Source organism: Agrobacterium genomosp. 2 str. CFBP 5494, assembly GCF_900013495.1.
GTDB lineage: Bacteria > Pseudomonadota > Alphaproteobacteria > Rhizobiales > Rhizobiaceae > Agrobacterium > Agrobacterium pusense.
This window is the reverse complement of record NZ_LT009718.1, coordinates 2,183,766-2,294,807: the sequence shown is the minus strand read 5'-3', so window position 1 is coordinate 2,294,807 and position 111,042 is coordinate 2,183,766. Positions and strand designations below refer to the sequence as shown.

Sequence of the window (111,042 nt, the reverse complement as noted above, 5' to 3'; positions counted from 1 at the left end):
CATTCCGGCCTATCACATGGCGCTGTCTGCCAACCTACCTGACGGGTTTGAGACGCCTGCGGTCTTCGTCAATATCGGCGGTATCTCCAACCTCACCTTCATCGGTGAATCTGGCCAGCTTGCCGCTTTCGATAGCGGCCCCGGCAATATGCTGATCGACCAGTGGATCGAGGCCCATACGGGCAAGGCCTTCGACAAAGGCGGCAGGACGGCGGCGGGTGGCAGCGTCGTTGCCTCGCTGGTGGCGCGTTATATGGAAAGCCCGTTCTTTTCCGGTAATATTCGCCGTTCGCTGGATCGCAGCGATTTTGCGCCCCCGGAAAAGGGTGAGCTCTCGCTGGCCGATGGTGCACGGACTTTGGCGCATCTGACGGGGGCCGCCATTCTGAAGTCGGCAAGCTATCTGCCGGAGGCGGCGAAGACCTATGTGGTCTGTGGTGGCGGTCGGCTCAATCCGGTGATCATGGCGGAGTTTGCAGACCTTGCCGCCAAGGTCGGTGCGCGGGTGATTGCGGCGGAAGAGGCGGGGTTCGATGGCGGCGCGATGGAGGCGGAGGCCTGGGCCTATCTGGCCGTTCGGTCGCTGAAGGGGTTGCCGCTGACCTATCCCGGTACGACGGGGGTGAAGGAGCCGGTGACGGGTGGGGTTTTGGTGAAGGTTTAATAGAAGACGGTGGATGTGGCTTACCCCCCTCTGCCCTGCCGGGCATCTCCCCCTCAAGGGGGAGATCGAATCGGGGCGACCTTCCGGTCATCTTTAAACGCAGAGTCTTAGGCGAGGAGCACGCGTCTAGCTGATCTCCCCCCTTGAGGGGGAGATGCCCGGCAGGGCAGAGGGGGGTAAGCCCAGCCCGCTGGGTATCACTATAGGAATTCAACCTGCCCGGAGACCGGGCGACAAATCACCGAATACGCTTCGCCGCCGGTTCCGGCACAAGCTCGCCGTTCAGGCGACGGTCGAGATAGTCCTCGCATTCGCCCATCAGCTCATCCACCTTGCCGTTGAAGAAGTGGTTGGCGCCGGGGACGGTGCGGTGGGTGATGAGGATGCCCTTCTGCGTCTTCAGCTTTTCGACCAGGCCGTTGACATCCTTTTCGGGCGCGACCTTGTCGGAATCGCCGTTGATGATGAGGCCAGAAGACGGGCAGGGCGCAAGGAAGGAGAAGTCGTAGGTGTTCGGCTGCGGGGCAATCGACATGAAACCTTCGATTTCCGGGCGGCGCATCAGAAGCTGCATGCCGATCCAGGCGCCGAAGGAGTAACCCGCCACCCAACAGCTCTTGGAATCCGGATGCAGGCTCTGCACCCAATCGAGCGCCGAGGCGGCATCGGAGAGCTCGCCCGCACCGTGGTCGAACTCGCCCTGGCTGCGGCCAATCGAACGGAAGTTGAACCGGAGCGTCGTGAAGCCGCGCTTCTGGAAAAGATAGAAGAGCTGATAGACGATCTGGTTGTTCATCGTGCCGCCGAACTGCGGGTGCGGATGAAGGATGATCGCGATCGGCGCGCTCTTTTCCTTGGAGGGTTGATAACGGCCTTCGAGGCGACCCGCAGGGCCGTTAAAGATGACTTCGGGCATTGGTACTCCGGTCGTGTTTTTTCATTCTCCAACCGCATTCTTCCGATGAGAAGACTTGACGAACTCTGTCATCTTTTCTAGAACGCAGTTTAGAATAATTCGAAACTTTGCGTGTGCTAAAGCACTCGGGTGGTGTCATAAGGCAAGCGCAACTGTAATTTCAAGAAAAATGCGTTTTCGCGCATTGAAGATTGGATGAAGCCTTTCGGCGATGACGGTTTTGACGCGCACATATATGGACTGGAACGCCACGGCGCCGCTTCTGCCGGCCGTGCGGGAGGTGCTTGTGTCTGCGCTTGATCTTGCCGGCAATCCGTCTTCCGTCCACCGCGAAGGGCGTGCGGCCCGCGCCGCCGTCGAGACGGCTCGCCGGGAGGTTGCGGCGCTTGGCGGCGCTGAGCCGGCGCATGTGACCTTTACCAGCGGTGCAACGGAAGCGGCCAATCTGGTGCTTGCGCCGGAATTCAGGATGGGACGCAGCCCGGTTCGGGTAAGCCGGCTCTATGTTTCCGCCATCGAGCATCCCGCATTCCGCGAAGGTGGCCGTTTCGAAAAGAGTGACGTAACGGAAGTTCCCGTTACGTCAGCGGGTGTCCTTGATCTTGCCGCGCTTGAAGCGTTGCTGTCTTCGCATGACAGGTCGTCCGGGCTGCCGATGGTCGCCTGCATGCTCGTGAATAATGAAACCGGCGTCCTTCAGCCTGTGGCGGAAGCGGCGCGGCTGGTTCATGCGGCGGGCGGCCTGATGGTTGTCGACGCTGTTCAGGCTGCCGGCCGCGTGCCGCTCGATATCAACGCGCTCGATGCGGATTTCCTTGTGATTTCGTCTCACAAGCTCGGTGGCCCGAAGGGTGCCGGCGCTCTTATCTCGCGCGGCGAGGTGATGATGCCGAAGCCGCTGATCCATGGTGGCGGCCAGGAAAAGGGCCATCGTTCGGGTACGGAAAATACCCTGTCGGTCATCGGTTTCGGTGCCGCTGCGGCTTTTGCCTCCCGGAATGTCGAGGTTGAGGCGGCGCGTCTTTCCGCGCTGCGGGCGCGGCTGGAAAACGGTATGCGCGTGAACGCGCCTGATGTGATCATCCACGGTGACGATGTCACGCGCGTCGCCAATACCACGTTTTTCACGCTTCCGGGCCTGAAGGCCGAGACCGGGCAGATCGCCTTCGATATAGAAGGTATCGCACTGTCGGCAGGGTCGGCCTGCTCATCGGGCAAGGTGGGCGAAAGCCATGTCTTGACCGCGATGGGGCGCGATCCCAAGCTCGGCGCGCTCCGGATTTCGATTGGCCACGCGACTGACGAGGCGGACATTGAACGGACGCTCGCGGCGTTTGCGAAAATTGCGGGACGGCGCAAGCTTTCCGGTCAGGCCGCGTAAAATGCGGCAAAGAATTGCGGATTAGCAATTTTCCGCTTGCCGGGATGTGTGAAAAGCGCCATCCCGCACCTACATGGGTATAAGCTCTGCCCCGGCCGACGGCTCGGAGCGATTTGCCCGAAGATGAATAAGGCGGCTTTCCGCCTTGATACGTTGACAAGCCACCGGACCTTGGCTCCGGCGAGATTGGAGAACGACATGGCAGCGGTTCAGGAAACGATCGATCAGGTCCGCCAGATCGATGTGGACCAGTATAAATACGGCTTCGAAACCAATATCGAAGTCGACAAGGCCCCGAAGGGTCTTTCGGAAGAGGTGATCCGTTTCATCTCGGCCAAGAAGCAGGAGCCGGAATGGATGCTGGAATGGCGTCTTGAGGCTTACAAGCGCTGGCTGACGATGGAAGAGCCGACCTGGGCGCGCGTCAGCTACCCCAAGATCGACTTCAACGATCTCTATTATTATGCCGCGCCGAAAAGCACCCCCGGCCCGAAGTCGCTCGATGAAGTCGACCCGGAGCTGCTGAAGGTCTATGAAAAGCTCGGCATTCCGCTGAAAGAACAGGAAATCCTCGCCGGCGTCGAAAAGCGTCAGGTCGCTGTTGATGCCGTGTTCGACAGCGTCTCCGTCGTCACCACCTTCAAGGCGGAGCTGGCGAAGGCCGGCGTGATCTTCATGTCGATTTCGGAAGCCGTGCGCGAGCATCCGGAGCTGGTGAAGAAATATCTCGGCTCGGTCGTTCCGACGACGGACAATTTTTATGCGACGCTGAACTCGGCCGTCTTTACTGACGGTTCCTTCGTGTTCGTGCCGAAGGGCGTTCGTTGCCCGATGGAGCTTTCCACCTATTTCCGCATCAACGAGAAGAACACCGGCCAGTTCGAGCGCACGCTGATCATCGCCGAAGAGGGTGCCTACGTCTCCTATCTGGAAGGCTGCACCGCTCCCCAGCGCGACGAGAACCAGCTTCACGCCGCCGTTGTTGAACTCGTGGCGCTCGATGATGCCGAAATCAAATATTCCACCGTCCAGAACTGGTATCCGGGCGACAAGGAAGGCAAGGGCGGCATCTACAACTTCGTGACCAAGCGCGGCGATTGCCGTGGCAACCGCTCGAAGATCTCGTGGACGCAGGTGGAGACCGGTTCGGCCATCACCTGGAAATACCCGTCCTGCATCCTGCGCGGCGATGACAGCCGTGGCGAGTTCTATTCGATCGCGGTCTCCAATGGTCACCAGCAGATCGACAGCGGCACCAAGATGATCCATCTCGGCAAGAACACGTCGAGCCGCATCATCGCCAAGGGCATCGCCGCCGGTTTCTCGGAAAACGTCTATCGCGGCCAGGTCTCGGCCCACCGCAAGGCGACCAACACGCGTAACTTCACGCAGTGCGACTCGCTGCTGATCGGCGACAAGTGCGGCGCTCATACCGTGCCCTACATCGAGGCGAAGAACTCGTCCGCTCACTTCGAGCACGAGGCGACGACGTCGAAGATTTCCGAAGACCAGCTGTTCTATTGCCTGCAGCGCGGCATTCCCGAGGAAGCGGCGATCGCGCTGATCGTCAATGGCTTCGTCAAGGAAGTCATTCAGGAACTGCCGATGGAATTTGCCGTGGAAGCACAGAAGCTGATCGGCATTTCGCTGGAAGGGTCTGTGGGATAAGTTTTCCTCGTCATCCTCGGGCTTGACCCGAGGATCTACGGCCCTTGGCCTGAGCAGAGACAACCCACTTCCCGGATCCTCGGGTCAAGCCCGAGGATGACGGATGAGAGATTTGAGACAAGCCCTGATGGGGCGCACGAGGCGGTCCTTGAAACCGCACCATGAACAGGAACAATACCATGCTTGAAATCATCGACCTGCACGCGAAGATCGCCGATACCGAAACCGAGATCATCAAGGGTCTCAACCTGAAGGTTGCCGCTGGTGAAGTTGCGGCCATCATGGGCCCGAACGGTTCCGGCAAGTCGACCCTGTCCTACATCCTGTCGGGCCGTGAGGACTATGAAGTCACCTCCGGTGACATTCTCTATAACGGCGAAAGCATTCTGGAACTGGACGCTGCCGAGCGTGCGGCCAAGGGCATTTTCCTTGCCTTCCAGTATCCGGTCGAAATTCCGGGCGTCGCTACCATGCAGTTCCTGAAGGTTGCGATGAACGAGCAGCGCAAGGCGCGCGGCGAGTCCGAGCTGACGACGCCTGATTTCATCCGCCGCGTCAAGGAAGCGGCCGGCGATCTGAAGATCGACATGGAGATGCTGAAGCGTCCGCTCAACGTCGGGTTCTCCGGCGGTGAGAAGAAGCGTGCCGAAATCCTGCAGATGGCGCTTCTGGAGCCGAAGCTCTGCGTTCTCGACGAAACCGATAGCGGTCTCGACATCGACGCGCTGAAGATCGTGGCTGACGGCGTCAACGCGCTGAAGTCGCCTGATCGCGCCACCGTCGTCATCACCCACTATCAGCGCCTGCTCGACTACATCGTGCCTGACAGCGTTCACGTTCTCTACAAGGGCAAGATCATCCGCTCGGGTGACAAGGCTCTCGCGCTGGAACTGGAAAACAACGGTTACGCCGACATCATCGGTGAAGCGGCCTGATCGAAGGCCAGGAGGTGATGTCCATGAACATTCAAGCTACCAACCGGCTGACGCCAGCGGAAACCGCGCTGGTCGATGCCTACACCGCCAAGTTCAGCGAGCTGCCCGGCGACGGCGCCGTGGTTGCCGCGCGTGACGTGCTGTTCGACGATCTGAAGACCGGTGGTCTTCCGACACGCCGCATCGAGGCCTGGCACTATACCGATCTGAAGAGCCTGTTGCGCACGGTTCCGGAAGACCGGCCCGCGCCTGTCATCGAGAAGGCTGCGTCGATTATTGCCGGTTCGCCTGTGGCTTACATGCTGCATGGCACGGCCGATATCGGCAAGGTCGATGGTGTCAGCGTATCGCGCTTTGCCGACAGCCTGCTCGACGGCTCTGCCGCGGCTGGCCTTGCGGAAGCCAGCAAGGATGACACGATTGGCCGCATCAATGGCAGCTTTGTGCGTGACGGCCTCGTGGTCGAAATTCCCGCCGATGCTGAGCTCGACAAGCCGATCGAACTGCAGGCTATCCATGGCGCAGGCCAGGTTCACAGCCGCTTCCCGGTGCGCTTCGGCAAGGGTTCGAAAGCGACCGTCATTGAGCGTCACCTTTCGGTGACGCCCGATGCGGCGCTTGTCTCCTCGGTCAGCGATATCGTCGTTGAGGATGGCGCGGAAGCAACCTGGATTCTTCTGCAACAGCAGGGTGCTGCCGATATTCACCTTGGCCAGCTGCGCATCAAGCTCGGCGCGGAAGCCAAGCTGCGTCTCTTCGTGATCAATGCCGGCGGCAAGCTGGTGCGTCAGGAACTGCGCATCGATGTGGAAGGTGAGGGCACCGATCTCATCGTTCGCGGCGTCAACCTTCTGGGTGGCGAAACCCATACGGACGTGACGATGGTTCTTGGCCACAACGTGCCGAACACGACCTCGACGGAAGTTTTCCGCAACGTGGTGTTCGACCGTGCGAAGGGCATTTTCCAGGGCATGATCCGGGTCGCACCGGATGCCCAGAAGACCGATGCGAAGATGGCGTGCAACACGCTGCTGATGTCTGACGATGGCGAGTTCTCGGCAAAGCCGGAACTGGAAATCTTCGCCGATGACGTTCAGTGCGGCCATGGTGCAACGGTTGCCGATATCAGCGACAATCATCTCTACTACCTGATGGCGCGCGGCGTCCCACGGGCAAAGGCACGGGCGATGCTCGTCAACGCCTTCGTCGCCGAGATCGTCGAGGAACTGGAAGAAGAAAATCTGGTAGAGGCGCTGGAGACGATCATTTCCGGCTGGCTGGAGCATCACGCTTAGCAACCTCTCCGTCGTCATCCTCGGGCTTGTCCCGAGGATGAGGTGAAGCAGCGGTAACGCTGTGCAAACCCCGGAGCTCTCCAGAAGAGCACCATGAAAGGGCCCGAGAAATGGACCAGACCGCAATGGCGGCCCCTTATGACATCGAAGCCGTGCGCCGGGATTTCCCGATCCTGTCGCGCGAAGTCTATGGCAAGCCGCTGGTCTATCTCGACAACGGTGCGTCTGCTCAAAAGCCGCAGGTGGTGATCGACGCCGTTTCGCATGCTTATGCAAATGAGTACGCGAACGTGCATCGCGGCCTGCATTTCCTCTCCAATGCCGCAACCGATGCCTATGAAGCGGCGCGCGAAAAAGTGCGCCGGTTCCTCAATGCCGGTTCGGTGGACGAGATCGTCTTCACCAAATCCTCCACCGAGGCGATCAATACGGTTGCTTACGGTTATGGCATGCCAAAGATCGGCGAGGGTGACGAGATCGTCATCTCGATCATGGAGCACCACTCCAACATCGTGCCGTGGCATTTCATCCGCGAGCGGCAGGGCGCCAAGCTCGTCTGGGTGCCGGTTGATGATGACGGCGCATTTCATATCGAGGCTTTCGAAAAGAGCCTGACGGAGCGCACCAAGCTCGTTGCCATCACCCATATGTCGAATGCGCTCGGCACCATCGTGCCGGTCAAGGAAATCTGCCGTATCGCGCATGAGCGTGGCATTCCGGTGCTGATCGATGGATCGCAGGGCGCTGTTCATATGCCTGTTGATGTGCGCGATATCGATTGCGACTGGTATGTGATGACGGGCCACAAGCTTTACGGCCCCTCGGGCATCGGCGTGCTCTATGGCAAGGCCGACCGGCTGCGCGAGATGCGGCCGTTCCAGGGCGGCGGCGAGATGATCCTCGACGTTTCCGAAGACAATGTCACCTATAACGAGCCGCCGCATCGTTTCGAAGCGGGTACGCCGCCCATCGTGCAGGCGATCGGCCTCGGTTATGCGCTCGATTATATGGATAATCTCGGCCGTGCCGCGATTGCTGCACATGAGGCCGATCTTGCCGCTTATGCCGCGGAGCGGCTGCGCGAGATCAATTCGCTTCGCATCATCGGCAACGCGCCTGAGAAGGGCGGCATTTTCTCCTTCGAGCTTGAGGGCATTCACGCCCACGACGTCTCGATGGTGATCGACCGGCGCGGCGTTGCCGTGCGGGCCGGCACCCATTGCGCCATGCCGCTCTTGAAACGCTTCGGTGTCACCTCCACATGCCGGGCATCGTTCGGCCTTTACAATACCCGCGCCGAAGTAGACTCTCTTGTCGAGGCGCTGGAATATGCGCGCAAATTTTTCGCCTGATATCGCAGCTTGAAATCAGGATTGAGGTTTAAGACCATGACTGCCGATGCCACTGCAAAGACCCAGGATGCGACCGAAGCTCAGGAAAAGGTATCCACCATTCCGCCCGATGAGCTTGCACGCCTCAGCGACGATGTGATCGCGGCGCTGAAGACCGTTTATGACCCGGAAATTCCGGCCGACATCTTCGAACTCGGTCTCGTTTACAAGATCGATATCGAAGACGACCGGATGGTCAAGATCGTCATGACGCTGACGGCACCCGGTTGCCCCGTCGCTGGCGAAATGCCGGGCTGGGTGGAGAACGCCGTTGGCGCCGTCGAGGGTGTTTCCGGTGTCACCGTCGAAATGACCTTCGATCCGCCGTGGACGCCGGACCGCATGTCGGAAGAGGCGCAGGTCGCCGTCGGCTGGTACTGATTTGATTTTGACTGGTGTCATCCCTTGATGACATTGTCAGGCGCACTTAAATTGAATTCCATAAGCATCGAGCCTTGAACTCGATTGTCGAAGGAGAATGGGCCCATGGGCTTTGCAATCATGACCATGACCGGGGCTGCGGCCTCGCGCGTTAAAGCGATCGTCGAAAATTCCGGACCGGACGCCAAGGGCGTGCGCGTCGGCATCAAGAAGGGCGGTTGCGCGGGCATGGAATATACCATCGACCTCGTGACCGAGCCGGATGCGAAGGACGATCTGGTGGAATTCGAAGGGGCGAAGGTCTGGGTTCAGCCTTCCGCCGTGCTTTATCTGCTCGGCACGCAGATGGATTTCGAAGTGACCAAGATGCGCTCCGGTTTCACCTTCAACAATCCGAACCAGACCTCTGCCTGCGGCTGCGGTGAATCTGTTGAGCTGAAGCCTGCGGATCTCGCCGCGCTTGCGAAGCAGCGTGAGGCAGAAGCCAGCGTCTGATTGGCTGCACTATCTCTGCGATGGATAGTTAGATATTCTTTTGCACCCAGCGCTCCTACAAACGCGACGTCATCCTTGGGCTTGACCCGAGGATCCATCCCCGTCAAATCGCTTGGGACGTTTGTAGATCCTCGGGTCAAGCCCGAGGATGACGGACGAAAAGTTTCAGGTTTTTTTTCCGCAGACTGCGTCTCACGCAAAGTCAACTTCCGAAGGATCATGACTGCTGTTTGAAGGCTTCGATGAAATCGGCCAGCGGATGGATTGATGGCGTGGTCATCAACAGCGGTTCGAGAGCCGCGGCGATCTCCCGGCGATCTTCTGCAGAGAGTGGCCGCAGGCTTGACGTGATCCTGTTATAGTCAGGCGTCCCGCGCGATGCGAGCGAGCGATGGATCACAAACACTTCCGTCTGCCCGTCCTGTCGCTCCACAAAAAGGGCAAGCGATCCGCCGTCTGCAGCCGCAGCGCTATCGGATACGGATTTGAACATCGAGACTCCATGCGGTAGATTTCCGGAGAGCCTATCCGATTGACGTCATGGAGCAAGATTGAATGCGGATGGTTTCAGTGAGGGGTAGCCGGCGTGGGGAATGGCAGTAGCTCGATTGATGTCTGGACACCTGGCCTCGTTGCTGCCGGCCTGATGTTGGTTGTCGGTATTCTTTTCCTCTCCTTTTCTTGGGAGGCTAAATCACGCAGGCGCGCGTCATCAGCCACTACGGAACGCGTTCAGTTCGAACGAACCGAAGGCGGCGAGTGGCCAACGGTGCGTGGAGACGGGGGCGGAGGGGGCCATCATTGAACGGGCGGTTCACGTGTTGAGACCGGCAGGGGAGAGCACGGCCACGGCAAGGGCGGCGGTAAAAGCTGCTTTCGCGCACGTCACCCTAGGCGCCGGTGTGGGTCTTCGCGAGGCCGCCGCGATTGATAATTACGCGAGCCATGATGTGCTTGCCGCCCGCCGCGCCGAGGACGAAAAGGACGACTGGTCTGCGATCACGGTGGAAGACGTGAACCTACACTCCGCCAGTCCTGCGTTTTTTGATGCCGAAGCAATGCGGTTTCATCTACCCGCCTACATGATCGCCGATCTCGACGGTTGTTACCGGCACGAGTTCGTGCCCCATCTGCGCGGCCGCCCGGAGAAATTTGCGCTGTTGAACGACGCTCAAAGGCGGGCCGTTGAATTATATTTGCACGCGCTCCTGCAGCGAAACAACCCGCCGTCTTACCAGACCGATGTAGAACAGGCGCTTGGGGAATGGCGGCAAGCCGCGGATCGTTAGGCCGGATTGATCACTCGTGTCTCAGGGCTTCGATCGGGCTGAGACTCGCCGCACGCCGCGCGGGAAAATAGCCGAAAATCACGCCGATGGCGGCTGAAAAGGCGAAGGCGAGGAAGATGATCGATGGGCTGGTGACGAAAGGCACGTTGAGGAAGCTGACGACCGCGTAGGCGAGGCCGAGGCCGGTGAGGATGCCGACGATGCCGCCGAAGGCCGAGAGCATCACCGCTTCCACCAGAAACTGTGTCAGCACCTGTTTTTCCAATGCGCCGATGGCAAGCCGAATGCCGATCTCACGCGTGCGTTCTGTTACCGAGACCAGCATGATGTTCATGATGCCGATGCCGCCCACGAGAAGGCTGACGGCGGCGACCGCGCCGAGAAGTCCGGTGAGAAGCGTCGTCGTGCCGGTCATGGCGGAAGCGATCTGCGTCATGTCGTTGACAGTAAAATCATCCTCGCGGCCGATGTTGATGCGGCGACGCTCGCGCAGCAGGTTTTGCAGGTCGCTCTGCACCTTGGCGGTGGAAACGCCATCCTGCGCCGAAACCATGATCGAGGAAATGGTGGTGGTGCCGCCAATGCGCCGCTGGTGGATTTTGAGCGGCATGATGATCGTGTCGTCCTGATCGTCGCCGAGGCCGGACTGGCCTTTGCGGGCGAGAACGCCGATGACGGGGCAGGAGATGTTGCTGACGCGGATCGTCTGTCCCACAGGGTTTTCCGCCCCGAAAAGTTCCTGTCGCACGGTTTCGCCGATGATGCAGCCGATCTGGCCGCCGCGATCTTCGGCGGGCTGGAAATCTCGACCAAGTGCGATGGTCCAGTCCTGCGCGATCAGATAGTCGTTCGTGGTGCCGATGACGCTTGTCTGGTGGTTCTTGCCGCCGAAAATGACGGTTGCGGCGGAACTGCGGTTCTGCGGTGCGACGGCGCGGATGCCCGATATCTGGTTGCGGATCGCCTCGACATCGCGGTCATCGAAGCGCTTGGCTTCGGTGCTGGCGCGGCCGGGGCCAAACTGGCCGGGGCGCACGAACAGCATGTTGGTGCCGAGCCGTGACAGTTCCGATTTTACCTGCTCGGTCGTACCGTTGCCGATGGTGACCATGGCAATGACGGCGGCCACACCTATGACGACGCCGAGCACCGTGAGAAAGGAGCGCAACAGGTTGCGGCTGATGGCGCGCAACGCAAGACGCGATGTTTCAAAGAACATCCAATGTCTCCTTATGATCCGCGGCGCTATCGGAGGCGAGGTGGCCGTCGACAAAACGCAGCAGGCGCCCGGCATAAGCGGCGATGTCCTCCTCATGGGTTACCATGACGACGGTGATGCCCTTGTCGCGATTGAGCGAAGTTATCAGTTCCATGATTTCGACGCTCGTCTTCGTATCGAGATTGCCGGTCGGCTCGTCGGCCAGAAGCAGCGCGGGGCGGGTGACGATGGCGCGGGCAATGGCCACACGCTGCTGCTGGCCGCCTGAAAGCTCCTGCGTGGTGTGATCTTCGCGGCCTTTGAGGCCCACCTGCGCCAGCGCCTCCATGGCGCGCTCACGCCGTTCCGAGGCCTTCATGCCCCGATAGATCAGCGGCAGTTCGACATTTTCCACCGCAGAGGTGCGGGAGAGAAGGTTAAAGCCCTGAAACACGAAACCGAGCATGTGCCGGCGCAAGAGCGTCAGATGTTCGTTATCGAAGTCGCTGGTCGCCACGCCCTGGAAGAGATATTCGCCAGCCGATGGGACGTCCAGACAGCCGATGATGTTCATCGAGGTGGATTTGCCCGATCCCGACGGTCCCATGATGGCGACGAATTCCTTCTCGCGGATCGACAGGCTGACGCCGTCGAGCGCGCGGATCGTCGCTTCGCCGCGACCATATTGCTTCACGACATCACGGAACTCGATGAGCGGCGGCTGTTGCATGCGCTTGTCCTCCGTCAGCCGGCGTTACGGGCCGTTGCGTCGGTAATTATCTGGTCATCGGCTTTCAGTTCGCCAGATTTCACCACGGTATGCTGGCCGTCGGTGGATCCAGTTTCGATTGCGACGGAAACCGGATTGTTGTTGCGCAGCACCCAGACCGTCCTTTTACCCTGGGCGGCCTGGCCGGCATCGCGGTTTTGCGAGCGGCCCATGCGGGGCGGGCGGAACAGGCTCATCAACCCGCCCCCACGCGAAGCGGATTCGCGCGGCGGTGTATAACGAAGCGCGGAATTGGGTACCAGCAGGGCGTCCTTGATCTCTTCAACGATGATATTGGCGGTTGCCGTCATGCCGGGGCGAAGCAGCAGTTCTGCGTTGTCGACCGTCAATATGCCCTTGTAGGTCACCACGTTGGATACGGTTTCCGAGGCGAAGCGCACGGTCTCGATCTCGGCCGGGAAGCTGCGGTCGGGATAGGCATCGACGTTGAATGTGGCCTTCTGCCCGGTTTCCACCTTGCCGACATCGGCCTCATCCACCGAGACCTGCAGCTCCATGTGGCGCAGATCGCCGGCGATGGTGAAGAGAACAGGGGCATTGAGCGAGGAGGCGACCGTGGCGCCGGGATCGACGCTGCGGGTGAGGATAACGCCATCGATGGGCGAAACGATCTTGGCCTTGCCCAGATTGACCTCGGCGAGCCGCAGATCGGCTTCCGCCGAGAGCACGGTCGCCTCATTGACCTCAAGCGTTGCGGCCGCCGCATCATGGGTGAACTGCGCGGCGTCCAGATCCTGCTGGCTGGAGACGCGGTTCTGCACCAGGGATCGCAGGCGCTCCATGGATGTCTTTGCCGAGCCAAGGTCGGCGCGGGCCTTCAGCACATTGGCCTTGGCGGAAGCGAGCTTGGCGCGGGCGCTCTGCACGTCGGCTTCCAGCTTGTTGGTATCCAGCTCCGCCAGAACGTCTCCTGCCTTGACCGGGGTATTATAGGTGACGTTGACCTTGCGCACCGTGCCGGACAGTTCGCTCGATATATCAACCTGATCCGTCGGCTGAACCGAGCCGGTGGAGGTGACGATGACCGAGAGATCGCCCTGACGCGCTGCTTCCGTGGTGTAGCTATAAGCCACACCGCCTGCGCGTGACTGGTAATAATAACCAAGACCGCCGCCAATCAGCACAATGGCTGCTGCCACATAGAGGAACCGACGCGACTTTTTCTTGCGGCCGTTTCTGGTCGTCCCCAAAATCTCGCGCAGATCGGGCTGGCTGTTTTTGGTATCGCTGCCACTGGTATTGGCGTCATTCATTCTCGTCACCCGCAAAGTTCAAAATACTACAGAGAGTTGCCGCCGCTCTCCGGTTTGTTCGTCCGTCTGTCGCCGTTATATTCCTCTGATTGTGGGAAGTGACATAGCTTGCTCCAAGGGTGAAGTGAAAACTTGGTAATATTTATGATAGTTCTGGTCTGCTAGAGATAGGTATTCGAAAAGCCGATGCCACAGATGCGGCAGAGGTTTCAGCAGCGACATTCAGGACGATGATGAAATGAACGACAATGTGGTGAAGTTCCGCAAACCGGTGCCGCCGAAGAAGCCGCGCGAACCGCTCGGGCCAAAAGCGAAGAGGGTATTGACGATTGCGGCTGTCATATTGTTTTTCGCGGCCGCATGGGGCTATTTCACGCTGATGGGGCAGGGGTAGAGCAAAGTGCTGGCATAGGCGTTCTGCTTGGGAGCAGGATGGAAGTATGCAAATCGGCTAAAGCGGTGGGCCTCCGCCGCTCATTCCGATCACGGGGATTGGCCAAGGCGGTTGTCGGGCGACTACCGTGGCGCCCGACAAGTTGCCCTTAGCCGACTAGCCGCAAACGGGCATTTTCGAACGGATAACCTTCATCATCAATCGCGCGACGGGAAAGCTCCTGAAAGCCGAGCGATCTATAGAAGCCCATCGCCTGCACGTTTTCAGTATAGGCTTCAAGCGAAAGCTCGCCCTTCAAATTCAGCGCGTGCGAAACGAGTTTACGCCCGATACCGAGGCCTTGATGGCACGGGGAAACAAATAAGCCGCCGATGAAAGTGTCGAGCAGGCTGATAAAGCCCGCAGCTTGGCCGTTTAATGTTGCGACCCACGTTTGGGCGCCAGGCAAATATTGTTCCTCAATAAGTGCCTTTTGCTCCATCAAACGACGCTCGCCGATAAACGGGTGAGCAAGCAACGAGGCTTCGAGCCAGATGTTGGAGAGATTTACTGTGTCCGAGGCCTCGAAAGGCCGGATGATAACGTCCTCGAATTTCATGAGAACTCCGCAGAAAAGATATGCAAAAAGGTCCGGCTACCGATACTGGTGCCAGGTGAAGCCGCAAATTGCGGTCGAAATCACAAGCCTCTGCTATTGGGCGGCTTTTAGGGGACAGCAAACAATTAATCAATGACCGCAATTGGCGCTTCTGCGCGATTATGGCCGTCGGCCCTAAGCGGACGGCAAAATTACGCCGGCGCGCATTTCCATTCCGAAGCAAGAACCGCGTAAATATACTCGTCTCCCCAGACGTCTCGGAAGCGGTCGTTCTGGATCAAATGCGCTTCTCGACGCAGTCCAAGGCGCTCAACAACGCCGACCGAACCCTTGTTCGCAGCGTCCAGCCGCGCGAAGATTCGATGAAATCCGATTGACGAGAAGCCTATGCTGACCATCGCGCCAACAGCCTCCGTTGCATACCCGTTCCCCGCGAATTCTGGATTGAAAATATATCCAACCTCTCCCTGCAGTGCATCAACACTTGCCAGCTTCAACAGGACTTCACCGACCAGTGCGTTGTCAGCCTTTCGCTCGACGGCCAGTCGATAGGTGTCGCCATCCTTCTCAAATGGTGCCGCCAAAATCGCAGAGAACTGCTCTCGCAAAGCATCTCCAGTTGGAGGTGCAGCGTAAAGATACCGATAAACCTCCTGCAGAGAATGGTAGGCTGAATAGCCGGGGAAATCGCCTCTTGTGAATTCGCGCAGGACAAGGCGGTCCGTCGAAAGCGGTGCACCTAATTTTTGAAGCTGCATCAAGTACCTGATTGATTTTTGCCCCTCCGGGAACTCCGGGGCGGCCTCGTTAAACTCGGCCTCTAGGTAGGTCGTTTTCCGTCGCTTACAATGGTCCGACCCCGGCGCAATCCCGCCCGATCGATAACTTGCCGTGGCGGCTGCAAAAGGCGTTTGCCAACGGCATCATACCCAATACCTATCAACACGGCCAAGGGAGTGGATCGCATGAAAGGCTTTCGCGACAGTGTGTTGTTTCCGATCACCCTCTTGATCGGCGGCGTTATCGCGTTTTTTCTCTTTCTTTACGCGACTGGCCACGATCCGGACGAGCGACCTCTGACTTTGGTGGAATGGGTTATCGGCGGCACACTGATCGGACCGGGTTTCGGGTATCTCATGAAATGGAGAAGAGCGAAGGATCGCCGGAGCGCAAATACGGACTGAAACCGTCCCTGCGATCGAACCCAAACCAGTCATTTGTGGGGAATGCAAGAAAGCGGTGGCGACCCCTGCAGGACTCGAACCTGCGACCTACTGCTTAGAAGGCAGTTGCTCTATCCAGTTGAGCTAAGGGGCCGTCATGCCGGGCAATCGATGCTCCGGCAAAAACTTTGGTCGTCGTGTTTCAGTGCGTCCAGGGCTGGGTGCGGTTGAAACGGAAATTGTCGGTGTAGGAAACCACCTTGCGAGTCGCCTCTTTCGGCTGGATCACGCGATATTCGATGCCCTTGCGCTGGGCATAGGCTTCGGCCTGTTCCTGTGTCTCGAATGTCAGCTTGACCTGCTGTTTCATGTCGGAACTGGAGGTGTAGCCCATGATCGGATCGATCTTGCGCGGAACCTCGGCGTCGAATTCCAGAACCCAGACATTGGTCTTCGCCTTGCCGGATTGCATGGCGGTTTTTGCAGGGCGGTAAATCTTCGCAGACATGTCGAAACTGCTCCGGTTGGACAGCGGGGTGAAACCCCGGATTATTCATCACGTACCTGAATAGAATAACCAAATCGTGTCAGGAACGTTGAATTTGAAATGGACCGAGTTCAAGTGAGAGTCAAGACGATTATCCCCTTGCTGTCGGTTCATGCGCTGCCCGTTCGACCTTAGGTTTTGCTCAACGGTGTCGCGGCTGAACAAAGATGAATTTCCCTGTTGCGGACTGCGTATGAACCGTGTATTCCCCAGCCATCGCCTCGGCGGAGTGTAGCGCAGTCTGGTAGCGCATCTGGTTTGGGACCAGAGGGTCGGGAGTTCGAATCTCTCCACTCCGACCACCGACAACCACTTGAAAAGGTTGTCGAATTTGGCATCGGCTAATATCCCCTGAAGTGACTACCGCCACCGAAACCGCCACCGATACGGTTTCTCGCCACTTGGAATCGGTGGCGCTGCGGAAATGAAAAAGCCCTCCGAAGAGGGCCGTCATGCTCATGTTCTCCCCTCGACGAAATCGCTGGCAGCGCTATCGATGTCTCCGAGCTGTCGCTCCAGCGTGACAGTCGTGACGGCCCTGCCGACCATCTTCGCGATGTCATCGAGCGCTGCGCCGATTTTTCTCAATCCCTCTTTTGGTCCCTTTGATGACATGCCGCACCTCACACCGAGACCATACCGCCGATAATCCGACCACGAAGATCAAGACCAGCGGCACCCAGACCGGGGCCAGCACCAGTTGCCACGACCACTTGATGTGACCCGTTAGTTTCAGTGCGGTGAACATCAGCGCGAACGCGCCGACGAGCAATTCCATGTCGTCTCTCCCTTTTGTCCCGAATTACGGGAGCATAAGAAGATTGTGACCTGGGAAAAACACAATCCGAATTCCGCCGGCGAAGGACATCAGGTGTTTGTTGGATTAAATCCCAGCGTTAGGGGTCAGCTCATAGTAATTTTCTTGGTGTAACCTGTTGATTGCTGGTTAACCGCCTTTGAAACGAAAAGAGAACAGTGTTATGTGACTTGCGTCGTCAACAACTGATGGAGGCGCGATTGCCAGAGGAAGACCTGGTATCTCAAGAATCTAGTGAAACATGGCTCGATATTCCCGACGCTGTCTGGGAGCCAAAACCTGATTTTATGGAAACACCGTCGGTCGAACTGATCAGAGAAATAAAGGCACATATCCGTGACACGGGAGAACCGTGGACGTGGCGCGGACATACCCACACAAAGCCACCGAAGGGTTCTCGTATCTACTATGCGGGCGAATTCGACATCCCGGACAAGTATACTGAAGCTGGACGCTTTTCCCCATGTCCCTGTTGTTCTCCCAACAACCGCAAATTCGGTAACGGCAAGATCGCCTGGTTCCCTGACGAGAAGGTCATCAGGCTCATAGGCCCCACCTGCTTCAAGAGCTTGGACGCTCACATGCATGCCGAAGCGGTCGCCGATTACGAAATCCGCAAACAACAGACCCGCGACCGCGATTACATTCTGGACAGGCTCGACCTTATCCCCGGATGGCTGGCCGACTGCGATAGTCTCGCCGAAATCGCTCGTGGCACGGACGAATTTTTCCCGAAGCTTTCGAACTCGCTGGAAGCGATCGGGCGCGGCCGATTTTTCGAGAACCTCCGCAGCGGTGAGATGAAGGTCTGGGAAAAAGTCCGAGAGCCTTACGTCGACAAGGATGGCAGCCTGAAGAGCCGTTCGAAGTCGGTGCAGGTACACTACGGCACGATCGACGGACACGAAGCTCTCGCGCCTAACCGCGGCAGCTGCGTGAAGGTGATCGAGGACGCGAAGGCGAAGCTCAAGTCGCTCGGCGCTTTTTCTCCCGAGTACATCGCCGGCGGCGCACATACGGTGAAGGCGGATATCGCTGACCAGATCGCGAAGGCGGTGAAAACGCTGAAGCGTGCCAGGGACAAGGTCGGGGCCGAGGTCCGGTTCCTGCGCCGCGAGAATACAAACAGGCTGCGCAATTGGGGGCGACATAAGGGCGCTCCGTTCCAGTTCGACCTGGTCGTAGACAAGGGCATAATGAACGTTTCGGCCGCGGCAGGTGTGTATCCGATCCCGATCCCCGAAGCCGTTCGCGGCGTGATCATTCCCAAGTTCGACGGCCTCTAGTTTTGATGCATAGCGGAGGCGCGTGTCACGGTCGCGCGCCTCTTTGCTCGCTCATGCAATGTGCTGCCCGAGTGCTACCCGCGAGATCGAGCCAAGGGAAACCCACATCAGGGTAAGGAAGACGCGTCGCGAGGGAGTAAGGGGCGCTGTTCCTGCTGCCTTTCGGAGGAGACACCGCGCTGAGGCCGGGGCTTGCGGCGATGGCGGCCGTAATAGGTGCGTCCTTCGGCATCCAATACCTGATGGGCGTTGCGAAGGTCACGTTGAGAACCATTTGACACCGAGCCAGGTGTTGAGCAGAGATGATGTCCTGCAACCGGGGGCTACATCAATGAGGCACATTTGGCTGGCGGCATCCATTGCCTCTGTGGCGGCCGTACCAGCTCACGCGAGCTGGGAATATGCGGAATGGGGCATGTCTCCTGAGCAGGTCGTCCAGGCGTCCAAGGGAGCGGCGAAGAAGCCGTCGAAAGCCGACGAGTACGATGATCCTGACATCAGTCACCTTCTGAGCGCCCCTGCACGGATCGGCAAAGCCAAGGGGACTGCAAAGTTCAACTTCAGCGCGGCTGGAACGCTCGACACCGTCAGGATCGCGTTCCCCGACCCGAAAACCTGCTCGGCTGTCCGTAAGACGTTGACCGCCGAGTACGGAAAGCCGAGAGCCAGCGAAGGCTCTGGAGGCAACTACTACGTCTGGGCAAAGACGAAGGAAGGAAACAGGATCGTCCTTTCAAGCTATCCAGAAATTTGGTGTTTCGCGCAGTTCTCAGCGCCGGGATATCGGCCACAGGAGAAGAAGCAGCAGACGGAGAAGGCGGTCTCCAACACGGTCGACACGCTAATGGGGGAATTCAATGCCGGACAGAAATCGGCGATCAAGGCTTTCTGTGCCGACCAGTGGCCGACCGATTTCGTGATGCAGCGGCATTGTATCGACGAGAACAGCAAGGCCCGTGAGATAGCGCAGCAGTTCGACGTGATGAAGTCCAAGGATCATGCCGTCATCTGGGCGCAATGCTTGAGCCAGTGGAAAGACAAGGCCGATGGGATGGACTGGGTGATGATGGCGCACTGCCTGAAAGAGCAGGAAGCCGCGCTTCAGGCGATCAGGAACTGAGGAGGCAACCATGTCCGTTTCACCGACAGACCGGGCTCAGAGGGCTTCTGCCGCCGGAGGACTTTTGCTCGGCGGGTTCTTCGTCGTCCTCATCGTGTACGGACAGATCGACGGATACCTTGATCGTCGTGCCAAGCAGAAGGAACTTGAGGGAGTTCTTGCCCAGATCGATCAGATCGAAGCGTCCTCAGATAGCCCGTCTTTAAAGAGCAAGAAGGTCCTCGATCTGGCGTATTCCAACTGGGATGTCGTTGACGCGGTGAACGCGCGGCATGACCCCAACTATCTCCTCAACCGGGCCGGCCAGCACGTACAGGCGGGGTATCAGCAGACCGATCCGCTTACGCCCTCCGTTTTTGACAAGGTCGCCTCCGAGACTTGCACGATCCGGGTGAAGAGGGTCGACCAGAAAAGCCCGAACTTCGACACCGAGAATTTCGATGGATACCGTGCAGCGAAGCAGGACTTTGAGGCGTGGAGGCCGTATCTCGCCGACTATGACAAAGCTTGGGATTCATGCGCATCAATACGTGATGTAGGTGCCACTGTCGGTGAAGCATCAGGCAAGGTCGGGGAATGGTGGGATAGCGCCACTAAGCCACTGTCGGACGCCGTTGACGAATTCAAGGCCGGCTATCAGAGCGGGAAATGACGCCTGATGTCTGATTGGAAGGCGATGTCGGCACTCCCCGGTCTAAATCTGCGATCACCGATCGAGGCGGGTAAGGCTGCCATCGTACCGCGACATGACCCGAGGCTGGTCGAGCTCTGCAAGAAGAGCAGGAAGCTCAATTCCTTCCTTGGGCGGTTCACCGACGCATTCGGCGAAAAGCTCGATCCAGCGGTCATCGTCGTAAAGTCCGACGCTCCTGCGTCAATGATGACCAGGGAAGCAATTGCTGGACTGAGGGATGCGGCGGCCTTGTCGATGGTGATCCACAACCGAGCGCAGAACTTGAAGCATGGCCATTTGAGCCGACCGTCGTACTCGAATTCGTTCGCGCTATATCCATGGTTCATCGACAATGTCGATCGGCATCTGACGATCCATACCCCAGCCATTATGGGAACGCACTATGTAGGGAAGTTCAAGGGACAGTGTGCCCCAGAGGTATCGGTGGCCGACGTCGGCGAGTTAGATTTTGACGTCCCTCTGCTGAGTGAGCTGATGATCCGATGGGAGTCACGTTTTTCCACGAAGAAGCCTTCGTATGAAGATCGCATTCTATTCCGATCATTGAATATGGCGAATCAGGCATCGCTGATTCCGGGGGGGAGCGACGCGACGTTCTACGATTACGGCCGGATAGTCGGGCTGTGGATCAGCGCATTCGAAATCCTAGCACATCCGCAAGGGGCGGATGTGGGGTACCGCCAAGTCTATGGCATGCTGAAGAGCGCCAAATGGACATCGCGTAGGCTAATTTGGAAGCGGTGGGTTGCGATAGAGGGAAAGAAAAAGAAGAAGGTCCGTTGCTCGCTTCCAATATGGCTTTGCAATCATCTGTACGCCGCACGAAATGACTTTCTCCACGGGAACGAGGTCAACGTGAAGACCTTGATGATAAAGAAATCTAAGTCGAGCCTGTTCCAGGTCGCTGCGCCCCTCTACCGCATGTTGCTCACAGCTTTTCTCGACCTCGAATGGCGCGGCCAGTTTCCGCCGATGTCGAACATAGAAGGCTTCGCATACGCGATCGTCGATCAAATGTCATTCAATTCCGGTCAGAAGCTCGTCGAAGACGCGATCATGGCATCTGTCGGGCATATCCCTCGCGGCGTTACGTCTCGCAGATTTGCAGCGCACAGCAGACGCCGCGCTTGACTCCTCGGAAAATGAGAACAAAATAGGAACAAAATCCGTTAACATATGGAATGATTTCCTAACTCCGAGGTATGCCATGGCTTTCCAGCTCTCCCTTGATGTCGATCTGCCTGAACCCGGTTTCGAAGCAGAGGTCGATCTCGCTGATGCGGTGCTTGAGGCGTACGGCGGCGACGCCAAAACAGCGATCCGAGAATTGCTCCTCGATGCCGATTTCCTCCGTGACCAGCTCTATGTCGCTTCCAAAGTGATGTCGGCTGGCTACGCTCGTGGATGGCGACCGAAGTACGAGCGCGTGTGACGTGGCATGCGCCACCGGCGTGGCATCAATCTACTGGCAGGCAATCACTCCGGCGACAACACTCTGAAGCCGGAGTCGATCACGGGCGTCGGCGTCCATGTGAACAGTCGGCAGCACTCCGTCTCCTGGCAAGATATCCCAGACTGGTATGCCGTCGGCGCGCGCTGCTATCGGTGCAAGAGAGCGGGCCTTCTCGATCGGTGGGAACTGGCCCGCAAATATGGAAAGAAGAGGATGATTATAACCCTCGAGCCACTGCTACGGTGCACGCGTTGCGGGAATAAGGAAGCCAACGATTTCGTATTAGCGAAACTACATCGCAACCAGTAAGAGTTGCAATGTGCACAATCTCGCCACACCTGTTAACCAAGAATTAACCTTGCAAATGCTTGTATCCGTTCATTAACCCTGCTCATGACGAGCGCAAATTCCTCTAAATTCGAGCATTCCATGACTTCCGTTCTCACGAATGGGGCTGCAATTTCTGCGCTCCAGACTCTGCGTTCGATATCGTCTAATTTAGACACAACTCAGCGAATGGTTTCGTCGGGATTGCGCGTCGGTGCTGCCGCCGACAACGCGGCATATTGGTCGATTTCTACGACGATGCGCTCTGATCGGATGGCGATTTCCGCCGTCTATGACGCATTGGGGCTTGGGGCCGCCAAGGTCGATACGGCGTACGCCGGGATGAGCGCCGTGACTGACGTGCTGGCCGAGTTCAAGGCTAAACTTATCGCCGCAAAAGAAAACGGTGTCGACAAGTCGAAAATCCAATCCGAACTGAACCAACTGAAGGAACAGGTTCTTAGCATTGCCACGTCAGCGAGTTTCAGCGGACAAAACTGGCTGAACACCGATATCGTCGACATCTACGACAGTGCGGTGAACAGATCATCGGTTGTTTCTTCATTCGTACGTGCCTCGTCAGGTGTTTCCGTCAAAACGATGGATATCGACCTGTCGAGGGTCTCGCTTTTCAACAGCACGGGTGGTGGGCTTCTTCAGGCGGATGCGCGCGATATCAGGACGATCGGCGGTATCCGATCCCTGGTCTCCGTTTCCGACCCATCGAATATCGGGGGCGACTACACCCGATACGAGGGCATCGACGGGTCTTCAGGCTATATGCTTCCCGAATGGAATGCAGGAAGCGCCGGCAGGGTTTCGCTACAGTTTCCGGACAACACCCCTCTCGATTTCAATGTTCCCGGCGCGGAGATCAGTTTCACCATAACCTTGGACCGGGAAGCCTCGAACCCTGACGGATACAGCGGCGTTCTCGGCGAAAACCAGGAACTTCCTGGTCCCTATAACGACGGATACACGACGACTGTCACGGTCACCAAGGCCGATATCGATGCCTACAACCCCAGTCTCGGCGGAGTCATCTCGACCAACACGCAGTTCGCGGAGGTTCTGAACGCGAAGCTGTATCCACTCGGCGCGTCTGTGGCAGGAAATTACACCAACGCGTCGACGGGACTGCATAATCCCACGTTGATAACCATCACCACGCTTCAGCAACATGGCTACGGCTCACACGTGGAAATTTCCGCCGTCACCAGTAGCGGTGTAAGCACCGGCGGGCTGAAGACGGACTTCGATTTCGGCTATCGCGGCTCGGGGCTGGTACTGGACTTCAAGCCATTTATCGTTCACAGGGACGGCAAGGATGAGGACGGTATCGATGTGAGCTTCACATTTTCCGTCAACGGCGCGTCGTCACAGACGTACTCTTTCGACCGGACTTATGTAAACGAAGTTCTGGGCCGCGACGACGGCAAGGTCGACACGAGTGAGAACATGGCAATTTTACTGCACTCGTTGCTCGATGACGATTGGCCCGACCTCGTTATCGAGGGTTCGGCAGGCTACGTCGTGATCAAGTCGAACCCGGATGTCGACCGGCAATGGGGAAGCGGTACTCGCATAGCGTTCGACAGCATCCGGGTCAGCAACGAGCCGCGCTCCACCCTCAATTTCCTCGACATAGATATCGTACAGAAAGCGGATCAGATCGACACCTATATCGCTTACCTGGAGACGGTGACGGCCAATGTCATCGACGCTGCTGCGATGCTCGGGGCCGTGCAGACACGGATGGACTTGCAGAGCGAATTTGCGTCCCGGCTATCGGATTCGATCGGCAGGGGCATTGGCCGTCTTGTCGACGCTAACATGGACGAGGCATCCACACGCCTGAAGGCCCTCCAGACGCAACAGCAGCTTTCGATCCAGTCACTGTCCATTGCGAATTCCAACGCCGAAATCCTGACGCAGCTCTTCCGCTAGGGTTCAGATGCCCGTCGCTATCCCATGAAGAACCAGATCACGATGGCGATCGGGACTGCAAGCGTGAAGATCGACAGAAGATATGCGCCAACGATGGGCCCGTTCCGTTTGCGCTCGGAATCGATCTCGGCGAGCTTCTTCTCCCGCGTTGCGCGGTCGTGTTTGAACGTCCGCTCGACAAGGAAGCGGCTTAGTGTGTCGGGGTCTTGCAGAGCTGACATGAAAAAACGGACTAGCCGTGGATGTTGCACAAATAATCTCCCTGCCGTTGGTAGCTCTCTAGCTCCTACAATGAAGCGCGTTAACACATCGATCGCTATATCGTGCTTGTCGACTTGATTACACAACCTTGCCGCGTCATATGTTGTTCCGACAACTTTGTTGACGGAGACACAAGATGGCGAACTTTGGCAGCCCGACATTTGGCGCGGCAATGGGCAACGCGGGAGGCATGATGGTTCTCGCTGCCGGCGGTGTCGGTCTCATCGACGCGTTGGGCGACGGTCTCGCCGCGGCGGCCGAGGCGCGCTACCAGGCTCGTTACGACGACGCATTGACGACCGCGATTAATCACGCTGGTGAAATGGAAGGTATGGCACGTGAGGCCATGCGTCTCCTCGCTGAACTCGAAGCGGAGAACACACGTCTGCGCGTCGCATGCCGTCAACGCCAAGAAGTCATCGACGTCCTCAAGACGCGTGGCCGCGCATGAGCGACATCACAGAATCCGAGTGGCGACTGATCCGACAGGTTTTCGGCGATCTTGCATACGAGGAGCCGCACAACCACGTCGACATGCTCGCGGCCGCGCGGTTGGCGGCACTCCGAGAAAACAAGGAGGCCAAGATCGCGGCGGCGATGGTTGTTCTCGACCGTGTTCCCGATGTCCCGTCCGACGCCGGAGACGAGCTAAAATAAAGAAGCCCGCCGAAATGGCGGGCTTCTCAATATCGGGCAAGTTTGAATTCCTGTCCCTGTTCGGACTTCAGCAGCCTCGAACGGACTTTCCACGAAACCCGTTCCTCAGCGGACATCTCCGTCGCCGGGGCCACGGGAGCTGCAACCAGAGGCGCGACGACAGGCACGCCGTGGATACCGTGAGCTTTGCCGTCGATGAATTTTCTCACCGCTCCGATGCCCGCCTGAGCCAAAGCGCGGAGTTCGTGATCATCCATCGTGATCAGCGTTGCACGAACGTCCTTTCCAAGGCCGTCTAGGTCGATAGTCGGCCGCGCCGAGGGCGTGGCTTTGGCGTATTTGATGACCGTCGAAACGCCATCCCGATCGAGATCGTGAACGGCTGCATGCCGCTGCCTGGTCTCTTCGAATTCGTCCAAGAGCTGAGTTCCCGAGACATCGGGCTTGTATTCCGGCCTCGGCATTGCGCCGCCGCCCGATCCGAAAATTACTGAAAATGGCCACCGAAGGAGCTGCTTTCCCCAGCTGATCACGCCCAACGTTCCACGCCAAAGGCTTGCCAATGCATTTGCGATTGCTGTCAACATGTAAATGTCTCCCTTTTGCTGTTGCAGGGAGATCGTTGCCGCCGCGGCCGCAAGCGACAACTTCGTCGGCGAGTTGCGCCACGCCCGCGCCGGCCACAACATCGTAGTCACATCGACATTGGAGCTGACTATGACACTACCATTCGCGCGCCGCCGACCATTCGCCGACCTGGAAATCCCCCGTAAGCCGGCTGTGCCGCTCCGCGTTGCGGGCGTTCGGGCCGACGTCGGCAACTTGTACGGTTCGGGGGCTTTCGGCAGCGGCCTCGAAGAATGTGTCTCCGCGCGAGACGGTAAAGAGGTTCGCGGCGCGCTGGCTCCAACGCGAGAAAGTTCGGCGGACGGTCTGTGCGACCGACGGGGGGGCGGCCGGCGGCGACGGCTGGTTATGAGAACGGTTTGACTTGCTCATCTCGGGCGTACTCCGAACAGGACCCGCTTGCGGATCGGGTTCTTGCGTTTCACGCCATCGATCTCGTCGATTCTGGCTTCGACCTGCTCAAGAACAAGGACCGCTTCGGCAAGGCTACGGAACTGCTGACCTCCCGATGTCGGGTGACTGAGCCCGACGATCGGAGATGCAATGATCTCTTCGATGTCCTCGGCCTCCTGGACGAGCCACTCTCGGCTCCGTCTGCGAAACAGCTTCATTCTGCACTCCTCACCATGACCGGGCGCGGGAGGATTTGATCTTCCCGCCTGTCCTCGGCTGCCGTTTTCCTGTCGCGCCCTCCGCTGGTGACGGCACCATTGCCGTCGGCGGCTGCGCATGCGCCTGTGGCTTCGGCTTCCGAAGGGACGATGGCTGCGGGGAAGCTGGAGGTTGGTCGAGCGGCGCGGTGGCCACCTTCTGCTCAAGCGCCAGGGCGGAGAAATCCTCGCCGTCGTAGCCGATCTCGCCCGTGTCCGGGTCGAAGCACACTTCGGGTATCCCGAGCTTCTCGCCTGCAAGATTCAAATCACGCCATTTCAGCCAGGTCGCCTGCAGCCCCTTGAGAGCCGCGTAGGCGTAGGCAAGGCACGCCCATTCCTCCTCGGCGCGGCCGCCTTTCTTAGGCTGCCAATAGAACCCCCCGCCGATCTTCTTGCGCTCTTCGCACATGAGCTTGTCGAGATAGTCGGGGTTGGGTGTCAGTATTGAGCGCGGGAACATCGGGGCGTTGTCGCCGCGAACTTGGATGAGCCGGAATACGGCGTCCTTGGCGAGCTGGGAATCGATGACGTAATAAGAGACCCCGAGCTTGCGGCTCTTGGAAGCCTTGCGCGGCCACACCGTCGACGAGCGCGTTCCCTTGGTGTTGTTCTTGCCCTTGATCGACCAGACAGAGCGGCGTGGCGAGAACTTAGACGTGAACAGCCTGGTTTCGTCAGCGAAGTGGCCACCGAGGTCGATGGCAGTCGCCGAGATTGGGTGCTGATATCCGGCTCGATTGCGGAATGTCCTGTCCAGCAGAGCGGTCAGGTCCTTGTCTGCCTCTGGATCACCAGGCTCACCCTCGACGATCCAGTGACCGATGAGGCGCATCTGGCCCCGACGCGTCCATCCGACGACGGAAACCTCACGAGAAGCCACCTGGTCGAACTGGGAGCCCTCCTTATTCGTCTGCGTATCGACGCCGGCGGTCAGGACCACGACATCATCCGGCACCTCGGCGGGATACGGGCGGACGGATTTCGCGATCTCGAGGCCGTCAAGGCCCGACGTCGTGAAGTCGTCGAAGGCGACGCCCCGAACGTTGTTCACCCACGTCTTCATTTCCTCGGGATCGTGGCGCTTGGTTAGGAAACTCTGGGCGAGCGTGCGCCAGTTCGCCTGTCCGTTGAAGGACAGCCACTGCGGAATGTACATGCCGACGCGGCCGGGAACCTCCCATGTCTTGGAGGGACGATACTGTGTGGTCGCGTCGATGAATTCCTTCACCGAGTGGACGGTATTCCCATCAAATTCTATGGGTTCTTCCAACTGGTCGTGTTCGCGGAACTCCTCGCCGCAGGCAGAGCATGTGTACCAGGTGTCGGCGATAAAGCCGTTGTCGTCGCGCGTGAACCGAAAGCCGTGCTTCGAGTCCCGGTCGCCCCATTCCATCACCTGCGGCTCATGGCAATGCGGGCATTGCGTCCACGGATCACATTTGTCGGACTTCTCGTGCCGCTCGGTCGTGCGGCATTCGCCCCTGCGGGTCGGGGACGAGATCAGGATGAGCTTGGGGCGTGTGAATTCGCCGCCGCGCTCCATGAACAGGTCGGCCTTGGAACCCTGCGATCCCTTTTTCGGAGCCCATGCGGCAGCGGGATACTCGTCGCCCCAGTTGTGCTTGGAGCCGTAGCGGCGGAAGTTGTCGTCCGAAGCCGCGCCGACGAGACGCAGAACGGCCCCGTTCTTGAATTCGATTAGGTCCCAGGAGTCCTGGCTCTCTCCGCGCTTGGGTGCGCGGCGCAGCTTGCCGAGTTCAGGGCACATCTCGAAGAGCGGCTCGATCCGCTCACGATAGTATTCCTGCGCGTCCTTGTCGGTCGGTTGAGCGATGGTCACGCTCTCCCCGAGGTAGGCGAGGATGTAGGCAGCCATCGCTGACAGCAGGAGCGACATGCCCACACGGGTACCCTTCGTGACCACGATCTCCTTGGTGCTGTCGTGGAAGTACAGGCGGACGAACTCCCGCTGATATCCGGTTAGCTGAAGCTGACCGGCGCGCTCGGTCTTCGACTTTGGAAGCTCGATGTTCTGGTACATCCAGGTGATCGGGTCGACCTTCGGCGGTGGCTGAAGGACATCGTTCCGAAGACGGGCTATACCGTCGGCGAACTGGAGGCGGCACTGACTGAAGTCGATGGTTACCGCGTCGGCGATCGTGGCGTGATCAACGTGTTTCATCGCCAGCCTCCGCTTCGGTCAGCTTCTTGATGGCCTTGAGGGAAGCGAGAGCCTTGCGGACGTGCTTGTCAACGATGCCGGAGACGTGGGTCGCGATGGCCGGATCAACGCTCGCGCCGACTGTGTCCGAGATCGACATGAGCTTTGCCTTGATCTCACCGTAGTCGGCGGCGACGATGTCGAGGACATCCGACTTGAGGACGATCGTGTCGAGGCGCTCGAGCATGTCCAGCTCTGCGACCACGGCCTGCGCGAGAGCCTTACGGCGCTTTGCCTCATCCTCGCTGACCTGTCCGTCGGTTGAGCTGGCGAATTTCTCCGCAGCGTTCTCGCCGGCGCGGTCCTCGAGCCACTTCACGACGTCGGCTAGGTCGAGCTCCCATGCGATCCCGAGCGCGCGGTCGCCTTTCGTGACGAAAGGACAGCCACGGTCGAGCCATTTTTGGACGGTGTTGCGGTCGCGGTTCAGGAGCGTCGCCGCTTGCTTGACGGATACCAGTCGGAGCTTCGCGGCCTCGCGCCTGGTGACGGCGGGTGCTGAATCTTCGGGGATTTCATGAGGGGGTGAGGCGATTTCGTCGGACGGTTCGGTGGATTTCCGCACCCTCGAAGAGGATTTCTGTCGCGCCATTCGTGGAATTTTCCCAAGAAAACGAATGGCTTCAGGAGATCACGGGCCGTCTGCAAGATTCAAAACAGCACAGGGGTGCTGATTTTGACGGCAATTTGAAAATTTTTCGAAGAGCGACAGAGTGCGGTCGCCAATATACCGCATCTCATCAGATTTCTCAGGGACCCCGGAAGATTTCGGGAAATTTTCGAGAAAAGTGGCCGGCGCGACCAGGAATTGAACCTGGACTCTCAGTCTGTTCCCCCTCGGACAACCGAAGGGGCCTGAAGAGCTACCGTTACACCATCGCCCGACATGCCTACGATGCCGCGGCTTCCTGCGCAGCGCAAGCGCCGGCGGTGCTATTCGAGTCCCGCCAATATTCGAGGTTGTTATCAATGGACGCGACAACGGAGTTCCAGACATCAAGTGTCGGCACGGTGCGCACATCGTCCTCCGGAAGGTACGTGTAAACGGTCTGCAGACAAGAGTTCACCAGACACTTGTGGAACAGATAGCCGTCTGAAATCACCTTCGAGCCGTCAGTTGTCGTCGCGACCGCTTTGTAGATTTCTGGTAGTCGGTGACCGTGCCACCATAGCCCATCGATCAGGGACTGTTGCAACATGAACAGGCGTTGGTAAAGGGTAGCACCCTTGTGAACGCCGTGCTTGAAAGAACCGACGGCATTAAGGAGCCGTCGTCGCACCTCGCGCGTCACGCCTTCATTGCTCCATTGTGCAAGCTGCTCAAGCGCTTTTTCTTCAGACATCAAACTCTCCCTCTGTGTGTCTCCCTCCATTTTGTGTCCGCCGGCCGACCGGCACAAATCCGCCGACGAAAATGCCTATTGGCAGCCGTTAGGTATTCTCATACAGCTGTGTCGGGGATACTTATGGGGGAAGTCATGCCACTGGTTCGCAGACCTAAGCGAGTAAAAACCGGGCCGAACAGCTACCAGAATTACAATTCCAAGGGTCAGCAGACTTCGACGACGCTGAAGATCAACGGCGGCACCTACACCGCTAAACGGAACGGCGGAGTTAAGCAGACCTACAATCTTGGCAACGGCTATTCGTCGGTGACGGAGACGAAGCCGCCTCGCAAAATGCCGAAACCGAAGAAGTTCAAACCGCCGAAGACGGTAAGGCTCAGCAAGGGCGGAAAATCGGGCGACGCCGATTTGTTGGCTCTCATCGCCTGGATTTTCGCGGCGCTCTTCTTTGTCGTCCGAGGCCTGTTCCTCGGTCTTGCGTACGTCATCCGAAAGATCGCCAAGAAATGACCTTCCGACGTCAGATCACGGCTCTCTCCGCGGCGGAATGATCCCCTCGGGAAACGCGGCATGCAGTTCGACGTCGGCATTGATGGACGACGTCGGCCACTCATCGTCATCCCGAGGCACAAGATCGAAGCCGGGGAGCGCCGCGCTGCCGTCGATGGCGACGAGCACCGAAAACAAGAACCCCGACAAGCGCTCCTGAACTGGGTCGCCGTCGGGGTTGCCCGCCAGGAGCTGAGTTTCTGGAAGATCGCGCCAGTATGCGAGCATCGCTCCAAGGTGTTCGAATAGGCGTTGACGGGCTTCGTAAGGGGTCAGCTGAGGCATAGCGGTCTCCATCTCGGGCGGCTGTTGTACCGGGAGATGGAGACCGTGTCCGGGTGTTACGAGGCTAGAGCGCCGGTGGCCACCTTCTCATCGGCATCCGCCGCCTCAGTTAAGGCTTTGCAGACGGCCATTTCCGCAAGCCACGCTTCCGCGCGCGCCTTACGAACCTGCGCTAGATCGATGTCGTCAGTAGAATCGATAACCCGCCGAGCGTATTCTTCCTTCATGTGTCGGATGCCTGTATCCAACCCCTCCATGTAGGCATCCATGTGTTCCTCGGGTTTCGAGTCTTTCCATACGGCCCCATGAAACGCCTTCGGCGCTGCACGAATGATCGCCGCCAACGAGGCTACGATCTTCTGGCGCACATCCGCGTCGACATCACCAAAACCGTGCTTAATCCCTCTGCGATCGGTGAGGTCGGCAATGACCCCGCGCGCTGCGTAATGCGCCCAGTCGACGGAAGGACCAGGCGGGACTTCTACATATTCACCACGGTCGTCCCAGTGGCTCAGGTCGTCGTAAGGAAACATGTTTCCGTGCTTCAGTCGCACCCATGCATCATTGTTCTCACACATCAATCTCTCCCTCTGTTGGTGTCTCCTTCAATGATGTGCGCGCCGGCCGACCGGCACAAATCCGCCGACGAAAATCTAGGTTGCAGGCACTTCAACCATCGCTTACTAGAAGTGGATTTAATGAAGTAGGGGAGGGATCGCGTATGCGCGAAAATCCATTCTGGTATCCTCGTCATAAGAGGATCAACGGGCGCATTGAATTCGATGCCTTCTTGGACGCGGTGCAAGAAGAAGCATTGCGCTGCACCGAAAATTTCCCGCGCTTTCATATACTCAATATGGCATTTGGCTCGGTGATCCCGGACAAAGACCCTATCCTCATATTGAATGCCAAGGGTAAGTACGAAATCGAGAGGCAGATCACCTACCAGATTAACTTCGGAAACCGCCCAATGCGCCGGAAAGACCTGGATGGAAACTGGGCGACGGAGACAGGCGCGACGCTGCACTACAGCCTTGGCGATGGTGGGTATGTCGCAACAAGTCTGTATGGATTTCACTCCGAACTAGGCCAAATGGAAGAGAAGATGATTTTCCTACGGATCGGCCATTACACCGCTTATCAGCTCAAGAAATTCATCGAACGCGATATCAAGGACTTCGTCGCATACTCATATGTTTCGAGCGTTGATACTGAGCCTACATGGCGGGAATGGGCACGAGTCTGGTTTCTCAGACATTTCCATCCACGTCAGGTGAACGGCAAATTTGAGAGCCCGAAAGGCAACAAGTGGGTCGGGACGGCAGCCAATTTCACGCTGCGAACAATGCTTCTCGTCCTCCTGAAGCCCATCGGAATAGCTCTCGCCGCAGCCTTGCTGCTCTTTCTGGGCTTCGAAATGCTCGCTAGTTTGATTTCGTGATGTGGGACTAAGACAGAATCCCGGCAGCGATGACGGGGTCATGAGTTCGAGATGGTTGGGTCGGGTCATGCCGCTTGAGTTTTCTCTTCGTCAACCCCAAACGTCTTGACCGTGAACGGTGTGCGCACTCCGAATTTCTGATCGAGTGGGGCCGATAAAATTGTCTGGACCTGGTTTCTTCGTACTCAACTTTTCCGCGTTAATGTGGTGCCGAGCTACAAGGAGAGATGGGCATGACATTCGGGCAAGTGGTTGCAGTTTCGATGGCAATTGCATTCGGCTCGGGGGTGGGAGCGATGTATCTCGTGACCGATAATGCTGAACCGTCGATGAGCGCCGTGGCCCAAGTCACGGTGAAGCCTTTCGCGCGCTGCGTCGGCGCTATCCGCATACATTGCGTTGTCGACGGAGACACCCTTTGGCATTCAGGCGTTAAAATCAGGATCGCCGATATCGACACTCCCGAAATCTCGGAGCCAAAGTGCGCATCTGAGAAAGCCCTTGGTGAACGGGCGACGGCGAGGTTGATCGAGCTGATCAACGCTGGACCGTTTGAAATGCGCGCATGGCAGGGCCGCGACGAAGACAGATATGGTCGGAAACTGCGCGTACTAGTGCGCAACGGTCTGAGCATCGGAGATGTGTTAGTGAGCGAGGGGCTGGCGCATACCTGGTCAGGTCGGAAAGAACCATGGTGCTGAGATGGTGCGAAGGCCGATCGGCGAATGAATGTTGATCGGCTTCATGATCCTGCTGATGTGCAGCATCCTGTTTTCAATGATAGGACACGTATATCTCGCGATTTGGGGAGAATGAGCGTGCGGAAAATCATCACGTCGCTAATCATTGCCGCGGCGCTGCCTGTGTCGGCCGCATGGGCGGAAGACGGCGTCGAGATTCGTGTCGACGATAAGAGTCTCGCGCTGCACATGATCCTGGGCAAACAAACGGTTTTCGCCACGCCCGCATTCGAAGACTATACAGAAATGTTTTTCGATCTCTGCGAAGCCATGGGACTCAAGATCGCAGACGAATGCAAGATTTTCCCCATGAACGCCGATCTCGGCCTCAATGCCATCGCGACCGAACAGGAGGGAAATCGGCTGATTTTGTACGACCGCCGTTTATCGCCCGACGTCGGCTATGAGGGCGCTATGGTCATCATCGCGCACGAACTGGGACATCATTACTGTCACCATCTACGCAAGGCGGGCGATCCCAACCTGGAGCTAGAGGCGGATCGTTTCGCTGGAGCCGCGATGCGAAACGCAGGGGTCAAACTCGAAGGCGCGCTGGCCGCCGTCCATATTCTCGACGAGAGGCCGTCGAAATCGCATCCCGCGCGGGCGGATCGTGTAGCCGCGATCAAAGAGGGGTGGAGCACGCCCAGCCTCGGCAAGCAGTGCCGCTGACGTTCACGAGACGAAATAGCCCCCGGCGTGGTTAGACGCCGAGGACCAGGAAGCGATCTATGCCACCATAGTGAGCTTAGAGACGAAAGCGTCGAGGTGATGCTTCACCTCCGCCTGCGCGGCCTCCAGCGCCAATTTTGCTGACAACATCACTTGGAAGGCGCGGGTCAGATCGGGGTGTTGCATGTCGTTACCGATCAGCGCCATGACCGCGCCGACAGTGACATTAGCGGGGATCGCCGAAGACACCGCGAGCAGGCTTGGAGCGCGGACGGAGTTGGGCGACAGAAGCGGACCGTGTTCATCGACCGAGAGATCGCAGCCGCCAAGGTCTTGCGCGGGAGCGTGGTCGTGGAGTTGCATCGCCAGGAAGAGACCCGCGAATTGAACCAGTTTCGTGAGTTCAGGCGAGACCCAGGTGTCCTTTTCCGCGACATGGGTAGCGGCGCAATGAGCCATGGATGTGTCCTTTCGAAGAATGAACGGCAGCTGGAACCGATGGGCGGAAAGCGCCACGTATGAGGTTCAGGCCGTTCAAGTTCTTCGTCATTGGACTACTCCATCGAAAACGAGGCATCCGTTTAGCAGCGCTTTCGGAATAAAACCTTGCGCCGAAAGCTAAACTTCTATCTATCGCGACTGAAATCAGCGCCGGGAGAGCAGTCCGCGTCGGCATTGTCTATGTCGCGTTGCTCCAGTGCCTCAGGCCACCATTCTCCGCCTGATGACAACTCATCGTCCTCGGGATCGGTCGGGGGCGGAGGATCAGTCGTCATCGTAAACACCCCATCCGAATTCGTCGAGGACGAGGCGCTGCTCCTGCTGCCGATGGAGTTTTCGCGTGCCGGCGATTGCCGCCCTACGACGCTCGACGACCGCATCTCGTACGCGCCTGGTCATTTGATACTCGCCAAGATCGACGATGTCGGCGGTCAGTGCCAGTTTCGGCCGGCAGGCCGCGTACGTCTCCAGTCCCCGATAATACGGCAGAATAGTATCGCGTTCCTCGGCTGACAGGTGATCAAGCGCGAGCGATATGCACTTCGAATTGACTGTCAGAAGATCGTGCTGGTTCATGTTCTCTCCCTTCGCGCCGGTCCTCACCGGCTATGACGATGATGTTTCCGCCGGCGGACCACTGCAAGCTATCGCCGTCGGTGGGCGGGCGGCAGGTCGCGTTGGACGGCGTCCTCCGCCGGCCGAGGGCGGTCTCGCCAGTCCCGCCAGCCAAAGGCATCGAGCGCGGGCGCGACCAGGTCCTTGACCGCGCCGCTCGGTTCGATGTTCGTCGGGCCGCGGAACTGCCGGACGAAGCCACTTCGAATTTCAAGCGTCGCAATGGGCTTGCCGTTCTCCGTGCGCACCGAGAAAAATCCGACATCGGGATTGCCGAGAAGCTCGTCGTACGATCCGCGTCCGATGCAATGGCGCATCCGCAGACCTTCCGCACGGAGCGCAGAACGGGAAAGGAGTTGGACGAGCGTATGCCCAGCGCCCAGGTCGAGGACGAAGCTCTCATCGTTGGGGCCGAGGACGATCTCGCGGAGATTACGCTGCCTGAGGCCCTTTGTCGCCTCGTGAACCAGGCGCTCCAACGTGCCGCACTTCATGATCTTCTTGGGATTGCCATCGCCGTCGACGTTGGCGAGCCACGACTGACCGTCGGCAACAGCGGTAATGAGCCAGTCGCAGACGTGCCAGGCATCAACGGAATGCCACTGCATCCACAAGCTCGCGCGGCGGCCCCATTTCCGATGCGTCGACCCGGCTCCGCGCTCCGGCCAGCCGTCGATGCGATGCCACTCGGGGTCTTCATGGTCACCTGGTGTCGGCATCCATTCTGAATCCTGAGTATCCTGCCGCGCCCAGTCTAGCCAGAAAACACGGCCCAGCGAACAATCGACAAGATGCCGGATTGGCGCGAGGACGCGGTCGGGCATGTCCAGCTCGTGCGCGAGGTGGGAAGTTGCTTCCCGATATTCCGGATGGTCGTATTTGCTTGTCATTTGATGTCTCCCTGCCGGTGAGGGTGTGCGTCGGCGGTGCAAGCAACAAAAAAAGGCGGCCCCTAGCCGCCTTTCCAAAAATATTCGATGTCAGTGTGTCACGCTGCCTGCGGCACGTCGTCTGCAGCGTCACCGTCAATAACGCGCTTGTAGCGGGCCTCCTTTTCCGGTTCGAGCCTGCCAATCACTCTCAGCGCCAGCGTCATGCCAAAACTGCCATGGTCTCTATAAACATTGATCGCGATACCCGAGGCCAGTGCGGCAGCCTTCAGAGCCACGGACTCAGCTGAACCGGTCAGCATCTTTTCCCGCGAATGCTCTTTCCAATTGCCGGCGACGGTGGCGGCGAACTCTCGGACAAAATGTAGGTCGAGTAGTTCAACGGCATTGAGTTTCTCGTAGTTTGCGTCCGGATAAAGAATATCAAAAATCTCTTTCTGTCGCCGATGAACGTAGCCGAAGATAACTTCAGCGCGATACTCAGTTGCAAGCGTGGATTTCAATGTTTGCATTCGATGTCTCCCTAGAGCGTCCTTTGCTCTACAAAAATGGTGTGACCAACGGCGGAATGTTGCAACGGCGTTTTTCAATAAAACTGACGCCGCCGATATTTTTTCTTCACGGCGTTGGTCTGAATGCCGGAGCCGGCTGTTGTCGAGCGGCGATCCGATCGACGAGCGTCGTCTGGTACTCACGGTCGCGGACCTCGGCGATGACGGCTTTGGTGAGGGCCTGATGCGTCCGCGCCCAGTACGACGTCAGCATCTCCCGCGCGGAGAGCGGATCGACGGTGACGCCGCGCTCTGCGCCGGTCTTGAACCAAGCTTCGGCGCGCAACACGAACGATGACCATTCCAGGTTTCGTGGAGCGGGCGCGCAGACGGACATCGATAGGCCGCGGTGTCGCGCGATCCTGATCATCTCCACCGCAACGGCGGCAGGATCGACGCCCATTTCGTCGAACGACAGGAGGTCCATCGCATGCTTGACGCGGTAGTCGCTGGTATCCTGTTGAAGCACGGCGAACCACTTCTCGGCTGCCGCGGCCGCCAGCGGCTGAACGTGTACAACGAGACCAGGCTCGCCCCGTACCATCGACGGCAGTTCCACCTTGGCAATGCCCTTTGGCAGCGCATGCGGGCCTGCGGCGACGGCGATGTCTATATGTGTATTCCCACGCAGGGTGCCGCACATCGCCTCGATCTTGATCCGCGTGACCGGCTGACCAGTACCGACGTCGATCTGCTGAATCCTGAACCTGCGGAGCTCAATGCCTTCGAGACGGAGGAGCGCGGACATGCGAGCGAAGCCGTTCTCAATCTCCATTTCAGAGAACCGGCGGACAACAACAATGTCGCCGTCTTCCGTAGGACGCATTGACTGCGGAAACATCAGGCCGCCGTGAACCACGAACGGCGCAGGGCCGAAAACAGCCTGCCAGTGTGCCAGCACACGCTCGGCGACATACCGCGACGCCGCACGGTTGACGTCTACCTTTTCACGCTTGAAGTTCGCTTTGAGTCGGTCGCCCAGTGCCGTCGCGAGTGCTTTGAAGTCCTGCATTTCGATGTCTCCCTGTTAAGGGAAGACTGCGGTTTGGCAATGCAAGAGACAAAACGGCGTTTCAGGGCGACGAGCGGCGGGCCTGCACGCGCGCCAGCTCCCGGGCAAAGTTCGCGGCGTTCATCTTCGACCGCGTCGCGCGGAGCATGACGTCCGCGAACTTGAGCTTTTTGTGATACTTCGCCTTGTCGGCGAAGGCGATTACGAGCTTGAGAGTTCCGATCGATCTCACGGACTGGAGACCCTTGCGGCGACTAGGTGCAGCAGGCGAGCGCTCAGGACGCGCCCAGTAGCCTCGCACGCCGCCGACGGTCCCGAAGAAGGTACCAGCCGCGCCGCGTGATTTCGCGATCCATTTCAGCGGTTGCAGGCGCATGCCGACCCGGGCGCGCTGTTTGTCCGACGTCGCGGCAATGCGCTGCGCCCGCAGAGCGACACGACGGGCCTTGAGCGTCGTTCGGTCCTTTTTCTCTTTGGCGGCGATCTTTGCGGCCTTCTTGAGCGCACCACGAGCGATGCCGCCGAACTGGTCTGTGTGCGCGACGTCCGCGCCGACCGGCACGTCATAGCGCGTGGCACCCGGATCGCCCTTGCGGCGTTCTCCGCCGTCGATCTGGTATCCGAGCACCTTGGCTTGCTCCGGTTTCGCGCGCAGCTCGGCGAACATGCGTGGTCCGTCTTGGTGTTTGGCCTGCGTGAACACCCATGCCCTCGAGGTCGTCCAGTCCTTAGGACGGTCAAACGTCCGCTTCGAGTTGTCGATGATCTGGGCTCGCGCATCGAACATAGCCGAGTTCAGGGTTCCTGCGGCCGCGCGCACGATGTCCGCTTCGAGGGCGCGGAAGTGACGAGAGAGATCGGTGAAGACGTCAACGGCCATCAATGTTTCTCCAGCCACTCGACACGAGACTCGAGATCGACGATCTTTGCCTCGAGGCTGCGGATGATGCTCAAGAGCGACTTGGTCGATGCGTCGGGATCGAAAGAAAATGCGTTGCCGTAGATTGCTCGAAAAATACTGCCGTGGGCATCAATGAAATCCTGCCAGGTCGTGACACCGCCACCAAACATCAGCCCCAGTATCGTTTGGCCTCGGGCACGAATGTCGGAAAGGTCGGACGGTGAGCTGAAGATTGTACCTGCTAAAGAGTAATTGTTCTGATTGTCGCTAGGAGAAGGTTTTGCGAAGGTCCAACCTACATCGACGCCCAGAACTTGATGCAGCAACGGGATGTCTTTGACACGATCGAGTCCGTCAGTGTCGCCGAATGTTACGGTCACTATAGATTTGCGCGCAGTCTCGCTAAAAGACTGCTGACGGAACCAAAACAGGCTGTCGCCGAGTTCGCCGTCAACGTCTCCTTCCGGATTAGTGCCGTGCGTGCCGCCACGCATCGTCATGTCATAGAGCCGGTTGAGTGCAGCCGTGAGAGCCGTCAGATCAGCACCTTCGCCAGGATCGAGGTTGCGCACCTTCTCTTCGAGGAGATTGAGGCGCGCGGCGTCTGCCGCAGGTGTCGAGGACTTCGTGTATGTCGGCATTCCAATGGGTCTCGGGCGAATACGCCAATTCTACGTCGACCGGCGGATCATAAGAAGACCCACGGCGTCCGATGAAACGCCGTGTTTTTGCGGAATCTCGATTCACAGTTTAGGAGTAATGGGGGGAAACGGGACCAATAGTGTCAGCGCGGAGGCTGGGAATACCGACGGCGCTTGATCAGACGAGAGGACAACGCGGACCAGGATTGTTGTCGGTCGAGACCACGGACGTCGACGAGATGATCCAGTGCGCCATCGAATATGGTATTGAGAACATCGGATGTGTTCGAGAGTTTGTCACCGGACACCTTGATCCGTCTAAGCTCGGCCTTCACGGCGGCGGAAAGAGCCTCGTCAACTGCCACAGGCTGCGGCTTTCCCACGTCTGCTCGACGCTTGCGCGTCCGCTGCGCCGAAGACCTCTGGCGCTCTGTCGTCTTGAAAAAATCTCTTGGCATGTCGCATGTCTCCCGAAACGGCGTTCCCGCACCGATGAAACGGCGTTTCGATGCAAGCGACAAACGATGTCTTTCAAATCGGAAATGGGACATCGGCGTCCCATTCTCAAATCAATGCGAGTTGCGTGCGATGTGCATGAGCTTGGGCTTGAGCTTTCCGGAACGCGCCCACGTCTTGATCGTGAGTGGAGCGCCGACCTGGTCATGGAACACTTTCGCGAGATAAGCGTCGATAGCGTCGGCACCCGGGCCGCCGGTCGCCAAGATCAGAAGGGCTGCATCTGCTAGAGCTTCTCGCGTCGAATTAGCGTCGAACTTCACGCTCCCCGAAGACTCGCGTGCCTTTAGCTGCGCACGGCGTTCCGCCTGTTTCCGAGCCTTGTATTCGCGGTGTTCGGCGTCGGTCATGTCGGCAAGTCCAACTGAACTGCGCTTCACTGAGGGTTTGCTTTGGAGGGCAGGCTCGTCGCCCAGCAGCTCTTTAAGTAGGCCCAGTTCGTCGTCAACGTTTTTGGCGGGTTCCTCGATCTCAATGTTTGTCATCACATTCCCTTCTACATGTAGAAACATGTTTCAGTTGCTACGTGGAAGTCTGCCTATCGGCCAAACCAAGCACAACAAATTTCTACATGTAGAACACGATTTTATTTTCTACATGTAGAATGCTATTTCAAAACGAGCTGGCGCACTAGAGGGCTCCGCCGCTCCGCCCGAAATGGATGACCGGCTCCTGAGAAAAGCGAATCTTGAAACCCTTTAAATGGCTAACCGAACCCTATAAACCGAGTCTGCTATCTAAATCATGCTCCGCGCATTTGATTACTCGGACGCCTCCGCTTGCGCCAAGCTTCGCCGAAGGGCAGACTTACAAAAGAAGAGCGAAGCGACCCGTTTCTTAAAACGGCGAAGCCCCTGTGAAACCAGATGATTTTGAATCATGAACCCGGTTTCAATATTCGCTATCGAGGCTTCAATCTAAACATACATCAGCGTCCCAGGAATACAGGGTACAGTTGACTAAGATTATACCACCTATCTCACTTGCCAAAGAATCGTGATGGGGTGGAGAAAATCATCGCAATAGTGAAAAATCCACGTTGATAGTCTTGTGCGATGCTCCGCCGACAAGCACACTTATAACAGTCGGGGAGACAGAAGTCGTGCATCAGCCAGTCAATACATCGCTCGAAGAAATGGAAGTCGCATCGAAGCGCAAGCCTCGTCGGCACAAGATGCACGGCAAGCGCGGCTCCCTGTTTGTCCACGAGCGCGCAGACGGTTTTGAAAAGGGATACGTCTGGAAGACCACGGGCGACGACATCATCCGGGGACATCAGCGCGGCGGCCTCAAGTGCGGCAATCTGTCGGCAGAAGCGGTTTACACGAACAACACCTCGTCGCCGCGCGTCGAAATTCCCCGGGTCGTCATAGAGACAATGTCTATCGAATCGAAGCAGCTGTATCCCGGGGACATCGCGGTTTTTTGGCGGCTGTTCGCCGAAGCCCGCAAGCAGGGCATCGAGCGCGACACGCATTCGATCAAGCTAAGCGACGTCATCGCGTACCTTGGGCTGAACAGCCTTCACCGTGCCAAGCAAGCCATCAAACGCCTGGCTGGGGCGATGATGACGCTTCGTCTCAACCAGGAGGGCGCTCGTGGCACGATCCGCATGAGCATGATCGAGTTGCTGCACGACACCGACGACTTCGCGGCATTGCGCGGCTACAACGAAGTGTTTTTCCGTCTGCCTTCGGCTCTCAAGCTCGCCGTTAGAGAGAGCCGAGACTACGCCTGGGTAGACCTTAACGCGCTGTCCCGGTTCGAATCCAAGTTCACGTTCCCGCTCTATCTCAAGCTGTGCCTGGAAGCAGGCAAGCATCGTCTGTTTCGCTCGGTGCCGGAGATGACAAAGTCTGAATTCCGGGCTTTCGTCGGAATGCCCGAGAAGACCCAGACGTCGGTGCTCGACAAGACACTGCAACTCGTCGGCAACGATCTATCGGCGATCTCCGGCGTCCGCCGTCGTTTCCCGATTTCCATCTCGTTCGAGGACGAAAAGCTCCAGATCGTGGTTGGAAGTGCCGCGAAGAGGCTGCGTGGAGTCAAGCCCGCGTGGATCGCGGCAGAAATGGCTGCAAAGCAGACCGAAGAGGTCTGCGCGATGCCTGCCGAAAAGCGAAAGCTCTATCCGTCATTGACGCGGTTCCGACAGGCGGAGACTGCCATCGGAGCGCCTGCGTATCGGATTTTCGGTCTGTGGTCAGCCGACATTCACGGCGCGACGTCTTGCCCCGACGACTATATCGTCGGTATGACCGGCCGCGACTTCATGAACCTGATCGACAAGGTCGGTGCGGACGATGTCATGGAGTTCTGGGCGGACAAGCGAGACTTCGAAGTCCTTGGAGTTGCCGGAAAATGGATGGATATCGAGGTCGTCGAACACACCTCGGTCGTAAATATCCCGATCACTGCATCCAGGCCAAAGGCACCCAGGGTCGCCCTCGACGAGATAGTGACTCGGGCAACAGCGCGCTACGATGATGAACGTCTGCCCGAACCCACCAAGTTCGCCGAGGCTTCCGACGAGGACATCCCGTACTGACGATCGCACGTCATTAACCGTGCGATCGATCTGACCACGCATGCCGCGTTGACAATCTCAACTGCACGCGGCATGGTTGCAAATAAGTTGACCGCGAAACACGAGCCGAAGTCATGTCCAAGAGCCTGCGAATAGAGATAGCCGCCGCCTGACCCCTCCGGGGGAGCGTTGCTATCCGTCTATTTGCAGGAGTTCACACCATGGCTAAGGCTAAGGCCACCGCGCAGTCGTCGTTAGAGCGTCGCATCGCCGACCTTCATATTTCCCGTTATCTCCGCCCATACCGTCGTGCCCTGGCGTGCTTTGTCGTCGTGGTTCTCCCTGATGGAGTGTCTTCCGTCTGCTGGAAGGATGCGGCATTAACCTGGTCTGGCAAAGAAGAGGACTGGCGCTTCCAGGAACCGGTCATCGTCGCGAGCGACAAAGCACTGACTGATGTCAGCATCGCTCGCGGACGTATCGTAGTCCTGATCGAACGCGGCGATCGCGATGAGTATCTCGAACACACGACGATCGCCGCCGCGGACGCGGTAGTCGATATTGCCGAAATCGATCCAAAGCTCATCCAGCTGGCATTTCGTGAAGTGGTCGGCAGCAGCATCACGCATGCCGACGCCACCGTTCTTGCCGCCATGCCTGCTTCACGTCGCCGTCTGATTTCATTCGCCGGCCGTCCTGTGTCGGAGGCTATCGCACGCCTCGCCGCCGCCCAGAAAAAGGAAGACTCCGAGAAGTCGGCGGATAAGGCTGAGGTCGAAAAGAAAACGTCTGCACCCCGCCTCGAAGACATCCACGGCTACGGCGAAGCAAAGACTTGGGGTCTTGAACTGGCTCGCGACATCGCTGACTACCGCGCGGGCATCATCGATTGGTCTGATGTTGACGGTGGCTTGCTGCTCTCGGGTCCTCCCGGAACAGGCAAGACGACGTTTGCCAAGGCCCTGGCTGAAACATGCGGCGTCGGTCTTGTCGTGGGATCGTATTCGACATGGCTTGCGACCGGCGACGGTCATCAGGGCGACCTTCTGAAGGCCATGCGCGGCGCGTTCGACACGGCGCGTAAGCTTGCGCCGTGCATTGTATTCGTCGATGAGTTCGACAATTTTGTCCAACGCGGCAGCATTGGGAACGGAAAGTCTGACGAATGGATGCGCGGTGTCGTCAACGGCCTCCTTGAGCTGGTGGACGGCGCGACATCCCGTGAGGGGGTCATCGTCATCGCTGCTTGCAATGATCCGTCTGGCATCGACGAGGCACTCCGTCGCTCGGGTCGCCTCGACCGCCACATCGAACTCGGCCTGCCGGATGCTGGCGCGCGCATGAACATCCTCCGCGACTACCTTGGTGTCGATCTCGACCTCCGCCCGTATCTTCGCCGCACCGAGGGCATGAGCGGCGCTGACCTGGAGCGCGTTGCCCGCGATGCCCGTCGCCTGGCACGTCGCGAACGCACCGAAATCGAGGAACGTCACCTCGTCGCGGCACTGCCGACCCGTGTTCGTCGCACGCCGGACAGTATGCGCCACCTCGCACGCCACGAAATCGGACATGCCGTCGTAGGTCACGTTCTCGGTATCGGCACCCTGCTTGTCGTGCATATCACGCAAGAGTTCGATCCCAACGCTGTTGGGGCTTCTGTCGCTGGCGCGGCTGCATTCCGTTCTCCCGACGGAGAGCTGCGCAACAGTACGGCTTTTTTCGACGCAATTTGCGCAAAGCTGGGCGGTTTGGCGGCAGAGACCATGTACTACGGAACACACGCCGAAGGTTGCGTCGCCGATCTTGAGGAAGCAACATCCCTGGCGACATACATGCTGTCAACGCTCGGGATGGGCGGCAGCTTGTCGTCGGCCGGTCACCGCGACCAGAAGGCTTTGGCCTCCGCCCGTCTGATGGACCCGGCGCTGGCCCGTGCCGTCGAGGAGATGCTGCAAGAGCAGGCCGCTCGTGCGCGCGAAATCCTTGAACAGCACCGTGAAGCGGTCGACGAACTGGTCGAGTTGCTCATTCTTCGTGGACGCTTGAAGGGTACCGAGGTGATCGAGACAGTCCGCGCATACGAGCTTGGGCCGACGATGTCGGAGGCGGTGTGATGACCTTCGTCAAAAAGTTCTACATCTCCGATACCCATCTCATGCACGAGCGCCTGCTCGGCATGCAGCCGCGTGCGTTCGCCTCGATTGAAGAGCATGACGAAGCGATCATCTCGCGGTGGAATGCGGTCGTCGGCGACGACGACATTGTCTACCATTTGGGTGACTTCGCATTCGGTCTGGCGAAGCACGCCGACCGTATTCGTGAGATTTTCGATCGCCTCAAGGGCCGTAAGCATCTGATCATCGGGAATCACGATGTCGACAAGCGCGGCAACCTTCACCCGTCGCTGGCGTCGCTCGACTGGGCAGCCCGCCCCGAACACGCGCTGCGCACACGAGACGGCGGTCATGAGGTCTTCCTATCTCACTACGCCGCCCGGACGTGGCCATGTTCCGGTTACGGGGCTTTCCATTTTTTCGGGCATTCGCACGGGAAGCTCCCAGGCTACGGTCGATCCCGCGACGTCGGCGTCGATATGCCCGATGTCGATTTCACGCCGCGCACCTTTGCCGAACTCACGGAAGGAATGATTGAATGACCGCCGACGAACTCAATCACATCTACGGTGCGATCATCAGCCCCTCGGCGGCCATCGATATCCCTGAACATTGGTTTCCTGCGATCCACGAGGCGCTGGCAGCTTTCCGCGATCTCCCGTCGTCGATCCGCGCATTCATGATCGTGACCGGGATTCGAGACAGCGACGGCCTCGTCATCGAAATCGGCGCTGTCCCTGATCTCATGCCGGCGGACGGGCTGCAGCGCATCGGAGAAATCGTCGGGACAGCTCAGGCGGCCGTGAAGGGGAGCCGACACTGATGCGATTGGAAAACGATCTCGCGATCCGCCGAGAGGTCCGCGACATCCTCTCGGCCGACGTCGCTCTGGGGGTCGGCGATGGGTGGCACCAACTTGTCGGCCGCGCGCTCGTGGAAATCCGCACTGTCACAGATGGCAAGGTCGCCATTCGGCAAGTCAAAGAGCGCTCTGGCAAACTCTCGATTTTCACCGACGTCATGATCAAGGGCGTCTCCGAGACCGTCATGACGCGGGTGTTCGATATCACTAACGCCGCAGCCGATCAGTCGGCATCCGTCTGCGAGATGTGCGGCAACTCGGGCAGACTGATCACGACAGACCGTGCTCGTGTCCGCTGCCAAGCCTGCGAAGCCGACGATCCCGAACGCGAACGAGTCTGGCGCGAGCATCGGGACGGCATCTGGGAAGCCGCGGCGACCTATATCCGGGTATGTCTCGAACACGAGCGGTTCTTTCCTGTCGCCAACATCTTCATGCCTGTTTGCGTCGACGACCGCGATCACCGGCTATGGCTCGATGAAGTCCACGACCGACTGATTTGGTGGCGAGCTGGCTCGTGGATCGGGGGTCTCGATGAGGCGCTGCGTGACGAATTCCGGAGTCTCGACTTTGCCCAGTGATGACGATGATCTTGGCCTCATTCTCGACCAGCGCAGGCGGCGGGCGACGGAAATCCGGGCGGCCGCGCGGGCGTATGTGAGAGAGTGCGGCCGACAGAGGGAGGTCGTTGATCTCGAGCAGTGGGGTCAGCATCGGTGGAGGCGCGACGGCGACGTCAAGCGACGGATTATGTGCGATGCGCTGCGCGACGAGGTTGCCAGTGGTGTGCCGGTCGTCGACGTCTGGCAGAGATTCGAGGTCTCGGGCCTGATTGCCCGTCAGCTCATAGGCGCACAGAGTTACGGCGATCTGTATCGTGTCCTCAGGGACAACGGGATGCCCGTCGGGTTCAGGCCCGCCGACGTCGCCAGGTGGGCCGCAGAAGGCAAAATTCCACGAGAGGACGTCCGCGAGATTTTCGGAATGGAAGACTCCGAAATCGACGCCTTCATCTCGGCATGGCTTGCCTCGAGAGGGAAATAATTCAAGACTTCAGTCTATACGCGGCTAAGTTGAAGTCTTGAATTTTCATCGTGTTGATATTGGGGTCATTAGATTTTTAGATATTTTGTTAAACAGACCTTATAACGCATTGAGTTGTCAACGAATTGATTAATTCAAGAACTCGTTTGAAACACCCGTGTTCCGGATTTAAAAAATTTCTTGCGGTTGTAATTTTTCGGTTGACAAACGAACTCGCAACGCGCTTTTTCCGCCACGTAAGTACCGCGTTGGAGTTGATATGGGCGAGACAAAGACAGCAGGGCCGGATTGGAATGCGGTGATCGACCGCATGAATGCCGAGACGGAGAAGTTGGATGCCAACGTTCGGCAGTGGCAGCGTGACGATGCCAAAACCCTGAACCGTCTCATGGGCGCAGTTGGGGACCTTCGTAGAGCGGAACGTGGCTTTGGCCGTCATGATCCCCATCCGAACGAGCCGCTGTCTCTCGAACAGGCTGCATGCCTGCCGGTGCTAGGAGGCGAGTTGTTTCACAACGCCAGCCTGAGCGTCCCCGGGCCGAACGTGTCGGCGAAGACGCTGCGCACAGCGGTTAATGCCGGGCTTTTGGGAACGACGAATACCAGTTCGAAGAACAAGACGACGTTGGCTCAGATCGAGGAGTGGCTTGAAGCATGCCGAAGCAAAAACACTACGGACCGTACCTCATCAAACGTAACGCCCGCTACGACGCGTCCGGCCGCCTCACTCACCGTGGTACCTTCGTCATCGCCGACGGGGAAGCCCGTCACAACACAGGATGCAGTTTCGGCAATCCTGAAGAGGCTCAAGTAGCCGCGGACGAGGCCGAGCGGAAACTGCACGACTACAAGACCGCTCAATACGCGCAGCAGGCCGGACAGGGTCTGGTGAACGTTGAAGCCGAGTTCGTGAAGATTGGTGACCTGATCATCTATTACCTCGTCGAACACGAGGAAAAGATCGGCAAGATGGAGAAACCGCGCCGCAAGGAGCTTCTCAGCCAGGTGGAGCGCCTGACGGCGTTCTGGGGCGAGAAGATGGTGTCCGAGATCAACCGAAAGAACTCGGAAGCCTACCAAAAAGGCAAGATGCCGTCAGTCGTGCGAAACGAACTGATCCTCCTGCGCTCGATGGTCAACTTCGGAGCGAGCGAAGGGAAGCTGAAAAAGTACGACGGACAGCTCAACTATATGATCCCTGACTCGCTGCCTTCGCGTGTCCATTTCTATACTGTCGACGAGCTGATCGCACTTTATAAGGCAGCCATGCGCAAGCGCCACACATGGCATGGCAAGAAGAGCTATCGGATGTCAGCGCACATCGCGAAGTTCCTCCTGGTCGCCGTGATGACTGGGACACGGGCGTCGCGCATTTGCAACGCTTCATTCGTGAAGGAAGCCGGTCGGCCGTGGATCGATCTCGAAAATGGAATCTTCTATCGCGCTGCCATTGGGGAGTTCGTAGCTCTGAATAAGCGCGCCGATCCCATCGCGATCCCGGCGCGATTGCTCAGGATGATGAAGAAGTGGCACCAAGGTTCGGGAAAAACGCCCGGATGCCGTTATCTCATCGAATATCAGGGCCGGCCTGTTGATTGCCGAAAAGGCTTCTACACACTCAAAACCGAGGTCCTTCCAGAAGATCGCGCCGAACAGCTCAACAGACACAGCCTCAAGCACACCGCCGTGACGATGCTGCTTCGCATGGGGGTGCCAGTCAGGGACGTCGCGATCTACATGTCCACGACTGAGGAGATCATTCTGAAGGTCTACTCACAGGTTATCCCTGGTGAATTCTCGTCCGTCCATCAGGCGCTCGACAGCAAGAAGCCTCGCGGGCCGCGCCCGGGAGCGAAACCCGAACTCAAGGTCGTGGGAGGAACTGGAGCATGAAATTCAACCTCACCTTAGTCGAGTTGGAGTGGCAGGACTTCCAACACGAATTCGTCAAGCGCCAGGTACATTGAGAGTTTGGACTCACTTGACTTTCTGTGGACAACGGTTCACAGAGCCGGTCGATTGTTGGGTGGCACCGCCACCTAACCGCCACCGTATCAACGGAACGGTCGGGGAACGAAAGGGAACCAACGCCACTCAACGGGAACCAAGAATCCAGCAAACGACGGTCGTGTCGCTGGTTTGGGACCAGAGGGTCGGGAGTTCGAATCTCTCCACTCCGACCATCGTTTTCCCCTGAAAACGCTGGAAACGCTGATTTGTATAGGGTTTCGCACAGTCATCTGTTACAAAACGTGTAACAAAAGAGGCTGGCATGGCGGATAAATACCTTCTCAATCGCAACGGTCGATTCTTCGCCCGCATCGTGATCCCGAAAGACCTTCGACCTTTCCTCGACAACAAGACAGAGCTTCGCACGCCGCTTGGACCTGACAGGCGGACGGCAAAAGCGCGCCTTCATGCCGCTGTTTCCGAGCTTCAGGCGCAAATCGCCGTAGCGGAACGCCGAGCTATGGTTGCCAAGGGTGAGGCCATTACGCCGGGCCGATATCCTCTCCCGGTCGAACAGATTGCCCTTCGAAATTATAACCAGCGTATCGCCTTCGATACGGAACTACGAAACACAGATAACCGCCACGCGATGGGCCTTGTGGACGATAGGCTTGTGGAACTCTTGCGTGAGGGCATTGCGGGCGGGCTTTCTAACGACAGCCTTGAAACGCTCGTAGGGCGTCAAATTGAGCGCTTCCGCCGTCTCGGCAACACTACGGTAATCAAGGGCACCCCGGAGTGGCGAACGCTCGCACGCGCCTTGTGTGTGTCCGAACTTGAAGCACTGGCCCGCGTTGCGGAACGTGATGAAGGTGATTTTACGGGCAAGCCAGAAGACCCCTTGCTTGCCGCAGCCGTGGAGGCTGATGAAATCGCCGCAGACCTTGACGCCTCGGATTTCAACAACCTGACATTCGAAATGGTCATCGCCGAGAAAGAACGCCTTACCGGCATGGGATTAGGTGGTAAGGTGAAGTCCGCAACAACTTTAGAAAAGTATCGTGGTGTGGTTCATGACTTCGAACACCATCGCCGCAGCAAGCGCGTTGCGACCGTTACGCTTGAGGAAGGCGAGGGGTGGCGCAACGCTATGCTTGATGCTGGCAAGCTCTCCCGGAAAACAATCAAGGACAAGCTGGCAACGATCCGGGCAATTCTTGGATGGGCGCAGGAACAGAGCCGTGGCAAGCTGTTCCCGGCCACGCCGAAGGGGACGCCCTTCGATTATCTCGAAATGCCAGTCGGTGAAGCAAAGGATAGCGCCGACCGGACGTATACCCTCAAGGATGCGCGTCACCTATTGGTGACAGCACGCTCTGCGGCCCGTGCAAGTTTCCGCTGGATACCGTGGATTATCGCCCATACCGGCGCACGCGTGAACGAAATCACCGTATTAGAAAAGCGCGATGTATTCGAACTTGAAGGCCATTGGTTCATTCATATCCGTGTTGGCGATGGCCGCACCACCAAGACGGGCAAGGACCGGAAAGTGCCAGTGCATCGCGCGTTGATCCGCGAGGGCTTTATTGATTTCGTCAAAGCTCAGCCAGACGGCAAGCTCTTTCCGGGCGGCGTCAATGAGGACCAGCGCTTGCGCGAATGGATTCATGAGAAGGTCTTTCCAAACCGGAAGAACATGCCGCCCCCGAACCACGGTTTCCGTCACCTATTCGAAGACGCTTTGTTTGCTGGTGTCAGCCAGAAAGCCGCGCTCTATATCACGGGCCGCGCTTCCGGCTCCTCGGCGGATGACTACGGCGGTAGCGATCTCCGCTTGATCTCAATTGCCGAACAGATGGATAAGGTGCGCGATATTGTCAGCGACGCCCGCGATTGCTGATAAAAGAAAATAATCCTATTTAATAGGAAAATAATCATATAAAGGGATTCACAAGCGAGTCCTGATGTGAGATTCTGTCCTCAAGTTAACCGAGGACGGATTTTCACTTGCTGGAAAATATCAAGAACGCAGCGCTTAAACCGCTAAGCTCGCTCATCGAACAGAAAGCCATGTCGCTCCTAGATGAGCGTATGGGCGAATTGTTTGGCGTGCTGCCTACTGCTTCCGGCGTCGTCGTTACCGGCAACTCCGCGATGCGCGTTCCGGCAGTTCTTCAAGCTGTTCGGTTGATCTCGGAAACGATCGGTTCTTTGCCGTGCAAGCTTTACCGCGAAGCCGGTGACAGCAAGGAAGTGGCCAAGGATCACCCGGGGCACAAGATCACCCATAGCCGGGCGAACGACTGGACGAGCGCCGGGCAGCTTCGCATTGATCTCACGATTGACGCCCTGCTTCATGGCGCTGGGTATGCGCAGGTAGTCCGCGCATCCGACGACCGCCCGCTTGAACTGCACCGCCTCGACCCCTCGAAGGTGCAGCGCCGTTGTGAGGACGACGGCGAACCTTCCTATCTCGTCTCTACGGATCGCGGACAGGTCCGGCTCTCCTATCGAGACGTTCTATATATCCCCGCCTTCGCTGGCGTCTCGCCGGTCAAGCTTGGCCGCGAGGCTATCGGTATCGGCCTTACGCTCGAAAAGCACACTTCGAACCTGTTTAGCGACGGTGCGCGGCCCAGCGGCATGTTTTGGAGCGAGAACAGCGTTCCCGACACCGACGCGGGCACGAAGACCATCGCTAACATTTTGCGCGATTATCGTGCGGCATTCAGCGGCGGCAAGCAGAACCGCCCCCTCATGGTTCCGGCTGGCTACCGCTATCAGCAGATCGCGCTTGCCAGCACCGATGCGCAGTTCATTGAAAACCGCCTTGAACAGATTAACGAAGTTGCCCGCATCTTCGGCGTTCCCCCCCACATGCTCTACCAGCTTGAGCGGGCGACATGGAGCAACGCGGAACAGATGGCCGCGAGCTTCTTGCAGCTTTGCCTTCGCCCTTGGCTTGATAAGTGGCAGGACGCCTATGCGACCGTGCTTCTCACGGACGAAGAACGCGACACCTTCTATTTCGAATTCGTCATTGACGACTTGCAGCGCGCCGACGCCGCAGGCCGTGCCGAAATCTTCGGCAAGCTTGTCGCCATGCGCGCTATGACCCCGAATGAAGTTCGCGCCGCGATGAACCTGCCCGCACTGCCGGGCGGCGACGAACTCGCCAACCCCTACACGACCACAACCACGACCGGCCCGGCAGAACGCCAGCAGCCGAAGGAAGCCTAATGCAGCACACCGCCTTTTTCGGTGATGGCGACAAGACCTTCGCCCTCACCAACGAAATGATCCTTGAGCTTGAACGTAAGACCGGCGTTGGTATCGCCGCACTCTACGCCCGGTTCATGCGGCAGGAATTCCATTTCGCCGACATGATCGAGATTATCCGCACCGGCCTCATCGGTGGCGGAACCTCCCCGGCACATGCGCAGACGCTTGTGGACATTTATGCCAAGCCGCGCCCGGTCATGGAAATTTTTCCGCTCGCCTTCGACATTCTGGATGCCCGTTGGAGCGGCACCGAAGCGGCAGCCATCAACGATGCCCTTGTGCAGGTGGCCGAATGACCGACACCTGCACCCTCGAAATCAAGGCCGAAGTCTCGATTGACGACGCTGGCACCGTGACCGGTATCGCTTGGCCTTTCGGCAAGCCCGACAGCTACGGCGACCTTATCGAACCAACCGCGTTCAAGTTCGCACCGGAAGTCCCGATGATCGTTGAACACGAACAGCGGCAGGTTGTCGGCATCTGGAACGCCTACGAAGTCACCGACAAGGGCCTCGAAGTAAAGGGCCGCTTGTTTGTCGAAGGCATCGGTCCCGCCCGCGAGGCCCGTCGTCGCCTTGTCGCCGGTAGCATGTCCGGCCTGTCCATCGGCTACCAGCTTCATGAACACAAGGCCCGCCCGGAAGGCGGGCGTGTCCTGACCGATCTCACCATCACCGAAATCAGCCTTTGCCGTCGTCCGGTTCACCCGGACGCCCGCACCATTGAAGTTAAATCCATCGTCGAAGGAAACAGCATGGAAAACGAAGAACTCGAAGTGAAGTCCGATCCGGTTGCATCGCCGGATGAAGTGAAGGCCCTGAAGGCCCGCATGGACAAGCTGGAAGCCAAGGCGAACCGCCCGCTCGCAGCGAACAACAACCATCCGCTTGGCCAGAATGACAACGATGAGCGCAAGGCGTTCGTTTCATATCTTCGCCGGGGCGTCGAACGTATCAGCCCGGACGAAGTAAAGGCTCTGACCGTCTCCGACTCCGCAAATGGCGGTTATCTCGCACCCTCGGAGTTCGGCAATGAGCTTATCAAGCTCCTGAACGAATATTCGCCGATCCGCAGCTATGCCCGCGTCGTCTCGATTTCCGCCCCGGAAATCGTCTATCCGCGCCGCGTGTCCGGCACCGCCGCAACTTGGGTGGACGAAACCGGCGACCGCACCGAAAGCGGTATGACCTTCGAACAGGTCAAGCTGACCCCCTTTGAACTGGCGACCTACACCGACGTTTCTAACTAGCTTCTTGAAGACAATGCCTATGGTCTGGAAGGCGAACTTATCGCCGACTACGCCGAAAGCTTCGGGAAGACCGAAGGTCTTGCGTTCGTTAAGGGCACGGGGACCGGCCAGCCGAAGGGCATCATGACCGCAACCGGCATTAAGGAGGTGAAGACGGGCGTTGCCGCTGCATTCCCGTCGACCAATCCGGCGGATGTCATTATCGGCATGTATCATGCGATTGCAACGTCGCACGCCCAGAACGGCGCTTGGCTCATGAACCGCAATACCCTCTCCGTCATCCGGCAGTGGAAGGACGGAGAGGGCCGCTATCTCGTGCTTGATCCCATCACGGCAGGCGGTGTCCTGACCCTGCTTGGCCGTCCGATTGTCGAAATGCCCGACATGGACGATATCGGCGCGGGCAAGTTCCCGATCCTGTTCGGCGACCTGTCCGGCTATCGCATTATTGACCGCGTTGGCCTGTCCACGCTCCGCGACCCTTACAGCCTCGCGACGAAGGGGCAGGTTCGTTTCCACGCCCGTAAGCGTGTCGGCGCGGACGTTACGCACCCTGACCGGTTCGTAAAGCTCAAGGTCGCGGCATAATCCCATGACCTACAAGCGGCCCGCCTACGAAGAAGTGAGGATTGCGCTCGGCGATAATATCGCCGTGACGCTTCGCCCTACCTTGCGGGCCGCTGTTACCCTCGAAGCGCGCTACGGCTTTCCGACCCTGTTCCGGGCGTTGGAAGAAGGCAGCTTCACCGTCATTTCCGATATCATCCACACGGCGACCGATAGCCGGGATGATGCAGCGGCTCGCCTGTCCGTCCATCCGGGCGAGTCGCTTTCCTCTTTCATCGGCCTCGCGCGGATTCCGCTCGCCGAACTTGTTTCTATGCTGATGCCCGCGCCCGATCCGCAGGCAACCAATGTTTGCCCTTCTGGCAAGTCCGTCGCATGGGGCGAATACTATGCCGATCTCTATGAGAAGGCGACCGGCTGGCTTGGCTGGACGCCCGAACAGGCATGGAACGCCACGCCGACCGAGATCGACCGCGCCTACACCGGCCATTTCGCCAAGCTCAAGGCCATCCACGGCAGCGGTGAAGACGACAAGCCGACCGATAAAGCACCGGACCCCGAACAGGCCGCGCGCAATGTCGCCGATGGCCTCGACCCCGAATTTGACCGTGCCGGGCTTCGCGCCCTTAAGGCCAAGATCGCAGGTGCCGCATGAGCCTGCCGCCCCGCATCTGTTCTTGTGGCCGCGTCGTGCCGCACAGCGAGCGCTGCGAGTGCCAGCGCGCCCAGACCCGGGAGCGCAACGCCCGCCATGATGCTCGCCGCCCTAGCGCTGCCAAGCGCGGCTATAACCACGAGTGGCGCAAGGCCCGTGGCGAATACTTGCTTGCGCATCCAAATTGCCGGGAATGCAGCACCCACGGCATCACCCGGCTTGCAACCGTCGTGGATCACATCATTCCGCACCGCGGCGATAAGCGTCTGTTTTGGCACCGCGCCAACTGGCAGCCACTTTGCGCACCTTGCCACAACTCCATCAAGCAGCGGCAGGAGCGCCCGTTGTCCGAATGAGCTTAGACGTTAATTCCGCGTTCCATCATCTTACGGCGCATAATCTCTGCCTCATCCGTTTCTGTGGAGTGAGCCAGCGGCGTTTCAGCCCGAGCGTTGCTTTTGTGCGCGCCAGCACGCGTCTTGACGGTCGGGGCAGCGGATTGCTGTCCGTTAGCGCTAATCATACCCGCGAGCGCCAGTCCAATCCCGCTCAGTATCGTAGCGAGCGACATCATCGCCCCGTGAATATTGATGATGTTTCGGCCCACGCCGACATCGGAACTCGATCCACCGAGCAACCAAATCCAGCCGCCAACGAACAAGCAGTAACCCAACAATGAAAGCGGATGAGAATACAATGCGTTACCCCTTATCTCTACCCCACGTTGAAGGTTTAGAAAAGTTCGCCAACGCTGTCAACAAGGCTTGCCGGTGATGAACGAGATGATCACGCCTGCAACGATTCTTGAGCATGACGGCATCAAGCAGCCTATCAAGGAATGGGCGCTCGACTACGGCATTACGCCTGCCATCATCATGGCGCGTATCGAACGCGGACAGACCATCGCCGACGCCATCACCACGCCGATGAAGACCGGCTTTCGCGAGCAGAAGCTTGCAAGCCGCGACATGGAAGCTCTCATTCGGGCCAGTTCTCGGCGTCAGGAATCGGAGAGACGTAAGATCGCTTCGGCCATTCACGGGGCAAATGTTCGCCGTTCCAACCGCAATGTTGCAAAGGTTCGCAGTTCCGGTCGCAATGTTCTCATGTTGAGCCATCAGGGCGAAACCCTCTCCCTCTTGGAATGGGCCGAACGCACCGGCTTGAATGCCGTCACCATCCGCGCCCGGCTTTATGCAGGCTGGGAGATTGAGCGCGCTCTTACCGCGCCAGCCTTCCCTACGAGAGTAAGTAGCCGTGCCGCTCGTGCGAGAGAAGTCGGTATTGATCCTCGCACCGTCGAAAGCCGCCTTCGCCGTGGTTGGACGCTTGAAGATGCTTTGACGCATGAACCCCACAAGGGTGTGCGACCGGGGGTGCCTTCCGACTTTGCGCCTTCGAAGGGGACCGGCGCGGGGAGCACCGCACAACAGACGCCGAATATAACTTTTTCAGGAATTGACGCATGATCGCCGTAAGCCTCGACCTCGCCAAGGCTCATATGCAGGTGGATAATGCCACCGATGATGAGATTATCACGCTCTATATCGACGCCGCTGAAACGTGGGCCGGGAACTACATCGGCAAGCCTATCGCCGATCTTGATCCCATTCCGGCAGACGTGAAGCTCGCCATTTTGAAGCTTGTCGCCTTCTATTATGAGGTTCGCAGCCTCGCAACCTATGGCTTTTCGGTCGATATGGCACCGCAGGGCGTGACCGCGATCCTCGACAGCTACCGTGAAAGGTGGTTCGGCGATGGCGAGTAAGAGCAATAACGGCCTCTCCGAAACGCTTGCAGCCTTCGACAGGATCGCCCGCGCGCCGCGTGAGGCCGTCATTCCAGCATTGCGCAAGTCCGGTGATGAGCTTGCCCGTTATCAGAAGGTCCTTGCCGAAACGTCCCGCGACACTGGCGCGCTTATCGACAGCATCGCCGTGACCATGCCCGGCCATTCCACTCCCGCTTATAGCCAGCCCGGCGGCGCACGCGTTGCCGGTGAAACGGAAGTCATTGTGACCGCTGGCAACAGCGATGTTCGCTATGCCCACCTTGTTGAATACGGCACGTCCGACGCCGAAGCGCAGCCCTTCTTTTGGCCCGCCCTCCGTCTTCTCCGCAAGCGCCTGCAAAACCGCATCAATCGTGCCGCAAAAAAGGCCGTGAAAGACGCATGGAATGATTGAACCGACACTCGCTTTACAGACCGCTATTCGCGCGCGCCTCATTGGCAAGCACGACGTGACAGACCTTGTTCAGGCAGACCATATCCGGGTAGGCAGCACCCGGCCCGACAAGACGCCGTGCATCATTATGAGCGATGGCAACACCGCCTTGCACGGCCACGACTACACCGCCCAGCGCATGGCGTGGGTGTATCTCGACATTCATATCTGGACGCTGGACGCCGGACAGGACGCGGCGAAGGAGATTGCGGGCGTCGTGACCGCAGCCCTCGACAAGCGCAACCTCGCTATCGACGGCGGCTATTGCGACCACTTCAAGGTAACGGCCTCCCGGTTCCCGCGCGATCCTAACCCCGCCTATGGTCATGGCGTCCTGTCCGTCGAAGCCCTCATTCGGTGGATTGTCTAATGCTCAATATCGGCATGATGAACCGCAGCATCACCATCGAACGCAAGACGGAAACCGTGTCACCGTCCGGCGATCCTCGCGAGACGTGGACTCCGGTCGCAACTGTTCGGGCCGAACTCATCCAGCAGACGGCAAGCGAGTTTTTCACCGGCTTCGGCGAGGCAGAGACCGGCACCGTAATTTTCCGTGTCCGTTATCGTCCTGGCATCACGACCGCCGACCGCGTGACCTATGACGGCACGGCCTACGGCATCAAGGAAATCAAGACCATCGGTAGGCGTCATGCGCTTGAACTTCGCGGCGAGGCCCTGACGTGACCCACCTTCGCGGCGTCAAGCCCGCCCTCGCACCCGACCGCGCACCGCTCACGAAGGCACCGACCGCGCCTAAGTGGATGACGGATGACGCCCGCGCGGAGTGGAAGCGGATCATGCCGCGTTTGATTGAAGATCGCATTATCACCCGCGCCGACCTCACCGGCATTGAAAACTATTGCGTAGCAGTGGGCCGCATCCGGGAGATTGAGGCCATGTTCCGCGCGTCGGGCACCTTGGACAAGACCCTTTTCGGGATGCAGAACCGGGCGATGCAGACGGCCCGGCAGCTTGCGGCAGAATACGGCTTGTCGCCGGTATCGCGCGCCCGTGTCAGCAGTGCAGCCGATAGCGACGATGACAATGACAATCCGATGAGCGTCGGCAGGAGCCGCGCCTATGTCTAAGAGCGCGTTTCCGCAGTGGATTTATGACGGCAGCGCCATCGCCGACCCGTTCGGCTATGGGCAGGAGGCCGTCGATTTTATCCGCGCCTTGAGGCACCCGGCGAGCACGGCACCGAAGGGGCGGTTCCAGCTTTACGACTTTCAGGACCGCATGACCCGGCGCATCTATGGCCCGCGTAACGCCGACGGAAGCCGGATCGTTCGCACGGTCTTCCTGATGCTGCCCCGTGGCAACCGCAAGACCAGTATCGCCGCAGCGTGGGCGCTTCTTCATACCATCGGCCCGGAAGCCCGCCCGGCTGGACAGGCGATTTTTGCAGCGTCCGACCGCGAACAGGCGGGCATTGGCTTCAAGGAAGCGGCTAACATTGTGCGCGAAGATCGCCGCATCGTTGCCGCGACCCGCATCTATGACGCCCACAACTCGGCGAAGAAGATCATGTGTCGCCCGAACAAGGCCGAACTGCTTGCCGTATCGAGCGACGGCGCGGCCCAGCACGGCAAGACGCCCAGCTTTGTGCTTGTCGATGAAATCCACGCTTGGAAGGGCCGCGACCTTTGGGAGGCCCTCAAGTCGGGCATGGCGAAGGTTCCCGACACCCTGATGATCATCGCCACGACCGCAGGCCGTGGACAGGAGAACATCGGTTTTGAGCTTTACGATTATGCCCGAAAGGTGGCGACCGGCGAGATTGACGACCCGTCGTTTCTGCCGATCATCTTCGAGGCTGAACCCGGCGACGATTGGCGTGACGAAGCCGTATGGCACAAGGTCAATCCCGGCCTTGCCAACGGCTTCCCCGATCTCGGCGGCTTGCGCACGATGGCACGCGAGGCCGAACACCGGCCTGCCGAACGGTTCGCGTTCCAGCAGTTCCACCTTAATATGTGGCAGGCGGCCTCCCGCGATCCTCTGTTTGATATGGCCGTCTATGACGCGGGCCGTGATGCGAACTTCGACCTCGCCGACCTTGAGGGCTTGCCGTGCTGGCTTGGCGTTGACCTGTCCCGTTCCGGCGACCTCACGGCAATTGTCGGCGCATGGCGTCATGAAGATGGCCGGATCACCGTCCACCCGTGGTTCTTCCTGCCGTCCGAAGGCTTGGAAGACAAGGCGAAGGTCGAACAGGTTCCATATACCCGGTGGCGCGACGACGGCCTTTTGACTGTGATCGACGGCCCGGTGATCGAACCCGACGTGATCGCCGACAAGATCGTAGACCTTTGCGGCACCTACGATGTTCGCGAAGTTGTCTTCGACCCGTCGCTTGCCGGGCCGCTCATGGGCAAGCTCATCGATCACGGCATCAACGTCTTGCAGCTTCCGCAGACGGCCAAGCACATGCACGGCCCGATTTGCGACCTTGAGCGGGTCGTGAATGGCCGTCGCATCCGGCACGGCGCGCACCCGATCCTTCGCAATCATTTTGAGAGCGTCGTGGTGAAGCGCGCCACCAATGCGGGCGAACTGACCACGATGCACAAGGGCACTCGCCATTCGAACCATATCGACGGCGCGATTGCGTCCGCGTTGTCCGTCTTCCGGGCAGCGGCGAACGATAACGCGCCGACCCTGCACGAACTTGACCCTGACGAATACGCCGCCCGCATGGATGCCATGTGGGACGAAGCAGCATAAGGAAATTTAGCAATGGATGATACGCAGCGCCTTGTCGTCAGCCTTGAAGCCCGCATGACGAAGTATGAGCGGGACATGGCCCGCGCCCGGAACGCCACGAACGACAACTTCAAGAAGATGGAAGGCCGCGCCCAGCAGTCGGCCCGGAACATGGAACGGTCGATGAGCCGGGCGTCCGCGTCCATCGGCGAAAAGCTCGAAGGCATGTTTGCCCCCCTCATGAAGGGCGGCGCGGTTGTCGCTGGCGTAGGTGGCGCTGCCATCGCGCTTAAGGAAATTGCCGACAGCGTTGCCGAAGTGGACCGTGAGGCCCGCAAGGCTGGCGTTTCTTCGAAGGTATGGCAGCAGTGGACCTATGTTGCGACCGCGACCGGCATGAGCATTGACGGCGTAACCGACGCCCTCAAGGAATTGAACATTCGCGGCGACGAATTCGCCAAGACCGGTAAAGGTAGCGCGGAAGAAGCTTTCCAGCGCCTTGGCTACAGCGCGACCGACGTTGCGCAGAAGTTGAAAGACCCCAGCCGGTTCATGGATGAGATTATCGGCAAGTTGCAGACGATGGACCGGGCAGCACAGACCCGCATTCTCGATGAGGTATTCGGCGGAACCGGCGCGGAAGAGATGGCAAAGGTTCTCGGCCTGTCCGTAGTCGAAATCCAGAAGATGCGCAGCGAGGCCGCAACCTTCAGCGATGAGCAGGTAGAGGCCGCGAAGAGGATCGACCGCGAATTCTCGACGCTCTGGAGGAATTTTTCGGTCTATGCCAAGCAGGCGGCGATTGAAGGCGTCAACGTCGCATCGAAGGTAATCGGCGCGATCAATGACCCTTCAGGCGGTGCGCGGGACCGTGCCGTGAATGCCTACAACAGCCCCGAAGCGCAGCTAAAGCGCCTTCAGGATCAGCGCACGCGCATCCTTCGCCAGATTGCCGACACCGAAGCAAACCCGCTCAACCTGATGAAGGAAGTCGAGCTTCGCCAGCTTCGCGCGGCCCTGTCTGCCGTGGATGAACAGATGCATGACGTGACGGGCGACAGCGACGATTTCAAGCAGGCGCTCAAGGAACTGTCCGCAGCGAGCAACAGCTTGTCCGGCGCGTTCGGTAGCAACGTCACGGCAGCGGCGAACTTCAAGACCGCCCTTGTCGAACTCAAGAACCTCGTGCCGGAACTGAAGGCGGAAATGGACAGCCTTGCGACCGCGAACGGCATTGACGCTGCCTATCAGCGCGCCGTGGGCAGCGCCCGCACCATGGGGGAGGTGTTGAATGCGACTAGCATCGCAAACCGCGCGAAAACGACCTTGAGCGTCAACGCTGCGAAATCTGACCCTACCGCCTTCCTCGCTGCTAATCTGGCGAACGGCAAGAGCAGCAGCCACATTGACGGGATGGCATCGGCCTTCGCCGAAAAGCTCGCCACCATGCTTGCATCAATGCCCGAAAATCTGAGGGGCGATATCACCATCAATTCCGGCTATCGGGATATTCAGCGCCAGCAGCAGCTTTGGATTGACGCTCTTAAGAAGTATGGCTCGCCGGAAGCGGCGCGGAAGTGGGTCGCGCCGCCCGGCAACAGTCAGCACAACAAGGGCAACGCTGCCGACCTCGGCTATGCTTCAGACGCTGCCCGGAAGTGGGCGCACGAAAACGCAGGAAATTTCGGCCTTTCTTTCCCGTTGGCAAACGAGAACTGGCATATCGAAGATACCGACGCCCGGAACAAGGCCAAGAGTGCCGAACTTGACCGGCAGACGGAAGTCATTACCCGGCAGAATGACGCACGCCGTAACCTTAACCAGTCCGTGCAGGAAGGTCTCGATCTTGCCCGCTTCGAACAGTCGATTTCCGGCATGTCTGTAGCGCAGCAGCGTATCGAGCTTGATGTCTATCGTGCGCAGCAGGAGGCCAAGCGGGCGGGCATTACGCTTTCCGAAGAGGAATTGCAGAAGCTTCGCGAGAAGATCGCGCTAACTCAGCAGATTGACGGTGAGAACAAGAAGGCCAGTGACAGTGCCGAAGGCTTGAAAAATGCGCAAAAGTTCTTCGCGGAGTCCTTCACGAACAGCCTTTCCGGCCTTCTCACCGGAACGCAGGATTTGAATGGCGCGGTTCGCAGCCTCATCAACAGCTTGATTGACGCAACGCTTCAAGCCGCGCTTCTCGGCAAGGGACCGCTGGCCGGATTGGCTGGCGTGGGGAGCGGCATTTTCGGTGCGATCTTCGGTTTCGCTGACGGTGGCTATACCGGCGACGGCGGAAAGTATGAACCCGCTGGCGTGGTCCATAAGGGCGAATACGTCATGTCGAAGAAGGCAACCAGCCGGATCGGCGTCGGCAACCTCGAAGCCCTTCATCGTGGCGCGCTAGGCGGTTATGCAGATGGTGGTTTTGTCACCGATGCACCCCCGATCCGCAAGCCGGACTTGAGGGCGGCGAACACCAACACCGCGCCTGTCCAGAATATCACTATCTCGGCACCCGTCACCGTCAACGCCAATGGTGGTGATCCGGCGCAGAACGCCGACCTTGCGAAACAGGTAGGCAGGCAGATGGAACAGCAGATGCGTGGCCTTGTAGCCGATGAACTTCGCCGTCAGTCGCGGCCCGGAGCATTCGGCAATACCAGAAGCCGCTAATTTGACTCATAGCGAGTCACTGGCGCGTTTTGCGCACCCGGATGCATCTTGCTCATCCGCGAGTGCAAACGCCTCTCAGTGACTCGCAACGTCGCGAACATTGGGGATTCACTTCAGGAATGTTTTCCTGTATGTTGTGCCAATCGAATTATTTCTGCTTATCGAAGCTCTTGCTCCCGATTTTCGCTATAATACGAAAATGGCCCCGTCAGTTACTCGCTGACAGGGCCGGAGAATAAAAGCTGCCGCAAACAGCTTTGATATGGTTATAGGATAGTATTCCTACCACGTCAATCCCGATGCGGCGCCCTTCTTGGAGTGTCGTTAGCTCCAAGAGGCCCATACTGGCCTTGGACTTGAGGAACGGCGCGGGAACATGACCGCCATCTTCGCTGCCAGATCACGGAAGCCGGAACACCCGCTCCCCTATGGAGAACATAGGACGCCTGTTTCGTGGGCTGGAATGCCCTGAAGCGAAAGCCAGATGCCAAGGCATCGAAAGACCCCAAAAGATGGACGCAATGTGAACGCTGACAGGATCAGCAACCACAACGTCCGGTCACGTATCGATTGAAGGAAAGTCGAGCGTGGCGCACCTACCGCTATGCCCGCAAGGGCAGGATTACGGAGTGCTACTAGGCAAATGGAAGCCGCCTAGTGGGCCTAACCAGCCAGAACTCTTCACCACCTGTTTGACGCAGAAAATCCCCCTCGACTTGAACCCGCCGACCGCTCGCCCGGTCGGTTTTTATATGTGGTTCAAGTCGAGGGGGAATAAGTCCTATTCCCGCAGGTGATTATGATGTGATGATGATTAGAAGATGCTGAGACAGGACAAACGAGCGATAGCGAGTTTGCAAGGCCGAAGGCCGCGCAGGGAGGGAGCGAAGCGACCGAGTGTCGCTCCAGCCGCGTAGTGTCGTCTTCCTGCCATCCCGGCGCGGCAACTTTTTTCGACTTTCTGACGCGCTCGCTCAGGCAGACCGCTATAACTCAAGTATTAACCGGTTGTCCAAGCAGGCCGGACGCAACGGCTTCCATTCATTGCGTCCGGCACCCTTCTAGCCCCTCACGTTCTCGTCGGCGTGAGGGGCTTTTCGTGCCCGCGTGGACGAGATAAGTAAGCGCTTACTTATTGTTTTTATTGCGTTTTCTAAAAGTTTTGGCACTTGCCAAATCATCCGACTTGAATCACAACGATGACGCCCGATCATGGGCAGGGGATTGATACCAGACATGCAAGCAGCATCCGCATACGTCCAGAACGACACCTACCACAACGCTATCGACAAGCTTGAAGCCACTGCCCGGACGTTCGATCCGGCAGCGCCCGATATGCTCCGCAGCGCCATCATCCAAGTCCTAGGGGAAGACCTTGGGCTGTGGCCGCAGGATTGCTCACCGCTATCGGCCATCATCACCAACAACTCGAAGGAAGCAGCATAATGCCTATGCCGAAGGACACGCCCGCCGTCTTTGACGAAATCCTCGCCGACTACCGTCACGGCACCATTGACCGGCCCGACGTGCAAAAGCGCATCGCCGACGCCATCAACGCGGAACCGGACTTGCAGAAGTTCAAGGATGACCATCTCGCATGGACCGACTACGACGACGCAGTTGAGTGGATTTGAGCCACACCCGGTATGCTGAAACGCGGCCCGCCGACCACCATCGGCGGGCTTCTTGTTTCCACTGATGGCATGAGCAAGATTATCTTCTTGAATGGAGATTCGCTGATGACAGACGAAGTGCAAAAAGCGCCAGAAATCACCTTGCTCAAAAGCGAGATTGAAGCCGCAGCCGCCCGCGTAGCGGAACGCGCTGGTAACCTTACGGTTGATGGCGTTGCTGGCGTCACCCGCGAAGTGTTCGGTGGCCTTGTCGGCGACAGCTTAACACAATGGCGCAATCGGAACCTTGTGACCAAGCTCGCCAAGTCCAAGGACCACTTCGACCGTCTTGGCATACCGATCGAGAACGCAAAGGCCCTCCCGAAGGGCGAACTTTACGCAATCTTCGACGGGATGTCGAAACAGGACGACCCGCAGCTATCGGACATGTGGTCCGCTTTGATGACAAACGCAATGCGGCCCGATATTCGGTTCGTCTTGGACCCAGCACTTCCGAAGGTCTTGGAGCAGTTGAGCGGCGTGGACGCAGTTATCTTGAAGTTCTATCACGATGCCGTCGCGATCAAGGAAAAGTCTTTAGCGGGCAAGTCAGCGCCGGATAACCGCATCCGCAGCGCGGACCTAGATGAGCATCGCCGGTTCGTAAGGGACGAAGGCAATAAGGTTATTTCGTTGTTCGGTGAGGACATTGTTTCATCCTCGATAGGGAATCTGCTTCGGCTCGGCCTGTTCTACGTCGAAGGCGATTTTGACGGCAGCACCGACTTAGTGAAAATCGAACACGGCAGATACTCGGAGATCGTCGTAAATACCTCGGAGCTAAAAGACGAGCTTGCAAACATCTATTACCGGCTGAACCTGACCTACGATAACGTCGACAATCACAAGCTCACCCATTTTTACACCCACGGCACTAACCATTACCATTTCCTGCCGTATGACATGACCCGGCTCGCCAATCGTTTGTTAGAAGCCTGCACGGTAAAATAGCTTGTGGCCATCGTCCGCAATTTTGATCCGCCCAAGCGAAAGTATTTGCGCTCGCAAAATTGCTGAAGTTCTTTGCGACATGAGAAAAGAGTGACCGAGGTCGCGAAAGCCAGAGGTAGGCGCATAACTCCTAAGCTTTGAAACGCCATGCACAGTTGGCGCATCGGAATTGCGCCAATTCAAGCAAGGATCGGATAGTTAAAGCTCCGTGTATTTGACCCCGTAATTTGTGGTGCACGGGTCCGGCTTTCTCCAATGCATCAACTAATTGACTCCATCCTAGGAATCTCGCTACGCATTCCCTTCTAAGTGGTGATGGGGGTTCGCATTACATGCTATTTTACGCAAAAAATTTCCGCGGGTTTGGTGAGCTCCGGATAGATATAGAAAAGAATATTTTCTTGGTCGGCGATAACAGCTCCGGGAAAACATCTATAATATATCTTCTTGAATATATAACTCGGACCGACCTCAACGGTCTGCCGATCCTAATGTCCGACTTTAACGTAGGCAAATACGATTTTTTCTCGCCTTACTTCGATCATGCGGATGTCACGATAGGTTTTTCAGCTAAGGAAGATGATAGAGAAATATACCGTGTAATAACACTCAGAAAACTAAAAAAAGCCTATTCTGCAGCGGTAATAAAAAGCACAAGTGCCTCCCGGAATCGTTCGATTACCTTGCGTGAAGGCGAAGGTATTAAGGAGTTTTCGATTGTCGAGCGTGATGATCTTACGTTCGATCAAGTTCTTGAAATACATGGTGATCCAAACGCTGTTTTCACGGAATACAAAGACGGTTTTGATCGCGTTCCGGTGAACTTCCCTCAATCAGTTCTTAATGCTGTTGGTGATGACAAAGATAATTTTCAAGATTGGGTTGATATCAGTTTCGCATCCCCGCTCCCGAACTGCCGTCATATAGGGCCCATGCGGGCGATGCCGGAGAACTTTTATCAGATGGATCGCCAGTTTCATTCAACCGGCTCTCATTTTGCTATAATGATGCGCGATGTTGAATCGGCGCCAAATAAGAATAAGTCAAAATCGTCAATAAGGAAATTCGGAAAAGAAAGTGGGCTCTTCCAAGATTTCAAAGTAAAAATGGTATCGGCCTCTATAGGGAATCCTCTGCTAAACGTAGTGGTGAAGAAGAATAGCAGAGAGTTCTTGATAAACCAGGTCGGAATCGGTGTTTCTCAAGTCGCACCTATCTTAGCAGAAACCCAGGCTTTTGCTCATGGCATCGTCAGCAGTAGCCTAATACTTATCGAGCAACCGGAGCTACACTTGCATCCCATTGCTCAAGCGGCACTGGGTGAATATCTATGGGAAATGACTAATTTCGGGCTCAGGTTTGTTATCGAAACCCACAGTGATTATTTGATTGATAGATATAGAGCTAAAATAAAGGAGAATAAAGGTAAAAACAGTGCAATGATTTTGTATTGCACTAATGGACCAGATGGCAATACAGCATCAGAAGTTGAAATAGCCGATGATGGTAAATTGGTCGGGGCGCCAAAGAGTTACCATCAGTTCTTCCTAAACGAAATGGGAAGGACAATTTTCTAATGGCAAGGGTTATTTTGGATAGCTGCATAATCGGAGAAAAATGGTTCACTGATAAAATTCTCCCGGGTTTACTTGAGGATGAAAACGTAACCTTCACCTACACTGAGCACGAAAAAATGGTGGGAGAGCTGGAGCAAGCTCGAAAGTTACAAAAAATATACAAGTTGATGGGGGACGCTGGCCGACGAAATGATGTCACTTCTTCAGAAGCCAAAAAGCATATTCAGGCCTTAGAACGTAACCAACATTGGCAGCGTGAAGAGGATAACTGCGATGACCCCCACATATTCGCTATGGTATACTCAAAACCGACGCGCTTTGTCTTTACTACGGACAAAAGAATGGGGAGGTGCCGGGACTGTATGATTCGCGTAATCAACAAGAGGTATAGCAATTTCCTTCTCGTCATGTCTGAAAGCACTTATAAGAAACTCAGGGCAGAAATCCATGCCGCATGAGCTAATACCCGTTGAAGTGTCGTTCCAATGGCTTTGAAAGGTCTCATGGTGGGTGTTGATGAGAGATTTACTTTACAATCTCGATCAGCACTCGCTGCCGTATGCGTGGCGACTGTGAGGCCTATTCAAATTATTTTGCTTTGTTGATTCGGTTGCATCAGCGGCTGATTTCGCTTTATTGTGCCAGTGGCAGATGGAACGAAGTGCAGCCCGTCACAGTGTTACAAAGAGTGGAAATTGTCGTTGTTTTTCAAAGGCATTGCAAATTTCGAATCTCTCCACTCCGACCATTTTAAGGCAAAGCATCAGCTTTCCGGCGTAACCTCTTCCCATAAATCGTCATTATTCCGCTGGCGGGCCGGCCAAAGTGCTTTCCGCCGTACCGATTGTCATGACATTGCCGCGCCATGCCACTGCGCTGCCAATCCAGCTTCTCGTCCAGATGACGGGCATGATGATGTCCCGTGCGATCATGGCCGGCAGGGTATGGAGCGATATTGGCCACCCGTTGAGGGCGGTCAGGGCCAATTCGGGGCCGTATATGAGGACGAGGACGGCGAGGGCGGTCGCTAAGAGGTTCACGTCCATCATGGCCGCCGCGGTGAGTGCGAACAGAAGCGGGGGAAGTGCGCCCGTCAGGATTTCCGGCGCGAAATATTGCGGGAAGGTCACGCGCCTTAGCCGCGCCCAGCGGGCCTGGCGTGACCAGATCTCGCCGGCGTGACGCTGGCCGAGCGGTTGCTCGAAAGGGGCGGAGACAAGATGCACCCTGCGGCCAGCGTTCCGCACCAGCTTCGTCGAGGCGGCGTCTTCGGCGATTTCGGCGGCGAGGGCGCGGATACCCCCATGGTCTTCGAGGAACGGTTTGTTCCACAACATGGATTTGCCCTGCGCGAAACCCATTCCGATGGCTTCTGCCGCATATTGCCAGCGGCCCTGCGCGCCGTTGAGGAAGGCGCATTCCACATGCGCCCAGAAACCCGTCGGCCGCGAGCCCAGCGGCGGGGAGCACACGAGGCCGCTGTCTTTCCGCCAGGCCGACATCATGCGCGTCACGTAGGATTTCGGCATCAATACGTTCGAATCGGCGAGGATGACCCATTCATGCCGGGCGGCCAGCCAGCCCTTGACGCAATTGTTCAGTTTTGGATTGGCACTGATCCGGTCGTCGCCGATGAGCAATTGCGCTGAAACGGAAGGAACGGCGCTCTGGGCTTTGCGTACTTGCGCAATGACGGGGTCGAATTCATCTGCAACGCAGAAAAGCAGTTCGTAATCCGGCCAATCGAGCTCGAAGGCGCGTGACAGCGTAAGAGGGGTGAAACTTTCCACACCGCGCAGTGGCACAACGATCGAGACAGGCGGTTTTTGCCGCGCAAGGGAATTTTCCGGGTCGCGCCGCTTTAGCCGCCACCCGGCAAGGCAGATACCGAGAAGGTTGAAAGCGACGAGCAGAATTGCGCAAAGGGCAAAGACGGTTTCCATGCTGGCCAGGTCCACTCCCGAGCTTCCGGCGGTTTGTCCGCCCGGTGATTCCACGGAATTTGTCTCTGCCGATTATAACGTTTGCGTGACAGTTACATGTCACCGGCGGCAGGCGGAGTTTTCCGCGCGCGACCTCGTGCCTGAAACAGTGAACGCCAAAAGAAAAGCCCTTCGCGGAGAAGGGCCAGTCATCAACGCGGATAATGAACGTCAGTGCATGTTGAGAATATGAGCGTGGCTGCTTGCGATGAGAAACGACTCCCGCGCTTTTTCGATGTCGCATCGTCCGGCGATGGCATCGAGGCAGTTTCTGCGTGCTTCTTCATATTCCGGGCCGTGTTCTTCCGGCCAGCGGTACATCAGCATGTCCAGTGCTACCAGCGGGCTGTAGATTTCCACTGCTGCGGACAAGGGCAGGTGGATCGCCACCGGCTTCATCCACGAGGCGTGGTGACACGGCTCCGTTCTGTTGATCAGCATGTCATTCTCCTCCTGTTTCACGCGCCTTCATGGCGGTTTTCACTCTCTTTTCACTCCCATGCGCGAAATGCCCGCCTCACGAAATGGTTCCCGATCACCTAAAATGTGATCGATTGGGGGGTTCCAATTTTTCAAGATGAATGGAAGATGAACAAATAGATGAACCGGAGATGAACAAAACCGCCACCAAAGGCGTTGTAATGTCCATAAGAAGGAGAACACATATGTTCAATCTGTCAGGTATTCAGGAAAGCTTCTTTGGTGACCGCATGGCGGGCGTATGCCAGGCCATTACCTCGGCACTGGCCTTCGAATCAGGTCTCGAAAAGTCGCGCATTTCCGCCACTGTCGAAAATGACGTGATCTATCTGGAAGGCACGGCTGATTCGGTCGAGGCGATCGACATCGCCATCAACCTTGCCGCTTCCATTTCCAACTGCAGGATTCTGAGCCATATAGAGCCGGTCTACTGAACATTGCGCCAGCCGGGCGAAACATCGTCCGGCTCATTCAGACGCAATAACGCGGCAACGTCACTTCCGGTTGCCAATTTGCGCGCTGCGCACAATATCGCCAGGCTTGATGCCGTAACGTTTCGCAGCGCCGCCATTCAGTTCAAGCACGAATTTCACTGGCCCGCGGGAGCTGATGATGGCTTCCGAATGTGGAACCGCGTTTTCGTGGATGTGGGTGATGCGGCCGTCACGGCCAATGAAAAGCATGTCGAGCGGAATAAGCGTGTTCCGCATCCACATGGCGACATCACGCGGTTCACCGAAATTGAACAACATGCCGTTTTCTGGTGGCATGCTCTTGCGGAACATCAGGCCCTGTTCGCGCTGGGCATTGTTCAGCGCCAGTTCCACAGTGAAATCGTGGCTTTTTCCCCCGGCCGTTTCAATCTGCAGCGGTTCGGAGGTGAATGTCTGCTGTTGCTGCGCCTGGGCGGCGCTGGCCAGCGTGAAAAAAAGAAGCGCCATAACGGCGCTCTTCACCATATCGGGCAGGGCGGACATCAATGCGACATCCCGATCGAAACCGGGTTGTCCGGATGGATTTCCGCGGCCATCAGGCCTTTGTCGCCATCGCCATAACGCACCAGCACAACCTGCCCGGGGCGAAGTTCGGTCAGGCCGAAACGGCGCAGTGTCTCCATATGCACGAAAATGTCTTCCGTTCCTTCGCCACGCGTCAGGAAACCGAAACCCTTGGTGCGGTTGAACCACTTGACGATGGCGCGCTCCAGTCCGCTGGACGGCGTCACCTGCACATGGGTGCGCACCGGCGGCAGCTGCGAGGGGTGGACGGCGGTGGACTGATCCATGGAGAGAATGCGAAATGCCTGAAAGCCACGGTCGCGCCGCTGGATAAGGGCGACAATGCGCGTGCCTTCAAGGATCGTCTGGTAACCGTCGCGACGCAGGCAGGAAACATGCAGCAGCACATCCTGTGTGCCGTTGTCGGGCACGATGAAGCCGAAACCCTTGGCGACATCGAACCACTTCACGACGCCGGTGATCTCGGTCAGGTCCACGGCATCGCCCGAAAGGTCCTCGACATCGACTATCGTTTTCGATGACATCCTATCAGCCATATCCTGCCAACCCCTCGATTACGCGCCATACACCGGTCAACTGATTCCTGTGCGCCAGATTAACATCTTGGTAACGGTTTCACGCAAGCCCTAGTTTTTGATTTACGCAGCTGCTTTTATGTCGCCGTCCTTGTCCGGGGCTTGCGATCATGCGTTTAACGGCTTCGGACCCGTGTAATGGAGAGGAATAAAATGCGGTATCTGCACACGATGGTTCGCGTCAAAGACCTTGGCGAATCACTTAAATTCTATGTCGACCTGCTCGGCCTTACCGAAATACGCCGTATCGAGAACGAAAAAGGCCGCTTCACTCTCGTGTTTCTTGCAGCTCGCGACGACGTTGCTGCGGCGAAGGAAAACAAGGCGCCGTGCCTCGAACTCACCTATAACTGGGATAGCGAAGATTATACCGGCGGCCGCAATTTCGGTCACCTCGCTTATGAGGTCGATAATATCTACGACTTCTGCGCGCATCTGCAGCAGAACGGCATCATCATCAACCGGCCACCGCGAGACGGGCATATGGCCTTCGTACGTTCACCGGATGGTATTTCTTTCGAAATTTTGCAGAAAGGCGAAAGCCTCGCACCAGCCGAACCGTGGATATCTATGCAGAATACCGGTTCCTGGTAGGGATTTTCCGGTGAGCAGCAGCGTTTTCGGGCGCTCTTGCCTTGTCCTGAGGGGATGAGGCATAGTCCGCGAATCGAAACGGCCAGTCCCGTTTTGGGGGAAGCACACGATTCCGTTCCCGTGCTGCTGTTGGAAATAAAAGATACGGAGGCCACCCATGAAAACTGTCGAGGGCGCAAAGGGACGCGTTTCTTGTCGGCGTCTCGTCATCGCGGTTTCGTTGCTGGGGCTTTCCGGATGCGTTTCGGCGGTGACTGACGAGGAGATGGCCGCCACTGCCAAAAAGCCGGAAGTTGCCGGACAGCAGAAGCAGCAGATGGCCGCAACTGCTGCACCCGCGGCCGGTGCGCAGCAGGGGCATTATGTGGATCCCGCCGTGGCGTCAGCGGCTGGCGCGACCACGGCTCCGGCGCAGCATCAGGCAGCGGGCGGCCCGGCACAGGGTTACGGCGCTGCCGCCGATATCGCCGGACTGACGACGCAGCCAACGGGAATTTCCGCTGGAACATCAAGCATCTATTCTACCGCATCCGCAGTGCCTTCCCCGGCCGCCACGGCGCCCGGCGCGGCCGCGGCGGGCGTGCCTTCCCAGAAAATCACACCTGCGCTCAGCAGCGTTTACTCCGCCCCTGTGCAGGTGGCGCAACCGCAGCCGGTATCCGCGCCTGTTGCTGTGCCGTCAGCCGTGCAGGTACCGGAGCAGCACAGCGAGAACCGCCAGCCGGCTGCCGTGCCGGTCCCACAAACCGCATCGGAACAGCTTGCTTCGGTGCAGCCCGCGACCAGTGCCGCCATTGGCGACGAGAAGCAGGAAGGCGAAGGCAAGGGCGTCACGCTTGCAGCATTTTTCGCCGGTGCAGCCAAGAAGCGCCTGCCGAAAATGATCGAAAGCGGTTCGGCAGGTGGCACGCAGGTGGCCGCACTTCCGGGAGCGGCGGACAAGACGATGGGTATTGCGCTCTCCGGTCGCTCGATGATGTCCGACGAATTCGACGACGCTCATCTCGATGAAGAGGACGATGAACCCACCGGGCTGATGAAGCTTGCCTCGCTCTCCGGCCTGACCCGCGTCGCGCCGAACGGGCTTTTCCTGCAGACAGATCGCGTTGAAGTCGGTTGTTTCAAGCCGGAGCTCATCAGCATGATCAAGGATGTGGAGCGACATTATAACAGCCCGGCCATTGTCACCTCCGGCTACCGTCCGCCAAAGGGAATAAGGCAGGGTTCAAAACATTATACCTGCGATGCGGCTGATATACAGATCAAGGGTGTCTCCAAGTGGGAGCTTGCAACCTATCTGCGTTCCCTGCCCAACCGCGGGGGTGTCGGCACCTATTGCCATACCGAATCGGTCCATATGGACACCGGTGAACCGAGAGACTGGAACTGGCGCTGCCGCCGTACCGCCGCGCGGAAGTGATTGCGACCATTCCTTGCCGGCTTACAGCCACGGCACTCCTGACGATGGACAGTGGAGCGTACCGTGGACGCAACGTTCCCATTGTTGTGGGACGCGGCGGTTCATTGTTTCCCGCTTATGGTGCCTTGCGAAATGCAGCCTGTGTCCAATTTGCCCGTCTACATCATTTCGATTGCCCGTGCGCGGGCGCGACTGGAAAAAATGCTCGAAGGGGCCGCGGGTCTTGATCTTGATTTGCGGCCGGTGGAGGGAATTGATGGAAAGACCGTCCTCCCTGAAAACTGGCGCGATTTCGACCGACGCCGCTTCGAACTGCGCAACGGGCGCCACGCGCTGCCGGGAGAATATGGCTGTTATGCCAGCCATATTAAAGCGCTTGAGATCTTTCTTTCAACCAATGCCCCTGTCGCGGTGATTGTTGAAGACGACGTGGCGTTCACGCCGGATTTTTCGGAGCGGGTGAGGGCCATGGTGGCGATCATGCCTGACGATGCAGTCGTGAAATTGACTAATCATCGCCGCAAGGGTTTCAAAGGCCGCAGAACGAGTGCATTTGGGGATACGTTTGGCCGCTGCATCTATGGGCCTCAAGGTTCATCTGCGTGCTACATCGTTTCGCGCAGCGCCGCTGAGCGTTTCCTGAAGACGGCGCGTGTGATGACGCTACCTTTCGACCGCGCCCTGGAGTGCGGTTGGGGATATGGCACCAACGTTTACGTCTCCGACAGGGACTTTCTGCCCTTTGGCGACCCGAATACGCTCGTCGGAACGCGCGAGGAATATAAAGGCAGCAAGTTCACCCGACTGAGGCGACTGCCCGCTTATCTTTCCAGCTTTTATGACAATATAGCACGTTACATCTACGCGTACCGCTAGGCGTCCGTGGTGGCGACGCTTTTGTTTCCTGTATTGATGTTGGAAACGCTTTGAACACCCGGCGGGATGATTGCCTGCCGGTAGGGTAAGTCCATGGAAATAAATACGAAAAATATTATGAGATGGTGAGAGCGCAGGGATTCGAACCCTGGACCTACTGATTAAAAGTCAGTTGCTCTACCGGCTGAGCTACGCTCTCCCGTGGCGGGCTTGGCTGCCCTTCGGAAGTGCGCGGAACATATGTAGAGCGATCCGTTCGGTCAACCCAAAAAAAGCGCTTTCGGCGATCAATCCGGTTTTTTTTGTCGCACCCCCGAAAAGGTGATTGGAGAGAGGGGGCGGCCGGGGATAAAACCGGCGTCAAGTGTGTCTGCCTGGCGGCTGAAATCGTTTTGCGGCAATGACATGCGTGAAAATGAAGCGTGAAGCGGTGGCGGCTCTCAAGAATCGCGGCGGCTTTGCGGGATGCGGAGTTTCTGTTGTCGATTGCCGATATTTCCCTGTTCAGCGCGCTTTTGGCTGGCGCTCTTTCGTTTCTGTCGCCCTGCGTTCTGCCGCTGGTGCCGCCTTATCTCTGTTATATGGCGGGTGTGTCGGTCGAGCAGTTCAGGACGGAAGACGCGGCACCACGGCCGGAGATTCGCAGGGCCGTTCTGTTTTCGGCCTTCTTTTTCACACTCGGTTTTGCCACCGTCTTCGTGGCGCTGGGCGCGGGCGCCTCGACGATAGGCACGCTTCTGCGCCAGAATCTCGACATTCTCGCCAAGATCGGCGGTTTCATCATCATCCTGATGGGCCTGAATTTCCTGGGCGTGTTCCGTATCGGCCTGTTTTCGCGCGAGGCCCGGTTTCAGGGCGCGGGCAAGCCGGCGACGCTGTCCGGAGCCTATATCATGGGACTCGCCTTCGCCTTTGGCTGGACGCCCTGCATCGGCCCGGTTCTTGGCGCGATTCTCGGCGTTGCTGCTTCACGCGACACGGTCGGCGACGGCGCAATGTTGCTTGCGGTTTATTCCCTTGGCCTTGCGGTACCGTTCTGGATCGCGGCGGCGTTTTCCGGCTCCTTCATGCGTTTCCTCGTCCGCTTCCGTCGCCATCTCGGCCTCGTGGAAAAGCTCCTCGGCGTGTTGCTGGTGCTGACCGGCCTCGCTTTCATATCCGGTTTTATCACCAATGTGGCGATCTGGTTCCAGGAGACCTTTCCGATCCTGATGCAAATCGGCTAAGCCTCCCGCTGGAGTTGCTTGCGGGGGAGACATAGTGACTGACATCGTGGGATTGCTGTTGCCGTTTTTCGGCCTCATCTTGATCGGCTACGGCGCTGCGCGCATCACGAAACAGCCGGTCGAGGCGATGGGCTGGCTGAACACCTTCATCATCTACGCGGCGCTGCCGGCGCTGTTTTTCAAGCTGGTGTCGAAAACGCCGGTGGAAGAACTGGCGCGGATGGATTTCGTTGCCGCCAGCCTCGTCTGTACCTATGGCATTTTCTTGGTTGTGTTCCTGATCGGTCGTTTTGTCCGGAAAAACAGCCTCGCTGAAACGACGATCCAAAGTTTCGCGGCAAGTTACGGCAATATCGGCTATATGGGCCCGGGCATTGCGCTTCTGGCGCTCGGCGAAAAGGCGGCGGTGCCTGTGGCGCTCATCGTCTGCCTCGAAAACGCCGCGCATTTCATTGTCGCGCCGGCGATGATGGCCGTTGCAGGCGGCGACAAGCGTTCCCCGGCGAAGCTTGCGCTGGATGTGGCCCGCAAGGTCATCACCCATCCCTTCATCGTATCCGTCCTCGCCGGTTTCCTGGCCGCTTCGCTGTCATGGCAACCGCCGGAGGCGGTGCAGCGGTTGGTGGATTATCTGGCGCAATCAGCCGCACCCTGTGCGCTGTTTGCAATGGGCGTGACGCTGGCACTTCGGCCGATGAAGCGGGTGCCGGTGGAGATCAGCTACATCGTGCCGGCAAAACTCATCCTGCATCCGCTCGCCGTTTATCTCGTGCTGTCGTCGCTCGGGCGATTCGAGCCGGTGTGGATCTATTCCGCCGTGCTGCTGGCTGCTTTGCCGACCGCGACGAATGTCTTCGTCATCGGCCAGCAATATCATGTGTGGCAGGAGCGGGCGTCGGCGACGATCCTGATTTCGACGGTGCTGTCGGTTCTCACGCTGACGGGCGTGGTTTATTTCATCCAGCCTTTTTGAAGCTGCCGAACAGCAGTGAGGGCAGGGCCTTCAGGCCCCGGCCGGGTTCGATGCCTTCGCGCATGACAATGCTTCGGAGCGTGCCGATGCCGGAAAGCACGTGCAGGCCGGCTGCGCGCGCCATCTGGATGGGCAGGAAATCCGAAAGCAGCGAGCGGTTCAGGAGATCGACGCTCAGTGTGCGGCTATAGACATCCGCCCGCCGCCTGCGGTCGAAGCTGCTGCCGGCATCGGCCGCAATGGGGCGGTCGGAAACGGCGCTCAGCAATTCCGTCAGTGAGATGATGTCGCGCAGGCTGAGGTTCAGTCCCTGTGCGCCGATGGGCGGAAAACCATGTGCCGCCTCGCCGATCAGGGCGACGCGGCCCTTGCCGAAGCGATGGGCGGTCATGGAAGAGAGCGGCCATGCCTGGACGCTATCCTCGACGGTAACGGCGCCCAGCATGGACTGCATGCGTTCCTCGACCCGAAGGCTCAGCGCTTCCAGTGGCAGGGCAGTCAGTTCTTCCGCCTGTTGTGGGGTGACGACCCAGACGAGGCTGGAGCGGTTGCCGGGAAGGGGAACCTGCGTGAAAGGGCCGGTGGGCGTGTGGAATTCCGTCGAAACATTTCCATGCTGTCGGCTGTGGCCGAAGTTCAAAACGACGGCGGTCTGCGGATAGGACCAGGATTTCACGCCGATGCCGGCTGCATCCCGGACCATCGACTTCCTGCCATCTGCCCCGATGAGGAAATCGGCAGAGAGCGTTTCGCCGTCCGCAAGCGTCACCGTCACGCGGTCGTCGCCGATATCGATCGCCTCGGCGAAGGTGTCGAGGCGGGTAATATTGTGTTCCTGCTCCACCGCTTCGCTGAGAACACCGAGCAAGGCCTCGTTGGGGATGTTCCAGCCAAATGCATCCAGGCCGATTTCGGAGGAACGGAACTGCACTGTCGGTGATCGCAACAGACGGTCGGTTCCGTCTATGATCTGCATGGTGGAAAGGCGGGCGGCCGAAGGCGCGATGCGTGACCACAGGCCGAGACGGTCCAGGAAGCGGATAGACTGGTCCATGAGCGCCGTGGTGCGCCGGTCCTTCCTGTCGGTGGAAGGTGCTACGAGCGCCACGTGGCGACCCGCCCGTGCCAGTGCGATGGCCGCGATCTGACCCGCAAGTCCTGCACCTGTTATGGCGATATCGAAGTGTCTCATGGTCCTGATCCGTTGTTATTTCCAGAGCATCATAAAGGCTTTGCATCGGCAAATCCACTTCCGGCCGGGAACATCCGGTTGTGAAGATTCATTGGGTCTGCTGCCACATTAGTCTTAGGATAAGCGGACTGAGCCGGTTGCAAAGCGTGGTGAATGGCCGCATACCGGAATAAGCAGGGCGGATGAAAAGCGGGGCGCAGACGCTGACCATGAAAATTTTCAACTACAAGCGTGTTCCCTATGCGGAAATCCGCGCCTTTTCCGTTCATATTCTAACGGCGTCCGGTTCCTTTCTTGCCTTCCTTGGCGTCGTCGCTGCTTCCGAGCACCGTTTTGTCGATATGTTCTGGTGGCTTGGTCTTGCGCTGCTGGTGGATGGGATAGACGGCCCTATCGCCCGGAAGGTCCGGGTCAAGGAAGTGCTGCCAAACTGGTCGGGCGATACGCTCGACAACATCATCGATTACGTGACCTATGTTCTTCTGCCTGCCTTCGCGCTCTATCAGAGCGGCATGATCGGAGAGCCATGGTCCTTTGTGGCGGCGGGCATGATCGTGGTGTCCAGTGCTATCTACTATGCCGACATGGGGATGAAGACGGACGAATATTTCTTCTCGGGCTTCCCCGTGGTGTGGAACATGGTGATCTTCACGCTCTTCGTGATGGATGCCAGCGCCACCACCGCCATGACAGTCGTGACTGTTTCGGTGTTCCTGACATTTCTGCCGATCAATTTCCTGCATCCCGTGCGGGTGAAGCGGCTGCGGTCCCTTAATCTTCTTGTCGTGGCCATCTGGTGCGCCCTTGGTGGTTACGCGCTGCTGATGCATTTCCAGACGCCGACATGGGCGGTGGTGGGGTTCGTGGCTAGCGGCATCTACCTGTATTGCATCGGAGGAATTTTACAGTTTTTCCCAACGCTCGGCGCGAAATGATGAAGAGGTAAAGCCGTTTATTGCTTGTGCAAATTGCATTTAAGCAGCTTCTTTTTCAGTTGTGCGCAGCAGCAAAACCGTTATCAATAAGTTCTGATCACGTATCATTGCATACTTTTTGGTGCGGGATTGGGAACAATGACCGCGACCGTCTGAAACGCCTCGAAGAAGGCATGGACGGTTGGTGAGAGAGGGAACTCGTGACTGGAACTTTGGCGCCGGAGGCCGTGCCTCTCCTGTCCGTTCGCAAGCTGACCAAGCTGTTCGGCAATTTCGCCGCCTGCAACGGTATCGATCTCGATATTGCGCCGGGTGAAATCCATGCGCTCCTGGGTGAAAACGGCGCGGGTAAATCCACGCTCGTCAAGATGCTGTTCGGCGTTCTCGCACCGACCGAGGGCGAAATCATCTGGCAGGGTGAGCCGGTTTCGGTGGGTTCGCCAAGCGAAGCCCGCAGGCTCGGCATCGGCATGGTCTTCCAGCATTTTTCGCTGTTCGAGGCGCTGACGGTTGCCGAGAACATTGCCCTGTCGCTCGATCCGAAAATTTCATTGAAGGAAATCGCCAGGGAAGCGGAGACCCTGTCGCGCGCCTATGGCCTGCCGCTCGACCCCAATGCGCATGTGGCCGATCTTTCGGTCGGCGAGCGCCAGCGCATCGAAATTGTCCGTGCTCTGCTGCAGAACCCGCGGCTTATCATTCTTGACGAGCCGACCTCGGTTCTGACGCCGCAGGAGGCCGACAAGCTTTTCGAGACGCTGGAGAAGCTGAAGGCCGAAGGCCGTTCCGTGCTTTATATCAGCCATCGTCTCGAAGAGGTTCAACGCATCTGCGACCGCGCCACGGTTCTGCGCCATGGCAAGGTGACCGGTGCCTGCGATCCGCGTCGGGAGACACCGGCATCGCTGGCGCGCATGATGGTGGGCAGCGATGTCGCCAGTGTGTCGCGCGCGACGGGCGAAGCGCTGGGTGCGCCGCAGATCGAAGTCATGGGGCTTTCGGTCGCGCCGCGCACGCCGTTCGCCGTGGCATTGAAATCGATTTCGATGACCGTGCGCGCCGGGGAGGTGCTGGCGATCGCCGGGGTCGCGGGAAACGGGCAGGGTGAGCTGTTCGACGCGCTTTCGGGGGAATACCCGGTTTATAATAACGATGCGATCCATCTCCGCGGCAAGCCGGTCGGCCGGATCGGCATCAACGGTCGCCGGCTGATGGGGGCGGGTTTCGTACCGGAAGAGCGCCATGGCCACGCCGCCGTTCCCGGAATGAGCCTCTCCGACAATCTGTTGCTCGCGCGGGCCCGCTCCGATCGCAAGGCGTTCCTGACCGGCGGTTTCCTGCGTATTGTCAGGGGGTCGGCCATCAGGGCAGCGGCGCGGCGCATATCGGAAACCATGGATGTGCGCAAAAGCGGGGCCGATCCGCTGGCAGGCTCGCTCTCAGGCGGCAATCTGCAGAAGTTCATCGTGGGACGCGAACTCGACCGCCAGCCGGCCGTGCTTGTCGTCAACCAGCCGACGTGGGGCGTGGATGCGGGTGCTGCAAGCCGCATCCGTCAGGCACTTGTCGATCTTGCCAAGTCGGGCTCGGCGGTCATCGTCATCAGTCAGGACCTGGATGAAATCTTTGAAGTCGCCACCAATATCGCGGTCATCTCCGACGGCAAGCTTTCCGAGGCCCATCCGGTGGAGGAAATGACGCTCGAAAAGATCGGCCTGTTGATGGGCGGCATTCACACGACACATTCGGGAGCCGCCCAGCATGCGCATTGAGCTTGAAAAACGCGCAGGGGTTTCCCGGCTTTTTACATTTCTGTCCCCGCTTCTGGCGCTGGTGCTGACCCTGCTGGTCGGTGCTGTCATGTTCGCCATGCTCGGGAAGAACCCGGCCCATGCGCTTTATGCCTTCTTCGTGGAACCATTGCTCGAAGTCTGGTCCCTGCACGAGCTGGCGATCAAGGCCGCGCCGCTGATCCTGATCGGTGTCGGCCTGTCGATCTGTTATCGCTCCAATAACTGGAACATCGGAGCGGAAGGGCAATTCACCATCGGTGCGATTACTGGCTCCATACTGCCGGTTCTTTATCCGGACTGGCATTCGCCGCTGCTTCTGCCGCTCATGCTGGTGATGGGAGCTCTCGGCGGGGCGCTCTATGCGGGTATTCCCGCTCTCCTGAAGACGAAGTTCAATACCAACGAAATCCTCGTCAGCCTGATGCTGGTCTACGTTGCACAGCTTTTCCTCGACTGGCTGACGCGCGGAATCTGGCGTGATCCGGGCGGTTATAATTTCCCGCAGACCAAGCCGTTCAACGATAGCGCCGTGTTGCCGGAAATGCTGGCATCGGGCCGGGCGCACTGGGGCTTCGTTTTCGCCATTGTCGCGGCGATCGCGCTGTGGTTCATGATGCGCTACATGCTGAAGGGCTTCGAAGTCACCGTGCTTGGCCAGTCGGCCCGGGCAGGGCGATTTGCCGGTTTCTCGTCGAGCCGCATGGTGTGGTTTTCGCTGCTGCTATCGGGCGCGCTGGCCGGTCTTGCGGGCATTTCGGAAGCCTCCGGCTCCATCGGCCACCTCCAGCCCAGCATTTCGCCGGGCTATGGTTTTACAGCCATCATCGTCGCGTTTCTCGGCCGTCTTAACCCGCTTGGCATTATCCTGTCGGGGCTGGTGCTGGCGCTGACCTATCTCGGCGGCGAGGCGGCGCAGCTTTCGATCGGTGTATCGGACAAGGTAACGCGTGTGTTCCAGGGGCTGATGCTGTTCTTCGTGCTCTCCTGCGATACGCTCATCTTCTATCGCATCAAGGTCGTTTTTGCCGGCAAGGCGCATCACAAGCAGGGAGCGGCATGATGGATATGCTTCAGGCCATTCTCCTCACCGTCATCACCGCCGCGACGCCGCTCGTCATAGCCGCCTCCGGCGAACTGGTGGTGGAGCGATCCGGTGTGCTCAATCTCGGCGTCGAAGGCATGATGATCATGGGTGCGGTCTGCGCTTTCGCGACCGCCCATATGACGGGCTCGCCCTATCTCGGCATTCTGGCCGGCATTGCTTCGGGTGCGGTTTTTTCGCTGCTGTTCGGTTTTCTGACATTGACGCTGGTCACCAATCAGGTGGCGACGGGTCTTGCGCTCACCATTCTGGGCCTCGGCGTATCCGGTATGCTGGGCGAAAGCTTCGTTGGCCTGCCAGGCGTCAAGCTGCCGTCGATCGTCTTTCCCGTTCTGTCGGACATACCCTTCATCGGCCCGCTGCTCTTCCGGCAGGATCTGATCTTCTACCTTTCCATAGGGCTGGTGGCCGGCATAGGCTGGTTCCTGTTCAAAAGCCGGGCGGGCCTGAAGATACGCGCCATCGGCGATAGTCATGCCTCGGCCCATGCGCTCGGGATCAACGTCATCCGCACACGCTATCTGACTGTCATGTTCGGCGGTGCCTGTGCCGGTCTCGCTGGCGCGCAGCTTTCGCTGGTTTATACGCCGCAATGGGTTGAAAACATGTCGGCCGGGCGTGGCTGGATTGCGCTGGCGCTCGTTGTCTTCGCGTCCTGGCGTCCATGGCGGGTGCTCGCCGGCGGTTATCTGTTCGGCGCCGTCACCATCGGGCAATTGCACGCGCAGGCCTTCGGCATCGGGGTGCCGTCGCAGCTTTTGTCGGCGCTACCTTACCTTGCAACTATTGTCGTGCTGGTCATCATCTCGCATAATCGCCGCACGACGTTGATCAATACACCGGCATCGCTGGGCAAGTCCTTCGTGCCGGACAGGTAAAGCATTCTCACGTCTCCAAACCAACAGGGGTAAAAATGAAAAAACTGGTCATCGCACTTGCCGCTTCCATCGCGGCGCTGGGAGGCGTTGTTTCCTCCGCTGAAGCCGCCGACGCCAAGAAGGTCTGCTTCATCTATGTCGGTAGCCGCACCGATGGCGGCTGGACGCAGGCGCATGATATCGGCCGCGAAGAGCTGCAGAAGCACTTCGGCGACAAGATCGAAACGCCGTTCCTCGAAAGCGTTCCGGAAGGCCCGGATGCTGAACGCGCCATCGAGCGCATGGCCCGCTCCGGCTGCGAACTGGTGTTCACCACCTCCTTCGGCTTCATGGATGCGACCGTGAAGGTTGCCCAGAAATTTCCGAAGGTGAAGTTCGAGCACGCAACCGGCTTCAAGACGGCCGAAAACGTCGCGACCTACAATTCGCGTTTCTATGAAGGCCGTTACATTCAGGGCCAGATCGCCGCGAAAATGTCGAAAAAGGGCGTTGCCGGTTACATCGCGTCCTTCCCGATCCCGGAAGTGGTGATGGGCATCGACGCCTTCGTTCTCGGCGCGCAGTCCGTCAATCCTGAGTTCAAGGTCAAGGTCGTCTGGGCCAACACATGGTTCGACCCCGGCAAGGAAGCCGATGCCGCGAAGGCGCTGATCGACCAGGGCGTCGATATCCTGACGCAGCACACCGACACGACGGCACCGATGCAGGTTGCAGCCGAGCGCGGCATCAAGGCATTCGGCCAGGCCTCCGACATGATCAAGGCCGGTCCTGAGACGCAGCTGACCGCGATCAAGGATACCTGGGGCGCTTATTACATCAAGCGCACGCAGGCTCTTCTCGATGGCACCTGGAAGTCGGAATCGGTCTGGGACGGCCTGAAGGACGGTATCCTGACCATGGCGCCCTATACCAACATGCCTGACGACGTGAAGAAGATGGCCGAGGACACCGAAGCCAAGATCAAGTCCGGCGAACTGCACCCCTTCACCGGCCCGGTGAAGAAGCAGGACGGCTCGGAATGGCTGAAGGCTGGTGAAAAGGCTGAGGACAAGGTCCTGCTCGGCCTCAACTTCTACGTTGCCGGCGTGGACGACAAGCTGCCGCAATAATCTGCGTTGTGGGACAGGGTGTCATCCTCGGCCTTGACCCGGATGACACTCCCCATGTCCATGGATCCTCGCCTGAAGGGCGAGGATGACGTGGGAAATTGAGTTCGCAAAGATCGGGGCTGTACATCGACGCATGTGCAGCCTTGCTTATTTTCATGGGTTTTATTGCGTAGATGAAGTTTGCCTTTGCTTTTCCGGCAACTTGATGTCTTTCACTATATTCTGACTGAAGATACACGTCTGGCGCGATTTTTAAAATCGCCAACCGAACGGAAGGACATGGCACTTGCAGCGCGGAATGCTCGATGCGGCGATCGGTCTACGAAAGCTGCGGACAAATCATGCACAGGTCGTTCACAAGCTCGGTCTCGACATCGTGTCCGGCAACTTCAGGACCGGCGACATCCTGCCAGGCGATGCGGAGCTGATGGAGCGGCTTAAAGTTTCGCGCACCGTGCTGCGCGAAGCTATGAAGACGCTGACGGCCAAGGGCATGATTTCCCCCAAGGCGCGGATTGGCACGCGGGTGACGGAGCGCGAAAGCTGGAACATGTTCGACAGCGAAGTGCTGCTATGGCACTTCGAGGCCGGCGTCAGCGATGAGTTCCTGCTGCATCTCTACGACATCCGCAAAGCCTTCGAACCCTATGGCGCCGGGCTTGCCGCCATCAGGGCAAAGGATGCGGATATCGCAAAGCTTGCCGCCTATGCCAATGAGATGGGCAATACTGCTTATTCGAAAGAAAAGCGCGCGCTCGCGGACATGAATTTCCATGTCCTCATCACCGAAATGTCGGGCAACCCGTTCATGCGCACCGTTGGTTCGCTGATAAAGGCGGCTCTGGCGGGCATTTTCCGGATGAGCAATCCGGACACCGATCCCAATGAAATTTCCGATGTTTCAGCTTCGCACCTGAAGCTCGTGGAAGCCTTTCGTCTGCATGACGAGGCCGCCGCGCGTCGCGAGATGGAAAGATTGATTGAGAACGGCCGCCAGCAGGTACTGGAATTCACTGCCCGCAACTCCCGGCGATAAATCAGACGGTGGGAGCAGGATGTGATCCCGCTCCAATCACGTTTGATGAAAACCGGTGCGGAAATTTGGTGCAGATTTGCATGGTTTCTTAAGTGGGCCGCCGTTATAGCAATCCGGAATGAAATTACCGATGCGCCCGTTCGTTTTGCCGGACGGCGCAAAGTCAAACATGTGCCGCTGTATCGGCTGCCAGGCAGTCGCCGACGGGGTGTTGGAGGTCTTATGGAGCGCAGCTCTCTAGCCGTTATTCTCGCAGCGGGCGACAGCACGCGCATGAAGTCGTCGAAATCCAAGGTGCTGCATACGGTCGCCGGTCGTCCGATAATTGCGCATGTGGTTGGTGCGGTGGCTGGATCAGGTGTCAGCACGGTGGCGCTCGTCGTTGGGCGTGATGCCGATAATGTTGCTGCGGCTGCGAGCCTGCCGGGCCTTGAGGTTGAAGCTTTTCTGCAGACGGAGCGCAAGGGCACCGGACACGCGGTTCTCGCTGCCCGCGCCGCCATCGAACGCGGCTTCGACGATGTCATCGTCGCATATGGCGATGTGCCGCTGATTACCTCGGCGACGCTCGACCGGGCCCGCGAGGCCATTGCTTCCGGCGCTGATGTCGCCGTGATCGGTTTCCATACGGAACGACCTACGGGTTACGGCCGATTGCTGGTCAAGGATGGCGAACTGGTCGCTATCCGCGAGGAGAAGGACGCGACCGATGCGGAGCGTAAGGTGACCTGGTGCAATAGCGGATTGATGGCCATCAACGGCCGCAATGCGCTTGATCTGCTCGACCGCATCGGCAACAGTAACGTGAAGGGCGAATATTATCTGACCGACGTGGTCGAGATCGCCCGTTCCCTCGGCCGCCGCGCTGTCGCCATCGATGCGCCTGAAGCGGAACTGGTCGGCTGCAACAACCGCGCTGAACTGGCCTTTATCGAGAAACTCTGGCAGGAGCGCCGGCGTCATGAATTGATGGTCGATGGCGTATCGATGATCGCGCCTGAGACCGTGTTCCTCTCTTTCGATACGACGATCGGGCAGGATGCGCTGATAGAGCCAAATGTCGTTTTCGGCCCCGGCGTGACAATCGAACCGGGTGTTGTCATCCATGCCTTCTCGCATCTGGAAGGCGCGCATGTCGCTGAAGGCGCCACGGTCGGGCCCTATGCGCGGCTGCGTCCGGGCGCAAATCTGCATGCGAATTCCAAGGTGGGCAATTTCTGCGAGGTCAAGAAGGCCGAGATCGGCGAGGGGGCCAAGGTCAATCATCTCACCTATATCGGCGACGCCTTCGTTGGCGCGGGCAGCAATATCGGTGCCGGCACCATCACCTGCAATTATGACGGTTACAACAAGGCTGAGACGCGGATCGGCGCGAACAGCTTCGTTGGTTCCAACTCGTCGCTGGTTGCTCCCGTGACGATTGGCGAGGGGGCCTACATCGCCTCCGGCAGCGTCATCACCGATGACGTGCCCGATGATGCGCTGGCTTTTGGGCGTGCGCGCCAGGAGGTGAAGCCGGGCCGCGCAACCGTGGTGCGGGAGCGGGCGAAGGCGCTGAAGGAAGCGAAGAAAAAGTCGTCTTGAAGGACGTTACGAAGCGATACCGAAAGTGACCGGCGCCATAATTGCGGATTGCACGGGAAAGATTAGAAGTTTCGGCGAAAAGATTGCCGTCTGGAGATATATATGTGCGGAATTGTCGGAATTGTCGGAACTGAGCCCGTTGCTGAACGGCTTGTCGATGCACTGAAGCGTCTCGAATATCGTGGCTACGATTCAGCCGGCGTTGCAACGATCGACAATGGCGCGATGGATCGCCGCCGTGCCGAGGGCAAGCTCTTCAATCTTGAAAAGCTGGTGTCCGAAAAGCCGCTGCCGGGCGTGGTCGGCATCGCGCATACACGCTGGGCGACCCACGGCGTGCCGAATGAAACCAACGCTCACCCGCACTTCGTCGATGGCGTGGCCGTCGTCCATAACGGCATCATCGAAAACTTCGCCGAACTGCGCGACGAACTGACCGCCGAGGGCGCGACCTTCACCACCCAGACCGACACCGAAGTGGTGGCGCAGCTTCTGGCGAAATATACCCGGGAGGGTCTTGGTCATCGTGAGGCTATGCTGAAGATGCTGAACCGTGTCACAGGCGCCTATGCGCTGGTGGTGATGTTCAAGGACGATCCCGGCACGCTGCTTTCGGCGCGCTCCGGCCCGCCGCTTGCCGTCGGTTATGGCCGCGGAGAAATGTTCCTGGGTTCCGACGCCATTGCGCTTTCGCCCTTCACCAACGAGATCACCTATCTGGTGGATGGCGACTGCGCCATCGTGACCCGGCAGGGCGCCGAGATCATCGATTTCTCCGGCAAGCCGGTGAAGCGCGAGCGGCAGATATCGCAGGCGACGGCCTATGTGGTCGACAAGGGCAACCATCGCCACTTCATGGAAAAGGAAATCTACGAGCAGCCGGAAGTCATTTCCCATGCGCTCAGCCATTATGTGGATTTCGCCTCCAAGACCGTGAAAGAGGCCGATAAGGCCATCGATTTCGCCAAGCTTTCCGGACTTGCGATCTCCGCCTGCGGCACGGCTTATCTTTCCGGCCTGATCGGCAAATACTGGTTCGAGCGTTATGCGCGCCTGCCGGTGGAGATCGATGTGGCCTCCGAGTTCCGCTATCGCGAAATGCCACTTCAGCCAACGCAGGCGGCGCTCTTCATCTCGCAATCGGGTGAGACAGCCGATACGCTGGCATCGCTGCGCTATTGCAAGGAAAGCGATCTCAAGATCGGCGCCATCGTCAATGTGCGGGAATCGACCATTGCCCGGGAATCGGACGCCATCTTCCCGATCCTTGCCGGACCGGAAATCGGCGTCGCTTCCACCAAGGCCTTCACCTGCCAGCTTGCGGTGCTTGCTTCGCTCGCCATTGCCGCCGGCAAGGCGCGCGGCACGCTGAAGCCTGGTCAGGAAAAGGAACTTGTGCAACATCTGATCGAGATGCCGCGCATCATGAGCCAGGTGCTCAACATCATCCAGCCGCAGATAGAGGGCCTGTCGCGCGATCTGTCGCGCTTCAAGGACGTGCTTTATCTCGGCCGGGGCACCAGCTTCCCGCTGGCGCTGGAAGGCGCGCTGAAGCTCAAGGAAATTTCCTATATTCACGCCGAAGGTTATGCTGCGGGCGAGCTGAAGCACGGCCCCATCGCGCTGATCGACGAGAACATGCCCGTCATCGTGATTGCACCGCACGATCGTTTCTTCGAAAAGACCGTCTCCAACATGCAGGAGGTTGCCGCCCGCGGCGGCCGTATCATCTTCATCACGGATGAGAAGGGAGCTGCCGCTTCCAAGCTCGACACCATGGCGACGATCACGCTGCCGACCGTCGACGAACTGATCGCACCGATGGTCTTTTCGCTGCCCATCCAGCTGCTGGCCTATCACACCGCCGTTTTCATGGGTACGGATGTCGACCAGCCGCGCAACCTTGCAAAATCGGTCACGGTGGAATGATCATCCGGCCAGAGCGCCAGGGTGACGAAGAGGCGATTGCCCGCGTTACGGAAGAAGCCTTCCGTAACGTCGACCATAGCGACAAGACCGAACATCTGATCGTGGCGCGGCTGCGGGAGGCCGGTGCGATCACGGTTTCGCTCGTGGCCGAAGACAGCGAAGGGATCGTCGGCCATATCGGCTTTTCGCCCGTGACACTTTCAAGCGGCGACAGCGGCTGGTTTTGCCTTGCGCCTCTTTCGGTGACGCCGGAACGGCAGGGCGAGGGTATCGGCTCCCGGCTGGTGCGTGAAGGGCTTGGTGCGCTTGATCGGCTGAGCGCATCGGGATGTGTCGTTGCCGGCGATCCCGATTATTATGGACGCTTCGGTTTTCAAGCCGTCGAGGGCCTGAGCGCTGTGGGGATTCCTGACGAATATTTCACAGTTCTTCGCTTGCATGGGGGAACGCCATCCGGCATTGTCAGTTTTCATCCGGGTTTCGATAGCGACAGCGCTTAACGCGAACGGTAAATGACCGACATTCCTCCCAAAATTTCCTTTGCGACACGGTTGCGCAACAGCTTCCTTACGGGCGTTCTGATCCTCGCACCCGTCACCATTACCATGTGGCTTGTGTGGAGCTTCCTGCAATGGGCGGATAGCTGGGTGAAGCCCTATATTCCCGCCCGTTACGATCCCGAGCAATATTTCGATGTGGCCATTCCCGGCTTCGGCCTGCTGATCGCTGTCATCGGCATCACCCTCATCGGCTTTCTCGGCAATAACCTGATCGGGAAATGGATTGTCGGCGTCGGTGAATCCATCCTCAACCGCATGCCGTTGGTGCGGCCGATCTATAAAAGCATCAAACAGCTTTTCGAATCCGTCCTGAAGGAGCACTCGAACTCCTTCAAGAAGGTTGGCCTGATCGAGTTCCCGTCGTCGGGCACATGGGCGATGGTGTTTGTGGCTTCCGAGGCAAAGGGCGAACTCGCCCATCGCTTCAACGAGATGGGCCAGCAGATGGTCGCCGTCTTCCTGCCGCCCACACCGGTGCCGACGGCGGGCTTCCTGCTGTTCGTGCCCAAGGACAAGATCGTGATGCTGGACATGACCCCAGAGGATGCGGCGAAGCTGCTGATCTCGGGTGGTCTTGTGGCGCCGGATTTCAAGCCGCCGAAGATGATCGCGCCGGTCTAATCTAGAGAACGCCCGGGATGTCCGTCTGCGAAAAGTCGTTACCGACATAAAGCAAACGGCAACCCTCTGTTTTCGCCAGCTCGTAGGCAAAGCAGTCGCCGAAATTTAGTCCGGCAGGATGAACGCCCTTGCCCCAAATGCGATAAGCTTCCGAAACGCCATGCGCCGATTTGGGGGTGACGGGCTTGATTTCGGCGCCCAGACCTTCGATCAGCATCTCTAGTTCCCGGCTACGGTCGCGCCGCTGCGCCACGATCATGGCCTCCGCAAGCGTCCCCGCTGAAATGAGCAGAGGTTCATCAGTTTCGAGCGCTGAGGCGCAGGCATCCGCTTCGGGTTCATCGAGCAGGATCGTCATCAGAGCCGACGTATCGATAACGATCATTTCGGAAGGCCGTGCTCGTCATAGAGAAAATCCTGACTATGTGCGGCATCCGGGCCATTATCGGCTTTGTTGGCGACAGTCGCGCGCACTTTTGCGAGCGCGGCGCTACGGGATGTTTTATCCGCCACGACGGTGACCGGAACCAGCCGCACGGCTGCGTGGCCATGACGGGTGAGAATGACCTCATCACCGGCTTCGGCGCGGCGCACCAGTTCGGTAAGCTGACTTTTTGCATCAGTCACGGATATCTGCACGGCTAACCTCGGGCGTTAAAGTTAGCGTTATATTAGTCCATTCAATGGACCATATCAATCCTCGTCGTCCAGATCATCCACGTCTGTTCCTGTAGTCGTGGCGTGGAACACAGGCACGAAGAGCCGCATATAGACCAGCCTCACGCTCCAGCCTTCTTCCAGCGCCCGGCTCCATGCCTTTTTGCGGCCGGGCTTCTTGAACGCCTTGCCAATCGCCTTCTTCTCGCTCTTCGCAAATGTTTCGGGCCGGAGGATATTCTGCGGCGAGCAGAGCGCGTAGCCCTTGCGGAAGGCGGGTGGCGGGCGGCGCGGGTCGATCATGTTCATGGGTGTTCTCTTTCAGCCGGCGTGCAGGAAACGAATCGCTTCGTCGCGGCGGTGCAGGTAGAGGAGGGTGCGCAGGCTCTCGCCGCGTGGACCTATCAGTTCCGGGTCGCGCTCGATGACGTAGGCTGCGTCCTTGCGGGCAATTTCGAGAAGATCGGCGTGGGCCTCAAGGCTGGCGATGCGGAAGCCAGGCGTGCCTGATTGACGCGTGCCGAGCAATTCGCCTTCGCCGCGCAGCTTCAAATCTTCCTCGGCGATCAGGAAGCCGTCCTCGCTGTCGCGCAGGATGGAGAGCCGCGCGCGGCCGTTTTCGCTGAGCGGGCCCTTGTAGAGCAGGATACAGGTGGAGGCCTCGTCGCCGCGTCCGACGCGGCCTCGCAGCTGGTGCAGCTGGGCGAGGCCGAAACGTTCGGCGTGTTCGATGACCATGATGGTGGCATCTGGCACATCGACGCCGACCTCGACCACCGTAGTTGCCACCAGCAGGCGGGTTTCGCCGTTCTTGAAGGCGAGCATGGCGGCGTCCTTCTCCGGGCCGCTCATACGCCCGTGAATGAGGCCGATGTTGGCGCCGAGCATCTGCGAGAGAACTGCGTGGCGCTCTTCTGCCGACATGAGGTCGGACTCCTCCGTCTCCTCCACCAGCGGGCAAATCCAGTAGGCTTTTTTGCCGTCCTTCAGCGCTGCGCGCAGCCGCTCAACAATATCGCCGATGCGTTCGGTGGGGATCGTCACCGTCTGGATGGGTTTGCGGCCCGCCGGTTTTTCGGTGAGCTTGGAGACATCCATGTCCCCGAAGGCGGTCAGTACCAGCGTGCGTGGAATGGGCGTGGCGGTCATGACAAGCATATGCGGCGTGATGCCCTTGGCGGTGAGGCGCAGGCGCTGATGCACGCCGAAACGGTGTTGTTCATCCACCACGGCCAGCACAAGGTTTTTATAGGTGACGCTGTCCTGGAACAGCGCATGGGTGCCGATGACGATCTGCGCTTCGCCCGAGGCCACGCGCTCCTCGATCTCGCGGCGCTCCTTGCCCTTGGTGCGGCCGGTCAGCACCTCCACCGTGAGGCCCACGGCCTGCGCGAGTTTGGAAATGGTGGCGTAATGCTGACGGGCGAGGATTTCGGTCGGCGCCATCAGCACCGCCTGTCCGCCGGCTTCCACCGCCGTCGCCATGGCCATCAGCGCCACCAGCGTCTTTCCGGCGCCGACATCGCCCTGCAACAGCCGCAACATGCGGTCTTCGCCGGCCATGTCGGTCAGGATATCCTTGACGGCGGCGCTCTGGCTTGCCGTCAGCGAGAAGGGCAGTTGCGCGAGGATTTTGGCGGCGATATCGCCCTTGGCGCGGATCGGCTGGCCCGCCACCTTGCGCAGCCGCTGGCGCACCAGCGCCAGTGACAGCTGTCCGGCGAGGAATTCGTCATAGGCGAGCCGTCGGCGCGCCGGGGCTTGCGGTTCGATATCGGCGCTGTCGCGCGGGTCGTGGAGTTCGCGGAAGCTGGATGCCACGTCACCGAAGCCCTGCCGGGTCTTGAGCGTCTCATCGATCCATTCCGGGAAAACCGGCAGCTTCGAGAGCCCGCCTTCGATCGCCTTGCGCAACACCTTGGCGGAAAGGCCGGCGGTCATGGGATAAACCGCTTCCACAAGGGGCAGATTTTCCGCCTCGGAAAGCTTCACCATGAAATCCGGGTGCACCATGGAGGCTCGTCCGTTGAACCAGTCCACCTTGCCGCTGACAAGAACCTCTTCATCGACGGGCAGGGCCTTGGACAGCCAGTCGCCCTTGGCGCGAAAGAAGGTCAGCGCCAGTTCGCCGGTCTCGTCATGCAGGAAGACGCGATAGGGCGCGTTGCGGTTACCCGGCGGTGGCGGCTGATGGCGGTCGACACGTCCCTGAATGGTGACAATGGCGCCGGGTGCTGCAAGCGCGATGCCGGGACGGTTGCGGCGGTCGATGACGTTGGAGGGCGCATGGAACAAAAGGTCGATAACGCGCGTATCGTCCGCATTGTCCCGTCCCAGAAGTTTCGCCAGGAGATCGGCGAGCTTCGGCCCCACGCCGGCAAGGGTGGAGACGGAGGCAAACAGCGGATCGAGAATGGCCGGGCGCATGGCCAGCAAAATCGGGGAAGGGGACGGCTTATGCAAGACTTCGCAGGTCACAAAGGCGGGTTATCACCGGCAGATTTTCGTGGCCGTGGTATTATTTCGATAAAAACCGGTTCCCAAGCGTTCGCCTCCTGTTCTATAGGAGGTCGCGATCAACGTGCTGTTGAATGGTCAACCGAAAGGTGAATGCGATGACTGGACTGGTGCGCACGAGTGCCGACCTCGATCCGAGACGCCGGCGGATACTTTACCGCTGCTGGCACCGCGGCATTCGCGAGATGGACCTCGTTCTCGGGCAATTCGCGGAAGACAATATCGCGCTGCTTTCCGATGACCAGCTCGATGAGCTTGAAGTCATCATGGCGGAAGAGGATAACGACCTCGTCAAGATGGTGACGGGGGCGCTTGCCATTCCTGAAAAGTTCCAGACCCCCCTGTTCATGAAGATCGCCTCCTATCGTCCCGATTTCGATCTCGTCACCGCAGACAATGTGAAAGCCTGAAACCATGATAGCCGGATTCGATGCAAAGCTGGTGTCGTCGGCCGATACGCCGCTGAGCATCGGAAACGTGCCCGCAGGCATGGAGGCGCTGCTGCTTGCCGAGATGGCGCGCGCAGGCACCTCGGTTGCCTATGTGATGTCGGATGGCCAGCGCATCGCCGATCTCGAACAAATTCTCGGCTTTGTTGCGCCCGATATTCCGGTCATGACGCTGCCGGCCTGGGACTGCCTTCCCTATGACCGCGTGTCACCAAGCGCCGACACGTCGGCGCGTCGCCTGGCGGCGCTTGCCGGTCTCATCAGCCACGCGAAGAAACCGCATCCGGCCATCGTGCTGGTCACCGTCAACGCCATGCTGCAGAAGATGGCCCCGCGCGACATCATCGAAAGCCTTGGTTTCTCTGCCAGACCCGGCAACCAGATCCGCATGGAGGATATTGCCGCGCGGCTGGAGCGCAACGGTTTCGACCGGGTTGCGACGGTGCGTGAGGTGGGCGAGTTCGCCGTGCGCGGCGGTATTCTCGATGTTTTCGTGCCGGGCACCGAGGAGCCTGTGCGGCTCGATTTCTTCGGCGATACGCTGGAGAGCATCCGTACCTTCGATCCGGCCAGCCAGCGGACCATCGGCCAGGCGCGCTCGCTCGATCTGAACCCCATGAGCGAAGTGACGCTGACGCCCGATACGATCAGCCGGTTTCGTAAGAATTACCTCTCGCTGTTCGGTGCGGCGACGCGTGACGATGCGCTTTATCAGGCCGTTTCCGAGGGCCGCCGTTATGCCGGCATGGAGCACTGGCTGCCGCTGTTTTACGAGAAGCTGGAGACCGCCTTCGATTATCTGAAGGGGTTCCGCATCGTCACCGATCACACGGCACGCGAGGCGGCCAAGGAGCGCTCCAAGCTGGTGCTCGATTATTACGAGGCGCGGCGTGCTTCCGGCGAGACGAAGGGATCGACGCAGGGTGCGCCCTACAAGCCCGTGTCTCCCGGCCAGCTTTATCTCAACGGCAAGGATTTCGACACGGCCCTTTCTGCCGTCAATGCGGTGCGTCTGACGCCCTTCAATGAGCAGGATAGCGAGGGAAGACCCGTCGCCACGCTGGACGCGCATGTCGGCCCGCGCTGGGCGCGGCAGCCAACCGAAGGCGAAAGCGAAGAGCGGGTCAATGTCTTTGCCCTGGCTGTGAAACACATAGCCGAGCGCCGCGCCAAGGGCTGGAAGGTGCTGATAACAGGCTGGTCGGAAGGCTCGCTCGACCGGTTGCTGCAGGTGCTGAACGAACACGGGCTTGAGAAGATCAAGCCGGTTACCTCGCTAAAAGAGGTGGAGAAGCTTGGCAAAGGCGAGGCCGCCTCCGCGGTGCTGAGCCTTGAAGCCGGTTTCGAAACCGGGAATCTTGCCGTTATCGGCGAGCAGGACATTCTCGGCGACCGCATGGTGCGGCGCTCCAAGCGCCGCAAGCGCGGTGCGGATTTCATTTCGGAAGTGGCTGGTCTGGACGAGGGCTCGCTCGTCGTTCATGCCGAACACGGCATTGGTCGTTTTGTCGGCCTGCAGACCATCGAGGCGGCGGGCGCACCGCGCGCCTGTCTCGAACTGCACTATGCCGATGACGCCAAGCTGTTTTTGCCGGTTGAAAACATCGATCTCCTCTCGCGTTATGGCTCGGACGCGGCAGAGGCAACGCTCGACAAGCTCGGCGGCGGCGCATGGCAGATGCGCAAGGCCAAGCTCAAGAAGCGCCTGCTCGACATGGCCGATGAGCTTATCCGCATCGCAGCGGCGCGTCTCGTGCGCCATGCGCCGGAACTCATTGCGCCGGACGGGCTCTATGATGAGTTTGCTGCCCGTTTCCCCTACGACGAAACCGAGGACCAGCTGAACGCCATCGAGGCGGTGCGGGAGGATCTCGCGGCCGGCCGGCCGATGGACCGTCTCATCTGCGGCGACGTTGGCTTCGGCAAGACCGAAGTGGCCCTGCGCGCCGCCTTCCTTGCCGCCATGAATGGTGTGCAGGTGGCTGTCGTGGTGCCGACCACGCTGCTCGCCCGCCAGCATTTCCGGACTTTCTCGGAGCGTTTCCGCGGATTGCCCATCCGCGTGCAGCAGGCTTCCCGTCTAGTCGGCTCCAAGGAACTGGCGCTGACCAAAAAGGAAGTTGCCGATGGCAAGACCGACATCGTGGTCGGCACGCATGCGCTGCTCGGTGCGGGCATCAGTTTTGCCAATCTCGGCCTGCTCATCATCGACGAAGAGCAGCATTTCGGCGTGAAGCACAAGGAGCGGCTGAAGGAGCTGAAGAGTGACGTCCACGTCTTGACGCTGTCGGCGACGCCCATTCCGCGCACCTTGCAGCTCGCCATGACCGGGGTTCGCGAACTGTCGCTCATCACCACCCCGCCTGTCGATCGCATGGCGGTGCGCACCTTCATCTCGCCGTTTGACCCGCTCGTCATTCGCGAGACGCTGATGCGTGAGCATTATCGCGGCGGCCAGAGTTTCTACGTCTGCCCGCGGCTTGCCGATCTCGCCGGTATCCACGCCTTCCTGCAATCGGATGTGCCGGAACTGAAGGTGGCGGTGGCGCACGGCCAGATGGCGGCGGGCGAGCTGGAAGACATCATGAACGCCTTCTACGACGGCAAATATGATGTGTTGCTGTCAACCACCATCGTCGAATCCGGCCTTGACGTGCCGACCGCCAATACGCTGATCGTGCATCGCGCCGATATGTTCGGTCTTGCCCAGCTTTACCAGCTGCGCGGCCGCGTTGGCCGCTCCAAGGTGCGCGCCTTTGCGCTCTTCACCCTGCCGGTCAACAAGGTGCTGACCACGACTGCCGAGCGCCGGCTTAAGGTGCTGCAATCGCTCGATACGCTCGGTGCCGGCTTCCAGCTGGCAAGCCACGATCTTGATATTCGCGGTGCGGGCAATCTACTCGGCGAGGAACAATCCGGCCATATCAAGGAAGTCGGTTTCGAGCTTTATCAGCAGATGCTGGAAGAGGCTGTCGCCGAAGTGAAGGGTGACGAGCAGGTGCAGGATAGCGGTTGGTCGCCGCAGATTTCGGTCGGCACATCCGTCATGATCCCGGAAGATTACGTTCCCGATCTGCATCTTCGCATGGGCCTTTACCGCCGGCTTGGCGAGCTTGCCGATATCAGCGAGATCGACGGTTTCGGCGCTGAAATGATCGACCGTTTCGGCCCGCTGCCGAAAGAAGTGCAGCATCTTCTCAAGATCGTCTACATCAAGTCTCTCTGCCGCATTGCCAATGTCGAGAAGCTGGATGCCGGGCCGAAGGGCGTTGTCGTTCAATTCCGCAACAAGGAATTCCCGAACCCGGCGGCGCTTGTCGGTTACATTGGCAAGCAGGGATCGATGGCGAAGATCCGTCCCGATCACAGCCTGTTCCTCAACCGCGATCTGCCGACGCCGGAAAAGCGGCTGACGGGTGCGGCGATGATCATGACGCAGCTGGCGGAGCTGGCTCGGTCGTAGATTTGAGCCTTTGGGGGGTGTCGGTGGGTGTGGCTTTACCCCCTCTGCTCTGCCGGGCATCTCCCCCACAGGTGGGGAGATCGATATGCGGCAAGGTTTTGCCAATATCAACGTTAGAGAATGAAGTGGTGACAGTGCGTCTTGCCGATCTCCCTCCTTGTGGGGGAGATGCCCGGCAGGGCAGAGGGGGGTAAACCACACCCATCTTTGGCTCATTATCCATTAGCCAATCCCTCGAAAACTCCACTCACTGCCTTCAGCGAAAATTACCGCGATGTAACGAAACGGACATCTACCGGTATTCTTCGCAGGCGTAATCTTTCCCTCATACCCGATGCGGCGGATCGTAACCCCGCCGGGTGATGAAGGAGCAGGACGATGTGGACCAATATCAACATATTTGCCACCGCTGGTCTGGTTGCCTTGACAATTGCAGGCACCACAATTGCCACCACCAGCCAGGCGGAAGCGCGCAATAACTTCGGCCGCGGCCTTGCCGCCGGTATTGCCGGCACGATCATTGGCGGAGCGCTGATTGCGGGTGCAAGACACCCGGGCTACGCCTACGGCCCCGCCTATTACGCGCCTGCTTATGGTCCGCCCGTCTATGCTGCGCCGGCTTATGGCCCGCCGGTCGTTTATGAACCCGTCTATCCCCGCTGCCATGTAGCCTGGAGGCAGAACGCCTGGGGCGACATGTATCGGGTCAGGGTTTGCGATTGATTGAACGCCGGACCGGCGGTGCCTGAAGCGCCGCCGGTTTTTTCGCTCTCTGTGGCTAGTGACTGTCTTCCGGCGTAATACCGACAGCCACGTTCTGGTCTGTCGCGGCGATGGAGGCGGGCAATGGCACCTTTCTCTGTTTCTCGCGGAGCAGTGTCAGCAGGCCGGAGCCGACGATGAGGGCGATGCCGATCAACATCCAGCCGTCGATACGATCGCCAAAAATCAGATAACCGAACAGGATGGCCCAGAGCATCTGGCTATATTGCGTCGGGCCGATCATGGCGGCGGGCGCATATTGGGCGGCGTACATGACCAGAATGTTGCCAAGCGCGCCGAGCAGGCCGTATCCTGCCAGCAGCAGCCATTGTTCGCCACCCGGCATGACGAAGCTCGGCACCATGGCAACGCCGCTGATGACGAGACAGCCCAGCACGCCCGCACCATAAAGCGAAACATTCTTTTCCGATGGGCCCATGGCGCGGAAGATCACGATGCTGAGCGCGCCGCTGAAGCCGGCGATGATGGCGCCCAGATGGCCTATGCCCAGTTCACGGAATCCGGGCCGCAGGATGATGAGCACACCCAGAAAACCGATGATGACGGCCGACCAGCGGCGAATGCCCACCTGTTCCTTGAGAAACATCACCGACATGATGGTGACGAAGGACGGAAGCAGAAAGATCAGCGCGAAAGCTTCCGCCATGGAAAGATGGGTAAAGGCAGTCACGCTGCCGACAGCGCCGGTGCCGGCCGAAAAAAAGCGGATGATCCAGAGCGGCCGGTTGGTTGTTTTCACCACATCCAGCCAGCTGTCGTTGCGTTTGCGGATGAAGGGCAGGGCGACGAGGCCGAACAGGGCCCCGAAGAAGGCCGATTCTATGGGAGAAATCTGACCTTCAATGAGTTTAACGCTGGCATCGCTCCAGGCATAGGCAGCGAAGGCTGCAAAGGCGAGCAGAATGCCTTTCAGGGTCTGGTCGGACACGGAAACACCGGCAAAATGGAGTTGTTGAAAACCGCCGGTAATTTGACCGTCAGTTCATCGATCTATGCTCGTCCGCCTTGATTTTTGCAATATCCCGCAATGCAGCAATCAGGACATCGGGTGTTTGTGCACCGCTTATGGCGTATTTCTGGTCGATGATGAAAAAGGGCACGCCGGCGACACCCATCTGCTGGGCGGCATCGATTTCAGCGACGACCGTATCCTTGTCCGCGTCCGAAGCCAGCAGCCGCTCGACGACTTTCGCATCCATGCCGGCCTTTGCGGCAACGTCGATCAGCACGGTGTGATCACCGATATTGCGGCCTTCCTCGAAATTGGCCTTGAACAGGCCGGTCACGATGCGTTCCTGGACGTCGCGGCCTTCGGAATGGGCCCAGAGCGACAGGCGATGGGCATCGAGCGTGTTCGGCCCGATCTTGATCGCGTCGAAATCGTAGGTAATGCCGACTTCCCTGCCGAGCTGAACCAACGTGGCATGGGCCTGTTCCAGACGCTCCTTGCCGAGCTTTTCCTCGAGAGCGGCTTTCTGGTCGACTCCTTCCGGCGGATAGTCCGGGTTGAGGCGGTAGGGACGCCAGTTCACGTCGACGCTGATTTCATCCTGCACCTCGGCAATGGCAAGATCGAGCCGGGCCTTGCCGAGATAACACCACGGGCAGACCATGTCCGATACGACGTCAACAACGATGCGTTCCATGGCTGATGTTCCTTATATGATAGACATGACGGTGGCAGGTTATTGCGCCCGCGCGTCCCACCAGGTCTGTTTCTGATTGCCCTGTATTGGAGTGATATCCGGGCGGTCGATATATTTCCAGCGGGCGACCCATTGGGCGCCGATATAATAGAGCGGAATGATATAATGTCCGGCCACAAGCAGGCGGTCATAAGCGCGCACGGCCGCCTGGAAATCTTCCGTCGAGCGGGCCTGCAACAGCGCCTCTATCATCCGGTCTATATCGGGATTGGCAACACCTGCATAGTTGAAGCTGCCCTGCGCATCACGCGAGAGTGAGTTCCAGCGGTTCAGCTGCTCCATGCCGGGCGAAAGCGACGAGGGCAGGGAGCGGATGATCATGTCGTAATCGAAGCTGTTCGAGCGCGACTGGTATTGCCCGTCATCAACCGAGCGAATGCCCATGGCGACGCCGATCAGGTTCAGCGAACGCTGATAGGCCAGCGCGATACGCTCCTGCGCCGGGTTCTGCGTCATGATTTCGAAAGCGAGCTGGCGGCCATTGGCATCGGACATCCTGCCGTTCTTGATGCTGTAGCCAGCCTCTTTCAGCTTGTCGACGGCCATTTTCAGAACCTTGCGGTCGGCGCCCGTGCCGTCCGTGGTCGGCAGCGCATAGGTGCCGGCCAGAAGCTCCGGCGGCATGGACTTTGCCGCGTCACCGAGCAGCGCCAGCTCGCGCGCGTCGGCGGCGTTGCCATAGGCGCCGAGCGGCGAGTTCTGCCAGTAGCTCTGCGTCCGCTTGAAGGAGCCGCCGAGGATGTTTTTGTTCATCCACTCGAAATCGAAGGCATAGGTAAGGCCTTCGCGTACCTTCTCGTCAGCGAAGACGGCGCGGCGGGTGTTGAAAACGAGACCGAACATGCCGGTCGGCAGGCGCGGCTGGAACACGTCCTTGACGATATCGCCGCGATGCACGGCGGGGAAATTATAGGCCTGTCCCCAGTGGGAGGTATCGGACGTGCCATTGATGGCATCGCCTTCCGGGTAGATGTCGATATCGCCCTTCTTGAGGGCCTCGAACATGGTCGTGACCTGAAGGAAATAGGTGATGCTGATCTCGTCGTAATTATCGAAACCGACTTTGCCGGGAATGTCCTTGCCCCAGTAGTCGGGGTTTCTCTCCCAGATGATTCGTTCACCCGGGCGCAGCGTCTTGATTCGGTAAGGGCCGGAGCCGACAACCGCACCGAGGCCCGCCTGCTCGAATTTTTCCGGATCGGTCGCGTGTTTCGGCAGGATCGGCGTTGAAGAGGCGAGGATGAGAGGCGTTTCGCGATTCGCCTTTTCGTTGAAGGTGAAGCGCACGCTGTGTTCGCCGGTCTTCTCCATCTTGGCTACGCCGTCGAGACGGCTGTTGAATGGCGGGCGGCCCTTTTCCTTCAGGAGATTGAAGGTGAAGATCACGTCATCAGGCGTTACCGGCTCGCCATCCGACCATTTCGCCTTGGGGTTGATGTTGAACTGAACGAAGCTGCGCTCGTCGTCCCACTCCACGGTTTCGGCGAGCAGCCCATAGAGGCTGAAGGGCTCGTCGCTGGAGCGAGACATCAGAGGCTCGTAAAGAAGATTGCCGAATTCCGGATCCCAGACGCCGCGGGCGGTGGTGCGCATTCCCTTGAGAACGAAGGGGTTCAGGCTGTCGAAGGTGCCGACCACGCCATAAGAAATGCGGCCGCCTTTCTTCACGTCCGGATTGACATAAGGAAGGTGTGAAAAATCTGCGGGAAGCGCTGGCGTGCCATGCATCGAGATGGCGTGCAGCGGTTGCGCTACCGCACTCCCGACGGGAAGCAGGGATGATCCCAAAAGAAACAATGCGGGGATGAGGGCCGCAAGGTTGCGCATGTCACTGTCCTGTCTCAACTGTCCGTCCGATGTGCGTCAGGACCGTTTATCATCATGATTCTGGCAGATATGTAGCACACGGACATTGCATGACCCATGCAAGCGCGGGAAATCTTGGCTCCGCTCAAGAAAAAGTTAAAGAAGTGCTGGATATCGCCGCGAACGGCATGTAACAGGGGGACCGGAAGAGACGGGTCACGCATTTGCCTCATTTAAACGACAGTTGAACGGGCAGAAGGATACCGCCATCGACGAACAGGACCTTGAGCGGTTCTGTTCTGGCAGACATTCAGGAGACGGAACTCTTATGATGCACAAGGCAAACACATTCACCCGGACGGCTCTGTCCGCTCTGGTCCTCTCTCTCGGCGCTGTGTCCGCTCCGGCCATCTCGCAGGCGCAGGATGCTGCTCCGGCTGCTCAGGGCGCTGGCGCTCCGCCGCTCGGCTGGTTCAAGACCTGCTCCAAGCAGGAAGACAACGATGTCTGCGTTGTGCAGAACGTGGTTCTCGCCCAGAACGGCCAGATGATCACGGCCGTTGGCCTCATCACCGTTGAAGGCAAGGTCAACCGCAAGCTGCTGCAGGTTTCCGTTCCGACCGCGCGTCTCATTCCTCCGGGTGTGATGATGCAGATCGATGGCGGCAAGGGTCAGAAGCTCGATTACGCCGTTTGCCTTCCCGACAAGTGCACGGCTGAAGTGCCGCTGACGGACGCCATGATCGCTTCGCTGAAGAAGGGTAGCGAGGTGGTCTTCACCTCCATCAACTTCCGCCGCGCGCCGAACCCCATCAAGATCGCGCTTTCCGGTTTCACCGGCGCTTATGACGGCCCGGCAATCACCCAGTCGCAGCTGGCCGAAAGCCAGCGCAGCCTGCAGGAAGGCATGCAGAAGAAGGCGGAAGAAGCTCGCAAGAAGCTCGAAGCTGCGCAGGACGCTGCCAAGGGCGCGCCGAAGCCCTGATTGCCGCGCAAGCTTGAAAAAAACAGAAAACCGGTCTGGCGACAGACCGGTTTTTTTATGCGTGTTTGATATCCATGGGAGGAGGGAGATGCTTGGCGGGCGTCAGTGCGCCGTGGACATTTTCGGGCGCCATTCGCCGTTCGGCGCCTTGTCAAAGATGCGGCCGATATTGGGATTTCGGAGCGGCGTCTCGTTTTCGTCGTGGACGAGGTTCTGTTCGGAAACATAGGCGACATATTCCGTCTCCTCGTTTTCGGCGAGAAGATGATAGAAGGGCTGGTCGCGTTCCGGCCTGATTTCCGCGGGAATGGCGTTCCACCATTCCTCGGTATTGGCATATTCCGGGTCCACGTCGATTACCACACCGCGGAACGGAAACACCTTGTGGCGAACGATCTCACCAAGCGTGAATTTTGCGTTTCTTTGTTTCATGGCATGTACTTCCTTTCCCAATACTAGTTGGTATCGGAACGCGAAATATCAAGACCTGGCGCTTTGACGCCGCTCTGCCATTCGTGTTCAGCGCCCTTTGCCGATCGGCGCGGTGGCGATGATGACGCCGCCGGTGACCAATACGATGCCGATGGCATGATAGGTCTCGAAGGATTCGCCGAGAAACACCGTCGCCATGAGGATCGAGACCGGCGGCATCATGTACAGCGTAATTCCCGCCGTGGCGGGACCGAAAACGCGCACCGTGTGGGTAAAGCAATAAAAGGCCAGAAGTGAGGCGAACAGGATGATGCCGCCGATCTTTGCCCATGCAACAGGCGTGGCAGGCAGCATGCCGCCCTGTGCCAGTTCCAGTGCTGCCGGCGGCAGAAGGACAAGCGCGCCGGAAAAAGCAATCAGTCCGAAGAGACTGAAGGACGCCATCTGCCGCGCCGCCGGATCGCGCAGCAGCACGGAATAGATCGCAAAGGCAATGGCCGCGGTCAAAATTGCAAAGTCGCCGATGTTGAAATTCATGTGCCGGAGAGCGGAGATATCGCCCTTGAGCACGATGGCGGCGACGCCGGCGAAGGCGATAATCATGCCCGCCACTTCAAGCTTGCGGATCGGCCGGCCCTGAAAGATGCGCTGGAACAGGATGATGAACAGCGAGGAGGTGGTGTAGATCAGCGTGCCGTTGGCGGCCGTGGTCATGGTGAGGCCCCAATAGACCACGCCGCCGCAGATGCCCATGCCGAGAATGCCGAGGACGAGCCAGAGCAGCGTCTTGTGCCGCACGAAAGCAAGGCAGTTGCGCCAGTCGGCGATCATGAAGGGCGCGATGATGAGCGTCGAGCCGATCCAGCGGATGAAGGCGGCGATGAAAGGCGAGACCTCACCGACGACGCCGCGGCCGAAAACGACGTTGCTGGCGAAAAAGAAGGGAACGGCCAGAAAGATGAGCCAGTCCGTGAGGCGGGTTTGCTGCGTGGCTGGCGTGTTCGGCATTCTTCACGGTCAGGGTTGAACTTCAAAAGAAAACGGCGGCTTTCCGGGGAAAACCGCCGCGATGAATGGAGCGCCCCGGTGGAGCGCCCGCAGGGCCGATCAGGCCGAGTAGTACATGTCGAATTCGACCGGGTGAGGGGTCATTTCGAAACGCATGACTTCCTGCATCTTCAGTTCGATGAAGCTATCGATCTGGTCGTCGTCAAACACGCCGCCTGCGGTCAGGAACTTGCGGTCCTTGTCGAGGCTTTCCAGCGCTTCACGCAGCGAACCGCAGACGGTCGGGATCTTCTTCAGTTCCTTGGCAGGAAGGTCGTAAAGGTCCTTGTCCATCGGCTTGCCGGGATGGATCTTGTTCTTGATGCCGTCGAGGCCGGCCATCAGCATGGCCGCAAAACCGAGATAGGGGTTCTGGGTCGGGTCCGGGAAGCGGACTTCGACGCGCTTTGCCTTCGGGTTGGAGCCGAAGGGGATACGGCAGGAGGCGGAACGGTTGCGCGCGGAGTAAGCGAGCAGAACCGGCGCTTCATAACCCGGCACCAGACGCTTGTAGGAGTTGGTGGTGGGGTTGGTGAAGGCGTTGATCGCCTTGGCATGCTTGATGATGCCGCCGATGTAGTACAGGCAGGTTTCGGAAAGACCGGCATATTCATCGCCTGCGAAGGTCGGCTTGCCGCCCTTCCAGATCGACTGGTGAACGTGCATGCCCGAGCCGTTGTCGCCGAAGATCGGCTTCGGCATGAAGGTTGCCGTCTTGCCATAGGCATTGGCGACCTGGTGCACAACGTACTTGTAGATCTGCATCTTGTCGGCGCTGGAGACCAGCGTGTCGAACTTCACGCCCAGCTCGTGCTGTGCGGCAGCCACTTCGTGGTGATGCTTTTCAACGACGACGCCCATTTCGGCGAGAACCGTCAGCATTTCGGAGCGCATGTCCTGCAGGCTGTCGATCGGCGGAACCGGGAAATAACCGCCCTTGACGCGCGGACGGTGGCCGAGGTTGCCGGTCTCGTAGTCGGTGTCGTCATTGGACGGCAGTTCGGACGAATCGAGCTTGAAGCCGGTGTTGTAGGGATCTGCCTTGTATTTCACATCGTCGAAGACGAAGAATTCAGGCTCGGGACCGACGAAAACCGTGTCGCCGATACCTGATGCCTTGAGGTAGGCTTCGGCCTTCTTGGCGGTGCCGCGCGGGTCGCGGTTATAGGCTTCGCCCGAGACCGGGTCGAGAATATCGCAAAGGACGACCAGGGTGGACTGGGCGAAGAACGGGTCGACATGGGCGGTGGCCGGATCTGGCATCAGCACCATGTCGGACTCGTTGATGGCCTTCCAGCCGGCGATCGAGGAGCCGTCGAACATGACGCCGTCGGCGAACATGTCTTCGTCGACGCATACCACGTCCATGGTGACGTGCTGCAGCTTGCCCTTGGGGTCGGTAAAGCGCAGGTCCACGAACTTGATGTCGTTATCCTTGATCTGCTTCAAGATATCGTTTGCGGTCGTCATTTAAACTTTTCCTTGAGTGTGATGATGACGAGGTGAAAACCCAAGCCTCCCCGGCTCGGGACTTTTTTAATTATATGGCGTCCACGCCTGTTTCACCGGTACGGATGCGGATGACTTCCTCGACATTGGAAACGAAAATCTTTCCGTCGCCGATGCGTCCGGTCTGCGCCGCATTGCGGATCGCCTCGATGACGGCTTCCGCATTCTCATCCGCCAATACGACTTCGACTTTCACTTTCGGCAAAAAGTCCACGACGTACTCTGCACCGCGGTAGAGTTCCGTGTGGCCTTTCTGACGACCAAAGCCTTTTGCTTCCGTGACCGTGATTCCCTGAAGTCCGACTTCCTGAAGGGCTTCCTTCACTTCGTCGAGCTTGAAAGGCTTAATGATCGCTTCGATCTTTTTCATGAGAAAATATCTCTCCGCTTCTCCCGTTAAAGCAGGTAACTCCCGCTCTGCCACAAGAATGCACGTATTGTGCCAGATCGGAAGCGGGCTTGAAGAAAAAACTTCGCCCCGCGGCCTTTCCCGCACAAAATGCATTCGCTTTTCGCGGTTCTACCGGCAATTCGTCACTAGAATCCGAAAAATCCATCAGCATTTCTGCGGTTTTCTTTAATATTAGAAATTTTTAAAATTCGATTATGCTGTGGTCGCGGGTTGAGCTATTGCACATATTATATGCATTTGAGTATTTTTTGGTCTCCGAATTTTGCTTATTTTTGTATCGATTGCCTTTCCTGCGTTTTGAAGGAATGATGTGGCATGACCTCCATTTCCGAGTTCCTCCTTATCGACCCGGCTGTGATGGCGCGCATCGATGCGGCAGCCGGCCAATCCGGCATCCCGCTTTACGATTTGATGGAGCGTGCGGGGCAGGCGGTGGCTGCTTCGGCGCTTCGGCATTACCCGCAGGCGCTGCGCTTCGTCGTCCTGTGCGGCAGCGGGAATAACGGAGGTGACGGTTATGTTGCGGCGCGGGCGCTGGCGCAAAGCGGCGCTAAAGTCGAGGTCCATCATCTCGGCGATATCGGCCTTCTCAAGGGGGATGCACGCGTGGCCTTGGAGCGGAGCGGCGTGACGCCGCTGCCGCTTGATGCCTATACGCCTCTTTCCGGCGACGTGGTGATCGACGCCGTGTTCGGAGCCGGGCTGTCCCGCGATGTTCCGCCGGAGCTAGTCCGGCTGATCGAGGCGGTCATGCAGGCGAAGGTGCCGGTTCTTGCCGTGGATCTGCCCTCGGGGCTTTGCGGCCGGCGTGGCGTGGCGCTTGGCGCATCGTTCAGGGCGGAGCGCACGATCACCTTCATGGCGCGCAAGCCGGGTCATCTGCTGATGCCGGGGCGGGAGCTTTGCGGAGCGCTGGAGGTTTTCGATATCGGCATACCGTTGCGTATCCTGGAGGCTCATAGGGGATCGGTGGCGGAAAACGATCCGTTTGTCTGGCGGGATGCCTTGCCGCGCGCCGGTATGGAGACCCATAAATTCCGCAGGGGGCACCTGACGGTCTTCTCGGGCCCCGCCCATGCGACGGGTGCTAGCCGCATGACCGCGCTTTCAGCGCTGAAGGCGGGGGCGGGGATCGTTACTGTCGCAGCGCCGAAAGCGGCGCTCGACGTGCTGTCTGTCACATTGACGGCCGTTATGAACGTTCCGATGGACAATGCCGACGATCTACGCGTGTGGCTTGACGATGAGCGCCACGGCGCCTTCGTTCTCGGCCCGGGCTTCGGCGATCTCGAAAAGGCGCGGCAATTCGTGTCGCTGCTTGGCGACAAGTCGGTGGTGCTGGATGCCGATGCGATCACGGCCTTCAGGGATGATACGGATGTCCTGTTCGAGCGTATCACTTCCGGTGCGGGCAAATTCGTGCTGACACCGCATGAGGGCGAGTTCGCCCGGCTGTTTGCCGATCTGGCGGCCGATGGGAGGCTGAGCAAGATCGAGAAGGCGCAGGTCGCTGCGGCGCGCAGCGGCGCGGTTCTGGTCTATAAGGGTGCGGACACGGTGATCGCTTCGCCCGATGGCCGGGCGCTGGTCAATACGAACGCGCCGGCGAGCCTTGCGACGGCGGGATCGGGTGACGTTCTGGCCGGTATCATCGGCGCGCTATTGGCGCAGGGTGCACCTGCCTTCGAAGCGGCTGCAGCCGGGGTCTGGATGCATGGCGAGGCGGGCGACAGAGCGGGCGCCGGCATGACGGCGGAGGACCTCGCCCATGCGGTTCGGCCGTTTGGGTGAATTGGTCTGATTTGCTGGCTGCTCGCTGAACCTGCGATCTTACCACAGTTCCATCATCCGCACTTCGTCACCCCGGACTGGATACGGGGGCCAGCGCGATCAGGTCCTTGATCGCGAAATACTCTTCTCACGGCGCAGACGCGCGGTGGCTGGATGCCGGATTTAGTTGTAGCGCGCAAAATCGAATGGCGCGAAGCGCAACATCAGTTGGCAACAAAAACCGCTCTCATCATGGCGCTCCGCCAAACATCGGTTTGAGGTTTACGGCGTCCGCAGGCTCATAGGTCCATCGCCATTTATCGTCCAGTGCTTTCGCGGTCGTTGCAGCGATTTCATTCCGTGCAGGCTCGGAGTAGAGCGTCAGCTTGTTCGCGTAAGTTTTAGCGGTCTCGTCTGGCACGGCCGTCAAGGTTTCTGCGATGAACTCCTCGACCTCGGTTTTCTCAACCTTCCTGCCTTCGTCAAAGAAGGTGTAGGTGTGGCCGAGGTAACGGGCGACAACCACCGCGACCTCCCTTGTTGCGTGAGGCATGCGACGCCGGCGCACCCCGGTGCCACCAAAGCCATTTCTGAAAGTCCTCGGTACTACCGCCAAGGCGACGGCGACATCCTTTTCCAGATCGTCCAAACCCTGAGCCATGCTCGCCTCCCATAATGCGAAGACGCGGCCGGTTGACCGCGTCCTCCGCTGCGCTACGCGTGTATCTATCGGCTGATGATGACTTCTTTAACGGCCTTCTGGTTCCGGCCTGATATCGAATAAGTGCAATTGACCTCTTCGATCTTAAAGCTTTTGAAGGTCTCGTAGACCTCTGGAACGGCATTCAAAGACAGTATGAAGCGGCCTTTAATGCGGCCTAAAGCCTCCGCCATCTCAGCGAATTCATCTCGCCCGAAGACGCCAGAGCCATAGTCCATCTCGTTTCCGAAGTACGGCGGATCAAGATAGAAGAGCGTTTCCGAGCGGTCGTAACGTTCGATGAAGCGCCGCCAAGGCAACTGCTCGATGATGACACCGGCCATTCGCTCGTGGATCGCCTCCAGTTGCGGAGCGAGCTTCAGGAGATTGAAGCGAGCACCCTGCATGGTAACGCCGAAGTTCTGCCCGGCAACTTTTCCGCCAAAAGCCGTTCTCTGGAGATAGAGGAACCGCGCTGCCCTTTCCAAATCGGTCAACGTGGAAGGGTCGGTGCGAGACAGCCGATCAAATTCGCGCCGGCTCGTAACCTGATATCGCAGGGTCTCCATGAACTGCGGATAGTGCCGCTGTAATATCCTGAAGAGGTTTGCGACATCACCGCTGATGTCGTTGATGACCTCCATGCGGGGCTGAAGATTTCTTCGGAGGAAGACACCACCCATGCCGACAAACGCCTCGCCATAGATTTCGTGCGGCGTCTCGTTGATGCGGGCGATGATGGCTTTCGCCAAAACGCGTTTTCCACCGATATAAGGAGCTGCGGGGGCGGCCGGAGCCACCGGCATCAGATTCACCATTTCAAATATCTCTCGACTCAGTCACAGCAAATCCGCCCTGCAGGGTACGGGTGTGACAGTTATCGAATTGCGCTGTCAGACGGGTTAGGTCGCCAAACTTTGGCCCGTCGCTTGGGGTGTTTCAGCACCCCGGCCACCCGGTCTAGCCGGAGGCGAACGCTGGTTATGTGTCCTTTGCGGCGATCTCGACGCTCATCAGCCATCCGCCGCTTTCATCGAAGGTGAAGGTATGAGAGATGGTGCCAGCGCTGAGGGCGCTGCCTGCCCATTGGCCGAAACCGGGTAGCGAAAGCGGCGCTCCCGCCATTGCGTCCACGTCGCCCTCGATCGTAAGACTGCCGGCAATGGTTGCCCGCGCCAGATCGGTCGCCTGCGTTTTGCTGCGAACCTTGGCTTCACCTGAAGATGGCGCTGGATGAAGGTCCGAAGTCCGGGAGGTCTTGCCCTTGCCGCTGGTCTCCTCCTCAACCCACGCGCCGGCGTCCTCATCGAAATAGGCAGTCGCTACGGTTCCATACTTGGGCCGGCCCTCCGATGTCAGGCCAGCGTCAAAGACGACATCAGGAGATATGACGATCGTCGGCAGCGCGTTTCCGGTTGCAGTTCTGCCCGAAGATTTCGCCGTCACGATCCACTTTCCGCCGGCAAGCTTCAGGGAGCCGCCAACCTCGTCTGCGAGCGCCTGCCCGAAGCCGATCGCGGATTGATTCAGTCTCAGGCGATATGGGATTTTAATGTTCGCAATCTCGCGATCGACCACCGCCGACTTTCCGGCCTCAGACGCAAGTTTCTCGAATATCTTGCCGGCGGTCGTGTCCTCATAATGCTCCAGGTCGGCAGACTTGTCGGCTTCCACAAAGTCGGCCGACCTCGCCGTAATGGTCATAGTCCACGCATCTCCGGCAGACTTGTTGAGGCCGGAATTCTGATAGGTGAAGACACCTGCGTTCCGCAAGCGTTGTTCGGCCCATCCATACTCCAAGACGTAACGCGTGCCTTCTGGCGGCGGTGCAGGAAACGGCGGAGCGACAACAAACGTGATCTCCAGTTCATCAGCCTCGCCGCCCTCGTTATCGGTGTAGGTGACGCTTTCGAGCAGAGTTTTCCATTTCGGAATCAGGTCGTTTCCGGACTGCCCCGTGATGCGAACGATCGGCGTTTTCATGACCTTACTCCCAAGCCAGAGTGAAGTCTGCGTTCCGGGCCGGAGCGAAATCTTCCGGCACGATAATGGTCGTACCTGCCGGAACTACCGCTGAAGCGAGAAGCGCGAGGCCGGGATTTGCCGTCAACAATGCCTCAACGGTGCCTTCACGCTCGGTTTGAAGGACCTTCTTAGCAATGCGATCGAGACGTTCTCCGCCATAGGGAACCACGTATTGCATCAGAACGCACCTCCTAGAATATCCCCGAGGCTTGCAACACCGACTGAAGAAAACGGGGTCGATTCCGGCAGGATGATAAGGCCCATGGTTACGTCGAGTTGTCGGCCGACGCCGTCAATCGGATGCAGACGCTCTTCGTCATAGTCGAGCGTTTCTATGACGCAGAGGCCGAGGGCTTCTCCGAGGTAATTTCCGCGCAGGCGAATGAACGGCACGATGGACTGGCGACGATGGTGTGCTTTCAGGATGGCGACCGAATCCAGACCACCGAAAACATGAGGAAAGGTCATGGCCTCGATCGTCACCAGCTCGGCATCCGGACCGGTTGCCTGATACTTCAAACCGCCCTGTACGGGATGGGCTGGAAAGCGCGCTGAAGACGAGTAGCTGACACGCTGCGGGTTCATCCCGATCGTGCACAGCCTCGCGCCTCCGATCGATATGAGTGCGCCGTTTTCAACAAAGATGCTCATGCCAGCCTCGGGCCGAGGTCATAGAACGAGCGCGAGCGCGCTTGTTCGATCGCACGTGATTGTTCCCGCCGGGCCTTCACTGCGGCAAGCTTAGCATTCGGCGTTGTGATGTTCTGCGTCAGCCGAACGTTGCTAGATTGCTGCAACGAAGAGTGCTTCTCGCCGGCGGGCGCTGGTGCCGGGGCCGCTGCGGGGGGGACATAATTCGGTGCAATGGTTGGCGCGACGGTGAAATCCAAGGCCGACCGGATGCGATCGGCGATGATCTGGGCTTCGGAGGCGGCTTTGTCACCTTCAGCAGCAAGTGCCTCATTGTAACCTTGCATCGATTTCTGTGCTGCGCCGGACAGATCGGTTGAGAGCGGCTTCTCAATAGGGACAGGGATGGCTCCGGTGCTCTTTCCAAGATCGCCGTTCGACTGCGCACGTCTGGCCGATTCCAGCTCCTGTTTAAGCTGCATGATCTCCTCAACAAGAAGCAATTTTGCTGAGGAGAAAATGTCCACGTCGCCTTTTGGAGCGGGGATCGCAGCCAACTTCTTTTGACGATCGGCCAGATAGGCTTCCAACTCGCCTATGTCGGTTTCCTTGAGACGCTGGCGCTCGGTGTGGGCATCCTCTTCTCGGGCATAAGCCGGATTTACCCTGCGGGCGAACCAGTCTTTGAAAGGACTGGAAACACTGTCCCACCACTGACCGACACCAGTTCCGGCGTCTGACAACGCCGCGTCACGTCGATCAGCGCGCTCCTTTGGCAAGGTTCTCAGGAATTCGTAGTCTTCATCCACCGTTCCTGCTGAGTTGTCTCGAATCTCCTTCAGAAACTCATTGTATTTTTCTCGGAAGTTAATGAGTGGAAGAAGCGCCTGTTTGGCCTGCATGTCACCAAACAGCTCGCCGATACGAAACTCATCGCCGTTCGTTAACTCCATCACGGTGTCGACCAGGTCGAGCATGTAGGGCGTGCCGTTCTTTTCCGAACGCTTCTTGATCGCTTCGATATCGACACCCTTTTCATCGAAGTTCTTAACCGTATCCGGCGACGACAACTTCGCGAGGATGTTTTCGAGATTGGTGGATGCCTGATCCTGCGTGCCGGCACCCATGCGGACTATCTGAGCCAAAGCAACAAGCTCGGCCGTCGCGTCGAGGCCGGTGCGACCGGTGCCAGCGTAAAGCGTGGCGAGTTTCGGAAAGTTTTTTGCCATAGCGTCGACCTCGAAAGAGCCGAGCTTGGTACCCTTCGCCATCATATCAAGAGCGGCGGGAACTTCAGTGTCTTTAACCCTCAGGTTCTGCTGGAGCGCGATAACGGCACTCCCGATCGTCTCGCCAGTACTGTCACCAGCCTTGGCCGCTTTCAATGTTGGATCAAGAATTGCCTCTTGTTGGTCAAGCCCAACGCCGGCGGCCGCGTAAGTTTTACGAGCTGCATTCACCTGAGGTGCCTCAACGCCGTACCGGAGCGAAAGGGTCGAGTTGGACTTTCCGATCTTTTCGATAGCCTCTGGCGTCCGCGTTTCGGCCGTAACAGCCACAGAGGCGATTTCCCGGTTTAGGTCCCGGAACTTCGAAGCCATCTGTTCAAGCCCGCGAACAATGTTGTCGACGGATGCGAACGCAACCAAGCCCGCAAACGCACTGGAGGCGCTCGCCCCCATCAAAGACAGGGTGTTGTTCAGCCGGCCTGCGGGAGCCGCCATCTTTTCGAAATTGTTGCCGTTAAAGCGACCGATATCCCGCATCTTGTCGTGCGCGTGCCTCACGCCGACTGCAGCACTTCTACCGGCCTTGTCCAGCGCCTGAAGATTGCGTACGGCAGGACCGGTATTAACGTTGCCGAGTTTACGCGCCTCCCGGTTCAGATTGCTAACAGACTTCTCGCCGCGATCAGCTTCACGCCGGATATCGCGGAGACCCGCATCAAGTTTCCCGCCCTTGACTTGCCCGAGCTTCTTCGCCTCGTCGCCAAGTTCATGAAGATCACGTTTGACGACCTTCGCCTCGCGTGAAAACTGATTTTGAAGGCGAAGGCGAAGCGAAACGTCCATTGATTACTTCCGGGCTAGGAGGCTGGCCAACAGGCCGAAACTTTCGTTGTGAATTCGCCGCGCTTCATGGTTCCAAAGAAGAACATCGTCCCACCACATATCTTCGACGGCGTTTATCGGTGTCTTCAGGTAGGCCGAAATGTGCGCCACATATGTACGCCAGCGCCTCAGGTCTCCGTTGAGGCGCTCTCCGCTTTCAGAACGCGGGGCAAAAAATCGTATGCCGCGTCGACAACTGCGTTGCCGTCCTCGTCAATCAAACCTCGGAGGATCGGCGCGGGCAATCCGGTCATTTCCGCATAGATATCGAAAGTTGAGAAAGAGGCGGCAGCGGCACGTCGTATGAAGGCATCGACTTGCCCCAAAGTCAGGCGTCGCACCTTCACTTCTTTGACTACCCGACCATTCAGCCGGAAAGGGTATTTCAGTGGAACCGATATTTGATGTGAAGCATCAACGAACTCCAGTTCGGCCACATCAGTGATATCTTCCGGCGGGTTCGCCGGGAGGCCCGCATTCGCTTCGCCGGCGGCCGCCGCAATGTCGCCCCACAATTCGCGGGGCGGAAGCGGAATTTCTTCGAATTTCACGTCGCTGGGGTCCGACTTGGACTGAGGGACCGCCACACGGGCGGTCAAAGTGTCGTCGCTTTTCTGCATGTATGATGCCCTTTGGCTATCATGCCGAGATCAGATTGTTGAACTCGGCCGTGTAATTCACACCGTTGATGATCAGGGTGTTGTTCTGGATGTCGAACTTGTGGATGACTTTGCCATCCATCATGTCCTGATAGAGAACGATGGAAGACCACCGGAGCCGCGTGGCCGCCGTCGACTTCTGACCCTTAACGCCTCCCTGCTCGAAGCTGTTGAGCAGGCCTTTGAGGATAACGGTGCGGCCCTTCAACTGAGGCGAAGCTGATGCATTGGCCTCACCCGTGGAGTTGGCCGGAAATACATTGAGCAGCGCCTCGTAATAGGCGATCGTCGTCCAGTCGCCGGGTTCCCGACCGAAACGGGTCTTCAGGTCCTCGTGGACGCCGTTGACGCTCATCTCGCAAGTGAGGGG

The 111,042-nt window shown here is 58.5% G+C and carries 120 protein-coding genes, 4 tRNA genes and 2 pseudogenes (1 of these 126 cut by a window edge); 72 read left to right on the top strand and 54 right to left on the bottom strand.

Annotated features, from left to right (window positions below; all coding sequences use genetic code 11):
* A protein-coding gene (locus AGR2A_RS11535; protein ID WP_072494571.1) for an anhydro-N-acetylmuramic acid kinase crosses the window boundary here: on the top strand, window positions 1-664 show its 3' portion. The gene continues 458 nt to the left of window position 1, outside the view; 664 of the gene's 1,122 nt are visible here — the last part of the coding sequence; its start codon lies off the left edge, out of view; it ends in the stop codon at window positions 662-664.
* 238 nt (window positions 665-902) lie between these two features.
* Here the strand turns inward: AGR2A_RS11535 and AGR2A_RS11530 are convergent, their stop codons facing one another.
* Complete coding sequence (locus AGR2A_RS11530) at window positions 903-1,580, bottom strand: alpha/beta hydrolase (protein WP_003522662.1); 678 nt, start codon at window positions 1,578-1,580, stop codon at window positions 903-905.
* Window positions 1,581-1,791: 211 nt separating this feature from the next.
* Here AGR2A_RS11530 and AGR2A_RS11525 point away from each other — a divergent pair, with 211 nt between their 5' ends.
* The 7 genes from AGR2A_RS11525 (at window position 1,792) to sufA (ending at window position 9,126) form a co-directional block, all read left to right on the top strand.
* A complete protein-coding gene (locus tag AGR2A_RS11525; protein ID WP_022556469.1) occupies window positions 1,792-2,961 on the top strand; it encodes a cysteine desulfurase family protein in 1,170 nt (389 codons plus the stop codon).
* A gap of 198 nt (window positions 2,962-3,159) precedes the next feature.
* Entirely contained in the window at window positions 3,160-4,629 is a 1,470-nt protein-coding gene (gene sufB / locus AGR2A_RS11515; protein WP_006698793.1) for a Fe-S cluster assembly protein SufB, read from the top strand.
* A 179-nt stretch (window positions 4,630-4,808) separates the two neighbouring features.
* Complete coding sequence (gene sufC, locus AGR2A_RS11510) at window positions 4,809-5,564, top strand: Fe-S cluster assembly ATPase SufC (protein WP_003522658.1); 756 nt, start codon at window positions 4,809-4,811, stop codon at window positions 5,562-5,564.
* A gap of 23 nt (window positions 5,565-5,587) precedes the next feature.
* Window positions 5,588-6,859 carry a Fe-S cluster assembly protein SufD gene (sufD, locus tag AGR2A_RS11505; protein ID WP_080822938.1) on the top strand — a complete coding sequence of 424 codons (1,272 nt, stop codon included), beginning with the start codon at window positions 5,588-5,590 and terminating at the stop codon, window positions 6,857-6,859.
* 110 nt (window positions 6,860-6,969) lie between these two features.
* A complete protein-coding gene (locus AGR2A_RS11500; RefSeq protein WP_072494569.1) occupies window positions 6,970-8,211 on the top strand; it encodes a cysteine desulfurase in 1,242 nt (413 codons plus the stop codon).
* A gap of 36 nt (window positions 8,212-8,247) precedes the next feature.
* Complete coding sequence (locus AGR2A_RS11495) at window positions 8,248-8,631, top strand: SUF system Fe-S cluster assembly protein (RefSeq protein WP_004442386.1); 384 nt, start codon at window positions 8,248-8,250, stop codon at window positions 8,629-8,631.
* Between the two features lie 105 nt (window positions 8,632-8,736).
* Entirely contained in the window at window positions 8,737-9,126 is a 390-nt protein-coding gene (gene sufA / locus AGR2A_RS11490; RefSeq protein ID WP_004442383.1) for a Fe-S cluster assembly scaffold SufA, read from the top strand.
* A gap of 217 nt (window positions 9,127-9,343) precedes the next feature.
* On the opposite strand, the gene AGR2A_RS11485 is transcribed toward sufA, so the two are convergent.
* Window positions 9,344-9,619, bottom strand: coding sequence for a hypothetical protein (locus tag AGR2A_RS11485; RefSeq protein ID WP_035209999.1), 276 nt, complete (start codon window positions 9,617-9,619; stop codon window positions 9,344-9,346).
* Window positions 9,620-9,944: 325 nt separating this feature from the next.
* Here AGR2A_RS11485 and AGR2A_RS11475 point away from each other — a divergent pair, with 325 nt between their 5' ends.
* The gene (locus tag AGR2A_RS11475; RefSeq protein WP_234825328.1) at window positions 9,945-10,415 is read left to right on the top strand and encodes a DUF6714 family protein; all 471 of its coding nucleotides are present in this window, start codon (window positions 9,945-9,947) and stop codon (window positions 10,413-10,415) included.
* A 10-nt stretch (window positions 10,416-10,425) separates the two neighbouring features.
* On the opposite strand, the gene AGR2A_RS11470 is transcribed toward AGR2A_RS11475, so the two are convergent.
* The 3 genes from AGR2A_RS11470 to AGR2A_RS11460 are packed head-to-tail and all read right to left on the bottom strand — an operon-like array spanning window position 10,426 to window position 13,656.
* A complete protein-coding gene (locus AGR2A_RS11470) occupies window positions 10,426-11,634 on the bottom strand; it encodes an ABC transporter permease (RefSeq protein WP_004442376.1) in 1,209 nt (402 codons plus the stop codon).
* Window positions 11,624-12,343 carry an ABC transporter ATP-binding protein gene (locus AGR2A_RS11465; RefSeq protein WP_060942378.1) on the bottom strand — a complete coding sequence of 240 codons (720 nt, stop codon included), beginning with the start codon at window positions 12,341-12,343 and terminating at the stop codon, window positions 11,624-11,626. The genes AGR2A_RS11470 and AGR2A_RS11465 overlap by 11 nt, the downstream gene beginning before the upstream one ends.
* A gap of 14 nt (window positions 12,344-12,357) precedes the next feature.
* Window positions 12,358-13,656: an efflux RND transporter periplasmic adaptor subunit gene (locus tag AGR2A_RS11460; protein ID WP_072494567.1), complete on the bottom strand. Its 1,299-nt coding sequence runs from the start codon at window positions 13,654-13,656 to the stop codon at window positions 12,358-12,360.
* A gap of 238 nt (window positions 13,657-13,894) precedes the next feature.
* Between AGR2A_RS11460 and AGR2A_RS11455 the strand changes: the two genes are divergently transcribed.
* A complete protein-coding gene (locus tag AGR2A_RS11455; RefSeq protein WP_080822937.1) occupies window positions 13,895-14,050 on the top strand; it encodes a hypothetical protein in 156 nt (51 codons plus the stop codon).
* A gap of 148 nt (window positions 14,051-14,198) precedes the next feature.
* Here AGR2A_RS11455 and AGR2A_RS11450 read toward each other — a convergent pair whose 3' ends face one another.
* Window positions 14,199-14,648, bottom strand: a complete 450-nt coding sequence (locus tag AGR2A_RS11450; protein ID WP_004442365.1) for a GNAT family N-acetyltransferase — start codon at window positions 14,646-14,648, stop codon at window positions 14,199-14,201.
* Window positions 14,649-14,839: 191 nt separating this feature from the next.
* Window positions 14,840-15,406 carry a GNAT family N-acetyltransferase gene (locus tag AGR2A_RS11445; protein ID WP_072494566.1) on the bottom strand — a complete coding sequence of 189 codons (567 nt, stop codon included), beginning with the start codon at window positions 15,404-15,406 and terminating at the stop codon, window positions 14,840-14,842.
* 207 nt (window positions 15,407-15,613) lie between these two features.
* Between AGR2A_RS11445 and AGR2A_RS11440 the strand changes: the two genes are divergently transcribed.
* Window positions 15,614-15,832, top strand: coding sequence for a hypothetical protein (locus AGR2A_RS11440; protein ID WP_072494565.1), 219 nt, complete (start codon window positions 15,614-15,616; stop codon window positions 15,830-15,832).
* A 56-nt stretch (window positions 15,833-15,888) separates the two neighbouring features.
* Here AGR2A_RS11440 and AGR2A_RS11435 read toward each other — a convergent pair.
* Together AGR2A_RS11435 and AGR2A_RS11430 are read right to left on the bottom strand one after the other, a co-directional pair.
* Window positions 15,889-15,965: transfer RNA gene (locus tag AGR2A_RS11435), tRNA-Arg, on the bottom strand.
* 48 nt (window positions 15,966-16,013) lie between these two features.
* Complete coding sequence (locus AGR2A_RS11430) at window positions 16,014-16,319, bottom strand: ETC complex I subunit (protein WP_004442361.1); 306 nt, start codon at window positions 16,317-16,319, stop codon at window positions 16,014-16,016.
* Between the two features lie 264 nt (window positions 16,320-16,583).
* Here AGR2A_RS11430 and AGR2A_RS11425 point away from each other — a divergent pair.
* Window positions 16,584-16,660: transfer RNA gene (locus tag AGR2A_RS11425), tRNA-Pro, on the top strand.
* A gap of 257 nt (window positions 16,661-16,917) precedes the next feature.
* Here AGR2A_RS11425 and AGR2A_RS11420 read toward each other — a convergent pair.
* Complete coding sequence (locus tag AGR2A_RS11420; protein WP_080822936.1) at window positions 16,918-17,136, bottom strand: hypothetical protein; 219 nt, start codon at window positions 17,134-17,136, stop codon at window positions 16,918-16,920.
* A gap of 227 nt (window positions 17,137-17,363) precedes the next feature.
* On the opposite strand from AGR2A_RS11420, the gene AGR2A_RS29575 reads away from it, so the two are divergent.
* The 6 genes from AGR2A_RS29575 (at window position 17,364) to AGR2A_RS11385 (ending at window position 24,002) form a co-directional block, all read left to right on the top strand.
* A complete protein-coding gene (locus tag AGR2A_RS29575; protein ID WP_167378196.1) occupies window positions 17,364-18,461 on the top strand; it encodes a hypothetical protein in 1,098 nt (365 codons plus the stop codon).
* A gap of 274 nt (window positions 18,462-18,735) precedes the next feature.
* Window positions 18,736-19,581: a hypothetical protein gene (locus AGR2A_RS11410; protein ID WP_080822934.1), complete on the top strand. Its 846-nt coding sequence runs from the start codon at window positions 18,736-18,738 to the stop codon at window positions 19,579-19,581.
* Between the two features lie 10 nt (window positions 19,582-19,591).
* The gene (locus tag AGR2A_RS11405) at window positions 19,592-20,233 is read left to right on the top strand and encodes a hypothetical protein (RefSeq protein WP_080822933.1); all 642 of its coding nucleotides are present in this window, start codon (window positions 19,592-19,594) and stop codon (window positions 20,231-20,233) included.
* Window positions 20,234-20,239: 6 nt separating this feature from the next.
* Window positions 20,240-21,406: a hypothetical protein gene (locus AGR2A_RS11400; RefSeq protein WP_080822932.1), complete on the top strand. Its 1,167-nt coding sequence runs from the start codon at window positions 20,240-20,242 to the stop codon at window positions 21,404-21,406.
* Between the two features lie 76 nt (window positions 21,407-21,482).
* On the top strand, window positions 21,483-21,707 hold the full coding sequence (locus AGR2A_RS11395; protein ID WP_080822931.1) for a hypothetical protein: 225 nt from the start codon (window positions 21,483-21,485) through the stop codon (window positions 21,705-21,707).
* A 414-nt stretch (window positions 21,708-22,121) separates the two neighbouring features.
* Window positions 22,122-24,002, top strand: a complete 1,881-nt coding sequence (locus tag AGR2A_RS11385) for a flagellin (RefSeq protein WP_353615848.1) — start codon at window positions 22,122-22,124, stop codon at window positions 24,000-24,002.
* Between the two features lie 17 nt (window positions 24,003-24,019).
* Here the strand turns inward: AGR2A_RS11385 and AGR2A_RS11380 are convergent, their stop codons facing one another.
* Window positions 24,020-24,223 (bottom strand): hypothetical protein, encoded by a 204-nt coding sequence (locus AGR2A_RS11380; protein ID WP_080822929.1) that lies wholly within the window; start codon window positions 24,221-24,223, stop codon window positions 24,020-24,022.
* Between the two features lie 176 nt (window positions 24,224-24,399).
* On the opposite strand from AGR2A_RS11380, the gene AGR2A_RS11375 reads away from it, so the two are divergent.
* Together AGR2A_RS11375 and AGR2A_RS11370 are read left to right on the top strand one after the other, a co-directional pair.
* Window positions 24,400-24,714: a hypothetical protein gene (locus AGR2A_RS11375; protein WP_080822928.1), complete on the top strand. Its 315-nt coding sequence runs from the start codon at window positions 24,400-24,402 to the stop codon at window positions 24,712-24,714.
* Window positions 24,711-24,920 carry a hypothetical protein gene (locus AGR2A_RS11370; RefSeq protein WP_080822927.1) on the top strand — a complete coding sequence of 70 codons (210 nt, stop codon included), beginning with the start codon at window positions 24,711-24,713 and terminating at the stop codon, window positions 24,918-24,920. The genes AGR2A_RS11375 and AGR2A_RS11370 overlap by 4 nt, the downstream gene beginning before the upstream one ends.
* A 26-nt stretch (window positions 24,921-24,946) precedes the next feature.
* Here the strand turns inward: AGR2A_RS11370 and AGR2A_RS11365 are convergent, their stop codons facing one another.
* The 6 genes from AGR2A_RS11365 to AGR2A_RS11340 form a co-directional block, all read right to left on the bottom strand.
* Complete coding sequence (locus AGR2A_RS11365) at window positions 24,947-25,339, bottom strand: hypothetical protein (protein ID WP_167378195.1); 393 nt, start codon at window positions 25,337-25,339, stop codon at window positions 24,947-24,949.
* A 576-nt stretch (window positions 25,340-25,915) separates the two neighbouring features.
* Complete coding sequence (locus AGR2A_RS11355; RefSeq protein WP_080822924.1) at window positions 25,916-26,158, bottom strand: hypothetical protein; 243 nt, start codon at window positions 26,156-26,158, stop codon at window positions 25,916-25,918.
* Between the two features lie 10 nt (window positions 26,159-26,168).
* Window positions 26,169-28,382, bottom strand: coding sequence for a terminase gpA endonuclease subunit (locus AGR2A_RS11350; RefSeq protein WP_080822923.1), 2,214 nt, complete (start codon window positions 28,380-28,382; stop codon window positions 26,169-26,171).
* Window positions 28,369-29,013, bottom strand: coding sequence for a terminase small subunit (locus AGR2A_RS11345; RefSeq protein ID WP_080822922.1), 645 nt, complete (start codon window positions 29,011-29,013; stop codon window positions 28,369-28,371). The genes AGR2A_RS11350 and AGR2A_RS11345 overlap by 14 nt, the downstream gene beginning before the upstream one ends.
* Before the next feature lie 197 nt (window positions 29,014-29,210).
* Window positions 29,211-29,305 (bottom strand) — tRNA-OTHER (locus tag AGR2A_RS29570).
* Window positions 29,306-29,311: 6 nt separating this feature from the next.
* Window positions 29,312-29,764: a hypothetical protein gene (locus AGR2A_RS11340; protein ID WP_139786374.1), complete on the bottom strand. Its 453-nt coding sequence runs from the start codon at window positions 29,762-29,764 to the stop codon at window positions 29,312-29,314.
* Between the two features lie 135 nt (window positions 29,765-29,899).
* Between AGR2A_RS11340 and AGR2A_RS11335 the strand changes: the two genes are divergently transcribed.
* Complete coding sequence (locus tag AGR2A_RS11335; protein ID WP_080822920.1) at window positions 29,900-30,277, top strand: hypothetical protein; 378 nt, start codon at window positions 29,900-29,902, stop codon at window positions 30,275-30,277.
* A gap of 15 nt (window positions 30,278-30,292) precedes the next feature.
* Here the strand turns inward: AGR2A_RS11335 and AGR2A_RS11330 are convergent, their stop codons facing one another.
* Both AGR2A_RS11330 and AGR2A_RS11325 read right to left on the bottom strand, forming a co-directional pair.
* Entirely contained in the window at window positions 30,293-30,601 is a 309-nt protein-coding gene (locus AGR2A_RS11330) for a hypothetical protein (protein WP_080822919.1), read from the bottom strand.
* A gap of 56 nt (window positions 30,602-30,657) precedes the next feature.
* Window positions 30,658-31,179, bottom strand: a complete 522-nt coding sequence (locus tag AGR2A_RS11325) for a hypothetical protein (RefSeq protein ID WP_080822918.1) — start codon at window positions 31,177-31,179, stop codon at window positions 30,658-30,660.
* A gap of 143 nt (window positions 31,180-31,322) precedes the next feature.
* On the opposite strand from AGR2A_RS11325, the gene AGR2A_RS11320 reads away from it, so the two are divergent.
* The 3 genes from AGR2A_RS11320 to AGR2A_RS11310 all read left to right on the top strand — a co-directional run bounded on the left by AGR2A_RS11320 (window position 31,323) and on the right by AGR2A_RS11310 (window position 33,454).
* A complete protein-coding gene (locus AGR2A_RS11320; protein WP_080822917.1) occupies window positions 31,323-32,042 on the top strand; it encodes a hypothetical protein in 720 nt (239 codons plus the stop codon).
* 233 nt (window positions 32,043-32,275) lie between these two features.
* Window positions 32,276-32,743, top strand: a complete 468-nt coding sequence (locus AGR2A_RS11315; RefSeq protein WP_080822916.1) for a thermonuclease family protein — start codon at window positions 32,276-32,278, stop codon at window positions 32,741-32,743.
* A 117-nt stretch (window positions 32,744-32,860) separates the two neighbouring features.
* The gene (locus tag AGR2A_RS11310) at window positions 32,861-33,454 is read left to right on the top strand and encodes a hypothetical protein (RefSeq protein WP_080822915.1); all 594 of its coding nucleotides are present in this window, start codon (window positions 32,861-32,863) and stop codon (window positions 33,452-33,454) included.
* Window positions 33,455-33,511: 57 nt separating this feature from the next.
* Here the strand turns inward: AGR2A_RS11310 and AGR2A_RS11305 are convergent, their stop codons facing one another.
* The 9 genes from AGR2A_RS11305 to AGR2A_RS11265 form a co-directional block, all read right to left on the bottom strand.
* Window positions 33,512-33,913, bottom strand: coding sequence for a hypothetical protein (locus tag AGR2A_RS11305; protein WP_139786373.1), 402 nt, complete (start codon window positions 33,911-33,913; stop codon window positions 33,512-33,514).
* Window positions 33,914-34,219: 306 nt separating this feature from the next.
* Window positions 34,220-34,531, bottom strand: coding sequence for a hypothetical protein (locus tag AGR2A_RS11300; protein ID WP_080822913.1), 312 nt, complete (start codon window positions 34,529-34,531; stop codon window positions 34,220-34,222).
* 68 nt (window positions 34,532-34,599) lie between these two features.
* Complete coding sequence (locus AGR2A_RS11295) at window positions 34,600-35,460, bottom strand: PcfJ domain-containing protein (RefSeq protein WP_080822912.1); 861 nt, start codon at window positions 35,458-35,460, stop codon at window positions 34,600-34,602.
* Between the two features lie 98 nt (window positions 35,461-35,558).
* A complete protein-coding gene (locus AGR2A_RS11290; RefSeq protein WP_080822911.1) occupies window positions 35,559-35,972 on the bottom strand; it encodes a hypothetical protein in 414 nt (137 codons plus the stop codon).
* Window positions 35,973-36,078: 106 nt separating this feature from the next.
* Window positions 36,079-37,023 carry a nucleotidyl transferase AbiEii/AbiGii toxin family protein gene (locus tag AGR2A_RS11285; RefSeq protein WP_080822910.1) on the bottom strand — a complete coding sequence of 315 codons (945 nt, stop codon included), beginning with the start codon at window positions 37,021-37,023 and terminating at the stop codon, window positions 36,079-36,081.
* A 61-nt stretch (window positions 37,024-37,084) separates the two neighbouring features.
* Window positions 37,085-37,903 (bottom strand): hypothetical protein, encoded by an 819-nt coding sequence (locus AGR2A_RS11280; protein ID WP_080822909.1) that lies wholly within the window; start codon window positions 37,901-37,903, stop codon window positions 37,085-37,087.
* On the bottom strand, window positions 37,903-38,565 hold the full coding sequence (locus AGR2A_RS11275) for a hypothetical protein (protein ID WP_080822908.1): 663 nt from the start codon (window positions 38,563-38,565) through the stop codon (window positions 37,903-37,905). Before AGR2A_RS11275 ends, AGR2A_RS11280 begins: the two co-directional genes overlap by 1 nt.
* Before the next feature lie 143 nt (window positions 38,566-38,708).
* A complete protein-coding gene (locus tag AGR2A_RS11270; protein WP_139786372.1) occupies window positions 38,709-39,023 on the bottom strand; it encodes a hypothetical protein in 315 nt (104 codons plus the stop codon).
* A 111-nt stretch (window positions 39,024-39,134) separates the two neighbouring features.
* Entirely contained in the window at window positions 39,135-39,566 is a 432-nt protein-coding gene (locus AGR2A_RS11265; RefSeq protein WP_139786371.1) for a hypothetical protein, read from the bottom strand.
* A 617-nt stretch (window positions 39,567-40,183) separates the two neighbouring features.
* On the opposite strand from AGR2A_RS11265, the gene AGR2A_RS11260 reads away from it, so the two are divergent.
* From AGR2A_RS11260 to AGR2A_RS11195, 14 genes and pseudogenes are all read left to right on the top strand, one after another.
* On the top strand, window positions 40,184-41,629 hold the full coding sequence (locus tag AGR2A_RS11260) for a hypothetical protein (RefSeq protein ID WP_080822905.1): 1,446 nt from the start codon (window positions 40,184-40,186) through the stop codon (window positions 41,627-41,629).
* 200 nt (window positions 41,630-41,829) lie between these two features.
* The gene (locus AGR2A_RS11255; protein ID WP_080822904.1) at window positions 41,830-43,722 is read left to right on the top strand and encodes an AAA family ATPase; all 1,893 of its coding nucleotides are present in this window, start codon (window positions 41,830-41,832) and stop codon (window positions 43,720-43,722) included.
* Complete coding sequence (locus AGR2A_RS11250; protein WP_080822903.1) at window positions 43,722-44,264, top strand: hypothetical protein; 543 nt, start codon at window positions 43,722-43,724, stop codon at window positions 44,262-44,264. Before AGR2A_RS11255 ends, AGR2A_RS11250 begins: the two co-directional genes overlap by 1 nt.
* Complete coding sequence (locus AGR2A_RS11245; RefSeq protein WP_080822902.1) at window positions 44,261-44,545, top strand: hypothetical protein; 285 nt, start codon at window positions 44,261-44,263, stop codon at window positions 44,543-44,545. The genes AGR2A_RS11250 and AGR2A_RS11245 overlap by 4 nt, the downstream gene beginning before the upstream one ends.
* Window positions 44,545-45,165 carry a hypothetical protein gene (locus tag AGR2A_RS11240; RefSeq protein WP_080822901.1) on the top strand — a complete coding sequence of 207 codons (621 nt, stop codon included), beginning with the start codon at window positions 44,545-44,547 and terminating at the stop codon, window positions 45,163-45,165. The genes AGR2A_RS11245 and AGR2A_RS11240 overlap by 1 nt, the downstream gene beginning before the upstream one ends.
* Entirely contained in the window at window positions 45,155-45,628 is a 474-nt protein-coding gene (locus AGR2A_RS11235; protein ID WP_080822900.1) for a hypothetical protein, read from the top strand. The genes AGR2A_RS11240 and AGR2A_RS11235 overlap by 11 nt, the downstream gene beginning before the upstream one ends.
* 654 nt (window positions 45,629-46,282) lie before the next feature.
* Complete coding sequence (locus tag AGR2A_RS11225; RefSeq protein ID WP_139786370.1) at window positions 46,283-47,521, top strand: tyrosine-type recombinase/integrase; 1,239 nt, start codon at window positions 46,283-46,285, stop codon at window positions 47,519-47,521.
* 379 nt (window positions 47,522-47,900) lie between these two features.
* A pseudogene (locus tag AGR2A_RS30325) lies at window positions 47,901-48,074 on the top strand (DUF6538 domain-containing protein); the annotation flags it as partial.
* 24 nt (window positions 48,075-48,098) lie between these two features.
* On the top strand, window positions 48,099-49,478 hold the full coding sequence (locus tag AGR2A_RS29870) for a hypothetical protein (RefSeq protein WP_185933302.1): 1,380 nt from the start codon (window positions 48,099-48,101) through the stop codon (window positions 49,476-49,478).
* Window positions 49,479-49,585: 107 nt separating this feature from the next.
* Window positions 49,586-50,818 carry a phage portal protein gene (locus AGR2A_RS11215; protein WP_234797393.1) on the top strand — a complete coding sequence of 411 codons (1,233 nt, stop codon included), beginning with the start codon at window positions 49,586-49,588 and terminating at the stop codon, window positions 50,816-50,818.
* A complete protein-coding gene (locus AGR2A_RS11210) occupies window positions 50,818-51,156 on the top strand; it encodes a gene transfer agent family protein (RefSeq protein ID WP_072494490.1) in 339 nt (112 codons plus the stop codon). The genes AGR2A_RS11215 and AGR2A_RS11210 overlap by 1 nt, the downstream gene beginning before the upstream one ends.
* Window positions 51,153-52,697 (top strand): annotated as a pseudogene (locus AGR2A_RS11205) (phage major capsid protein). The gene AGR2A_RS11210 and the pseudogene AGR2A_RS11205 overlap by 4 nt, the downstream one beginning before the upstream one ends.
* A gap of 4 nt (window positions 52,698-52,701) precedes the next feature.
* Window positions 52,702-53,331, top strand: a complete 630-nt coding sequence (locus AGR2A_RS11200) for a hypothetical protein (protein ID WP_072494489.1) — start codon at window positions 52,702-52,704, stop codon at window positions 53,329-53,331.
* Entirely contained in the window at window positions 53,328-53,687 is a 360-nt protein-coding gene (locus AGR2A_RS11195) for an HNH endonuclease (protein ID WP_072494488.1), read from the top strand. The genes AGR2A_RS11200 and AGR2A_RS11195 overlap by 4 nt, the downstream gene beginning before the upstream one ends.
* A gap of 2 nt (window positions 53,688-53,689) precedes the next feature.
* Here the strand turns inward: AGR2A_RS11195 and AGR2A_RS29005 are convergent, their stop codons facing one another.
* A complete protein-coding gene (locus AGR2A_RS29005; RefSeq protein ID WP_139786369.1) occupies window positions 53,690-54,028 on the bottom strand; it encodes a hypothetical protein in 339 nt (112 codons plus the stop codon).
* A 76-nt stretch (window positions 54,029-54,104) separates the two neighbouring features.
* Between AGR2A_RS29005 and AGR2A_RS11185 the strand changes: the two genes are divergently transcribed.
* From AGR2A_RS11185 to AGR2A_RS11125, 13 genes are all read left to right on the top strand, one after another.
* Entirely contained in the window at window positions 54,105-54,800 is a 696-nt protein-coding gene (locus AGR2A_RS11185) for a hypothetical protein (RefSeq protein ID WP_072528727.1), read from the top strand.
* On the top strand, window positions 54,797-55,099 hold the full coding sequence (locus AGR2A_RS11180; RefSeq protein WP_072494485.1) for a head-tail connector protein: 303 nt from the start codon (window positions 54,797-54,799) through the stop codon (window positions 55,097-55,099). Before AGR2A_RS11185 ends, AGR2A_RS11180 begins: the two co-directional genes overlap by 4 nt.
* A complete protein-coding gene (locus tag AGR2A_RS11175; protein WP_072494484.1) occupies window positions 55,089-55,517 on the top strand; it encodes an HK97-gp10 family putative phage morphogenesis protein in 429 nt (142 codons plus the stop codon). Before AGR2A_RS11180 ends, AGR2A_RS11175 begins: the two co-directional genes overlap by 11 nt.
* Window positions 55,510-55,926, top strand: a complete 417-nt coding sequence (gene gp17, locus AGR2A_RS11170; protein ID WP_072494483.1) for a tail completion protein gp17 — start codon at window positions 55,510-55,512, stop codon at window positions 55,924-55,926. Before AGR2A_RS11175 ends, gp17 begins: the two co-directional genes overlap by 8 nt.
* On the top strand, window positions 55,926-56,243 hold the full coding sequence (locus AGR2A_RS11165) for a phage head closure protein (RefSeq protein ID WP_072494482.1): 318 nt from the start codon (window positions 55,926-55,928) through the stop codon (window positions 56,241-56,243). The genes gp17 and AGR2A_RS11165 overlap by 1 nt, the downstream gene beginning before the upstream one ends.
* Window positions 56,240-56,647: a phage terminase small subunit P27 family gene (locus AGR2A_RS11160; RefSeq protein WP_072494481.1), complete on the top strand. Its 408-nt coding sequence runs from the start codon at window positions 56,240-56,242 to the stop codon at window positions 56,645-56,647. The genes AGR2A_RS11165 and AGR2A_RS11160 overlap by 4 nt, the downstream gene beginning before the upstream one ends.
* Complete coding sequence (locus tag AGR2A_RS11155; protein ID WP_072494480.1) at window positions 56,640-58,286, top strand: terminase large subunit; 1,647 nt, start codon at window positions 56,640-56,642, stop codon at window positions 58,284-58,286. The genes AGR2A_RS11160 and AGR2A_RS11155 overlap by 8 nt, the downstream gene beginning before the upstream one ends.
* Window positions 58,287-58,298: 12 nt before the next feature.
* Entirely contained in the window at window positions 58,299-60,926 is a 2,628-nt protein-coding gene (locus AGR2A_RS11150; protein WP_072494479.1) for a D-alanyl-D-alanine carboxypeptidase family protein, read from the top strand.
* Window positions 60,927-62,162: 1,236 nt separating this feature from the next.
* Window positions 62,163-62,372 (top strand): hypothetical protein, encoded by a 210-nt coding sequence (locus AGR2A_RS11145; RefSeq protein ID WP_072494478.1) that lies wholly within the window; start codon window positions 62,163-62,165, stop codon window positions 62,370-62,372.
* Window positions 62,372-62,560, top strand: coding sequence for a hypothetical protein (locus tag AGR2A_RS11140; protein WP_072494477.1), 189 nt, complete (start codon window positions 62,372-62,374; stop codon window positions 62,558-62,560). Before AGR2A_RS11145 ends, AGR2A_RS11140 begins: the two co-directional genes overlap by 1 nt.
* A gap of 12 nt (window positions 62,561-62,572) precedes the next feature.
* Window positions 62,573-63,550 carry an Abi-alpha family protein gene (locus tag AGR2A_RS11135; protein WP_072494476.1) on the top strand — a complete coding sequence of 326 codons (978 nt, stop codon included), beginning with the start codon at window positions 62,573-62,575 and terminating at the stop codon, window positions 63,548-63,550.
* A gap of 332 nt (window positions 63,551-63,882) precedes the next feature.
* On the top strand, window positions 63,883-65,127 hold the full coding sequence (locus AGR2A_RS11130; RefSeq protein ID WP_072494475.1) for an AAA family ATPase: 1,245 nt from the start codon (window positions 63,883-63,885) through the stop codon (window positions 65,125-65,127).
* Complete coding sequence (locus AGR2A_RS11125; protein ID WP_072494474.1) at window positions 65,127-65,585, top strand: hypothetical protein; 459 nt, start codon at window positions 65,127-65,129, stop codon at window positions 65,583-65,585. The genes AGR2A_RS11130 and AGR2A_RS11125 overlap by 1 nt, the downstream gene beginning before the upstream one ends.
* A 342-nt stretch (window positions 65,586-65,927) precedes the next feature.
* On the opposite strand, the gene AGR2A_RS11120 is transcribed toward AGR2A_RS11125, so the two are convergent.
* On the bottom strand, window positions 65,928-67,070 hold the full coding sequence (locus AGR2A_RS11120) for a ceramide glucosyltransferase (protein ID WP_045533862.1): 1,143 nt from the start codon (window positions 67,068-67,070) through the stop codon (window positions 65,928-65,930).
* A gap of 210 nt (window positions 67,071-67,280) precedes the next feature.
* Complete coding sequence (locus AGR2A_RS11110) at window positions 67,281-67,550, bottom strand: DUF982 domain-containing protein (protein ID WP_004442357.1); 270 nt, start codon at window positions 67,548-67,550, stop codon at window positions 67,281-67,283.
* 224 nt (window positions 67,551-67,774) lie between these two features.
* Between AGR2A_RS11110 and AGR2A_RS11105 the strand changes: the two genes are divergently transcribed.
* Window positions 67,775-68,023: a BON domain-containing protein gene (locus AGR2A_RS11105; RefSeq protein ID WP_003522642.1), complete on the top strand. Its 249-nt coding sequence runs from the start codon at window positions 67,775-67,777 to the stop codon at window positions 68,021-68,023.
* Window positions 68,024-68,083: 60 nt separating this feature from the next.
* Here AGR2A_RS11105 and AGR2A_RS11100 read toward each other — a convergent pair whose 3' ends face one another.
* Together AGR2A_RS11100 and AGR2A_RS11095 are read right to left on the bottom strand one after the other, a co-directional pair.
* The gene (locus tag AGR2A_RS11100) at window positions 68,084-68,566 is read right to left on the bottom strand and encodes a DUF192 domain-containing protein (RefSeq protein WP_004442355.1); all 483 of its coding nucleotides are present in this window, start codon (window positions 68,564-68,566) and stop codon (window positions 68,084-68,086) included.
* Entirely contained in the window at window positions 68,566-69,144 is a 579-nt protein-coding gene (locus tag AGR2A_RS11095) for a cold-shock protein (RefSeq protein ID WP_004442353.1), read from the bottom strand. Before AGR2A_RS11095 ends, AGR2A_RS11100 begins: the two co-directional genes overlap by 1 nt.
* Before the next feature lie 192 nt (window positions 69,145-69,336).
* On the opposite strand from AGR2A_RS11095, the gene AGR2A_RS11090 reads away from it, so the two are divergent.
* The 3 genes from AGR2A_RS11090 (at window position 69,337) to AGR2A_RS11080 (ending at window position 72,073) form a co-directional block, all read left to right on the top strand.
* Entirely contained in the window at window positions 69,337-69,777 is a 441-nt protein-coding gene (locus AGR2A_RS11090) for a VOC family protein (protein ID WP_004442352.1), read from the top strand.
* Window positions 69,778-69,934: 157 nt separating this feature from the next.
* Window positions 69,935-71,197 (top strand): D-Ala-D-Ala carboxypeptidase family metallohydrolase, encoded by a 1,263-nt coding sequence (locus tag AGR2A_RS11085; RefSeq protein WP_072494472.1) that lies wholly within the window; start codon window positions 69,935-69,937, stop codon window positions 71,195-71,197.
* 63 nt (window positions 71,198-71,260) lie between these two features.
* Complete coding sequence (locus AGR2A_RS11080; protein WP_234797392.1) at window positions 71,261-72,073, top strand: glycosyltransferase family 25 protein; 813 nt, start codon at window positions 71,261-71,263, stop codon at window positions 72,071-72,073.
* Between the two features lie 123 nt (window positions 72,074-72,196).
* Here the strand turns inward: AGR2A_RS11080 and AGR2A_RS11075 are convergent.
* A tRNA-Lys gene (locus AGR2A_RS11075) sits at window positions 72,197-72,272 on the bottom strand.
* Between the two features lie 280 nt (window positions 72,273-72,552).
* Here AGR2A_RS11075 and AGR2A_RS11070 point away from each other — a divergent pair.
* Together AGR2A_RS11070 and AGR2A_RS11065 are read left to right on the top strand one after the other, a co-directional pair.
* Window positions 72,553-73,299: a cytochrome c biogenesis CcdA family protein gene (locus AGR2A_RS11070; RefSeq protein WP_022556323.1), complete on the top strand. Its 747-nt coding sequence runs from the start codon at window positions 72,553-72,555 to the stop codon at window positions 73,297-73,299.
* Window positions 73,300-73,333: 34 nt separating this feature from the next.
* Entirely contained in the window at window positions 73,334-74,272 is a 939-nt protein-coding gene (locus tag AGR2A_RS11065; protein ID WP_072494470.1) for an AEC family transporter, read from the top strand.
* Here AGR2A_RS11065 and AGR2A_RS11060 read toward each other — a convergent pair.
* Entirely contained in the window at window positions 74,256-75,464 is a 1,209-nt protein-coding gene (locus tag AGR2A_RS11060) for a UbiH/UbiF family hydroxylase (protein ID WP_072494469.1), read from the bottom strand. The two genes, AGR2A_RS11065 and AGR2A_RS11060, sit on opposite strands and share 17 nt — an antisense overlap.
* A 209-nt stretch (window positions 75,465-75,673) precedes the next feature.
* Between AGR2A_RS11060 and pcsA the strand changes: the two genes are divergently transcribed.
* The 10 genes from pcsA (at window position 75,674) to AGR2A_RS11010 (ending at window position 87,011) form a co-directional block, all read left to right on the top strand.
* A complete protein-coding gene (pcsA, locus tag AGR2A_RS11055; RefSeq protein WP_006698811.1) occupies window positions 75,674-76,399 on the top strand; it encodes a phosphatidylcholine synthase in 726 nt (241 codons plus the stop codon).
* A 212-nt stretch (window positions 76,400-76,611) separates the two neighbouring features.
* A complete protein-coding gene (locus AGR2A_RS11050) occupies window positions 76,612-78,171 on the top strand; it encodes an ABC transporter ATP-binding protein (protein ID WP_045533764.1) in 1,560 nt (519 codons plus the stop codon).
* A complete protein-coding gene (locus AGR2A_RS11045; RefSeq protein WP_004442339.1) occupies window positions 78,161-79,252 on the top strand; it encodes an ABC transporter permease in 1,092 nt (363 codons plus the stop codon). The genes AGR2A_RS11050 and AGR2A_RS11045 overlap by 11 nt, the downstream gene beginning before the upstream one ends.
* A complete protein-coding gene (locus AGR2A_RS11040) occupies window positions 79,252-80,172 on the top strand; it encodes an ABC transporter permease (protein ID WP_072494468.1) in 921 nt (306 codons plus the stop codon). The genes AGR2A_RS11045 and AGR2A_RS11040 overlap by 1 nt, the downstream gene beginning before the upstream one ends.
* A 35-nt stretch (window positions 80,173-80,207) precedes the next feature.
* A complete protein-coding gene (locus AGR2A_RS11035) occupies window positions 80,208-81,281 on the top strand; it encodes a BMP family ABC transporter substrate-binding protein (RefSeq protein WP_004442334.1) in 1,074 nt (357 codons plus the stop codon).
* 298 nt (window positions 81,282-81,579) lie between these two features.
* On the top strand, window positions 81,580-82,317 hold the full coding sequence (locus AGR2A_RS11030) for a FadR/GntR family transcriptional regulator (protein WP_006698813.1): 738 nt from the start codon (window positions 81,580-81,582) through the stop codon (window positions 82,315-82,317).
* Between the two features lie 222 nt (window positions 82,318-82,539).
* Window positions 82,540-83,901, top strand: coding sequence for a bifunctional UDP-N-acetylglucosamine diphosphorylase/glucosamine-1-phosphate N-acetyltransferase GlmU (glmU, locus tag AGR2A_RS11025; RefSeq protein ID WP_072494467.1), 1,362 nt, complete (start codon window positions 82,540-82,542; stop codon window positions 83,899-83,901).
* Between the two features lie 102 nt (window positions 83,902-84,003).
* Window positions 84,004-85,830 (top strand): glutamine--fructose-6-phosphate transaminase (isomerizing), encoded by a 1,827-nt coding sequence (glmS, locus tag AGR2A_RS11020; protein ID WP_006698815.1) that lies wholly within the window; start codon window positions 84,004-84,006, stop codon window positions 85,828-85,830.
* Entirely contained in the window at window positions 85,827-86,330 is a 504-nt protein-coding gene (locus tag AGR2A_RS11015; RefSeq protein ID WP_072494466.1) for a GNAT family N-acetyltransferase, read from the top strand. The genes glmS and AGR2A_RS11015 overlap by 4 nt, the downstream gene beginning before the upstream one ends.
* Before the next feature lie 12 nt (window positions 86,331-86,342).
* Window positions 86,343-87,011: a DUF502 domain-containing protein gene (locus AGR2A_RS11010; protein WP_004442327.1), complete on the top strand. Its 669-nt coding sequence runs from the start codon at window positions 86,343-86,345 to the stop codon at window positions 87,009-87,011.
* A 1-nt stretch (window position 87,012) separates the two neighbouring features.
* On the opposite strand, the gene AGR2A_RS11005 is transcribed toward AGR2A_RS11010, so the two are convergent.
* Genes AGR2A_RS11005 through recG form a run of 4 tightly spaced genes read right to left on the bottom strand, consistent with a single transcriptional unit; the run spans window position 87,013 to window position 90,095 of the window.
* Window positions 87,013-87,396: a type II toxin-antitoxin system VapC family toxin gene (locus AGR2A_RS11005; protein WP_072494465.1), complete on the bottom strand. Its 384-nt coding sequence runs from the start codon at window positions 87,394-87,396 to the stop codon at window positions 87,013-87,015.
* Entirely contained in the window at window positions 87,393-87,650 is a 258-nt protein-coding gene (locus AGR2A_RS11000) for a type II toxin-antitoxin system Phd/YefM family antitoxin (RefSeq protein WP_037092502.1), read from the bottom strand. Before AGR2A_RS11000 ends, AGR2A_RS11005 begins: the two co-directional genes overlap by 4 nt.
* A gap of 54 nt (window positions 87,651-87,704) precedes the next feature.
* On the bottom strand, window positions 87,705-87,977 hold the full coding sequence (locus tag AGR2A_RS10995) for a hypothetical protein (protein ID WP_072494464.1): 273 nt from the start codon (window positions 87,975-87,977) through the stop codon (window positions 87,705-87,707).
* A 12-nt stretch (window positions 87,978-87,989) separates the two neighbouring features.
* Window positions 87,990-90,095 (bottom strand): ATP-dependent DNA helicase RecG, encoded by a 2,106-nt coding sequence (gene recG, locus AGR2A_RS10990; protein WP_072494463.1) that lies wholly within the window; start codon window positions 90,093-90,095, stop codon window positions 87,990-87,992.
* Between the two features lie 188 nt (window positions 90,096-90,283).
* On the opposite strand from recG, the gene AGR2A_RS10985 reads away from it, so the two are divergent.
* The 3 genes from AGR2A_RS10985 to AGR2A_RS10970 all read left to right on the top strand — a co-directional run bounded on the left by AGR2A_RS10985 (window position 90,284) and on the right by AGR2A_RS10970 (window position 94,820).
* Entirely contained in the window at window positions 90,284-90,595 is a 312-nt protein-coding gene (locus AGR2A_RS10985) for a succinate dehydrogenase assembly factor 2 (RefSeq protein ID WP_037092537.1), read from the top strand.
* A gap of 4 nt (window positions 90,596-90,599) precedes the next feature.
* The gene (gene mfd / locus AGR2A_RS10980) at window positions 90,600-94,097 is read left to right on the top strand and encodes a transcription-repair coupling factor (protein WP_072494462.1); all 3,498 of its coding nucleotides are present in this window, start codon (window positions 90,600-90,602) and stop codon (window positions 94,095-94,097) included.
* 378 nt (window positions 94,098-94,475) lie between these two features.
* Complete coding sequence (locus AGR2A_RS10970; RefSeq protein ID WP_072494461.1) at window positions 94,476-94,820, top strand: hypothetical protein; 345 nt, start codon at window positions 94,476-94,478, stop codon at window positions 94,818-94,820.
* 55 nt (window positions 94,821-94,875) lie between these two features.
* Here AGR2A_RS10970 and AGR2A_RS10965 read toward each other — a convergent pair whose 3' ends face one another.
* The 3 genes from AGR2A_RS10965 to AGR2A_RS10955 are packed head-to-tail and all read right to left on the bottom strand — an operon-like array spanning window position 94,876 to window position 98,413.
* Window positions 94,876-95,808 carry a DMT family transporter gene (locus AGR2A_RS10965; RefSeq protein WP_004442314.1) on the bottom strand — a complete coding sequence of 311 codons (933 nt, stop codon included), beginning with the start codon at window positions 95,806-95,808 and terminating at the stop codon, window positions 94,876-94,878.
* Between the two features lie 49 nt (window positions 95,809-95,857).
* On the bottom strand, window positions 95,858-96,526 hold the full coding sequence (locus AGR2A_RS10960; RefSeq protein WP_072494460.1) for a DsbA family oxidoreductase: 669 nt from the start codon (window positions 96,524-96,526) through the stop codon (window positions 95,858-95,860).
* Window positions 96,527-96,565: 39 nt separating this feature from the next.
* Window positions 96,566-98,413 (bottom strand): extracellular solute-binding protein, encoded by a 1,848-nt coding sequence (locus tag AGR2A_RS10955; RefSeq protein WP_072494459.1) that lies wholly within the window; start codon window positions 98,411-98,413, stop codon window positions 96,566-96,568.
* A 307-nt stretch (window positions 98,414-98,720) separates the two neighbouring features.
* Between AGR2A_RS10955 and AGR2A_RS10950 the strand changes: the two genes are divergently transcribed.
* Window positions 98,721-99,377 carry an invasion associated locus B family protein gene (locus tag AGR2A_RS10950; RefSeq protein WP_004442311.1) on the top strand — a complete coding sequence of 219 codons (657 nt, stop codon included), beginning with the start codon at window positions 98,721-98,723 and terminating at the stop codon, window positions 99,375-99,377.
* 102 nt (window positions 99,378-99,479) lie between these two features.
* Here the strand turns inward: AGR2A_RS10950 and hspQ are convergent, their stop codons facing one another.
* The 4 genes from hspQ to AGR2A_RS10930 form a co-directional block, all read right to left on the bottom strand.
* On the bottom strand, window positions 99,480-99,809 hold the full coding sequence (gene hspQ, locus AGR2A_RS10945; RefSeq protein ID WP_004442310.1) for a heat shock protein HspQ: 330 nt from the start codon (window positions 99,807-99,809) through the stop codon (window positions 99,480-99,482).
* 87 nt (window positions 99,810-99,896) lie between these two features.
* A complete protein-coding gene (locus tag AGR2A_RS10940; RefSeq protein ID WP_072494458.1) occupies window positions 99,897-100,817 on the bottom strand; it encodes a DMT family transporter in 921 nt (306 codons plus the stop codon).
* 99 nt (window positions 100,818-100,916) lie between these two features.
* Complete coding sequence (gene glnA, locus AGR2A_RS10935; protein WP_004442307.1) at window positions 100,917-102,326, bottom strand: type I glutamate--ammonia ligase; 1,410 nt, start codon at window positions 102,324-102,326, stop codon at window positions 100,917-100,919.
* Between the two features lie 70 nt (window positions 102,327-102,396).
* Window positions 102,397-102,735, bottom strand: coding sequence for a P-II family nitrogen regulator (locus tag AGR2A_RS10930; RefSeq protein WP_003515720.1), 339 nt, complete (start codon window positions 102,733-102,735; stop codon window positions 102,397-102,399).
* Between the two features lie 357 nt (window positions 102,736-103,092).
* Here AGR2A_RS10930 and AGR2A_RS10925 point away from each other — a divergent pair, with 357 nt between their 5' ends.
* Complete coding sequence (locus AGR2A_RS10925) at window positions 103,093-104,568, top strand: bifunctional ADP-dependent NAD(P)H-hydrate dehydratase/NAD(P)H-hydrate epimerase (protein ID WP_072494457.1); 1,476 nt, start codon at window positions 103,093-103,095, stop codon at window positions 104,566-104,568.
* Window positions 104,569-104,797: 229 nt separating this feature from the next.
* Here the strand turns inward: AGR2A_RS10925 and AGR2A_RS10920 are convergent, their stop codons facing one another.
* The 8 genes from AGR2A_RS10920 to AGR2A_RS10885 all read right to left on the bottom strand — a co-directional run.
* Window positions 104,798-105,208 carry a hypothetical protein gene (locus AGR2A_RS10920; RefSeq protein WP_080822896.1) on the bottom strand — a complete coding sequence of 137 codons (411 nt, stop codon included), beginning with the start codon at window positions 105,206-105,208 and terminating at the stop codon, window positions 104,798-104,800.
* A gap of 65 nt (window positions 105,209-105,273) precedes the next feature.
* Window positions 105,274-106,065, bottom strand: coding sequence for a DNA adenine methylase (locus tag AGR2A_RS10915; protein ID WP_080822895.1), 792 nt, complete (start codon window positions 106,063-106,065; stop codon window positions 105,274-105,276).
* A gap of 163 nt (window positions 106,066-106,228) precedes the next feature.
* The gene (locus AGR2A_RS10910) at window positions 106,229-107,230 is read right to left on the bottom strand and encodes a phage late control D family protein (RefSeq protein WP_080822894.1); all 1,002 of its coding nucleotides are present in this window, start codon (window positions 107,228-107,230) and stop codon (window positions 106,229-106,231) included.
* Window positions 107,231-107,234: 4 nt separating this feature from the next.
* Window positions 107,235-107,450, bottom strand: coding sequence for a tail protein X (locus AGR2A_RS10905; protein ID WP_080822893.1), 216 nt, complete (start codon window positions 107,448-107,450; stop codon window positions 107,235-107,237).
* A complete protein-coding gene (locus AGR2A_RS10900; RefSeq protein ID WP_080822892.1) occupies window positions 107,450-107,923 on the bottom strand; it encodes a phage tail protein in 474 nt (157 codons plus the stop codon). The genes AGR2A_RS10905 and AGR2A_RS10900 overlap by 1 nt, the downstream gene beginning before the upstream one ends.
* Complete coding sequence (locus tag AGR2A_RS10895) at window positions 107,920-109,974, bottom strand: phage tail tape measure protein (protein ID WP_080822891.1); 2,055 nt, start codon at window positions 109,972-109,974, stop codon at window positions 107,920-107,922. The genes AGR2A_RS10900 and AGR2A_RS10895 overlap by 4 nt, the downstream gene beginning before the upstream one ends.
* 167 nt (window positions 109,975-110,141) lie before the next feature.
* Complete coding sequence (locus AGR2A_RS10890; protein WP_080822890.1) at window positions 110,142-110,633, bottom strand: phage tail assembly protein; 492 nt, start codon at window positions 110,631-110,633, stop codon at window positions 110,142-110,144.
* Between the two features lie 19 nt (window positions 110,634-110,652).
* Window positions 110,653-111,042: phage major tail tube protein (locus tag AGR2A_RS10885; RefSeq protein ID WP_080822889.1), on the bottom strand; the 390-nt coding region annotated here is incomplete at its 5' end.

Bases quoted from the DNA above. Each gene is read 5' to 3' on its own strand.
- AGR2A_RS11370 (WP_080822927.1), top strand. From the start codon at position 24,711: ATGAGCGACATCACAGAATCCGAGTGGCGACTGATCCGACAGGTTTTC.
- AGR2A_RS11340 (WP_139786374.1), bottom strand. From the start codon at position 29,764: ATGTCTGAAGAAAAAGCGCTTGAGCAGCTTGCACAATGGAGCAATGAA.
- AGR2A_RS10915 (WP_080822895.1), bottom strand. From the start codon at position 106,065: ATGGTGAATCTGATGCCGGTGGCTCCGGCCGCCCCCGCAGCTCCTTAT.
- AGR2A_RS11290 (WP_080822911.1), bottom strand. From the start codon at position 35,972: ATGCAAACATTGAAATCCACGCTTGCAACTGAGTATCGCGCTGAAGTT.
- sufD (WP_080822938.1), top strand. From the start codon at position 5,588: ATGAACATTCAAGCTACCAACCGGCTGACGCCAGCGGAAACCGCGCTG.
- AGR2A_RS11035 (WP_004442334.1), top strand. From the start codon at position 80,208: ATGAAAAAACTGGTCATCGCACTTGCCGCTTCCATCGCGGCGCTGGGA.
- AGR2A_RS11275 (WP_080822908.1), bottom strand. From the start codon at position 38,565: ATGCCGACATACACGAAGTCCTCGACACCTGCGGCAGACGCCGCGCGC.
- AGR2A_RS11295 (WP_080822912.1), bottom strand. From the start codon at position 35,460: ATGACAAGCAAATACGACCATCCGGAATATCGGGAAGCAACTTCCCAC.
- AGR2A_RS11270 (WP_139786372.1), bottom strand. From the start codon at position 39,023: ATGCCAAGAGATTTTTTCAAGACGACAGAGCGCCAGAGGTCTTCGGCG.
- recG (WP_072494463.1), bottom strand. From the start codon at position 90,095: ATGCGCCCGGCCATTCTCGATCCGCTGTTTGCCTCCGTCTCCACCCTT.
- AGR2A_RS10925 (WP_072494457.1), top strand. From the start codon at position 103,093: ATGACCTCCATTTCCGAGTTCCTCCTTATCGACCCGGCTGTGATGGCG.
- AGR2A_RS11180 (WP_072494485.1), top strand. From the start codon at position 54,797: ATGATCGCCGTAAGCCTCGACCTCGCCAAGGCTCATATGCAGGTGGAT.
- AGR2A_RS10955 (WP_072494459.1), bottom strand. From the start codon at position 98,413: ATGCGCAACCTTGCGGCCCTCATCCCCGCATTGTTTCTTTTGGGATCA.
- AGR2A_RS11245 (WP_080822902.1), top strand. From the start codon at position 44,261: ATGACCGCCGACGAACTCAATCACATCTACGGTGCGATCATCAGCCCC.
- AGR2A_RS11460 (WP_072494567.1), bottom strand. From the start codon at position 13,656: ATGAATGACGCCAATACCAGTGGCAGCGATACCAAAAACAGCCAGCCC.
- AGR2A_RS11150 (WP_072494479.1), top strand. From the start codon at position 58,299: ATGGATGATACGCAGCGCCTTGTCGTCAGCCTTGAAGCCCGCATGACG.
- AGR2A_RS11185 (WP_072528727.1), top strand. From the start codon at position 54,105: ATGAACGAGATGATCACGCCTGCAACGATTCTTGAGCATGACGGCATC.
- AGR2A_RS11305 (WP_139786373.1), bottom strand. From the start codon at position 33,913: ATGGCTCATTGCGCCGCTACCCATGTCGCGGAAAAGGACACCTGGGTC.
- glmS (WP_006698815.1), top strand. From the start codon at position 84,004: ATGTGCGGAATTGTCGGAATTGTCGGAACTGAGCCCGTTGCTGAACGG.
- AGR2A_RS11195 (WP_072494488.1), top strand. From the start codon at position 53,328: ATGAGCCTGCCGCCCCGCATCTGTTCTTGTGGCCGCGTCGTGCCGCAC.
- AGR2A_RS11525 (WP_022556469.1), top strand. From the start codon at position 1,792: ATGACGGTTTTGACGCGCACATATATGGACTGGAACGCCACGGCGCCG.
- AGR2A_RS11155 (WP_072494480.1), top strand. From the start codon at position 56,640: ATGTCTAAGAGCGCGTTTCCGCAGTGGATTTATGACGGCAGCGCCATC.
- AGR2A_RS11420 (WP_080822936.1), bottom strand. From the start codon at position 17,136: ATGGAATTGCTCGTCGGCGCGTTCGCGCTGATGTTCACCGCACTGAAA.
- AGR2A_RS10940 (WP_072494458.1), bottom strand. From the start codon at position 100,817: ATGCCGAACACGCCAGCCACGCAGCAAACCCGCCTCACGGACTGGCTC.
- AGR2A_RS11380 (WP_080822929.1), bottom strand. From the start codon at position 24,223: ATGTCAGCTCTGCAAGACCCCGACACACTAAGCCGCTTCCTTGTCGAG.
- AGR2A_RS11085 (WP_072494472.1), top strand. From the start codon at position 69,935: ATGAAAACTGTCGAGGGCGCAAAGGGACGCGTTTCTTGTCGGCGTCTC.
- AGR2A_RS11140 (WP_072494477.1), top strand. From the start codon at position 62,372: ATGCCTATGCCGAAGGACACGCCCGCCGTCTTTGACGAAATCCTCGCC.
- AGR2A_RS11355 (WP_080822924.1), bottom strand. From the start codon at position 26,158: ATGAAGCTGTTTCGCAGACGGAGCCGAGAGTGGCTCGTCCAGGAGGCC.
- AGR2A_RS11175 (WP_072494484.1), top strand. From the start codon at position 55,089: ATGGCGAGTAAGAGCAATAACGGCCTCTCCGAAACGCTTGCAGCCTTC.
- AGR2A_RS11135 (WP_072494476.1), top strand. From the start codon at position 62,573: ATGCTGAAACGCGGCCCGCCGACCACCATCGGCGGGCTTCTTGTTTCC.
- AGR2A_RS11125 (WP_072494474.1), top strand. From the start codon at position 65,127: ATGGCAAGGGTTATTTTGGATAGCTGCATAATCGGAGAAAAATGGTTC.
- AGR2A_RS11445 (WP_072494566.1), bottom strand. From the start codon at position 15,406: ATGCAGCTTCAAAAATTAGGTGCACCGCTTTCGACGGACCGCCTTGTC.
- AGR2A_RS11030 (WP_006698813.1), top strand. From the start codon at position 81,580: ATGCTCGATGCGGCGATCGGTCTACGAAAGCTGCGGACAAATCATGCA.
- AGR2A_RS11045 (WP_004442339.1), top strand. From the start codon at position 78,161: ATGCGCATTGAGCTTGAAAAACGCGCAGGGGTTTCCCGGCTTTTTACA.
- AGR2A_RS29575 (WP_167378196.1), top strand. From the start codon at position 17,364: ATGGAGGCGCGATTGCCAGAGGAAGACCTGGTATCTCAAGAATCTAGT.
- AGR2A_RS11095 (WP_004442353.1), bottom strand. From the start codon at position 69,144: ATGGCTGATAGGATGTCATCGAAAACGATAGTCGATGTCGAGGACCTT.
- AGR2A_RS11455 (WP_080822937.1), top strand. From the start codon at position 13,895: ATGAACGACAATGTGGTGAAGTTCCGCAAACCGGTGCCGCCGAAGAAG.
- AGR2A_RS29870 (WP_185933302.1), top strand. From the start codon at position 48,099: ATGGTTGCCAAGGGTGAGGCCATTACGCCGGGCCGATATCCTCTCCCG.
- AGR2A_RS11005 (WP_072494465.1), bottom strand. From the start codon at position 87,396: ATGATCGTTATCGATACGTCGGCTCTGATGACGATCCTGCTCGATGAA.
- AGR2A_RS11495 (WP_004442386.1), top strand. From the start codon at position 8,248: ATGACTGCCGATGCCACTGCAAAGACCCAGGATGCGACCGAAGCTCAG.
- AGR2A_RS11375 (WP_080822928.1), top strand. From the start codon at position 24,400: ATGGCGAACTTTGGCAGCCCGACATTTGGCGCGGCAATGGGCAACGCG.
- AGR2A_RS10985 (WP_037092537.1), top strand. From the start codon at position 90,284: ATGACTGGACTGGTGCGCACGAGTGCCGACCTCGATCCGAGACGCCGG.
- AGR2A_RS11530 (WP_003522662.1), bottom strand. From the start codon at position 1,580: ATGCCCGAAGTCATCTTTAACGGCCCTGCGGGTCGCCTCGAAGGCCGT.
- AGR2A_RS10950 (WP_004442311.1), top strand. From the start codon at position 98,721: ATGATGCACAAGGCAAACACATTCACCCGGACGGCTCTGTCCGCTCTG.
- AGR2A_RS11225 (WP_139786370.1), top strand. From the start codon at position 46,283: ATGCCGAAGCAAAAACACTACGGACCGTACCTCATCAAACGTAACGCC.
- AGR2A_RS11350 (WP_080822923.1), bottom strand. From the start codon at position 28,382: ATGAAACACGTTGATCACGCCACGATCGCCGACGCGGTAACCATCGAC.
- AGR2A_RS11465 (WP_060942378.1), bottom strand. From the start codon at position 12,343: ATGCAACAGCCGCCGCTCATCGAGTTCCGTGATGTCGTGAAGCAATAT.
- AGR2A_RS11500 (WP_072494569.1), top strand. From the start codon at position 6,970: ATGGACCAGACCGCAATGGCGGCCCCTTATGACATCGAAGCCGTGCGC.
- AGR2A_RS11200 (WP_072494489.1), top strand. From the start codon at position 52,702: ATGACCTACAAGCGGCCCGCCTACGAAGAAGTGAGGATTGCGCTCGGC.
- AGR2A_RS11450 (WP_004442365.1), bottom strand. From the start codon at position 14,648: ATGAAATTCGAGGACGTTATCATCCGGCCTTTCGAGGCCTCGGACACA.
- pcsA (WP_006698811.1), top strand. From the start codon at position 75,674: ATGAAAATTTTCAACTACAAGCGTGTTCCCTATGCGGAAATCCGCGCC.
- glmU (WP_072494467.1), top strand. From the start codon at position 82,540: ATGGAGCGCAGCTCTCTAGCCGTTATTCTCGCAGCGGGCGACAGCACG.
- AGR2A_RS11250 (WP_080822903.1), top strand. From the start codon at position 43,722: ATGACCTTCGTCAAAAAGTTCTACATCTCCGATACCCATCTCATGCAC.
- AGR2A_RS11265 (WP_139786371.1), bottom strand. From the start codon at position 39,566: ATGACAAACATTGAGATCGAGGAACCCGCCAAAAACGTTGACGACGAA.
- AGR2A_RS11255 (WP_080822904.1), top strand. From the start codon at position 41,830: ATGGCTAAGGCTAAGGCCACCGCGCAGTCGTCGTTAGAGCGTCGCATC.
- AGR2A_RS11040 (WP_072494468.1), top strand. From the start codon at position 79,252: ATGGATATGCTTCAGGCCATTCTCCTCACCGTCATCACCGCCGCGACG.
- sufA (WP_004442383.1), top strand. From the start codon at position 8,737: ATGGGCTTTGCAATCATGACCATGACCGGGGCTGCGGCCTCGCGCGTT.
- AGR2A_RS10890 (WP_080822890.1), bottom strand. From the start codon at position 110,633: ATGCAGAAAAGCGACGACACTTTGACCGCCCGTGTGGCGGTCCCTCAG.
- AGR2A_RS11240 (WP_080822901.1), top strand. From the start codon at position 44,545: ATGCGATTGGAAAACGATCTCGCGATCCGCCGAGAGGTCCGCGACATC.
- hspQ (WP_004442310.1), bottom strand. From the start codon at position 99,809: ATGAAACAAAGAAACGCAAAATTCACGCTTGGTGAGATCGTTCGCCAC.
- AGR2A_RS11345 (WP_080822922.1), bottom strand. From the start codon at position 29,013: ATGGCGCGACAGAAATCCTCTTCGAGGGTGCGGAAATCCACCGAACCG.
- AGR2A_RS10900 (WP_080822892.1), bottom strand. From the start codon at position 107,923: ATGAGCATCTTTGTTGAAAACGGCGCACTCATATCGATCGGAGGCGCG.
- AGR2A_RS11330 (WP_080822919.1), bottom strand. From the start codon at position 30,601: ATGCCTCAGCTGACCCCTTACGAAGCCCGTCAACGCCTATTCGAACAC.
- AGR2A_RS11015 (WP_072494466.1), top strand. From the start codon at position 85,827: ATGATCATCCGGCCAGAGCGCCAGGGTGACGAAGAGGCGATTGCCCGC.
- AGR2A_RS11395 (WP_080822931.1), top strand. From the start codon at position 21,483: ATGGCTTTCCAGCTCTCCCTTGATGTCGATCTGCCTGAACCCGGTTTC.
- AGR2A_RS11335 (WP_080822920.1), top strand. From the start codon at position 29,900: ATGCCACTGGTTCGCAGACCTAAGCGAGTAAAAACCGGGCCGAACAGC.
- AGR2A_RS11385 (WP_353615848.1), top strand. From the start codon at position 22,122: ATGACGAGCGCAAATTCCTCTAAATTCGAGCATTCCATGACTTCCGTT.
- mfd (WP_072494462.1), top strand. From the start codon at position 90,600: ATGATAGCCGGATTCGATGCAAAGCTGGTGTCGTCGGCCGATACGCCG.
- AGR2A_RS11325 (WP_080822918.1), bottom strand. From the start codon at position 31,179: ATGTGTGAGAACAATGATGCATGGGTGCGACTGAAGCACGGAAACATG.
- AGR2A_RS10960 (WP_072494460.1), bottom strand. From the start codon at position 96,526: ATGGAACGCATCGTTGTTGACGTCGTATCGGACATGGTCTGCCCGTGG.
- glnA (WP_004442307.1), bottom strand. From the start codon at position 102,326: ATGACGACCGCAAACGATATCTTGAAGCAGATCAAGGATAACGACATC.
- AGR2A_RS11105 (WP_003522642.1), top strand. From the start codon at position 67,775: ATGTTCAATCTGTCAGGTATTCAGGAAAGCTTCTTTGGTGACCGCATG.
- sufB (WP_006698793.1), top strand. From the start codon at position 3,160: ATGGCAGCGGTTCAGGAAACGATCGATCAGGTCCGCCAGATCGATGTG.
- AGR2A_RS11430 (WP_004442361.1), bottom strand. From the start codon at position 16,319: ATGTCTGCGAAGATTTACCGCCCTGCAAAAACCGCCATGCAATCCGGC.
- AGR2A_RS10910 (WP_080822894.1), bottom strand. From the start codon at position 107,230: ATGAAAACGCCGATCGTTCGCATCACGGGGCAGTCCGGAAACGACCTG.
- AGR2A_RS11130 (WP_072494475.1), top strand. From the start codon at position 63,883: ATGCTATTTTACGCAAAAAATTTCCGCGGGTTTGGTGAGCTCCGGATA.
- AGR2A_RS11010 (WP_004442327.1), top strand. From the start codon at position 86,343: ATGACCGACATTCCTCCCAAAATTTCCTTTGCGACACGGTTGCGCAAC.
- AGR2A_RS11320 (WP_080822917.1), top strand. From the start codon at position 31,323: ATGCGCGAAAATCCATTCTGGTATCCTCGTCATAAGAGGATCAACGGG.
- AGR2A_RS10970 (WP_072494461.1), top strand. From the start codon at position 94,476: ATGTGGACCAATATCAACATATTTGCCACCGCTGGTCTGGTTGCCTTG.
- AGR2A_RS11210 (WP_072494490.1), top strand. From the start codon at position 50,818: ATGCAGCACACCGCCTTTTTCGGTGATGGCGACAAGACCTTCGCCCTC.
- AGR2A_RS11120 (WP_045533862.1), bottom strand. From the start codon at position 67,070: ATGGAAACCGTCTTTGCCCTTTGCGCAATTCTGCTCGTCGCTTTCAAC.
- AGR2A_RS11090 (WP_004442352.1), top strand. From the start codon at position 69,337: ATGCGGTATCTGCACACGATGGTTCGCGTCAAAGACCTTGGCGAATCA.
- AGR2A_RS11470 (WP_004442376.1), bottom strand. From the start codon at position 11,634: ATGTTCTTTGAAACATCGCGTCTTGCGTTGCGCGCCATCAGCCGCAAC.
- AGR2A_RS11165 (WP_072494482.1), top strand. From the start codon at position 55,926: ATGCTCAATATCGGCATGATGAACCGCAGCATCACCATCGAACGCAAG.
- AGR2A_RS11285 (WP_080822910.1), bottom strand. From the start codon at position 37,023: ATGCAGGACTTCAAAGCACTCGCGACGGCACTGGGCGACCGACTCAAA.
- AGR2A_RS11110 (WP_004442357.1), bottom strand. From the start codon at position 67,550: ATGCTGATCAACAGAACGGAGCCGTGTCACCACGCCTCGTGGATGAAG.
- AGR2A_RS10895 (WP_080822891.1), bottom strand. From the start codon at position 109,974: ATGGACGTTTCGCTTCGCCTTCGCCTTCAAAATCAGTTTTCACGCGAG.
- sufC (WP_003522658.1), top strand. From the start codon at position 4,809: ATGCTTGAAATCATCGACCTGCACGCGAAGATCGCCGATACCGAAACC.
- AGR2A_RS11440 (WP_072494565.1), top strand. From the start codon at position 15,614: ATGAAAGGCTTTCGCGACAGTGTGTTGTTTCCGATCACCCTCTTGATC.
- AGR2A_RS11280 (WP_080822909.1), bottom strand. From the start codon at position 37,903: ATGGCCGTTGACGTCTTCACCGATCTCTCTCGTCACTTCCGCGCCCTC.
- AGR2A_RS10995 (WP_072494464.1), bottom strand. From the start codon at position 87,977: ATGAACATGATCGACCCGCGCCGCCCGCCACCCGCCTTCCGCAAGGGC.
- AGR2A_RS11300 (WP_080822913.1), bottom strand. From the start codon at position 34,531: ATGAACCAGCACGATCTTCTGACAGTCAATTCGAAGTGCATATCGCTC.
- AGR2A_RS11405 (WP_080822933.1), top strand. From the start codon at position 19,592: ATGTCCGTTTCACCGACAGACCGGGCTCAGAGGGCTTCTGCCGCCGGA.
- AGR2A_RS11060 (WP_072494469.1), bottom strand. From the start codon at position 75,464: ATGAGACACTTCGATATCGCCATAACAGGTGCAGGACTTGCGGGTCAG.
- AGR2A_RS11315 (WP_080822916.1), top strand. From the start codon at position 32,276: ATGACATTCGGGCAAGTGGTTGCAGTTTCGATGGCAATTGCATTCGGC.
- AGR2A_RS11100 (WP_004442355.1), bottom strand. From the start codon at position 68,566: ATGTCCGCCCTGCCCGATATGGTGAAGAGCGCCGTTATGGCGCTTCTT.
- AGR2A_RS10920 (WP_080822896.1), bottom strand. From the start codon at position 105,208: ATGGCTCAGGGTTTGGACGATCTGGAAAAGGATGTCGCCGTCGCCTTG.
- AGR2A_RS11145 (WP_072494478.1), top strand. From the start codon at position 62,163: ATGCAAGCAGCATCCGCATACGTCCAGAACGACACCTACCACAACGCT.
- AGR2A_RS10930 (WP_003515720.1), bottom strand. From the start codon at position 102,735: ATGAAAAAGATCGAAGCGATCATTAAGCCTTTCAAGCTCGACGAAGTG.
- AGR2A_RS11485 (WP_035209999.1), bottom strand. From the start codon at position 9,619: ATGTTCAAATCCGTATCCGATAGCGCTGCGGCTGCAGACGGCGGATCG.
- AGR2A_RS11400 (WP_080822932.1), top strand. From the start codon at position 20,240: ATGTCTGATTGGAAGGCGATGTCGGCACTCCCCGGTCTAAATCTGCGA.
- AGR2A_RS10905 (WP_080822893.1), bottom strand. From the start codon at position 107,450: ATGCAATACGTGGTTCCCTATGGCGGAGAACGTCTCGATCGCATTGCT.
- gp17 (WP_072494483.1), top strand. From the start codon at position 55,510: ATGATTGAACCGACACTCGCTTTACAGACCGCTATTCGCGCGCGCCTC.